The sequence below is a fragment of the Variovorax sp. Root411 genome, assembly GCF_001425205.1.
Lineage (GTDB): Bacteria > Pseudomonadota > Gammaproteobacteria > Burkholderiales > Burkholderiaceae_C > Variovorax.
Window position 1 is genome coordinate 397,029 of the sequence record NZ_LMDW01000001.1, and the last position, 109,696, is coordinate 506,724.

A 109,696-nucleotide genomic window follows, 5' to 3' on the forward strand; every position below is an offset into this window, starting at 1 on the left:
GCGGCTCGCGGTTTCGATCGGCTCGAGATCGCCGGGGGCGGGGCGTTTGACTGTCATGTGTCTTGTCTCCTCAGGCAGCAACGGCGGGGCGGCCCTTGGCGGTGTAGGAGCGGCCGCGGAACATCGCGATGCGCTCGCCGCGCTGGTTGGTGATTTCGGTGTCGTACACGCCGGTGCGGCCGGCCTTCGACACTTCGTGGCAGCGCGCGGTGAGCAGGTCGTCCTCGCGCGCCGGTGCGATGAAGTCGATCGAGAAGCCCGAGGCCACGGTCAGCTCGTTGTATGAGTTGCAGGCAAAGGCGAAGGTGGAGTCGGCCAGCACGGCCATGAAGCCGCCGTGGCAGGTCGCGTGGCCGTTGAGCATATCGGGGCGCACCTTCATCTCTATGGTGGCTTGGCCGGGGCCGACCTCGACGATGCGCATGCCGAGGCCCCGGGTGGCGTTGTCGTTCGCAAGCATGCCGTCGCGGACATACTCGGCCGTTTGTTGAGGAGTGCGGGTGGGGGCGGTCATCTTGGTTTTTTCGCAGGCTCGAAGCCGGGTGTTTTGGTTCGGGGGGCGTGCACAGGCCACCGGGTGCTCCCCTCCGCGAATGTCCCCCGCTTCGCTCCTCCTTTATTTCGCTGCGGGGAGCACCCGGTGTCCTGTGCACTGGGCACGCTGCTGGTGTGCGGCCGATCAACCAGTGCTCTGAAAACGCTCACGCCGATGGGGTGCCTTGCGCAGCGAAATAAAGGAGGAGCGAAGCGGGGGACATTCGCGGAGCAAGGTACCCCGTCGGCGTGAGCGAGCCCCGAAGCACCCGTTCCACACACAACGCGAAAGATCGAGAAGCAAGGCTTCATCAGCGGTCCTTGAACACAGGCGCACGCTTCGCACGGAAGGCTTCGACGCCTTCGCGGTAGTCGTTTGCATTGCCCATGTTGCGTTGGATGCGGGCTTCTTCGGCGAGTGCCGTGGCGAGGTCCATGTCTTGTGCCGCGGCCATGGCCTGGCGCGTGGCGACAAGGGCGCGGGTCGGCATGGCCGCCAGCTTCGATGCGAGGGCCGCCGTGGTTTCGGCCAGCGCCGCGTCGTCCACGCATTGCCAGATCAGGCCGATGCGCGCAGCCTCTTCGGCGGGCAGCTTGTCGCCCAGCATCGCGATGCCGAGCGCGCGGGCCGAACCCACGAGGCGCGGCAGCAGCCAGGTGCCGCCGGTGTCGGGCACGAGGCCGATCTTGGTGAAGGCCTGGATGAAGCTGGCCGAGCGGCCGGCCACCACGAGGTCGCAGCACAGCGCGAGGTTGGCGCCCGCTCCGGCCGCAACGCCGTTCACCGCGGCGACCACCGGCACCGGCATCGAGCGCAGGCGCGCGACGAGCGGGGCGTAGTAAGTGGAGATGACGTGGCCCAGGTCCTTGGGCGCGGCGCCCGGTGTCGGGTCGGGCGCGACCGAGGGGTCGGCGAGGTCCTGGCCGGCGCAGAAGGCGCGGCCGGCGCCCGTGAGCACCACGCAGCGCACGCTCTCGTCTTGCGCCGCGGCTTCCAGCGCCGCCATCAACTCCGCATGCAGTTCGGTCGTGAAGCTGTTGAGCGCCGCAGGGCGGTTGAGGCTCAACGTGCGGACGGTGCCGGCGTTGCCGGTGAGTACCAAAGGCTCAGGCATGGCGTGTCTCTTTCATCCTCTGTGGGGGGTGGATCGGTGTGCAAACACTATTGACCGACCGTTCGGTTGATTTTAGGATCGAGCTCCATCCCGGCACAAGCGGGGTTGGTTCAGGGCAAACCCTGAGTCACGGAAAAAAGGAGACCGACCCCATGCCCAGCTATTCCATCGACGGCGTGATTCCCGTCGTCGACCCGAGCGCGTACGTGCACCCCACGGCGGTGCTGATCGGCGACGTGATCGTCGGCCCGAACTGCTATGTGGGCCCCTGCGCCAGCCTGCGCGGCGACTTCGGCCGCATCGTGCTGGAGGAGGGTTCGAACGTGCAGGACCACTGCTGCGTGCACGGCTTTCCCGACAACGACACGGTGATCGAGGCCAATGGCCACATCGGCCACGGCGCGATCCTGCACAGTTGCATCGTGCGGCGCGACGCGCTGGTGGGCATGAACGCGGTGGTGATGGACGAGGCCGAGATCGGCGAGAAGGCCATCGTCGCGGCCTGCGCCTTCGTGCCGGCCGGCATGAAGGTGCCGGCGCGCTCGCTGGTCGCGGGCATTCCGGCGAAGGTGAAGCGCGAATTGAGCGAGGACGAGATCGCCTGGAAGCTCGAGGGCACGCAGACCTACCAGGCGCTCACGGTGCGCAGCCTCGCGAGCCTGCATGAAGTGGCACCGCTCGCGCAGGTGGAGCCGCGCCGCCCGCGCCTGCCGGCCACCGAGGTACGTTCGCTCATCGCCACGAAGCGGGGCTGATCCGGCTCGCGCTTCGTGCAAGATCGCCCGTTGCCTTCAACAGTCCAACCCAGGAACAAGAACCGATGCCGCGTGGAAGATCCGCCACCTACGACGACCAGCGTGAACTGATCCTCGCGCAGGCCGCCCAGCTGTTCGCACGCAGCGGCTATCCGGCCACCTCGATGAACCAGGTGGCCGAGGCCTGCGGCCTCTCGAAGGCGACGCTCTACCACTACTACAAGGACAAGAGCAGCCTGCTGATCAGCATCGCCGAGACACACGTCTCCAAGCTGGCGGCGCTGGTGGCCGAGGAAGAGGCGTCGACGCACACCGATGAACAGCGCCTGCGCCGCTTCATCTACCGCATCGTCGAGGAATACGCCGGCGCGCAGGACGCGCACCGCGTGCTGACCGACGATGTGCGCTTTCTCGAAGAGGCTGACCGCGAGCGCGTGCTCGACAAGGAGCGCGAGGTGGTCGCGGGCTTTGCGCGCGCCGTGTCGGCGCTGCGCCCCGGCGCGCCGAGCGACGACCTCGCCAAGCCGCTGACCATGCTGCTCTTCGGCATGATCAACTGGATGTTCACCTGGATGAAACCGGATGGCCGGCTCGACCACGCGGCCATCGCGCCGATCGTGGCCGACCTGTTCCTGGGAGGCATCGGTGCGGTCAAGTCGCCCGATGCGCCGGCGGCCGTGCCGCACGGGCCTAGAGAATCCGGTTGAACCAGAGCAGCGACAGCCCCGCAGACAGCAGCGTGAGCACCGCGGCGCCCATCGCGAACAGCGCCGAGATTTCGGTTTCCTTCTTCTCCACGGTGAGCTTGGAGCTCAGTGTCTCGTAGACCTTCTTCAGGTCGTTCGCCGTGCCGGCGTAGAAGTACTCGGCGTTCGTCTTGTTGGCGATGGCCTTGAGCGTCTCCTCGTCGAGCCGTACGCGCATCGACCAGCCTTCGAAGCCGATGGTCTCGCCATCGACCGTGCCCACGCCCACCGTGTAGATGCGCACGCCGCGGTCGGCCGCCGCCTTGGCCGCGTCAAGCGGGTCGACGCCGGTGGTGCGCTGCCCGTCGGTCAGCATGATGATCGCGGCCGAGGTGAAAGAGCCCGGCGCCACGGGCGTGAATTCCTTGAGCTTCTTCTCGTTCTGGTCGATGGCCACTCCGCGCTGGCGGCTGGGTGCGCTGAACTGCTCGACGTCGATGCCCGCGTCGGGGAACAACGTGGCCAGCGACACCACGATGGCGTTGCCCGTGGCGGTGGCGCGCTGCAGCTGGAAGCTGTCGATGGCGGCCACCAGGTCCTCGTGGTTGGTGGTGGGCAGCTGCGCCACCTGTGCGCTGCCCGCGAAGGCGACGATGCCCACCTTCACGCTGCGCGGCAGGTCCTTGATGAAGCTCTTGGCAGCCTCCTGCGCTGCCACGAGCCGGTTGGGCTGCACGTCGGCCGCGCGCATGCTGCCCGACACATCCATCGCCAAAATGATGGTCTGCTGGTTCGACGGCAGCACCACCACCGCCATCGGCCGCGCCGCGGCCACCAGCATCGCGGCCATGGCCAGCAGGAACAGCGCGGGCGGCAGGTGCCGCCGCATGCTCTGCCCCGCGCCCATGGCCTCGCGCACGATCGACAGGCTTGCATAGCGCACCGCCAGCTTCTTCTTGCGGCGCAGCAGCCAGAGATAGAGCAATATCAGCAGCGGCAGGGCCGCCAGCAGCCATAGGAATTGAGGCCAGAGAAAAGTCATGCTGCCACCGCCTTCATGCCTGCCGGGCCGATGCGCGCGCGGCGCTTGCGCAGATCGGCGAAACGAACGATGGCTTCCACCAGGTCGTCATTGGTCGAGAGTTCGAGCGCGTCGACGCCGGCCTTGGCCAATGCTTCGCGCAGTGCAGTCTCACGCTCCGACGCCAGGCGCGCGAAGCGCTTGCGAAAGCCCGCGTCGTGGGTGTCGACCCACAACTGCTCGCCGGTCTCGGCGTCGCGCAGCGGCACCAGGCCGAGGTCGGGCAGCTCGAGCTCGAGCGGGTCGAACAGGCGCACCGCGATCACCTCGTGGCGCTGCACCAGCTGGCCCAGCGGGCGCTCCCAGCCGGGCTCGCTGAGGAAGTCGGACACCACGAACACGGTGGAGCGGCGCGGCATCAGCGTGGCGGCCGACTTGAGCAGGTCGGCCAGGCGCGTCATGCCTTTCTGCGTAGGCACGGCCTCGGCCTTTTCGGCGCGCTTCTCCATCGCGTGCAGCAGTTGCAGCACGTGGCGCCGTCCGGTGCGCGGCGGAATCACCGCTTCGAGGTCGCTGCCGTAGACCAGCGCGCCCACCCGGTTGCCGTGTCGCGTGAGCAGCCGCGCCAGCACGCCGACGAAGCCCGCCGAGACCTCGCGCTTGGCCTTCAGGCCCGAGCCGAAATCGACCGAGCGGCTCAGGTCGAGCACGAACCACGCAGCCATCTCGCGGTCTTCGGTGAACACGCGCACATGCGGCGTCTGCAGCCGTGCGGTGACGTTCCAGTCGATGTGGCGCACGTCGTCGTGATGCTGGTACTCGCGCAGGTCGGCCAGGTCGAGGCCGGTGCCGCGCATCAGCGTGCGGTAGTCGCCCTGCAGCAGGCCGTCGAGGCGGCGAATCACGGTCCATTCGAGCCGGCGCAGCGCGCGTTCGGCCCCACCGGCTTCGCTGGCGAGCCGTTCGTCGTTCGCGGCCGCAGGGGCCTTACGCCACCAGCTTTTCATGTTCGAGAGGCTTTGGAGGAGCGGGGACCGCGCGCATGATCTTCTCGACCAAGCTGTCCGGCGTCAGGCCTTCGGACAGGCCTTCGTAGGAAAGCGTCACGCGGTGGCGCAGCACGTCGGGCACCAGCGCCGTCATGTCTTCGGGCAGCGCATAGCTGCGGCCGCGCAGCAGCGCCAGGGCGCGTGCGCCCTCGGTCAGGCTGATGCTGGCGCGCGGGCTGGCACCGAAGGTGATGAAGCGGCGCAAGTCCTTCAGGCCATGCTTCTCGGGCGTGCGCGTGGCCGACACCAGCTTCACGGCGTACTGGATCAGCGAAGGGTCGACATACACGCGCCGCGCCTCGGCCTGCAGCGCTGCGAGCTGCTCCGTGGTGGCGGCCGGCGTGGCGTTGACGGGCGGGCCGATCACGCGCTGGACGATGACGAATTCTTCCTCGTCGCTCGGGTAGTCGACCAGCACCTTCATCATGAAGCGATCGACCTGCGCCTCTGGCAGCGGATAGGTGCCTTCGGTCTCGATGGGGTTCTGCGTGGCCATCACGAGGAAGGGGCGCGGCACCTTGTGCGTCTCGCCGGAGATGGTCACCTGGCGCTCCTGCATCACTTCGAGCAGCGCGCTCTGCACCTTGGCCGGCGCGCGGTTGATTTCGTCGGCCAGCAGCAGGTTGGCGAACACCGGCCCCAGCGAGGTGCTGAACTCGCCCGTCTTCTGGTTGTAGATGCGCGTGCCCACGAGGTCGGCGGGCACGAGGTCGGGCGTGAACTGGATGCGCTTGAACTGGCCGCGCACGATGTCGGCCAGCGTCTTGACGGTGAGCGTCTTCGCAAGGCCGGGCACGCCCTCGACCAGCAGGTGCCCGCCCGCGAGCATGCCGACCATCACGCGCTCGAGAAAGCGGTCCTGGCCCACGACCACGCGCTTCACCTCGTAGAGGATCTGCTCCATCAGTTCGGCGGTGCCGGCGGGCGTGGAATTGACGGTTTCTGAGCTCATGCGAAGGACCTTCGAAAAAGAATTGTCAGAACGGCGGCGAACCCGCGGCGGAGGCGGCGTTCTCGATGGGCACCGCGAAGCCGATGCCGATGAAGGTGCGCTGCTGCGTCGGGTTGAGGATGGCGGTGACGATGCCGAGCACCTCGCCGTCCATGTTGATCAGCGGCCCGCCCGAATTGCCGGGGTTGGCCGCCGCGTCGAACTGGATCAGGTTGCCCAGCTCCTGCTTGCCCTCGGGCGAGCGGAACGAGCGCTTCAGGCCAGACACCACGCCGGCCGACACGGAAGGCCCGATGCCGAACGGAAAGCCAACGGCCGCCACCTGGTCGCCGGACCGCAGGTCGGCGGTCGAGCGCATGGTGGCGGGGATCAGGTCGTCGGGAATCTTCTGCGCCTGCAGCACGGCAAGGTCGTTCTCGGGCTGCACGCCGGTGATGGTGGCCACGGCTTCCAGCCCGTCGTAGAAAGTGACCTTGATCTTGTCGGCGCCCGCGACCACGTGCAGATTGGTGAGGATCACGCCCTTGTCGACGATCACCACGCCCGTGCCCACGCCGCGCTCGACCTCGCCGGGTGCCTCGCCGTCATTCGGGGCCTCGGGCGGCTTGCCCTTGGCGATGTTGCGTCCGCGCTTCTGGGTCTTGGCTTCGGGCGTGTGCTTTTCCTCGCCGTAGCTCACCACCCGCACCACCGAAGGCCGGATGATGTCGGCGGCCTTGGCGGCCGGCGAGGGCAGGGTGTTGGTCTGCAGCGTGCGCAGCACGGCCGCGTCGATGTCCTTTTGCGTGAGGGCCTTGGCGCCCGGGCGCGGCGCCCACAACGCGGCGCCGGTGGCCAGCGCGGCCGACAGCACGATGAGCAGCGCGAAACTGCGGCGGCCGGGTTGCCAACCGGTCTTCTTTGCGGGGGAGGCTTGCAGGGCAGGGTCAGCGCCGGCCGTATCGGGCGAGGCTGCCGCCCCTGCCCATTCGGCCGCCTCGTCTGCGGCCGGTGGCAGCGTGCGGGGCGAATGGCTGTAGACACCTGGCCTGCGCATCGAAGCACCTCCGGCAAAAAATCGCGTGAAGGAGTTCACGGTAGCACGCTTTCCACGCCTGCGCATCCCATCGGGCATCATCGCGCGATGGCTACCTTCGTCGATACCCACTGCCACCTGGATGCCCCCGAATTCGGTGCCGAGATGCCCGTCCTGCGCGCCCGCGCCGCCGCGCGGGGCGTGGCGATGTGCGTGATCCCGGCGGTGGCCGCCTTCAACTTCGCCGCCGTGCGAGAACTGGCCCATGCGCAGGGCGATGCCTACGCGCTGGGCATTCACCCGCTTTGCACCGGCGAGGCGAAGGACGAAGACCTCGAAACCCTCGATGCCGAGTTGGCCGCGCGGCGCGGCGACCCGCGGCTGGTGGCGGTCGGCGAGGTCGGGCTCGACTACTTCGTCGAGGGGCTCGACGGCGAGAAGCAGGAGCGGTTTTTTCACACTCAGTTGCAACTGGCACGCAGGTACGGGTTACCCGTGCTGATCCATGTGCGGCGCTCGGTCGACAAGGTGCTCAAGCACCTGCGGCAGACGGCAGGCGGCAAGCCATGGCAGGGCATTGCGCATGCCTTCAACGGCAGTGAGCAGCAGGCGCATGCGTGCATCGAGCTCGGGTTGAAGCTCGGCTTCGGCGGCGCGGTGACCTTCGAACGCGCGCTGCAGCTACGGCGCCTGGCCGCCACTTTGCCGCTCGGATCGATCGTGATGGAAACCGATGCCCCCGACATCCAGCCGCATTGGCTGTACCGCACGCAGGCCCAGCGCGATGCCGGCGAGCCGCAGGGCCGTAACGAGCCGGCCGAGCTGCCGCGCATCGCAGAAGTGGTGGCCGGCCTGCGGGGCATCGGCATCGACGAACTGGCCGCGGCCACCACCCGGAATGCGCTCGAAGCGCTGCCGCGTCTCGAAAATCTCATGACCATGTCGGCGCGTCCGCCGCATTCCGCGTAGGCCAATGCCCCGACCTGCCTGCATGCGGGCAGATGCCGCGGATTCGCTGTCATCCTCGGGCGGCACCAGTTCGTTGCTGGTTCAGTGGCAAGCCAGTCACTCAAAACTTCATCCAACAAGGAGCTTTACATGACCACGCCTTTCATTCGCACCATGCCCGTCGTCCTCGCGTTGGCGCTCGCCTCTATCGGCGTATCGGCCGTGGCACAGACCACCGCGCCTGCAGCCGCACCGGCCCCCGCCGTGGTTCCGGCCGAGCCCACCACCACCGAGAAGGTGAAGGAGACCGGCAAGGAAGCCGTCGACGCCACCAAGCGCACGACCAAGAAGGCCGTCGCCGCCACCGAGAGCGGCACCAAGAAGGCCTGGAGCGCCACCAAGCGCACGACCAAGAAGGCCACCAACGCCACCAAGAAGGCAGCCACCAAGACCGGCGAAGCCGTCGAGAACGCCGGCCACAAGACGGCCGACGGCATGCGCAGCACCGGCAAGGCCATCGGTGAGAAGATCCCCGGCACGGCCGAGAACGAAGCCGCAAAGAAGTAAGCAAGCCTGCTTCGGCCTCGCGACAGAACCCGCTTCGGCGGGTTTTTTCATGGGCCGCGGAAACGCATGCGGGGCGGTGGCACGATGCCGTCCATGAACCCATTGACCGCATCCGGCGCTGCCAGCCCGCTGCTCACGGGGCTCGCGCCCATCGTGTCGCCGGCCACCGTCGTGCTCATCCTCGGCAGCTTCCCCGGGGTGAAGTCGCTCGAACGGCAGCAGTACTATGCACACCCCCAAAACCAGTTCTGGAAGATCTTGCAAGCCGTCTGGCCCGAAGTCCCCTTGCCGTCGGGCATAGACAGCTACGCGCAGCGCTGCCGGTGGCTGCTCGACCGCGGCCTGGGAGTGTGGGACGTGTACGGCGCCTGCGAGCGCGAGGGCAGCCTCGATTCGGCCATCCGTGCGCCCGTGGCGAACGACATCGCCGGGCTGCACCTGCCAAAGCTCGCGGCCATCGCGCACAACGGCGGCGAGAGCTTCAAGCACGCACGGCACACGCGCACCCTCGGCGTGCCGGTCTACCCGCTGCCTTCCACCAGTCCCGCCAACGCGTCGTGGAGCTTCGAGCGCAAGCTCGCGGCCTGGCGCGAGGTCTTCGCCGCCCACCAACTCGTCTGATGGCATCCAGCAAAACTCCCGCCGTTCTTCCCGAAGTCAATTTTTCCGACTGGGGCGACATCCGCTATCTGCACCTGGGCACCGAATGGGTCCAGGGCTCGATGAAGCTCGACGCGCCGTTCGAGATCGAACTCGAATACGTGCAGCGCATGATGGCCTGGCTGCTGTTCGCCGACAGCAAGACCGTGGCCAGCCGCCATGCGATGCAGCTCGGCCTGGGCGCGGCAACGCTCACCAAGTTCAGCCGCAAGATCCTGCGCATGCGCACCACCGCGATCGAGCTCAATCCGCAGGTGGTGTCGGCCTGCCGCGGCTGGTTCAAGCTGCCGCCGGACGACCCGAAGCTGCGCGTGGTGATTGCCGACGCGGCCGCCGAGATCCGCAAGCCCGAATGGCACGGCACGGTCGATGCGCTGCAGGTCGACCTGTACGACCACGAGGCCGCCGCACCCGTGCTCGACAGCGAAGACTTCTATGCGGACTGCCGCGCGCTGCTCACCGAGGACGGCTGCATGACGGTCAACCTCTTCGGTCGCTCGTCAAGCTACGAGCGCAGCCTCGAAAAGATCGCAGGCGCTTTCGGTGCCGATGCCGTCTGGGCCTTCAGGCCGACGCGCGAAGGCAACACGGTGGTGCTCGCGCAGCGCACGCCGAGCCGCCCGAAGCGCGAGGCGCTTGCCGAGCGCGCCCAAACGATCCAGACTCGCTGGAGCCTGCCCGCGCCGAAATGGCTGCGGGTGTTCAAGCCCCTGAATATTTCACTTACCCGACCTGCCGGCTCATGAGCGTTGTTCCCGCTGTTTCTGCCCCCGCCCCCCTGGCTGCCCGCCACGAAGGCCCGCTCGACCTGCGCCGCCTGATCGAATGGCTCGCCACCGACGGCGTGATCTCGCCCATGGAAGCCAAGCGCACCATCGCGCGCTGCGCCCAGGCCGAAAGCCGGCAGGCCCCGCTGGTGCGGCTCGCCAACGTGGCCATGGCGCGCGAGGGCGACGGCAAGCCGCTCGATCTCGAAATGCTCACTCAGTGGCTCGCGAGCCGCGCCGGGCTCACGTACCTGCGCATCGATCCGCTCAAGGTCGACGTGGGCAAGGTGGCCGACACCATGAGCGCTGCGTATGCCGAGCGCCACAAGGTGCTGCCGGTGCAGGTGCTGCCCAACGAGGTGGTGGTGGCCACGGCCGAGCCCTTTCTCACCGACTGGATCGCCGAGGTTGAGAGACAGTCGCGCCGCGCGGTGCGCCGCGTGGTCGCCAACCCGGCCGACATCCAGCGCTACACGGCCGAGTTCTTCGCGCTCGCGAAGTCGGTGCGCGCCGCGCAGAAGGCTGGCGGCAACACCGGCGGCGCGAGCTTCGAGCAGCTGGTGGAGCTCGGCAAGAGCAACAAGCAGCTCGACGCCAACGACCAGAGCGTGGTGCAGGTGGTCGACTGGCTCTGGCAGTACGCCTTCGACCAGCGTGCGAGCGACATCCACCTGGAGCCGCGCCGCGAGCAGGGCGTGATCCGCTTTCGCATCGACGGCATCCTGCATCCGGCCTACCAGATGCCGATGGGCGTGATGAACGCGATGGTCGCGCGCATCAAGCTGCTGGGCCGCATGGACGTGGTGGAAAAGCGCCGCCCGCTCGACGGCCGCATCAAGACCCGCAACATGCGCGGTGACGAAGTCGAAATGCGCCTGTCGACGCTGCCCACCGCCTTCGGCGAGAAGATGGTGATGCGGATCTTCGACCCTGACACCGCGGTGAAGGACCTCGACGCGCTGGGCTTCGCGCAGCACGACGCGCAGCGCTGGGAGCAGCTGGTGACGCGGCCCAACGGCATCATCCTGGTGACCGGGCCGACGGGCTCGGGCAAGACCACCACGTTGTATTCGACGTTGAAGCGCGTGGCGACCGAAGAGGTCAACGTGAGCACGGTGGAAGACCCGATCGAAATGATCGAGCCGTCGTTCAACCAGACGCAGGTGCAGCCGCAGCTCGATTTCGGCTTCACCGAGGGCCTGCGCGCGCTGATGCGGCAGGACCCGGACATCATCATGGTCGGCGAAATCCGCGACCTCGCCACTGCCGAGATGGCGGTGCAGGCCGCGCTCACCGGCCACCTCGTGTTCAGCACGCTGCACACCAACGATGCGCCGAGCGCCATCACGCGGCTGATGGAGCTGGGCGTGCCTTCGTACCTCATCAACGCGGTGATGCTGGGCGTGCTCGCGCAGCGGCTGGTGCGCACGCTGTGCCCCAACTGCAAGCAGCCCGACGACACAGTCACGCGCGAGAAGCTCGAGACCATCGTCAAGCCGTGGCAGATCACGGGTTCGGTGCGCGCGTACAAGCCGGTGGGCTGCGTCGATTGCCGCATGACCGGGTACATGGGGCGCATGGGCCTCTACGAACTGCTGAGCATCAGCGAGGCGTTCAAGGGCAACGTGACCAAGGAGCCCAACCTCGCCGGGCTGCGCCGGCAGGCCGTGATCGACGGCATGCGGCCGCTGCGGCTGGCCGGCGCGCTGCGCGTGGCCGAGGGCGTAACAACCATCGAGGAAGTGCTGAGCGCCACCCCACCGCTGGAATAAGTTCTGCCCAAAGGCTTCGCTCCCTCGTGAGGCCTTTCGGGTTATCCCTAGCCGTTCGGTTAGTGGAATCCACATCAGGCTGACCGGAAGCTGACTCGACAATTCCGCATCGAAATTGTTCGAGGAGACTGTTCGTGAAGATCAAGAGTCAGAAAGACTTTTTCTCGGGTCTGATGTTCACGGTGGTGGGTGTGGCGTTCGCATGGGGCGCCACCACCTACACCGTGGGCTCGGGTGCCCGAATGGGCCCGGGTTATTTCCCGTTGATGCTCGGCATCCTGATGGCCCTCATCGGCCTCGGGATCATGTTCAGCGGGCTCACCGTTGAAACCACCGACGGCGAAAAGATCGGCAAATGGGCCTGGAAGCAGGTGGTGTTCATCCTGGGCGCCAACCTCGCATTCGGCATCCTGCTCGGCGGCCTGCCGAGCATGGGCATTCCGGCCATGGGCATGATCATCGCCATCTACGCGCTGGTGATCATCTCGAGTCTCGCGGGCCAAGAGTTCAAGCTGCCCAGCGTGCTGATCCTGGCCACCGTGCTGGCCGTTGGCAGCTATGTCGCCTTCATCTGGGCGCTCAAGCTCCAGATCCAGGTCTGGCCGACCTTCATCACCGGTTGAGAAGAAAGCCACTCAAATCATGGAATTGTTTGAACACCTCTCGATGGGTTTTGGCGTTGCCTTTACCTTCACCAACCTGCTGTACTGCCTGGTCGGCTGCATCCTGGGCACGCTGATCGGCGTGCTCCCCGGCATTGGCCCGGTCGCGACCATCGCAATGCTGCTGCCCGCCACATACGCGCTGCCGCCCGTGTCGGCGCTGATCATGCTGGCCGGCATCTACTACGGCGCCCAGTACGGCGGCTCGACCACGGCCATCCTGGTGAACCTGCCGGGCGAATCCTCGTCGGTGGTGACCGTGATCGACGGCTACCAGATGGCGCGCAAGGGCCGTGCAGGTCCGGCACTCGCCGCGGCGGGACTGGGTTCGTTCTTCGCGGGCTGCGTGGGTACGCTGATCCTGGCTGCCTTTGCCCCGCCGCTGACCGAGCTGGCCTTCAAGTTCGGTCCGGCCGAATACTTCTCGCTGATGATCCTGGGCCTGATCGGCGCCGTGGTGCTGGCTTCGGGCTCGCTGCTCAAGGCCATCGCGATGATCGTGCTGGGCCTGCTGCTGGGCCTTGTGGGCACCGACGTGAACTCCGGCGTGGCGCGCTACAGCTTCGATGTTCCCGAGCTCACCGACGGCATCGGCTTCGTGGCTATCGCCATGGGCGTGTTCGGCTACGGCGAAATCATCGCCAACCTCTCGCGCCCCGACGACGAGCGCGAAGTGTTCACTGCCAAGGTCTCTGGCCTGTTCCCGACCAAGGAGGACTTCAAGCGCATGATCCCCGCGGTGCTGCGCGGCACCGCGCTCGGCTCCTCCCTGGGCATCCTGCCCGGCGGCGGCGCACTGCTGTCGGCCTTCGCGGCCTATACCATCGAGAAGAAGACCAAGCTGCATCCGGGCGAAGTGCCCTTCGGCAAGGGCAACATCCGCGGCGTGGCAGCCCCCGAGGCCGCCAACAACGCCGGCGCGCAAACCTCCTTCATCCCGCTGCTGACGCTGGGCATTCCGCCCAACGCGGTGATGGCGCTGATGGTGGGTGCGATGACGATCCACAACATCCAGCCCCTGAACCTGCCGCTGATCGGCATGTGGATCAAGCTGCTGTCGGTGCCCTACAAGTTCCTGTTCCCGGCGATCGTGCTGTTCTGCGCAATCGGCGTGTACTCGACCAACAACAACACCTGGGACATCTGGATGGTGGGGGCGTTCGGCTTCGTGGGCTACACCTTCTTCAAGCTGGGTTGCGAGCCTGCGCCGTTGCTGCTGGGCTTCATCCTCGGACCGATGATGGAAGAGAACCTGCGCCGCTCGCTGCTGCTGTCGCGTGGCGATTGGAGCGTGTTCGTCACGCGCCCGATCTCGGCGGGCCTGCTGGCTGCGGCTGCACTGCTGCTGATCATCGTGCTGCTGCCGGCGATCAAGGCGAAGCGCGAAGAAGCATTCGTCGAGGACTGATCGCGGCTTTTCGCTCTCTTCAAGGCGGCGCTCTTTGGGGCGCCGTTTTTCGTTGCGGTCCGGGATCTGTGCCCAGGCCGCCGGGTACTCCCCTCCGCGAATGTCCCCCGTCGGCGTGATCGCACCCCAAAGCAAATCGCAAGCTACGACTTGCCCGCACGCGCCGGCTTCATGTGCTGCCGCGCCATCGCCAGGAACGCCATCGCGGCCGGGCTCAGCGGATGCTTGGCCAACCGCACGGCGACCACCGGGTACTCCAGCGTGGGCCGCGTCACGCCCACGGCGCGCAGGTTGCCCGGCATCAGCACCTCCACGTAGCGCGGCAGCAGCGCCACCCCCGCACCCGACTGGATGAGTCCGAACGCCGTCGACAGCATCGACACGTGATGCACCACACGCGGGTACACGTTGGCCATGCTCGCGAGCTGGCGGCTCACGGCGCGCCACACGTTGGCGTCGGGGTTCACGTGGATGAAGGGCAGCGCTTCCAGGTGCCGGGCCTCGACCGTGGCGTGTTGTGCGAGCGGATGGTCGTCCCGCACGAAGAGCGCCATGCGCTCCGAGAACAGCGGCTCGGTCGCCAGCTCCGAATGCTTCTGGCCGATGTCCGAGCCGAAGCCCAGGTCTGCCTCCTGCGAAAGGATGCGCGAGATCATCTGCTCGGCCGTGCTGTCGAGCAGCGTGGTCGCGAGCGTCGGGTGCTTCTGCGAAAAGCGCCCGAGCAGCGGCGGCAGCAGGGCGCCGGCCGTGAGGTGGCCCACCGCGAGCACGATGCGGCCTTCGCGCAGCTGCGACTGCGAGCGGCAGGCGCCGACGGACTCATCGATCAGCCGCAGCGCCCGCACGGCCGTATCGACCATCATCTGGCCCGCGTTGGTCATGCGGATGCGGCGCCCGCGCACCACCAGCGGCTGCGCCAGCTCTTCTTCCAGCCGCTTGATCAGGTGGCTGATGGCCGGCTGCGTGAGCTGCAGCGCCTCGGCCGCGAGCGTGAAGCTCCCCGTCTCGGCCACCGCCGCCAGCGCCCGCAGCTGCTGGAGCGAGATCTCTTCCGCGGTGCTTCTTGTCATAAGCAGTGTTCATAGTTGAATAAGCAAAATTATCTGGCTTGATGTGGCGCTGCTGCATAGCATCCACTTCTCGTACACAGGCACAGATCCCGCACATGAAACGCCTCCAGTTCTTCCAGGTACTCGCCGTTGCGCTCGGCATGGCCGTCTCGTCCGCCAGCCTGGCCCAGGGCTACCCGAACAAGCCGATCCGCCTGATCGTGCCGTTCCCGGCAGCCGGCGCCACCGATCTCTTCGCGCGCACGCTGGGGCAGAAGATGGGCGACAAGCTCGGCACCACGCTGGTGGTCGACAACAAGCCCGGCGCCGGCGGCGCCATCGGTTCCGACCAGGCCGCCAAGGCCGCGCCCGACGGCTACACGATCCTGCTGGCCACCACCAGCACGCATTCGATCGGCCCGGCAGTCAGCAAGCTGCCCTACGACACGGTGCGCGACTTCACGCCGATCGCACATGTGGGCGATGCCGCCAGCATCATGCTGGTGCCGGTCAATTCGCCCGCGAAGACGGTGCGCGAGTGGATCGACTACGCGAAGAAGAATCCCGGCAAGCTCAACTACGCATCGAGCGGCCCCGGCACCATCGTGCAGCTCACGGCGGAGTTGTTCAAGGCGCAGGCCGGCGTGTTCGTCACGCACATTCCCTACAAGGGCACGGCGCTGGCCATTCCCGACCTGATCAGCGGCAAGGTCGACGTGCTGTTCGATTCGCTGCCCACCGGCATGCCGCACGTGCGCGACGGTCGCCTGCGCGCGCTGGGCGTCACCTCGCTCAAGCGCAGCCCGCTGGCGCCCGATCTGCCACCCATTGCCGATACGCTGCCGGGCTATGAATCGAACACGTGGTTCGGCTTCTACGGCCCGAAGAACCTGCCTGCGGACATCGTCGCGAAGATCAACAAGGCGGCCAATGAGGCGCTGGCCGATCCCGAGGTGAAGGAAAAGCTCGCGCGCCTGGGCATCGAGCCTGCGACGCCGGACACGCCTGAGCAGTTCGCGAAGATGGTGGCCACCGACGCCGCAAAGTGGAAGAAGATCGTCGTCGACCGCAAGATCACCAACGAATAAAGAAGAGCACTCGCAAATGAACTTCGACTTCAGCAACCCCTACCTCTCGACCCGCATCCCGATCTTCGCGCGCAATGTGGTGTCGACCTCGCACCCGCTGGCCTCGCAGGCCGGCCTGCGCATCCTGCAGCAGGGCGGCAACGCGGTCGATGCGGCCATTGCCACCGCGGCCGTGATGACGCTGGTCGAGCCGGTGAGCAACGGCCTCGGCAGCGACGCCTTCTGCATCCTGTGGGACGGCAAGGAACTGCATGGCCTGAACGCCTCGGGCCCCGCGCCCAAGGCCTGGACGCCCGAATACTTCAAGGCCAAGTACGGCGCCGACGCCACGACGCCGCCGATGCGCGGCATCGACTCGGTCACGGTGCCGGGCGCGGTGCGCGGCTGGGTCGCGATGAGCGATCGCTTCGGCAAGCTGCCATTCGCCGACCTGCTGGCGCCGGCCATCGACATCGCCGAGCGCGGCTACCTCGTGCCACCGGTGGTGCAGGGCAAGTGGGCCGCGGCCACGCCGCTGCTGGGTTCGCAGCCGGGCTTTGCGCAGACCTTCCTGCCCTGGGGCCGTGCGCCCGAGATCGGCGAGCTGTTCCGCTTCACGGCCGCCGCGCGGGCGCTGAAGGCCATCGCCCGCACCAAGGGCGAGGCCTACTACAACGGCGAGATCGCCGAGGCGCTCGCGAAGTTCTCGAAGGAGCAGGGCGGTGCGCTCACCGTGGCCGATATGGCGGCCTACCAGCCCGAGTGGGTCACGCCGATCTCGCGCGACTACCGCGGCCACACGCTGCACGAGATTCCGCCCAACGGGCAGGGCATCGCGGCGCTGATCGCACTCGGCATCCTCGAGAAGTTCGACATTGCTTCGCTGCCGGTCGACTCGGTGGCTTCGCAGCACCTGCAGATCGAGGCGATGAAGCTCGCCTTCGCCGACGTGTACCGCTACGTGTCGGAGCCATCGTCGATGACGGTGACACCCGCGCAAATGCTCGATGACGCCTACCTCGCATCGCGTGCGAGACTCATCGACGTGAAAAAGGCACAGGACTTCAAGGCCGGCAATCCCGTCAAGGGCGGCACCATCTACCTCACGGCCGCCGACGAGAACGGCATGATGGTGAGCTTCATCCAGAGCAACTACATGGGCTTCGGCTCGGGTTGCGTGGAGCCCGAGTTCGGCATCAGCCTGCAGAACCGCGGCCATGGCTTCAGCCTGAAGGCCGAGAGCCCGAACGTCGTAGCGCCGGGCAAGCGACCGTTCCACACCATCATTCCGGCCTTCCTCACCAAGGACGGCCAGCCGGTGATGAGCTTCGGCGTGATGGGCGGCAACATGCAGCCGCAGGGCCACATGCAGACGCTGGTGCGCATGCTCGACTACGGGCAGAACCCGCAGGCCGCGTGCGATGCGCCGCGCTGGCGCTTCAACACGGGGCTCGAGATCAATGTCGAGGCCGCGATGAACCCGGGCACGGTGCAGGGCCTGCGCGAGCTCGGCCACCATCTCGACGTGATCGACGATTCGTACCAGGACTTCGGCGCCGGCCAGTTCATCTGGCGCGCGGGCGAGCCGTCCGTGGAAGGCTACGTGGCCGCGAGCGACCCGCGCCGCGACGGCCTCGCTGCAGGCTACTGAGGATCAAGGGATGATCGGGGAATGAACAAGACAGCCGCATCGCTCGGCATTCCCCCGCACCCGGGCGCAAGGAAGGGCGTTGCGTCCGGCCTGATCCTCGCCACACTGGGCGCCATCGCATTCAGCGGCAAGGCCATCATCGTCAAGCTCGCGTACCGCTACGGCGTGGACGCCGTGACGCTCATCATGCTGCGCATGCTGTTCGCGCTGCCGCTGTTCGCGCTCATGGCATGGTGGGCGGGGCGCGGCAAGCCGGCGCTCACCGGCCGCGACTGGATCGGCGTGATCGGGCTCGGCTTCTCGGGCTACTACCTCGCGAGCTTTCTCGACTTTGCCGGGCTGGCCTACATCTCGGCCGGCTTCGAGCGGCTGATCCTGTATCTCAATCCCACGCTGGTGCTGTTCTTCGGCTGGCTGCTGTACCGGCGCCATCCGACGCGCCCGCAGGTGCTGGGCATGCTCGTGAGCTATGCCGGCGTGCTGCTGGTGTTCGGCCACGAACTCTGGACCGGCGGTGGCGGCAAGGGCGGCGGTGCGGCGGCCTGGGGCGCATTCCTGGTCTTCCTGAGCGCGGTGAGCTATGCGGGCTATCTGGTCTACAGCGGCGAGTTCGTCAAGCGCCTCGGGTCGCTCAGGCTCGTGGGCCTGGCGACCACCGTGGCTTGCCTGCTGTGCATCCTGCAGTTCGTGCTGACGCGGCCGATGAGCGCGGCGATGCAGGTGGCGCCCGAGGTGATCTGGCTGTCGGTGCTCAATGCCACGCTGTGCACGGCGGTGCCCGTCCTCATGGTGATGATGGCCATCGAGCGCATCGGCCCTGCGGTGGCCGCGCAAACCGGCATGATCGGGCCGCTGTCGACCATCCTCATGGGGGTGGTCATACTCGGCGAGCCGTTCACTGCGTGGATCGCGGCCGGCACCGTGCTCGTCATCGCGGGCATCTTCGTTTTCACACGCAAGGGGCGCGAAGTCCCTGCACGATAGGAGCGACAACATGGATCTGGGTATCGCAGGCAAGACCGCGCTGGTATGCGGCGCGAGCAAAGGCCTCGGCTACGGCTGTGCCGAAGCGCTGGTGCGCGAAGGCGTCAACGTGGTGATCGTGGCACGCGGTGCCGAGGCACTGGAAGCGGCGGCGAAGAAGCTGGCCGAAGCGGCGGGTGCATCGGGCGCTGCGTTCGTCAAGCACGTGGCAGCCGACATCACGACCGAAGCCGGCCGCGCGGCCGTGTTCGCGCTCGGCCACGACTTCGACATCGTCGTCACCAACGCGGGCGGCCCGCCGCCGGGCGACTTCCGCAACTGGGACCGCGAGGCCTGGATCAAGGCGGTCGACGCGAACATGCTGACGCCCATCGAGCTCATCAAGGCCACGGTCGACGGCATGGCCAAGCGCGGCTTCGGGCGCATCGTCAACATCACCTCGAGCTCGGTGAAGTCGCCCATCGACATCCTCGGCCTGTCGAACGGCGCGCGCAGCGGACTGACCGGCTTCGTGGCCGGCGTGGCGCGCACGCCCATCGCGGCGCAGGGCGTGACCATCAACAACCTGCTGCCGGGCTCTTTCGACACCGACCGCCTCAAGGGCACGATGGCCGGCGCGGCGCAGAAGTCGGGACAGGACTTCGACACCGTGTGGGAAGCCCGCAAGAAGAACATTCCTGCCAGGCGCTTCGGCACGCCGGCCGAGTTCGGAGCCATCTGTGCCTTTCTCTGCAGCATGCAGGCGGGCTACATGACGGGGCAGAACGTGCTGGCCGACGGCGGCGCCTACCCCGGCACGTATTGAGATCGCGCCCAGGCTTCGCGCACTTCGTGTCGCTACTCCCACCCCCTTCCGGGGGTAACACCAGCGGTCCGGCGAAGCCGGTTCCGCGGTGTTCGCTTGAAGGGGGCGTTGTTGAATCAGCGCCGTGACGACACCACGATGCCGCCCACGATCAGCAGGAACGCCGCGCCGTGATACCAGTGCGGCGGCTCGCGCAGGAAGGCTGCCGAAAGCACTGCCGCGAACAGCGGCGTGAGGTTCAGGAAGATGCTCGCCGCCTGCGGACCCGCGCGCTGCACGCCGGTGCCCCAGCAGCGGTAGGCCACCACCGCGGGGCCGATGCCGATGAACAGCATCGCGGCAATGAGCGGCCAGCCCAGGTCGATGTGGGCGGTCGTCATCGTCCATTCGCCGGCGGCCAGCGCGCCCGACCACGCGAGGCCGAACACCAGTTGCGCTATCAGGAACGCGGCCCAGTCCTGCCGCAGGGCCCTGGGCTCGTTCGTGCGTGCCAGCAGCCAGCTGTAGAAGGCCCAGGCGATGGTGCCCAGGATCATGTAGAGGTCGCCCGGCACCAGCCGCAGCCCGAGCAGCTGCCGCCACTCGCCGCGGCTGAGCACCAGCAGCACGCCCGCCATCGACAGCAGCGCGCCGAACATCTCGCGGGCGCTGACGCGTGCGCCGAAGAACAGCGTGCCCACCGCGAGCATCCACAGCGGCAGGCTGGAGCCGACCAGCGTGACGTTGATGGGCGTGGAGGTCTGCAGTGCGAGGTACTGGAAGGCGTTGTACAGGCCGATGCCGAGCAGCCCGAGCACGGCGTAGCGCTGCCAGTGCGCCCACAGCGGGCTGCCGCGGCGCAGCACCGGCGTGGCCAGCGGCAGCAGGAGCGCGAACGCGACGACCCAGCGCACGAAGTTCAGTGTGAGCGGCGAAACCAGCTCCCGTACCAGCCGGCCGACCACGGCATTGCCGGCCCAGAGCAGCGGAGGAACGACAAGCAGGAGGACGGTGGAAGGGGCAAGGCGCCGGTGCTGTGTCTGCATGGCCGCCGACTCTACCCGGGCAATGATGTCCCGCGCCGCCACGGGAAACCCAAACATGGCAGGATGCCCCTCCCTCTTGTTTTCCTGTGCGTGGAGACTGCAACGATGATGAGCAAAGCCGTCCGTATCGACCGCCATGGCGGCCCCGAAGAACTGAAGATCGTCGACGTGGAAGTCGGCGAGCCCGGCCCCGGCGAGATCCGCATCCGCCACAAGGCCGTGGGCCTGAACTTCATCGACACCTATCAGCGCAGCGGGCTCTACCCGTTCCAGCTGCCGCTGCAGCTGGGCATGGAAGCGTCGGGCATCGTCGAGGCGGTGGGTGAGGGCGTGGCGCACCTGAAGGCCGGCGACCGCGCCGCCTACGCGAGCCAGCCGCCCGGCGCCTACAGCGAGCTGCGCGTGATGCCCGCCAAGTGCGTCTGCAGGCTGCCCGACGACATCTCCTTCGAGACCGGCGCGGCCATGATGCTCAAAGGCCTGACTGCGCAGTACCTGCTGAAGAAGACGCTGCCGGCCGAAGGCCTGCAGGCCGGCGACTTCATCCTGTTCCACGCGGCGGCCGGCGGCGTCGGGCTGATCGCCTGCCAGTGGGCCAAGGCGCTGGGCCTGCAGCTGATCGGCACGGCCGGCAGCGACGCCAAGTGCAAGCTCGCGCTCGAACATGGCGCGGCGCATGCCATCAACTACAGCACCGAGAACTTCGCGGCGCGCGTGAAGGAGATCACCGGCGGCAAGGGCGTGAAGGTGGCGTACGACTCGGTGGGCAAGGACACCTACGAAGGCTCGATCGACAGCCTGCGCCCCTTCGGCCTGCTGGCGGTGTTCGGCAACGGCTCGGGCCCGGTGCCGCCGATCAACCTCGGCACGCTGGCGTCCAAGGGCTCGCTCTACGTGACGCGGCCGACGCTCTTCACGCACATGGCCACGCGCGAAAGCACGCAGGCGATGGCCGACGACCTGTTCGCGGTGGTGCGCAGCGGCGCGGTGAAAATTCCGATCGGACAGCGCTATGCACTGGCCGACGTGCAGCAGGCGCACCGTGACCTGGAAGCGCGCAAGACCACCGGCTGCACGATCCTGACGCTCTGAATCCGCTGGCGCGGGGCGCCAGCCTTGTCCTACCCGGCGCGGGGTGTCATGCCTTCGACTTGTGCCGGGTGCAGTTTGTAGGCTGTGAGTACAGCGCAGAGGCAAGCCGTCATGACCACCGTTCGCACCTTTATCGTCGAAGACAACCCCACCATCCGCAAGAACCTCATGGGCGCGCTGCGCGAGGTTGCGCGGGTCGATCCTGTGGGCGAAGCAGAGTCGGAGGAGGAAGCCTCGCGCTGGCTCTCATGCAACCTGTCGCAATGGGACCTGGCCATCGTCGACCTGTTCCTGAAGGACGGCACCGGCTTCAGCGTGCTCGAGGCCTGCCGCCACCGCGGCCCGGGGCAGAAGATCGTGGTGCTCAGCAACTTCGCCACGCCCGACATGCGGCGCAGATGCGCCCAGCTCGGTGCCGATGCCGTTTTCGACAAGGCCACCGAGATCGAGGACCTGATGGAATACTGCCTGCGCCGCCGTCAGGCGCAGTTCAGTTCGCCGACTGCACACTGAGGCAGGGCATTCTTTCGACGGTCGGCAGCAATGCCGGGCTTCGCCGAAAATCGCCCCCAGGGCGCGAGGAGCACGCGCCGGGCTCCGCGAAGTGGCGACGAGATTCATGCGCGGAAATCACACATTCCCTTGCTGAGTCGGTCTGCGCGCTTGCGGCGTGCGGGCCATCAGGTTCCATCCATGTCTCGCTCCCGCTTCCTTCCCGACAACTTCACCTTCGCGCTGCTCTCGGTCGTTACCCTTGCCAGTCTGCTGCCCGCGAGTGGGAAGCTGGGGCATCTCTTCGAGTTGCTCACGAGCGCTGCCATCGGCCTGTTGTTCTTCCTGCACGGGGCCAAGCTGTCGCGCGAGGCGATCATGAACGGCCTCATGCACTGGCGGCTGCACCTGCTGGTATTCGGCAGCACCTTCGTGCTGTTTCCGATGCTCGGGCTGGCGCTCAAGCCGCTGCTCTCGCCGCTGGTGACGCCCGGGCTCTACACCGGCGTGCTCTATCTCTGCGTGCTGCCCGCCACGGTGCAATCGGCGATCGCGTTCACGGCCATGGCGCGGGGCAACATGCCGGCCGCCATCTGCAGCGCGTCGGCGTCTACCCTGCTGGGCGTGTTCATCACGCCGGTGCTGGTCAATCTGGTGGTGTTGCCGAGCGGTGGCCATGCAACGTCGTCGCTGGATTCGATCGGCCGCATTTTGCTGCAGCTGATGGCGCCGTTCGTGCTGGGGCACCTGCTGCGGCCGTGGATCGGCAAGTGGATACAGCGCCGCGCCGCGGTGCTGAAGTTCGTGGACCAGGGCTCGATCCTGCTGGTCGTCTACACGGCATTCAGCGCGGCCGTGATCGAGGGCCTGTGGAAGCAGGTGCCTGCCCATGCGCTGGTCGGGCTGCTCGTGGTGTGCGCGGTGGTGCTGGGGCTGGCGCTGAGCCTCACGACCCTGCTGGCGCGCAAGCTGGGTTTCGATACGGGAGACGAGATCACGATCGTGTTCTGCGGCTCCAAGAAGAGCCTGGCAAGCGGGATACCGATGGCAAAGGTGCTGTTCGCCTCCCACGCGGTGGGGGCGATCGTGCTGCCGCTGATGCTGTTCCACCAGATGCAGCTGATGGTGTGTGCCGTGCTGGCGCAGCGGTATGCGCGGCGAGGGCGCGAGACGGTCCTGTTGAAGACCGCCGAGTAGGACGCTACCCCTCGATCTTCCCGAGCCGGGATTCCCGCAGCCGGCTGGGCGCCAGCGCCCCGGCCGACTCCAGGATCGGGTACGCGATCGAGCAGATGTGCGAGTTGATGCGCTTCAGGTCGCTGATCAGGTCGATGTGCAGCGAACTCGTCTCGATGCTCAGCGTGGTGCGGTCCGACAGCCGGTCGAGGTGGGTCGTCGCATAGGCCCGCTCCAGGTCGCGAAAGCGCGCCTTCTCTTCCAGGAGTTTCTGCGCGTCGCGCACGTTGCCGTTCAGGAACACGCTCATGCTCAGCCGCAGGTTGGCCACCAGCCGCCCGTGCAGCTCGACGATCTCCGCCATGCCGGCCTGCGAGAAGTTGCGCTGCGGTTTGATCTTCTTGTCTTCCACGTCGATGATCACGCGCTCGATGATGTCGCCGATCTGCTCCATGTTGATCGTGAAGCTGATGATGTCGGTCCAGCGCCGGCTTTCTTCCTCGCCCAGCGCCTCGCGCGAGATGCGGGTCATGTAGTACTTGATGGCCGAGTACAGCTGGTCCACCGTGTCGTCGAGCTGCCTCAGCTCCTGGGCCAGCCGCAGGTCGTTATGGCGGATCACGTCGAGCGTGCCGATCAGCATGGTCTCCACGATGTCGGCCTGGTGCAGGGCTTCGCGCGCCGCGTTGGAAATGGCGAGCGACGGCGTCGACAGCGCCGAAGGATCGAGGTGGTGCGGCCGCGTGGTGCCGGCCGGCTGCTGCGGCACCGGCAGGACGCGCGTCACCAGCCTGGCGACCCACTGCGTGAGGCCGATGAACCCCACGCTGATCACCACGTTGAACGCCAGGTGGAACAGCACCACGCCGTGCGTCTGGTTCGGCAGCTCCGGCTGCACGTAGCGGATCCACAGCCCGATGAAGGGCGCGACGATCGCCACGCCCAGCGCCTTGAACAGCAGGTTGCCGATCGTCACCTGCCGCACCGAAACGGCCGACTTGGCCGTGGTCAGCACCGCCAGCAGGCCGCTGCCGAGGTTGGCGCCGAGCACCAGGCCGAGCGCGACGTCGAGCGGCACCACGTTCGACGTGGCCATGGCCGCGACCAGCAGCACCACCGCGAGGCTCGAATAAGCCAGGATGGCCAGCACCGCGCCGACGGTGATCTCGAGCAGCACGTCGCTGCTGATCGACGCGAGCAGTGCGCGCACGGCCGGCGAGGAGAACAGGGGCTCGGTCGCTTCCACCACCAGCTGCAGTGCCAGCAGCATCAGCCCGAGCCCGATCAGCACCCGGCCGATGCGCCCCGCCATGCTGGCCGAGCGGCTGATGAACAGCACCACGCCGACGAAGATGAACATCGGCGAGAGCCACGACAGGTCCGCCGAGAACAGCACCGAGATCAGCGCAGTGCCCACGTCGGCGCCCCGCATCACCGCCAGCGCCGCGGGCAGCGTAACCAGGCCCTGCCCGACGAAGGACGAGGTCATGAGCGAGGTGGCGGTGCTCGACTGCACCAGCGCCGTCACGCCGATGCCGGAGAGGGCGGCCGTGAAGCGGTTGCGCATGCTCTGGACGAGGATCTTGCGCAGGTTGGCGCCGAACACGCGCAGTACGCCGGTGCGGACGAGGTGCGTGCCCCACACGAGCAGGGCCACGGCCGCGAGCAGATTCAGGAGATGCTTCATGGGGGGCGGGTTCTGTCCTTTTCGTTTTGGTTCGTTTCGACCCCATTTTCCACAAGCGGGCGCTTCAGTCGATCAGGGCTCCGTTGTCGTGGAAAGGATACGGCCCTTCGAAGCTGCCGGAGGCCGCCAGGTGGGTGACCAGCCGGCGGCCACGCGCGGACCAGGCGTGCACCCGGAAAGAAGGCGGCTCGAGCGTCCAGGCCGATTCGGCGTCGGGCGCGAGGTCGAGGCAGACCTGGTGGGCCTGCGCCGGCGACGTCGAGGCGATGGTGCCGCCGAAGCGCACGTCGATGGCCCGGTGCAGGTGGCCGCAGATCACGCGTTCGACGTTTGGATGGCGCGAGATCAGGGCTTCGAGGGCGTCCGCGCCCTGCAGCAGGCCGATCTCGTCCATGTGGCCGATCAGTGTCTCGAAAGGCGGGTGGTGCATGGCGACCACCACGGGCTCGCCGCGGCAGGCGTCCAGCTGCGCTTCGAGCCAGCCCAGGCGCTTCTCGCACAGCGAGCCATGGCTGGCGCCGGACACGCAGGTGTCGAGCGTGAGCAGCCGAAGGTCGCCGACGCGCACCGAGTACTGGATGAAACCGTCGGTGCCAGCGCCCGTGCCGAGATAGCCGTGGCCGGGAAAACTGCGGCGCAACTGGTCGCGGTCGTCATGGTTGCCGGGCATCAGGTAGACCGGCATGGCCAGGGGGGCCAGCAGGCGGGCAAGGTGCTCGTATTCGGCGGCGCGGCCGAAGTCGGTCAGGTCGCCGGTGACGACCACCGCGTCGGGCTGCTGGCGCAGCGCCAGCACCGACTGCACGGCGCGTTCGAGGTACGGCGCGGTGTCGATGCGGCCATAGGCCAGCCGGCCCGGTTCGCGGATGTGCAGGTCGGTCAGCTGGACCAGGAAGGTGTTCTCTGCTTTGGTTGTCATGCGCTGGTCTCCTGCGACGTCATCAGGCGGTCGGGGTGGATGCGCAGGCCCACCGCGTCGCCCGGTCCGAATGGATTGTCGCGCCCCACGTCGGCCATCAGCACGGGCTGGTCTTGAACACGCAGGTGCAGCTGCACGCGGTCGCCGAGGAAGGTGCGACGTTCGACGGTGGCGGCGCCCCAGCCTGGCAGGGGCGAACCGACCTCGATGTCTTCGGGCCGCACGAGCAGCGTCGCATGGCCTCGCCACGCCGGCGGGCAGGGCACAGCTGACCCTCCGAGTCGGACAACGCCTTGCGCGATGGCGTCGGCTTCGCGCTCCAGCCGGTTGACCCGGCCCAGGAACTCGGCGACGAAGGGATGCGTGGGCGCGCGGTAGAGGTCTTCTCCGCGACCCACCTGCACGATGCGTCCGGCGCGCATCACGGCGAGCCGGTCGGCAATGGCCAGCGCCTCCTGCTGGTCGTGCGTGACGTGGATGGCCGTGATGTGCAGGCGGCGCAGCAGCTCGGCCAGTTCGTCGCGCAGCGACTCCTTGAGCTTGGCGTCGAGCGCGGCCAGCGGCTCGTCGAGCAGCAGCACGCGCGGGCGCACGGCCACCGCGCGTGCCAGGGCCACCCGCTGGCGCTGGCCGCCGGAAAGCTCGGCGGGGCGCTTGTTCTCCAGTCCGCCGAGCCGCACGAGGTCGACCAGCTCGCCGACGCTGCGCTTTTCTTCAGCGGGCGCCACGCCGCGAATGCGCAGCCCGTAGCCGATGTTGGCCGCGACCGTCATCTGCGGAAAGAGCGCGTAGCTCTGGAAGACCATGCCCACGCCGCGGTGCTCGACGGGGCGCTGCGTCACGTCCTGCCCGCCGAACACGATGCGGCTGCCCGCGTCGGGCGCTTCGAGGCCGGCGATCAGCCGCAGCAGCGTGGTCTTGCCGCAGCCCGAGGGGCCGAGCAGCGCCAGCACTTCGCCGGCTTCCACATGCAGGTCGGTGGGTTGCAGGCCGCGCGTGCCGTCGGCGTAGGTCTTCGCGCAGTTGGCGATATCGACGGGGATTCGTTCAAGTTCCATGGCGTTTCTGCATCAGGTTGGCAAGGTACTGCAGAGCCCACAGCACCGGAAGAATGACGGCGAAGAAGACCAGCGTGTAGGCCGATCCGATCTCGATGCGCATCGAGGCATAGCTGTCGGCCAGGCCCACGGGCAGCGTGCGCGTGAGCGGCGTGTGCAGCATCCACGTCAGGTTGAATTCGCCCACCGACAGCGTGAACACCATCAGGCTGCCGGCCACGATGGCGGGGAACACCGCCGGCACGAGGATGCCCATGAAGCGCTGGCGGAAGTTCGCGCCCAGCGAGCGCGCGGCCTCCTCGAGCGCGAGCAGGTCGTCGCGCTGGAAGGCCGAGCTCACGGTGCGCACCATGAACGGCAGCGTGAACACCATGTGGCCCACGAGAATGAAGGCGAAGCTCTGGCGAAAGGCCGTGAGCTGGCCATAGGCGAGGATCAGAGCGAGCGCCGTCGCAAGGCCCGGCACCGCGACCGGCAGCGTCAGCAGTTCCTCGAAGATGCGCGCCGCGCGCGAGCGGCTGCGTGCCAGCGCATAGGCGCAGGGCACGCCCAGCAGCACGGTGCCGATGACGCAGGCCACGGCCAGTGCGAGTGACCAGCCGACGGTGCCGCCGTAGTTCTCCCACACCTCGCCGAGCCAGCGCAGCGTGAGGCCGCTCTTGAGGCCGGTGCTGTAGTTGTTGACCAGCCCGGCCATCACCGACAGCAGCATCGGCGCGATCATGAAAAGGCTCACGATGACCGTGACGGCGAGCAGGAAGGGCGCTTTGGCCTGGGTATGGGTTCGCATGGTGCGTGGGCCCTCAGCGTGCGACGGGATTCGCGCCAAAGCGGCGCGCCGCGAACAGCACCAGCCAGGTCACGATGCCCAGCGAGATCGACAGCGACGCGGCAAGCGCGAAGTTGGCGTAGTTGGTGAACTCGTTGTAGATGGTGATCGGGATCACCTCGAACTTGCTGGCCAGCGTGAAGGCCGTGCCGAAGGCGCCCATCGAGGTGGCGAAGAGGATGGCGCCGCAGGCCAGCGTGGTAGGTGCAAGCTCGGGCATCCACACGTCACGCGCCACGTGAAGCCGCGAGGCGCCGAGTGAACGCGCGGCTTCTTCGAGCTGCGTGTTCATCGACTCTGCGGCTGCAGCGTAGGTTGCGATGGCGCGCGGCAGCGAGAAGTACAGGTACGCCAGGAACAGCCCGAGCAGGCCGTAGGCGAAGGTGATGCGTTCGCCGAACAGGCTGTCGCTGAGGTCGGCCACCACGCCTTGCCGCCCGCCGAGCAGGATCACAAAGAAGCCGATGATCACGCCCGGGAACGACAGCGGCAGCGTGAGCAGCGACAGCAGCATGCGCTTGCCGATGAAGGCATGGCGCGCGAGATAGATGCCGACGGCCGCGCCCAGCACCAGCGTGGCCAGCGTCACGGCCACCGAGAGCGCGACGGTGTTGGCCATGCTCGTGAGGTAGCGCGCATCTGTCAGCACCGCGAAGTAGGTGGACCAGCCCTTGTCGGCGGGCAGCGTGAGAAGACGCACGACCGGCAGCAGCCAGAAGGCCGCGAAGAAGGCGGCCGCGGGTGCCACGCAGGCCAGCAGGCGCCAGCGTGGGTTCCAAGAGGTGTCGGACTTCATCTCAGTTCTTCATCGTGGGTTGTTTGGGTCGCGGGACGGAACGTTCAGGGCGCGTGCACAGGCCGCCGGGTACTCCCCTCCGCGAATGTCCCCCGCTTCGCTCCTCCTTTATTTCGCTGCGGGGAGCACCCGACGCCCTGTGCACAAAACGATCACGACGGCGGGGTGCCTTGCGCAGCGAAATAAAGGAGGAGCGAAGCGGGGGACATTCGCGGAGCAAGGCACCCCGTCGGCGTGATCGCGCCCTGAACAACGGACCGACTTAGCGCACTTCCTTCAGATACTCATCAGAGAAGGCCTTCTGCGCGGCAGCCATCCGCCCGTAGTCCACGCTCTTGGCCCGGGCGTATTCGCTCGCCGGCAGGAACTGCGCCTCGATGTCCTTCGGCATGGCGCTCGCGCGCACCGGCCGCAGGTAGGCCTTGGCCCAGATCGCCTGGCCTTCGTCGGACAGCGTGAAGTCGAGCACCTTCTTCGCGTCGGCCGCGTGCGGGGCCTTGGCGACCAGGCTCATGACGTAGGGCACGGCCAGCGTGCCTTCGCTCGGGATCACGAAGGCGACGTTGGCCTTGTCCTTGTACTTGGCGCGGTAGGCGTTGAAGTCGTAGTCCAGCAGGATCGCGATCTCGCCCGACAGCACGCGCGCGTACGAAGTCTGCTTCGGCACGATGGGCTCGTTCTTCTGCAGTGCCTTGAAGTAGTCGATGGCCGGCTTGAAGTTGTCGAGCGTTCCGCCGCGCGCTTCGTTCACCGCCACCGCGCCGACGTAGCCCACGAAGGCCGAGGCCGGGTCGAGATAGCCGATCAGGCCCTTGTACTCGGGCTTGAGCAGATCGGCCCACGACTTCGGGATCGGCTTGCCCTTGAGCGCGTCGACGTTGACCATGAAGCCGAGCGTGCCCGAGTGGATGGTGAACCAGTTGCCGGCCGGGTCCTTCAGGCCGTCGGGAATGTCTTTCCACGCTGCGGGCTTGTAGGGCTCGACCACGCCGTCTTTCGCGGCCTGCACCGCGAAGGTCACGCCGAGGTAGGTGACGTCGGCCACGGGGCTGGCCTTTTCGGCGACCAGCTGCGCGAGCGACTGGCCCGAGTTCTTGTTGTCGGCCGGCACGGTGATGCCGGTCCTGGCCTTGATGGCCTTCAGCTGCGTGCCCCAGTCGGCCCATTCGGTCGGGCAGTTGTAGCAAATGGCGGTCTGGGCCATGGCGCTGCCGGCGGCGAGCGCGGCGGCCACGATGCCGAGACGAGCCAGGCGATTGAAGCGAAGTGACATGGTGGGACTCCTTGGATGGATGTGGTCGGAGAACGAGGGGAGGTCAGGGAATCGCGGCGTTGTTGTCCTCGCGCGCCGAAGCACACGACTCGCCGTCTCGGAAGGCATGGGGAAGCAGCAGGCTCGCGTCGGGCTGCAGCGTCGCGCCCCCGGCGATGGCCGGGATCAGCAGCTCGACGCTGTGGCGGCCGATGTCGCTGTTGGGCTGCGCGATGGTGGTGAGCGCGGGCGTGAGGTCTTCGCCGAGCGCGATGCCGTCGAAGCCGACCACGCTGAGATCGTCGGGCACCGCCAGGCCGCTCAAGTGCGCTGCGCGGATGCTGCGGATGGCCAGCAGGTCGTTCGAGCAGATCAACGCGGTGGGACGGCTGCGTGCCTGCAATTGGCGCGATAGCGGGTCGACGGCGGCTTCGACGAAGGGCACTTCGATGAGCGCGGGCGCGGCAAGCCCGGCTTCGGCCATGCCCTTGCGGTAGCCGCGATAGCGCTGCTGCGCGCGGTCCGACGCGGCGAGCGTGCCGCTGACCATCGCGATGCGGCGATGGCCCAGCAGCACGAGGCGCGCGACTGCATCGGCCACGGCACCCTCGCTGTCGACCGACACGCAGGGGTGGTCCGGATGGCGGTTGTAGGCCAGCACATAAGGCACGCGGGCGGCCTGGAGGCGCGGCAGCGCGGCCGATGTCGAGGGGTTCGACACCACGAGGATCAGTCCGTCGACGTTGCCGGCGAGCAGAAGATGCACCGCGCGCTCTTCCTCGTCCAGCCGGTAGCCCGTGGTGACGGGAATGATCGCGTAGCCACCCGCAATGGCCGCGCGCGCGATGCCCTGCAGGCACTCGGCGAAGGTCGGGTTGAGCAGTGTGGGGAGCACCACGCCGAGCACGCGGCTGCGCTGGGTGCGCAGCGTGCGCGCGCTGGCGTTCGGCACATAGTTGAGCTCCCGCGCCACGCGCTCCACGAGTTCGCGGGTGACGGGCGTCACCTTGTCGGGAAAGTTGAAGGCCCGCGACACGGTGGCCACGGAGACCCCGGCTTTGGCTGCAACGGCTTGGATGCTCATTGTGCGGTGTTCATGTAATCGATTACATTGGACCGTCGCAGTATGACTTTGTTATGACATCGCGAGAAAGCGGGGAGAAACCCTCGGACTTTCGCGAGAGGGCAGACGCCAATAAGAAGGGGCCCGTAGGCCCCTGAGAAAAGTTACTTGCCCCGGCGAACCCGCCGGATCTCGTCCAGGATCAGGCAGATGGCGCCCAGCGTGATGGCGCTGTCCGCGGCATTGAAAGCAGGAAAGTACCAGTTGCCGGCGTGGAAGCTCAGGAAGTCCACGACATAGCCGTGCATCATCCGGTCGACCACGTTGCCGATGGCGCCGCCCAGGATGCAGGCCATCGAAAACGAGAACAGCTTCTGCCCCGCGTGCGAGCGCAGCATCCACACGATGAAGATCGCGGCCGCCACGCCGATGGCGGTGAACAACCAGCGCTGCCACCCCGAGTGATCCGCCAGGAATGAAAAGGCCGCCCCCGTGTTGTGCGCGCGCACGACATTGAAGAAGCTCGTCACGTAGGTCGCGTCACCGAGCTTGTAGTAGCCCAGGATCAGCGTCTTGGTGAACTGGTCGATGATCACGATGATCACCGCCAGCCCGAGCCACGGCCAGATGCTGCTGCTGCCGCGTGAACGCGATGCCGACATGGAACGTGCCGCCGCCATCAGGCAACGCTCCGCGATTCGCCGGCGCCGAACAGGTTGCTCGTGCAACGGCCGCAGATCGTGGGATGTGCCGGGTCGTGGCCCACGTCGTCGCGGTAGTGCCAGCAGCGCTCGCACTTCTGCGCGGCGCTCGGCGTGACCACGGTCGACAGCGCGTCGCCCGCCGCGAGCGCGATGGCCGAGGTGATGAAGACGAACTTCAGGTCTTCGCCCAGCGAGCCCAGCAGCGCGAAGTCGTCGGCCGGTGCCGTCAGCTGCAAGTTGGCCTGCAGCGACGAGCCGACCTTGCCTTCGGCGCGCACGGCTTCGATGTCCTTGTTCACCGCGTCGCGGATCTCGCGGATGCGGCCCCACTTCGCCAGCAGCGCTTCGTCGGGCGCGGCGAACTGGCTGTACGTCTGCGCGAAGATCGACTCGCCCGGCTTGCCGGTGCCCACGATCTTCCATGCCTCTTCGGCCGTAAAGCTCAGGAACGGCGCCATCCAGCGCAGCATCGCCTGCGAGATGTGCCACAGCGCCGTCTGCGCGCTGCGGCGCGCGAGCGAGCCCGGGGCCGTCGTGTAGAGGCGGTCCTTCAGGATGTCGAGGTAGAAGCCGCCCAGGTCTTCCGAGCAGTAGATCTGCAGCTTGGCTACCACCGGGTGGAACTCATACACCTGGTAGTGCGCGAGGATCTCGGCCTGGAACTGCGAAGCGCGCGAAAGCGCATAGCGGTCGATCTCGAACAACTGGTCGAGCGGCACCGCATCCTTCCGGATGTCGAAGTCGCTGGTGTTCGCGAGCAAAAAGCGCAGCGTGTTGCGGATGCGGCGGTAGGCATCGACCACGCGCGCGAGGATCTTGTCGTCGCCGGCGATGTCGCCCGAGTAGTCGCTCGCGGCCACCCAGAGGCGGATGATTTCCGAGCCCAACTTGTTGCCGATTTCCTGCGGATCGATGCCGTTCTTGAGCGACTTGCTCATCTTGATGCCCTTGGCATCGACCGTGAAGCCGTGCGTCAGCAGGCCGCGGTACGGCGCGCGGTCTTCCAGCATGCAGGCGATCAGCAGCGACGAATGGAACCATCCGCGGTGCTGGTCGTGGCCTTCGAGGTACAGGTCGGCTTCCGGCCCCGTTTCGTGGTGCACGTTCGGGTGCGTGCCGCGCAGCACGTGCGAGAAGGTCGAGCCCGAGTCGAACCACACCTCGAGGATGTCGGTGCTCTTGGTGTAGTGCGGCGCGTCGTCGGCGCCGAGGATTTCCTCGACCGTCACGCGGCTCCAGGCCTCGATGCCGCCCTTCTCGACGATGTCGGCGGCCTGGTCTAGGATTTCCATCGTCCGCGGATGCAACTCGCCCGAATCCTTGTGCAGGAAGAAGGGGATCGGTACGCCCCAGCTGCGCTGGCGGCTGATGCACCAGTCGGGCCGGCCGGCGATCATGTCGTGCAGGCGCGCCTTGCCGTTCTCGGGATAGAAGCTGGTCTGCTCGATCGCGTCGAGCGCGGTCTGGCGCAGCGTCTTGGGCGCCTTGTCCTTGGTGAACACGCCTTCGCCTTCATCCATGCGCACGAACCACTGCGCGGCCGCGCGGTAGATCACCGGCGTCTTGTGGCGCCAGCAATGCGGGTAGCTATGGGTGATGGTCTCGGTGGTCAGCAGACGGTTGGCGTCGCGCAGGGCGGCGATGATCACCGGCACGGCCTTCCAGATGTTCTGGCCGCCGAAGAGCGGGAAGTCGGGCGCGTAGCTGCCGTTGCCCTGGACCGGGTTCAGGATGTCGTCGTACGCCACGCCATGGGCGATGCAGGAGTTGAAGTCGTCCACGCCGTAGGCAGGCGAGGAGTGCACAAGGCCGGTGCCGTCGGTGGCGGTGGCGTAGTCGGCCAGGTACACGGGCGACAGGCGCTTGTAGCCGGCATCGACGTCATAGAGCGGGTGTTCGAATTCGAGCCCGCCGAGCGCCTCGCCCTTGACCGTGGCCAGCACCTTGCCGTCGAGCGCATAGCGCGTCATGCACATCTCGACCAGCGAGTTGGCCAGGATCAGCAGGCCGCGCTCGGTGTCGACCAGCGAGTACTCCAGCTCGGGGTTCAGGTTGATCGCCTGGTTGGCCGGGATGGTCCACGCGGTGGTGGTCCAGATCACGGCGAAGATGTCGCCGAGGATCGTGTGGTCGGTGCCGAAGGCCTTGAGCACCTTCTCGCGCTCGTGCGCCTTGAAGGCCACGTCGAGGGTCTGGCTCTTCTTGTCGGCGTATTCGATCTCGAATTCGGCGAGCGAGGAGCCGCAGTCGAAGCACCAGTAAACGGGCTTCAGGCCGCGGTAAACAAAACCGCGCTCGATCACGCGCTTGAACGCGCGCAGCTCGCCGGCTTCGTTGGCGAAGTCCATCGTCTTGTACGGGTGATCCCATTCGCCCAGCACGCCCAGGCGCTGGAAGTCGGCCATCTGCTGGGCAATCTGCTCCGTGGCGTAGGCGCGGCTCTTGGCCTGCATCTCGTCGCGGCTCAGGTTGCGGCCGAACTGCTTTTCGATGGCGTTCTCGATCGGCAGGCCGTGGCAGTCCCAGCCGGGCACGTAGAGCGCGTCGAAGCCTTCGAGCTGGCGCGCCTTGGTGATCATGTCCTTCAGGATCTTGTTCACCGCGTGACCCATGTGGATCTGGCCGTTGGCGTACGGCGGGCCGTCGTGCAGGATGAACTTGGGCGCGCCATGGCGCGCGTCGCGCAGGCGGTGGTAGCGGCCTTCGTCGTTCCATTCCTTCACCCAGCCCGGTTCGCGCTTGGGCAGGTCGCCGCGCATCGGGAAGGGGGTGTCGGGCAGGTTCAGCGTGGAACGGTAGTCGGTGGAGGTGGCAGCGTCAGACATGTTGGGTGCGAAACAGAGGGGCTTCGACAGGCTCAGCCCGAACTGCGTGGAGCGCGTCGGTGCGGAAGGTAAAGCCGTTCGCCCTGAGCTTGTCGAAGGGCGGCAGCACGGTGCGTGCAGGGCTAAATTCGATCGCGCGTGGTCTGGCGGTGGGTTTCGGCGTGGGTCGATGCAAAGAACGCACGTGCGTCGCGCCCATCCTTCGCGATGCCCGCAGTGAGGGCCTCGAGGCTGGTGTAGCGCAATTCGTCGTGCAGTTTGTGCAGGAGTTCCACGCGGACGATTTTACCGTAGGCCCCTTCGGCGCCCAGATGCGATGGCCACTCCAGGCAATGCGTCTCCAGCAGAACCCGGCCGGCGTTGACGTCGTTGGCGTCCAGCGAGGGCCGCACCCCGAGGTTGGCCACGCCCGGCAGCGGCTGGTCGGCCAGGCCGTGCACCAGCACCGCGAAGATGCCGCTGGCGGCCGGCTTCCAGTGCTTGAAGCGCAGGTTGAGGGTGCGAAAACCGTCGTCCTTACCCGGCGAGGAGGCGCCCAGCGCCCGGCCCAGCTTGCGGCCATGGACCACGTGGCCCGAGATGGTGTACGGGCGGCCCAGCAGGGTGTGGGCGTCGGCCATGCGGCCCTCGGCCAGCGCATCGCGCACGGCGGAGCTGGACACCCGCAGGCCATGCACCTCGTAGCTGTTCATGCGCGCGACGTCGAAGCCATTGGCGTCGCCGGCCGCGTCGAGCATGGCGTAGTCGCCGGCCCGCCTGGCGCCGAAGCGGAAGTCGTCGCCCACCAGCACGTAGCGCGCGCCCAGGCCGTCGATCAGCACGTTCTGGATGAATTCTTCCGGCGACTGCGAGGCCAGGCGGCCGTCGAACGGCAGCACGATGGTCTGGGCCACGCCGCAGGCCGCCAGCTCGGTCAGCTTGTCGCGCAGCGTGCCGATGCGTGCCGGGGCCAGGTCGGGCTTCCTGGTGACGGCCGCGAAATAGTCGCGCGGGTGCGGCTCGAAGGTCAGCACGCAGCTCGGCAACCCGCGATGGCGGGCCTCGGTCTGCAAAAGCGCCAGCATGGCCTGGTGGCCACGGTGGACGCCGTCGAAATTCCCGATCGTGAGGGCGCAGGCCGGAGCTACGCCCGGGTGCCGGAAGCCGCGAAAAACCTGCATCGGTGAGTATCTTTTTGATAGCGCCTTTCGCCCGTCGAATGGGCGAATCAGGCCGATTTGTCACAAAGCCGGTATATTGTGACGCAGTGCGTGGTCAGGCGTGAGCCGCCGAGCACCCCGAGTCTCTGGTCTCTGCGTGGTTTTCTCGTTTCGAGGAGTCGTGTGTGAAGGTCTTGAAGCTGTCGGCCCAAGGGCTGCCCCAGTCATGGATTTCGCTGGAACAGGCGGTGATCCACTACGCGGCGGACGAAGTCCGCTGGGAAGTGGGCGCGCAGGTGGCGGTGTTCCGTGGCGGCCACAACGCGATCACGGGCGAGCAGTCGCAGATCGCGATCAACAGCATCATCGGCACCAAGGGCGTGCCGCGCATCAATCCTTTCACGCAGCGGCCCGGGCTCACCAACAGCAAGCTGTTCTCGCGCGACCGCAACGTTTGTGCTTACTGCGGCGGGCATTTCCATGAAGACGAGCTCACGCGCGAGCACATCATCCCGTTCGCCCAAAGGGGCATCGATACCTGGATGAACGTGGTCACGGCCTGCAAGCCGTGCAACCACCGCAAGAGCAGCCGCACGCCGGAGCAGGCGAACATGCCGCTGCTCTACGCGCCCTACGTGCCCAGCCTCTGGGAAGATTTCATTCTGCGCAACCGCCGCATCCTGGCCGACCAGATGGAATTCCTGATGGCGCACCTGCCCCAGAGTTCGCGGCTTCACGACGGCTAGGCCGAGGCGCTCCGCGCCAGACTGCTCCCACGCGCATCCGCTGCGCCCTCCGACCGGGCGCATCGTCGTTTCGCCGAACATGGCGGAACTTCTTCCTCCGTCGAGGAGGGGTGCACATGCCAGGAGGCGCCATGAGCAGCATCGCCGTGAAACCGCTCCCCGGCTCCGGCCCCGAGCTCTCGGGTTCGTCCCGTCTGTCGCCAGGCCTTCGCAGCGTCGTGACCTGGGACGTGGACCCGCACGGCTACTGCACCGAGCACGAGCATGCCACGCGCGCTCACTTTGCACGGCGGCTGGCGGCCCTCAAGGGCTGCACTTTCGCAGGCGTCTACGATCCACGGCAAGCCTACGACAGCGTGCCTTACTTCGTACCGAGCGACACCCTCACCGATCCGGCGCTGGCGCGTGCAATGGGCATCGCCGGAGTGGACGACCTGTTCGGCGGTGTGGTGCCCTACGCCTTCGTCGCCACCAAGGTGATCACCCATCCATTGATCGGCGCCGATGCCTTGCGGCCGGAGGGCTGGTCCCTGCGCTTCGCGCCGGAGGTCGTGGATGCGGTACTCCTCGGCTATTCGTGCTTCTCCCGCGAAGAGGCGCGCAAGGCGGGGCGCATGCTGCTCGAAGGTGGCGCTGCACGGGTCAAGCCGGTGATCGCGACCGGAGGACGCGGGCAGGTCGTCGTCGGGGGCGTCGATGCACTCGACCGCTGTCTCGATGCCATGGACGAAGCCGAGATCACGACCCGTGGCCTCGTGCTCGAGGAGAACCTCGACCGGCCGAGGACCTACAGCGTCGGACAGGTGAGCGTGGGGCACCTTGTCGCCAGCTATTGCGGCGAGCAGCGTTCGACCCGGGACAACGCCGGGCAGGAGGTCTACGGCGGCTCCGACCTGATACTTGTGCGCGGCGATTTCGACAGGCTGCTCGCCGTCGTGAATCCGGCACCGCCGCTTCGCCGTGCGATCGAGCAGGCGCGGCACTACCACCGGGCCGTGTCCGGCTGCTACCCGGGCTTCTTCGCCTCGCGGGTGAACTATGACGTGGCGCAGGGCATGGGCAGCCGGGGCGACTGGCGCTCGGGGGTGCTGGAGCAGTCGTGGCGCGTGGGTGGCGCCACCGGCGCGGAGATCGCGGCGCTCGAAGCGTTCCATGCGCACCCGGAGTGCGACTGCGTGCTCGCATCCTCCTTCGAGGTCTACGGAGCGGCCGCACCGCCCGCGGATGCCATCGTGGCCTACCACGGCATCGACAGCGAGATCGGGCGGCTTTCAAAATTCACATTGCTGAAGCGACATGCCGACACGCCATAGCCTCATCGATATTGCCGTAGATGGCCAGCACATCCAGGGCACATTGTTTGCCGCGTCGACGATGGTGCCCGGTGTGCTCCTGGTTCACGGCTGGGATGGAAGCCAGGAGCAATACCTGAAGCGGGCCAATGAAATCGCGGCGCTGGGCTGCGTGTGCCTGACCTTCGATCTGCGAGGGCATGCGCGCCACGCGGCGCAACGTCAGCAGGTGACCCGCGAAGACAATCTGCGCGATGTACTGGCCGCGTACGACGTGCTGGTCGGCCATCCGACCGTCGACCCCGGGGCCATCGCCATCGTAGGCAGCAGCTATGGCGGGTATCTGGCTTCGCTGGTAAGCGCGCTGCGGCCGGTGCGCTGGCTCGCGCTGCGTGCGCCGGCGCTTTACCGCGACCGCGAGTGGGATACGCCCAAGGGAAAGCTGAGCCGATCCGACCTCGTGGCTTACCGCCGCTCGCTGGTGGGGCCCGGCGACAACCGGGCACTCGCCGCATGCGCGGCCTTTGCCGGCGACGTCCTCATCGTCGAGTCGGAGGACGACCAGATCGTCCCCCACCCCGTGGTGGAGAACTACCTGGCTGCCTTCAAGCGGGTGAAATCGGTGACCTACCGCGTGCTCTCCGGCGCCGATCACGCGCTGTCCAAACAGGAGTCGCGCCAGGCCTACGGCGCGTTGCTGGTTTCGTGGATCACCGAAATGACGCTCGGAGCCCGGGCGACGGCGACCATCACGAAGCCGGTTGCCAGCAGTTCGGCTTGAGCAGGCGCGTGTTGCCAAGCCCGAACAGCCGGCCGGCTACTTTTTCATCACTTGACTTCGGCCGTGCCCTTGGACTCGTCGGCATTGGCCTTGGCTTCTTCGACGCTCCTTCTCAGCGCTTCCAGTCCGGCGGGCGCTTCTCGATGAAAGCCTGCACGCCTTCGAGCGCGCTCTCGTCCATCATGTTGCAGGCCATGGTCTGGCTGGCATCGGCGAGCGCGGCCTCGATGCCGGTTTCGAGCTGGCGGTAGAACAAGGCCTTGCCCAGCGCGAGCGCCTGGCGGGGCTTGGCGACGATGCTGGCCACCAGTGTCTCGACGGCCGAGTCGAGTTCTTCGGGCGCCGCGACGCGGTTGACCAGTCCCTTCTCGCGCGCTTCCTGCGCGCTGATGAAGTCGCCCGTCACCAGCATCTCGAAGGCTTCCTTGCGGCCGAGGTTGCGCGAAAGCGTGACGCTCGGCGTGGCGCAGAACAGCCCCACGTTCACGCCGCTGACTGCGAAGCGCGCCTCGCTCGACGCCACGGCCAGGTCGCAGACCGCAACCAGCTGGCAACCCGCCGCCGTCGCGATGCCGTGCACGCGCGCGATCACGGGCACCGGCAGCTTCTGGATCGACAGCATCATCGCGCCGCAGCGTTCGAACAGCTGCCGGTAGTAGCCGAGCGATGGTGCGGCGCGCATTTCCTTCAGGTCGTGGCCCGCGCAGAAGGCCTTGCCCGCCGCCGCGATGACGACCGCGCGAATGGTGTCGTCTGCCGCGATCTCGCCGAGCGCCTGCTCGAGCGCGCCGAGCATGGCCTCGGAGAGTGCATTGAACGAGGTCGGCCGGTTCAGCGTCAGCGTGACCACGCCACGGCTGTCGCGCGCCTGCAGGACGAAGGGCGTGTTCGCGTCGTTCATGGCTGGCCGTGCTTCAGTAGGTCAGTTCGAGCACGGTCGTGTGCTCGCTCGCGGCCGGCCACGTGAGGCCCGTGATGCGCTCGCCGTTGAATTCGCCGGCCACCGCGCGCGGGGCGCCGCCGCCCTCGATGCGCAGCCGCGAGGTCGAAACGCCCGCGCCCTTGGGTGGCACACCTGCCGGGGGGCTCTTCCCGTCGAAGCGCATGGTGTCGCGCTGCGCGTCGAAGTAGCCGCGCGGCCGTGTGAAAACGACGACCGCGCTGGCTCCGTTGTCGGCCGGAATGATGCGCTCCGGCCGCAGGTTCACGACGCTGCTGCTGCGCGGGAACGGGCTGCGGTAGATGTGCGTGGTGCCGTAGCTGGGCGTGGCCAGGACGAACTCGTAGGCCGCGTCGCCGCGCGCCTTGAAAGGCCCCCAGCGGCCATCGGCGCCGACCGACTTGGTGAAGACGGCCTCGCCGAGCCGCGCGCCGGTGGCGAGGTCGACGGCAAATACGGTGACCTTCGCGCCGTTCAGTGGAAGATTTTCCGAACCGAGCGCACGGCCATTGAGCACGACATCCGCCTCGGCCGCGACGTCCGTGCCGCGCGGTGCCTGGCCGGTCAGGAACTGCCATGTCACCGCGAACGCTGCGGGCGAGAACGAGGTCTCGCGATGGTCGACGCGCGGCAGCACGACATTGGTCGCGCCCTTGAGTGCCGGCCCGTCGAAGCCGATGTTCGTCGGCTTGCCGGGCGCGCCGATCCACACGCCGTCGGGCTGCGCATACTTGTCGTTGTTGTCCGAGCGCAGCGTCATCCACTTCACGCCCGGCGTGACCTCCTCGCCGTTCGGTCCCTTCGGCGTGTTGAGCTGCTGCATGAAGCCGGACAGCCCCGAGAACTCGTTGTTCTCGCGGAAGCCCTTCACCACCCAGATGCCGTGCGCCGGGTTGCCGCCCAGCACCACATGGCTCACCACAGCCGCGCCGCCGCCGTTCTGCACGTAGTTGCGGATGGTGTTGCCGCCGCGCGAGTTGCCGATCAGCACGACCTTGCTGGCGCCGGTGGCCTTCAGTACCTTGTCGACCTCGGCCTTCAGGAACAGCGCCGAATCGCCGGTCGAGCTGCGCCCGGCCTGGGCCACGGCGTCGTCGTCGCGCGCGACCGGGTTCGGCTGGTCGACCGCGAAGAGCCGCTCGCGCGGCCAGCCGTTCGACTCGAAGCGCCAGATCGTCGTCTGCCAGAGCGCGGCCGAGTCGCCGTTGCCGTGCATGAACACGATGGGCGGGCGCTCGGTGTATGACGGCGATCGGGCGGTGGCGCAGGCGGTCAGCATGGCGGTGGCGGCTGTGCCGGTGACGGCCAAGGCAAGAAGAAGGGTGCGGCGGGATTGCATGTTTCGTTCCTGGGTTCCTGGAGTTTGGTTCCAAGTGAAAACGCCCGCCGGCGCAAAGGCGGGCGGGCGTTGGATGCTAGGGGAAAAAGTCCGTCAGGCGAAGACGCCGGCGGTGTCCTGCATGCGGGCGGAGACTTCGCCCAGGTGATGCAGCGTGTCGCCGAAGGTCATTTCCATCTGCGTGAGCTTGCGGAAGTAGTGGCTGCCGATGTATTCGTCGGTCACGCCGATGCCGCCATGAAGCTGCACCGAGTTCGCGGCCACATAACGCATCGACACGCCGAGCTGGTACTTGGCGCGTGCCAGCGCCTGGCGTCGCTCGTCGGCCGGGGCGTTGAGCTTGAGCGTGGCGTAGTAGCTCATCGAGCGGGCGAGCTCGAGCTGCATCTTCATGTCGGCGACGCGATGGCGCAGCGCCTGGAAGGTCGAGATGGCCACGCCGAACTGCTTGCGCTGGTTCATGTAGTCGACGGTGAGGGCCACGGTCTTGTCCATCACGCCGACGGCTTCGGCGCAGGTGGCGGCAATGCCGACATCCACCGCATATTCGAGCGCGGCCAGACCGTCGAGCGTGACCAGCGTGGCGTCCGCCTTGTCGAACACGACCTCGGCAGCGCGGCTGCCGTCCTGCGTGCCGTAGCCGCGGGCTTCGACGCCGCTGGCGCTGCGCTCGACCAGGAAGAGGGCGATCTTGCCGCCGACCTTGGCGGGCACCAGGAAGGCGTCGGCCTCATCGCCCACCGGCACCAGGCTCTTGGCGCCGGTCAGCGCATAGCCGTCGCCCGACTTGGCGGCCGTGGCCTCGCACACATCGAGGCGGTAGCGTGCCTTGCGCTCCTGGTACGCCAACACCACGATCGCCTGGCCGCCTGCGATGCGCGGCAGCCAGTTGTCCTTGGTGTCGGCGCCGGCGTAGCCGCTGAGCACCGCACCGGCGATCAGCGTCTGCGCGAAGGGCTCCAGCACGATGCCGCGGCCCAGTTCTTCCATGACGACCATGCCGGCCACCGGGCCCATGCCCAGGCCGCCGTCGTCTTCGGCGATGTAGAGGCCGCCCAGGCCGAGTTCGGCCAGTTCGTCCCAGGCCTCGCGCGAGAAGCCGCCCTTGGCCTCGATGCCACGGCGGCGCTCGAAGTCATAGCCCTTGTCGACCCACTTGCGAACGGCGTCGCGCAGTTGTTCCTGGTCGTCGGTGAAGTTGAAATCCATGTTCTTGTCTCCTCAGCCCAGAACCGTCTGCGCGACGATATTGCGTTGCACTTCGTTCGAGCCACCGTAGATGGTGGTCTTGCGCATGTTGAAGAAGGTCGACGTCAGCGGCGCGAGCGCCGGGTTGCCGCCCGGGAAGTTGCCCTGCCAGCCGGCTTCCATGGCCTCGCGGATCAGCGGCAGCGAATACGGGCCGCCGGCCAGCATCATCAGTTCGCTGTAGCGCTGCTGGATCTCGCTGCCACGGATCTTGAGCAGGCCCGCGACGTCGAGCGAGTTCTTGCCCGAGGTGGCGGCCGAGAGCACGCGCAGCACCATCATCTCGAGGGCGACGATGTCGACCTCGAGCCTGGCGATCTCGTCGCGGAAGCGCTGGTCGTCATAGAGGCCTTCGCTCTTCGCGATGCGCTTCAGGCGCTCGAGCTCGCGCTTGGCGCGGTTCACGTCGGCGATGTTGGTGCGTTCGTGCGAGAGCAGGTGCTTGGCGTAGGTCCAGCCCTTGTTCTCTTCGCCGATCAGGTTCTCGGCGGGCACTTCGACGTTGTCGAAGAACACCTCGTTCACTTCATGACCACCGTCGAGCAGCTTGATCGGGCGCACGGTCACGCCGGGCGACTTCATGTCGAGCAGCAGGAAGCTGATGCCCGTTTGCGGCTTGCCTTCGTTGCTGGTGCGCACGAGGTTGAACATCCAGTCGCCGTACTGGCCGAGCGTGGTCCAGGTCTTCTGGCCATTGACGATGTACTTGTCGCCCTTGCGTTCGGCCTTGGTCTTCACGGACGCGAGGTCGGAGCCCGAACCGGGTTCGCTGTAGCCCTGGCTCCACCAGACTTCGCCGCTGGCGATGCCGGGGAGGAAGCGCTTTTGCTGTTCGGCGTTGCCGAAGGCCATGATCACCGGCGCCACCATCACGGGACCGAACGGAATGATGCGCGGCGCGCCGGCCAGCGCGGTTTCTTCCTCGAACAGGTGGCGCTGGATGGCGGTCCAGCCCGGGCCGCCGAATTCCTTCGGCCAGCCGTAGCCGAGCCAGCCCTTCTTGCCGAGGATCCTGGCCCAGCCCTGCAGATCGTCGCGCGTCAGCTCCAGCGCGTTGTGCACCTTGTGCGAAATCTCTTGGGGAAGGTTTTCTTTGACCCAGGCGCGAACCTCTTCGCGGAACTTCTGTTCTTCGGGTGTGAAGCTCAAATCCATGCGTGCCTCGCTGTGTTGATCGGTTCACCGCAGACGCGGTGTGTCTCCGGAACCGTGAGTTTTAGCACGGTCGTGCTGCGAAGCGGTGTCCGCGCCGCGACAAGCGTGGGCACAGATAATCCCGCCTTCCCATGAAGAACATCGTGATCCTGATCTCCGGCGGCGGCTCCAACATGGCGGCCATCGTGCGCGCCGCCGAGCGCGACCGCTGGGCCGAGCGCTTCGGCGCACGCATCGCCGCCGTGGTGAGCAACAAGGCCGAGGCCGGCGGGCTGGCAATCGCCAAGACACACGGCATCGACACCACAGTCATCCCGCACAAGGATTTCGCCACCCGCGAAGCCTTCGACGCAGCGCTGGCGACGGCGGTCGACGGCTACGCGCCGGCCCTGGTGGTGCTGGCGGGGTTCATGCGCATCCTGACGCCGGGCTTCGTCGGCCGTTATGCCGGCCGGCTGGTGAACATCCATCCCTCGCTGCTGCCGGCGTTCCCGGGACTCCATACGCACCAGCGTGCCATCGAGGCGGGCTGCAAGGTGGCGGGCGTGACGGTCCACCAGGTGACCACCGAGCTCGACCACGGACCGATCCTGGCCCAGGCCGTGGTGCCCGTGCTGCCCGACGACACGGCAGCGACCCTGGCCGGGCGGGTGCTGGGCCAGGAACATCTGTTGTATCCGCGTGCCATTGCCGCGTGGCTGGCAGATACATCGAGTCACAAACGGTAAAGTTGTTTATATTCGCGGGTTTTCGGGAGCCTAGAAAGTGAAAACCCAATCGTTGCTGCTGGCTGTTGCCAGCGCCGCCCTGATGGCGGGCTGTGCCGCCCCGGCGCCCGCGCCTGCCCCGGCACCTGCTGCGCCGCCACCTGAACCGGTCTACCAGTGCAACGCCGATGGCGCCCGCTTTGCCGTGGGCCAGCCGCTGACGCCCCAGCTCGAAGCCGCCGCCCGCGTGCGCGCAGCCGCCGGCACGGTGCGCGTGCTGAAACCCGGCGACGCGGCCACGACAGAACTCAATGGCGGTCGGCTCAATCTCGACGTCGATGCTCGCAGCCGCGTGACGGACGTCCGCTGCGGTTGATGGAACTCGGAATTGCTATGAAAAATGTAGCAATTCATTCAGCAAGGCGGGCATGCACAGCCCGCCTGGCTAGATCGGGGTGAATCGTTGCCGGGGCGTGCCGTCGATCTCGATGGTTTCGCCGAACATGGCGGCCGGCCGGACTCAGAGGCCATGGGCACCGTACAGGGCGCGATACAGCGTCATCGGCTCCAGCGTCTCGCTGTGGCGCACGGTGCCGAGCACCTCGTATTCGCCGCCCTTGTAGTGGCGGTAGCGGCCGGGGGGTGTTTCGATCAGGGGCGGGAGGTCTTCGTCGTTCAACGGGGGCTTCTTTCTTCAAAAACTGTCGGGGCTTGATTTGACGGGAGTCGGATGGATCGCGCTGATTTTGTTCACCTGGTTCGACTGAGCGAGCACGCCAGCGCGGACGATGGTGCGCGCTATCGACGCAGCGTCGCGGCCTTTGCCGCGCTCGGCTACCTGTGGGTGCTGGGCTGTCTCGGACTTTCGGTGGGCATCATTGTCTGGGTGGTTTCCTCGATCGGGGGAGCGCGCTTCAATTTCACGCGGGGCTGGCTGCTGCTGTTCGCCGTGGGGCTGCTGTGGGCCACGCTGCGCGCGCTCTGGGTGCGCTTCGAGGAGCCCGAGGGCGTGGAACTCCGCAGGGCGGACGCGCCGGCGCTCTTCGAGGCGCTGGACCGCATCCGCGGCAGGATCAAGGGGCCGCCGGTCCACCACGTCTATCTCGATGACGAATTCAATGCCAGCATCCGGCAGGTGCCGCGCTTCGGGCTGTTCGGCGGCGCCGTCAACTCGCTGAGCATCGGCCTGCCGCTGATGATGATGCTCGACCGGCGGCGGCTGCTGTCGGTGCTGGCCCACGAGTACGGCCATCTGCGCGGCAACCACGGCAAGCTGAGCGCCTGGATCTACCGCACGCGGCTGTCGTGGCTCAAGCTCGATGCCGACCTGCAGCGCAACGAAGGCGTGATGGCGCTGTTTTCGCAGGCCTTCTTCCGCTGGTACTTCCCGCGCTTCGCGGCCAAGACCTTCGCGCTGGCCCGCCAGGACGAGTACGAGGCCGACCGCATCTCGGGCCGGCTGCTGGGTGCTTCCGTGGCGGCGGCTGCGCTGACCGAGATCGCGATCAAGGGCAACTGGTACGCCAACGAGTTCTGGCCCTGGCATTGGGCCCGCGCCGAGCACGAGCCGCAGCCGCCGGGCCCGTTCGAGGCCCTGCGCAAGCGCGCACACACGCCGCCCGGCGAAGACTTCGCGCGCCAGGCGCTGCGCGAGGCGATGCGCCGCGTCAGCGATCTCGAAGACACCCACCCCGTCTTGCGGGATCGCCTGGAGGCGCTCGACCAAAAGGCGGTCATGCCGGAGTGGTCGATGCGCCCGGCACTCGAGCTGTTGGCCGACGAAAAGCAATGGATCGAGCATTTCGACCAGCAATGGCGCCGCGCCCACGCCTCCGACTGGAAGCAGCACCATGCACACCGGTCGCGCATCCGAGAGCGCATCACCGTCCTGGCCGCGCGTGGCGAGCGCAACACGCCCGATGAGATGGTCGAGTGGGCCGATTCCGAGCGGCGGCTCGATCCCGCCGCCCCCGTGCGCGTGCGCTACGAGAGCGCCCTGCAGATCGCGCCGGAGCATCCCGGCGCGCTGCGCGGGCTGGCCCAGATGCTGCCCGCGAGCGATCGCGAAGCGCGACTTGCCGTGCTCGAACGGCTGCACGGCTCCGGCGCCGCAAGCCGCTGGTGGGCGGCCAGGAGCGCCGTGGCCTCGCTCGAAGATCCCGACGCGGGGCCGCACGATGAAGAGGCGCTGAAGCTGTGGCGCGGCCGTCTCAAGGAGGCGGAAGAGGCCGAGGCGCGTGCTTGGGAAGAGATCACGGGCACGCCGGTCTTCAGCCAGATCTCGCGACACGATCTGAACGATTTCGAGCTGGGCGAGTTGCGGGCCGACCTGGTGCGCTGCCTGCCTGCTTCGCGGGCCTGGCTGGTGCGCAAGAACCTGCACGAATTCCCGTGGCGCCGAGCCTACATCGTGTTCGTCGAGCTACCGGGGCTCGACGACGAAGACCGCTGGAACCTGTGCCGCCAGCTGGAGCAGACCCTCACGCTGCCGGGCGTCGCGCTGGTGCTGTGGGCTGGCCATTCCCCCAAGCTGGAAGACGTCGAGCGGGAGGCCTTCGGGGCCGTCTGGACGCGCGGCGCATAGCCTTTCGGACTAGACGGGGCGGCGGCTGAGACAATCGGGGGATGCACCCCAAAGCCCTGTTGGAGGCCACCGCCGATCTGGTCGGCCTTGTCCTGAAATTCGATCACCCGGCCGACCAAGTCGTTTCGCGGTTCTTCCGCGACCACCGAGAGTTCGGCCCGCGCGAGCGCGCGACGCTTGCTGAAACCGTCTACACCGTGCTTCGCAAGAAGCTGCTGTTCGACCATCTCTCGCCCTCGGGCAGCGGCTCGAAGGAGCGCCGCATGGCGATCCTGGGCTTTCACGGCCCGCGTGATTTTCTGAAGAGCGCGCTCAACGACACCGAAAAGCGCTGGCTCGACAACTGCGACGCCGTCAAGCCGGACGACCTGCTCGAGCGCCATCGCCACAACCTGCCCGAGTGGCTGGTGGTGCCGCTCAAGGCCCAACTGGGCGACGGCTTCTGGCCGTTGGTCGAAGCCCTGCAGCAGCCAGCACCGCTCGATCTGCGCGTCAATGCGTTGACCGACAAGCGCTCGGAAGTGAAGGTGGAGCTTGCGAAGGCTGCTATCAAATCGGAAGCGACCCCGTTCTCGCCATGGGGCCTGCGCATCGACGGCAAGCCGGCACTGACCAAGCTGGACGCCTTCGCCCGTGGCGCCATCGAGGTGCAGGACGAAGGCTCCCAACTGCTGGCGCTGCTGCTGGACGCCAAGCGCGGCGAGATGGTGGTCGACTTCTGCGCCGGCGCGGGCGGCAAGACACTGGCCATCGGCGCGACGATGCGCAACACCGGCCGGCTGTATGCCTTCGACACCTCGGCGCACCGGCTCGACGCGCTCAAGCCGCGGCTGGCGCGCAGCAAGCTCTCGAACGTCCACCCGGCCGCGATCGCACACGAGCGCGACGACCGCATCAAGCGCCTGGCGGGCAAGATCGACCGCGTGCTGGTCGACGCGCCCTGCTCGGGGCTGGGCACGCTGCGGCGCAATCCTGACCTGAAATGGCGCCAGTCGCTCAAATCGGTCGAGGAATTGACGGTCAAGCAAACGGCGATCCTGCAAAGCGCGGCGCGGCTCGTGAAATCGGGCGGCCGTCTGGTTTACGCCACTTGCAGCGTGCTGCCGGAGGAAAACGAGGCGATTGCGGAGGCCTTTGGCGCCGCCAACCCCGATTTCGTGCCCGTGGACGCGGCGGAGTTGTTGCAGGGCCTGAAGGTCGATGGCTCCGAGGCGCTGTGCGCCGGCGGGGAGGGCGGCCGCCGCTACCTGCGCCTGTGGCCGCACCGTCATTCGACCGACGGTTTCTTCGCCGCGGCGTGGAACCGGAAATAGAGGCGGAACTCCAAACTAGGGTTAATCTGCGCTTTTCTTGAAGGTTTAAAGGCTTTGTTTTAGGCCTGCCGCTTTAAAATCGCGGGTTATCTGAAGGCTGCACCTTCGTGTGGCCATGGAGTACCTGACTCAATGTTGCTTCCTGACTCTGCCGTCCTGAATGCGGCCATCCAATGGCTCGGACACGGCCTGTGGGACCTCGCATGGTGGCAAGTCGTGCTGTACACGCTCGTCACCACGCACATCACGATTGCCGCGGTCACGATCTTCCTGCACCGCACGCAGACGCACCGGGCCATGGATCTGGGCCCGATCCCATCGCACTTCTTCCGCTTCTGGCTGTGGCTCGGCACCGGCATGGTGACGAAGGAATGGGTCGCCATCCACCGCAAGCACCACGCCAAGTGCGAAACCGTCGACGACCCGCACAGCCCGCAGGTCAAGGGCATCGACGAAGTGCTCTGGCGCGGCGCCGAGCTGTATCGCGCCGAGTCGAAGAACAAGGAAACGATGGAGCGCTACGGCCACGGCACGCCCGATGACTGGATCGAGCGCAACCTGTATACGCGCTACAGCTGGCAAGGTGTAGGCCTGATGCTGGTGATCAACCTGGCGCTGTTCGGCACGCTCGGCATGGCCGTGTGGGCCGTGCAGATGCTCTGGATCCCGATCACCGCCGCCGGCATCATCAACGGCATCGGCCACTACTGGGGCTATCGCAACTTCGAGGCGCCGGACGCCAGCCGCAACATCATGCCCTGGGGCCTGATCATCGGTGGCGAAGAGCTGCACAACAACCACCACACCTATCCGACCTCGGCCAAGTTCTCGGTCAAGAAGTACGAGTTCGACATCGGCTGGATCTACATCCAGGCGATGCAGGCGATTGGCTGGGCCAAGGTCAAGAAGGTGCCGCCGAAGATGCAGATGGGCGACATCCAGCCCGTGGCCAACGAGAAGACGCTCGAGGCCGTCATCGCCAACCGCTATGAAGTCATGGCTGGCTACGCGCGCGAAATGCGCCGTGCCACCAGCCAGGAACTCGACGCGCTGAAGACCAAGGGCGCCGACCTGTCGGTGCTCAAGGCTGCCAAGCGCTGGCTGCACCGCGACGACGACAAGGTGCCTGCCTCGGCTCGTTCGCACATTGTGCAGGCCCGTGCTGCGCACCCGGTGCTCGACAAGATGGTCACCATGCGCGAAGAGCTGCGCCAGCTGTGGCTGAACACCTCGCAATCGCGCGAGCAGCTGGCGGCCGATCTGGCAGCTTGGTGCCACCGGGCAGAAGCCAGCGGCATTGCCGGCCTGCGCGACTTCTCGACCCGCCTGCGCGCTGCACGCGCCTGACGCGAGCCACGCGCCAATCAAAAAGCCGGCTTGATCGCCGGCTTTTTTACGCCTGTCGTTTCTTGCGGCATGCCCCGCTTTTACGATGAGGGGAGGGCGAGAGCGAAAACTGCAGGCAACAAAAAACCCGCTGGGTAAGCAGCGGGTTTTTTGTTTGGGAAAACCAGGGAGCCGAATTACTTCAGCTTGATTTCCTTGTATTCGACGTGCTTGCGCGCCTTCGGGTCGAACTTCATGATCGACATCTTTTCAGGCATCGTCTTCTTGTTCTTGCTGGTCGTGTAGAAGTGGCCGGTACCCGCGGTGGATTCCAGCTTGATCTTTTCGCGTCCGCCTTTGCTCGTTGCCATGTTTCAGCTCCTTAAGCTTGGCCGCGTGCGCGCAGGTCTGCGAGCACGGCGTCGATACCGTTCTTGTCGATCAGGCGCAGTGCAGCGCTCGAAACGCGCAGGCGAACCCAGCGGTTTTCAGTCTCGACCCAGAAACGGCGGTATTGCAGGTTCGGCAGGAACCGGCGCTTGGTTTTGTTGTTGGCGTGGGAAACGTTGTTTCCGACCATCGGGCCTTTGCCCGTTACGTCGCATACGCGTGCCATGTGGACACTCTTTCTTGAACAGCTGGCACCGGCGCAATCGTGGCGATTGCAGGTGTTTTGCAGCTTGACCTCGCCAGAAAACGGGTGGCGGTACCCCGGCTTTGCCTGTATGCAGGAATCCTCGTGAGAGGGCCCTGTTTCGGCAAAGCCTCGGATTATAGCCCTTTTGGGGCCCGCACTGGCTACAGCGTGCCGTCCTGCTCCAGGAAGCGCTGGGCATCGAGTGCCGCCATGCAGCCGGTGCCCGCGCTCGTGATGGCCTGGCGATACACGTTGTCCTGCACGTCGCCGGCGGCAAACACCCCTGGAATGCTCGTCATCGTAGCGAAGCCCTGCAGGCCCGATCGGGTCAGGATGTAGTTGTCCTTCATCTCCAGTTGGCCCTGGAAGATGTCGGTGTTGGGATGGTGTCCGATGGCGATGAAGCAGCCCTTGAGGTCGACCTGCTCGGTGGCGCCGGTCTGTGTGTTCTTGATCCGAATGCCCGTCACGCCCGAGTCGTCGCCGAGCACCTGGTCGAGTTCGTTGTGCAGCTTCAGCACGATCTTGCCTTCGGCGACCTTCTCGTTGAGCTTGTCGATCAGGATGGGTTCGGCGCGGAACTTGTCGCGGCGATGCACCAGCGTCACCTTGTTCGCGATGTTGGCGAGGTAGAGCGCCTCTTCCACGGCGGTGTTGCCGCCGCCGATGACGCAGACTTCCTGCTCGCGGTAGAAGAAGCCGTCGCAGGTCGCGCAGGCGGAGACGCCGCGACCCATGAACTTCTGTTCGGAATCAATGCCCAGGTACTTCGCGGAAGCACCCGTGGCAATGATCAGCGAGTCGCAGGTGTAGGTGCCACTGTCGCCGGTGAGGGTGAAGGGGCGCTTGCCCAGGTCGACCTTGTTGATGTGGTCGAAAACGATCTGCGTCTTGAAGCGCTCGGCGTGCTCCAGGAAGCGCTGCATCAGGTCGGGCCCCTGCACGCCGTGGACATCGGCCGGCCAGTTGTCGACCTCGGTGGTGGTCATCAGTTGGCCGCCTTGTGCGATGCCGGTAATGAGCAAGGGCTGAAGGTTTGCGCGGGCTGCGTAAACGGCTGCGGTATAGCCGGCCGGGCCGGAGCCGAGAATCAAAACCTTGGCGTGTCGAGGAGCGGACATGAGTAGAAAACCTAAGATATACGCTGCTTCAGCGTGTACATTTTCAGGGTGGTAGCGATATATATGGAGTATCACTGCCCGGTTCAACACCGGGTAAACGGTGTTTTCAATGCGCGCGATTGTAGTAATCCATCGGCTTGCTCTTCGGACTGCTCCGCGCGCTGTCTCAGGGATTGATAAATGTCGATGCTGTCCAACCTCGAATTGCTTCGGCGCGTTCCGCTGTTCGCGTCGCTGACGGCCACGCAGTCCGCCAGCATCGCGGACGCGATCATCAAGAAGCGCTTCAAGCGCGCGGAGGTCGTGGTGGAGCAGGGCAAGAAGTCCGATGCGCTCTACATCATCCTGACCGGCCGCGCGCGCGTCACCAGCGCCGACAGCCGCGGGCGCGAGGTCATCCTCGCCACGCTGCACCCCGGCGACTACCTGGGAGAGATGAGTCTCATCGACGATGAGCCGCACTCGGCCACGGTGCGTACCGAAATCCAGTGCGACGTGCTCATGCTGGGACGCGACGCCTTCGCGCGCTGCCTGCCCGAGAATTCCTCGATGGCCTACAACATCATGCGCGGCCTGGTGCAGCGCCTGCGCCATGCCGACCGCAAGATCGAGTCGCTGGCACTGATGGACGTCTACGGCCGCGTGGCCCGCTCGCTGCTCGAATTCGCCGTCGAGGACGGCGCCGGCAATCTCAAGGTGCGCGACAAGATTTCCCGCCAGGACCTGGCCAAGATGGTGGGCGCTTCACGCGAAATGGTGAGCCGCGTGATGAAGGACCTCGAAGAGCGCGGTTTCGTGCAGACCCTGGAAGACGGGTCGATGATCGTCAAGGAACGGCTCCTGTCGTTGGCTTGAACCTCCAGGGCCGGGCCGCCGTTGCCGGCGGTCCCGGCCTTTTGTTGTAGTGTTCGTGCTTCCGGCCCCGATCTTCCGGGCCGGGCGCCGTGTTTTTCATGACCTATTCGCTCAATACGCTTCAATCTTCTTCCGCCGCCGAGGGGCAACCCGTGCGCATGCGCGCCATGCGCTTCGCCCACGAAATCACGCTGATCGCAGGCTTCGCGGCGCTGTTGTTCTGGCTGCTCGCGATGCTGAGCTTCACGCCTTCCGATGCCGCCTGGTCCACCTCGGGCACGGGGGGCGAAATCAAGAATTGGGGCGGCCGCATCGGCGCCTGGCTGGCCGATGGCAGCTATTACCTCGCCGGCTATTCCGTCTGGTGGTGCCTTTTTGCCGGGCTGCGCGCCTGGCTTTCGTCGCTGGCCAACTGGCTGCGCGGCGGCGAGCCTGCATCCGGCGAGCAACCGGCACCGCGTGGGCGCTTCAACCGCAGCCGCCTTGCGTTCTGGTTCGGGCTCGTCCTGCTGCTGTGCGCGAGCACCATGCTCGAATGGTCGCGCCTGTACCGGCTCGAGGCGCACCTGCCGGGCTCCGGTGGCGGCGCGCTGGGCTATCTCGTGGGACCGGCCAGCGTGCGCTGGATGGGCTTCACCGGATCGGCGCTGGTGGCCATCGCCGGCGGCGTGATCGGCTCGGCGCTGGTGTTCCGTTTCTCCTGGAGCCTGATCGCCGAGCGCATCGGCGCGCGTGCCTACTCGCTGTTCGAGTCACGCCGCGAGAAGCGCGAAATGGCCGCCGACATCGCCATGGGCAAGCAGGCCGCCCGCGAGCGTGCCGAGGCCGACGAACCTGCGTTCACGCGCGGCGACCCGGACCGGGCCGAGCCCTCGCTGGCTTCGTCGTCAGGTGGTGCCTTCGACGACGACGAGGACGAAGTCCGCCTCGAGCCGCGCCCCAAGCGCCGCCCGCCATCGCCCCCGGTGCAGATCGAGCCCGCGATGACCGAAGTGCCCAGGAGCGACCGCGTCGTCAAGGAGCGCCAGAAGCCGCTCTTCAAGGAACTGCCCGACAGCAAGCTGCCGCAGGTCGACCTGCTCGACGCCGCGCAAGCGCGCCAGGAAACTGTTTCGTCCGACACGCTCGAGATGACCTCGCGCATGATCGAGAAAAAGCTCAAGGACTTCGGCGTCGAGGTGCGCGTGGTGCTCGCTTCGCCCGGCCCCGTCATCACGCGCTACGAAATCGAGCCCGCCACGGGCGTCAAGGGCTCGCAGATCCTCGGCCTCGCCAAGGACCTCGCGCGCTCGCTCTCGCTGGTGTCGATCCGCGTGGTCGAGACCATTCCGGGCAAGAACTACATGGCGCTCGAACTGCCGAACGCCAAGCGCCAGTCGATCAAGCTCAGCGAAATCCTGGGTTCGCAGATCTACAACGAAGGCAAGTCGATGCTCACCATGGGCCTCGGCAAGGACATCATCGGCAACCCGGTGGTGGCCGACCTCGCGAAGATGCCGCACGTGCTGGTGGCCGGTACCACCGGCTCGGGCAAGTCGGTGGGCATCAACGCGATGATCCTGTCACTGCTCTACAAGGCCGAGGCACGCGACGTTCGCCTGCTCATGATCGACCCGAAGATGCTCGAAATGTCGGTCTACGAAGGCATTCCGCATCTGCTGGCGCCCGTGGTCACCGACATGCGCCAGGCGGCGCACGGCCTGAACTGGTGCGTGGCCGAGATGGAGCGCCGCTACAAGCTCATGAGCAAGCTCGGCGTGCGCAACCTGGCCGGCTACAACACCAAGATCGACGAAGCCAAGGCGCGCGAGGAGTTCATCTACAACCCCTTCAGCCTCACGCCGGACGATCCGGAGCCGCTGCGGCGCGAACCGCACATCGTCGTGGTCATCGACGAACTGGCCGACCTGATGATGGTGGTAGGCAAGAAGATCGAAGAGCTGATCGCCCGTCTCGCGCAGAAGGCGCGCGCCGCAGGCATCCACCTCATTCTTGCCACCCAGCGCCCGAGCGTTGACGTGATCACCGGCCTTATCAAGGCCAACATCCCGACGCGCATCGCGTTCCAGGTGTCGAGCAAGATCGACAGCCGCACCATCCTCGACCAGATGGGCGCCGAGGCGCTGCTCGGCATGGGCGACATGCTCTACATGCCCAGCGGCACAGGCCTGCCCATTCGCGTGCACGGCGCCTTCGTCAGCGACGAGGAAGTGCACCGCGTGGTGGCCTATCTCAAGAGCCAGGGCGAGCCCGACTACATCGAGGGCGTGCTCGAAGGCGGCACGGTCGATGGCGACGGTGACGGCGACCTGCTCGGCGGCGGCGATGCGGAAAAAGACCCGATGTACGACCAGGCGGTCGAGGTCGTGCTCAAGAACCGCAAGGCCAGCATCTCGCTGGTGCAGCGCCACCTGAAGATCGGCTACAACCGCGCCGCGCGCCTCGTCGAGGACATGGAAAAGGCCGGCTTGGTCAGTGCGATGAGCGGCAGCGGCCAGCGCGAAATTCTGGTGCCGGCGCGCGCGGCGGAGTAATTCGCTGCGCGGGTTTTCAAGATTCAGGTTACGTGCTGAAAGGCAATTTGCAAAAACGCCGGTCGGCATTGCAAATCTTCATGAAGCCCTGCAGTTGCCGCAATTCGCGGCGGTTAGGGTCGATGCCAATGCCACAGCTTTTCCAAGCGAGGAATCCAAATTGAAATTGCGTCATTGGCTGTTGATCGGCCTCCTGAGTTCCACCAACGCCTGGGCCGGCGGGCTCGAAAGCCTTGAAACCTTCGTCAGGACGGTCAAGTCCGGCCGCGCCGATTTCACCCAGACCGTGACCGCCCCGGCGCGCGAAGGGCAACCGGGCCGCACCAAGACTTCGAGCGGCACCTTCGAATTCCAGCGCCCCGGCAAATTCAAGTTCGACTACCAGAAGCCCTTTGCGCAGGTCATCGTGGCCGACGGCAAGACACTGTGGCTCTACGACGCCGACCTGAACCAGGTCACGCAGCGCGCGCAGGCGCAGGCGCTGGGCTCCACGCCGGCGGCGCTGATCGCCGCGGCGCCCGACCTGAAGGCCCTGCAGGCCGATTTCACTCTCGAGGCCGCGCCGGAGCGCGACGGCCTGCAATGGGTCAAGGCCACGCCGAAGAACAAGGACGGCCAGCTGCAGAGCGTGCAGGTCGGCTTCCAGGGCGAGGCGCTGGCAGCGCTCGAAATCCTCGACAGCTTCGGCCAGCGCTCGGTGCTCAAGTTCGGCAAGGTCGAGGTGAACCCGTCGCTGCCGGCAAGCGTGTTCGACTTCAAGCCGCCGGCCGGCGCGGACGTCGTCAAGCAATAAACCCACAGGCTTGGCCACCACCGCCCACCAACCCCTTGCCGAGCGCCTGCGTCCCAAAACGCTGGGCGACGTGATCGGCCAGCAGCACCTGCTCGGCCCGGGCATGCCGCTGCGCATCGCGTTCGAATCGGGCCAGCCGCATTCCTGCATCCTCTGGGGGCCGCCGGGCACCGGCAAGACCACCATCGCGCGGCTCATGGCCGATGCGTTCGACGCGCAGTTCCTGAGCATCAGCGCGGTGCTCGGCGGCGTGAAGGACATCCGCGAAGCGGTGGAGCGCGCCACCGCCGCACGCGACGGACTGGAGCAGCAGCGCACCATCGTGTTTGTCGACGAGGTGCACCGCTTCAACAAGAGCCAGCAGGATGCCTTCCTGCCGCATGTGGAGTCGGGCCTCTTCACCTTCATCGGCGCGACCACCGAGAACCCTTCGTTCGAGGTCAACTCGGCCTTGCTTTCGCGTGCTGCCGTGTACGTGCTGCAGCCGCTCGGCGAAGACGACCTCAAGCAGATCGTGGCGCGCGCACAGGCCATCCAGGCCGTGCCCGCCATCGACACAGCGGCGGTCGATCGCCTCGTGGCCTATGCCGACGGCGATGCACGCCGGCTGCTCAACACCCTTGAAACGCTCGCGGTCGCGGCCCGCGCCGAAAAGCTCGAACACATCACTGACGAGTGGCTGCTGCGCGTGCTCGGCGAGCGCATGCGGCGCTACGACAAGGGCGGCGAGCAGTTCTACGACACCATCAGCGCGCTGCACAAGTCCGTGCGAGGCAGCGACCCCGACGCCGCGCTCTACTGGTTCGTGCGCATGCTCGACGGCGGCGCCGATCCGCGCTACATGGCGCGCCGGCTGGTGCGTATGGCCAGCGAAGACATCGGCCTGGCCGATCCGCGCGCCCTGCGCCTGGCGCTCGATGCGGCCGAGGTCTATGAACGGCTGGGTACCCCCGAGGGCGAACTGGCGCTGGCCGAATGCGTGGTCTACCTCGCGATCGCGCCCAAGTCGAACGCCGTCTACAAGGCCTACAACGCGGTGCGCGCCCTCGTGAAGAAGGACAGCACGCGACCCGTGCCCATGCACCTGCGCAATGCGCCCACCAAGCTCATGAAAGAGCTCGACTACGGCAAGGGCTACCGCTATGCGCACGACGAGGAGGGCGGTTTCGCCGCCGGCGAGCGCTATCTTCCGCAAGGGCTGGAAGGCCAGGTCTTCTACGAGCCCGTCGAGCGTGGACTCGAGATTCGCATTGCGGAAAAGCTGCGCGAGCTGCGCCGCCGGAACGCCGAAGGCAACGGCTGATACTTGCTTGCAGCGTGCCTGCAAAGCGTGCATGGCCCTACGCGCATACAGCATGACGTGAGCGGGTAAACCCCGGTCGCCGCGCACCAAATCAAAGCTGGTGCGTGACTACAATCCCGCCCACAAATCCGCCGGCGACACATGTTGGCTGGTTTTTTGCTTGTCAACCCAGGGGCGCCAAACCGGTGCCCGGCGGGTGAATGGCACCCCGCAACGGTGCAACACATAGGAAATCGCGTTATGGACATTTTGCTGCAGCAGATCATCAACGGTCTGGTACTGGGCAGCATGTATGCCTTGATAGCCTTGGGCTACACCATGGTGTACGGCATCATCAACCTCATCAATTTTGCGCACGGAGAAGTGCTGATGGTGGGGGCTCTCACGAGCTGGACCATCATCGGGCTCATGAAGGACGGCATGCCCAACACACCGGGCTGGCTGATCCTCCTCATCGCGTTGATCATTGCCTGCATCGTCGCGGCAACCCTCAACTTCGTGATCGAGAAGGTGGCCTACCGGCCCCTGCGCAACAGTCCCAAGCTCGCGCCGCTGATCACGGCCATCGGCATGTCGATCCTGCTGCAGACGCTGGCCATGATCATCTGGAAGCCGACCAACAAGGCCTACCCCAACCTGCTGCCGACCGACCCCATCCACGTGGGCGGCGCGGTGATCTCTCCCACACAGGTCATGATCCTGAGCGTCACGGCTTTCTCGCTCGTGGTGCTCATGTGGCTGGTCAACTACACCAAGCTTGGCCGCGCAATGCGCGCCACCGCGGAGAACCCGCGCGTCGCTGCCCTCATGGGCATCCGGCCCGACATGGTCATCTCGGCCACCTTCATCATCGGCGCCGTGCTCGCGGCCATCGCCGGTGTGATGTATGCGTCGAACTACGGCATCGCCCAGCACGCTATGGGCTTCCTGCCTGGCCTCAAGGCCTTCACTGCGGCCGTGTTCGGCGGCATCGGCAACCTTGCCGGCGCAGTGGTCGGCGGGATCCTGCTGGGGCTCATCGAGGCGATCGGCTCGGGCTACATCGGAACGCTGACGGGCGGCGTGCTCGGCAGCAACTACAGCGACATCTTCGCGTTCATCGTGCTGATCGTCATGCTCACGCTGCGTCCGTCCGGCCTGCTCGGCGAACGCGTGGCGGACCGTGCCTGAGGAACGAGCCATGAAAAACAGCAAGAACCTCGCCTTCTACATCATCGGCATCATCGCCGTGCTCGCGCTGCCCCTGCTGCTGCAGATGCAGGGCAACGCCTGGGTGCGCATCGCCGACATCGCATTGCTCTACGTGATGCTGGCACTGGGCCTGAACATCGTGGTCGGCTATGCCGGCCTGCTCGACCTGGGCTACGTGGCCTTCTTCGCGATCGGGGCCTACCTGTACGCGCTGATGGGCTCGTCGCACCTGACCGAAACCTTCCCGTGGTTCGCGCAGATGTTTCCAAACGGGCTGCACACCTCGCTGCTGATCGTGATTCCGCTGGCCCTTGCGGTGGCCGGTTGCCTGGGCGTGCTGCTCGGTGCCCCCACGCTCAAGCTGCGCGGCGACTACCTCGCCATCGTCACGCTCGGCTTCGGCGAAATCATCCGCGTGTTCCTGAACAACCTCGACCAGCCGGTGAACATCACCAACGGTCCGAAGGGCATCACCGCCATCGACTCCATCAAGTTCTGGGGCCTCGACCTCGGCAAGGCATGGAAGTTCGACGGCTTCTCGATCTCCTCGGTCTCGCTGTACTACTACCTGTTCCTGGCGCTGGTGATCGCCACGATCATCATTTCGCACCGCCTGCAGACTTCGCGCGTCGGCCGCGCCTGGATGGCCATCCGCGAAGACGAGATCGCGGCCAAGGCAATGGGCATCAACACCCGCAACATGAAGCTGCTGGCCTTCGGCATGGGCGCCAGCTTCGGTGGCGTGTCGGGCGCCATGTTCGCGGCCTTCCAGGGCTTCGTGTCGCCCGAGTCCTTCAGCCTGATGGAGTCGGTGATGATCGTCGCGATGGTGGTGCTCGGCGGCATCGGGCACCTGCCCGGCGTCGTCCTCGGTGCCGTGCTGCTGGCCGCGCTGCCCGAAGTGCTGCGCTATGTCGCCGGCCCGCTGCAGTCGTTGACCGACGGCCGCCTCGATGCTTCCATCCTGCGCCAGCTGTTCATCGCGTTGGCCATGATCATCATCATGCTGGTGCGTCCGCGCGGCCTCTGGCCCTCGCCGGAACACGGCAAGACGCTGGCCAAGAAGGGCGGAGTGCCCGTCGACCCGGCCCACGCGGCCGTGGCCCCCGGATCGCTGCAAACGCATGCGCCGGGCATCGATACGCCCGCCGATGAATTGCCGGGTGCGGCTTCGCGTCCCATGTCGATCAATCCCTGAACGCCGAAGGAAAAATCAACATGACGACAGACACCATCCTCGACGTCCGCGGTATTTCCAAACGCTTTGGCGGGCTGCAAGCCTTGTCCGACGTGGGCATCACCATCAAGCGCGGCCAGGTCTACGGCCTGATCGGCCCCAACGGCGCTGGCAAGACCACCTTCTTCAACGTGATCACCGGGCTGTACACGCCCGACAGCGGCACCTTCGAGCTCGCCGGCAAGCCCTACCAGCCGACGGCCGTGCACGAAGTGGCCAAGGCCGGCATTGCGCGCACCTTCCAGAACATCCGCCTCTTCGCCGAAATGACGGCGCTGGAGAACGTGATGGTCGGGCGCCACATCCGCACCCATTCGGGTGTGTTCGGCGCCATCCTGCGCACCGGCAGCTTCAAGGCCGAGGAAAAGACCATTGCCGACCGCGCGCACGAGTTGCTCGACTACGTCGGCATCGGCAAGTTTGCCGACTACAAGGCGCGCACGCTGTCGTACGGCGACCAGCGCCGCCTGGAAATCGCGCGCGCACTGGCCACCGACCCGCAGCTCATCGCGCTGGACGAGCCCGCCGCCGGCATGAACCTGACCGAGAAGGTCGCGCTGCGCGAGCTGATTGACCGCATTCGCCGCGACAACCGCACCATCCTGATCATCGAACACGACGTCAAGCTCATCATGGGCCTGTGCGACCGGGTCACCGTGCTGGACTACGGCAAGCAGATTGCCGAAGGCACCCCGATGGACGTGCAGAAGAACGAGAAGGTGATCGAGGCCTACCTCGGCACCGGAGGCCACTGACATGAGCACCGCAACCATGAGCGAACAAGAAACCTCGTCCACCGCCGCGCAAGCCAAGGCGGCCGGCAAGACGCTGCTGAAGGTCAGCGGCCTGAAGGTCGGCTACGGCGGCATCCAGGCCGTGAAGGGCGTGGACTTCGAGGTGCGCGAAGGCGAACTGGTGTCGCTGATCGGCTCCAACGGCGCCGGCAAGACCACCACCATGAAGGCCATTACCGGCACGCTGCCGGCCGGAGCCGGCAACATCGAATTCCTGGGCCGCAGCATCAAGGGCCGCGGTGCGTGGGACCTGGTGGAAGAGGGTCTCGTGATGGTGCCTGAAGGCCGTGGCGTGTTCACGCGCATGACCATCACCGAGAACCTGCAGATCGGCGCCTACATCCGCAAGGACAAGGCCGCCATCGCGAGCGACATGGAGCGCGTGTTCGTCACCTTCCCGCGCCTGCGCGAGCGCAAGGACCAGCTGGCCGGCACCATGTCGGGCGGCGAGCAGCAGATGCTGGCCATGGGCCGTGCGCTGATGGCGCGCCCCAAGGTGCTGTTGCTCGACGAGCCGACGATGGGTCTGTCGCCGATCATGTGCGACAAGATCTTCGAAGTGGTGCAGACCGTGGCCTCGCAGGGCGTGACCATCCTGCTGGTGGAGCAGAACGCCAACCGCGCGCTGCAGCTGGCCGACCGCGGCTACGTGATGGAGTCAGGCCTGATCACCATGAACGGTGAAGCCAAGGCCCTGTTGAGCGACCCGCGCGTGCGGGCCGCCTACCTCGGCGAATAAGCAAGCCTCCTACCCCATTGCCGCCGCCGCAGCCTTGATGGCCTCGCGGATGCGGCCGTAGGTGCCGCAGCGGCACACGTTCTCGATGGCGTCGATGTCGGCGTCCGTCGGGTTGCGCGTGCGGCGCAGCAGGTCCACCGCCGCCATGATCTGCCCCGGCTGGCAGAAGCCGCATTGAGGCACGTCGAGGTTCATCCAGGCCTGCTGCACCGGGTGCAGCGTGTTGCCGTTGGCCAGGCCCTCGATGGTCGTCACCTGGCGGCCGCGCACGTCGGACACGCGCACCGAGCAGGTCGTCACGGCCTTGCCGTCGACGTGGCAGGTGCAGGCCTTGCACACGTTGATGCCGCAGCCGTACTTCGGGCCGGTGATGCCGAGCTTGTCACGCAGCACCCACAGCAGCGCCAGGTCGTCTGGCGCCTCGACGTCCACGTTCTGGCCGTTCACCTTGAAAGATTGCACAGGCATGGCGGGTCTCCTCAGGCGGGGATCGGAACGTTGACGGGCGTGGGCAGCTTGCCCGGCGGGATCGGCGTGAAGTCGACCGGGAAGTTCAGCGGGAAGCTGCGCGGCTTGATGCCGGTGGCGCGCCCATAGGCGTTGGCAATGGCGCCCGAGCTCGCCGACAGGCCGACCTCGCCCAGCCCGCCGATGGCCTCGCCGTTGGCCGGCAGGATGATGACCTTCACGTCCTTCGGGTAGTGCTTCATGCGCGAGAAGTGGTACTGCGAGTAGCTGCCTTCCAGCGGCAGGCCGTTCTGGATGTGCAGCCCCGCCGACAGCACCAGCGCGATCGATTCGCACAGGCCGCCCTGCAGCTGCGCCTCGATGCCCGAGGGGTTGATCGGCGTGCCCACGTCGATCGCGATCGTGGCGCGCACCACCTTCGCGGCCGACGGCACGCGCGCGTCGATCTCGACGATGCAGGCCGTGAACGACTTCGTCTCCTGGTGCACGCCCACGCCCTGCGCAAAGCCCGCCGGCATCGCCTTGCCCCACTGCGCGGCTTCCGCCACCGCCTTGAGCACCGCGCGGGCGCGCGGCAGGCGCAGGTACTCGAGCCGGAAGGCGACCGGGTCCTTGCCCGCGGCGCGGGCCATCTCGTCGACCAGGATCTCTTCCACCAGCCGCGCGGGCTGGATGTGCACCGAGCGGTACGAGCAGGTGTTCATGTCCATCGGCACCGGCGTCAGCAGCTTGGTCGTGACGCCGAAGTTGTAGGGCGAGGTCACCATGGTCTTGAACATCACCTGCTCGATCGCGAAGTTGCCCACCGTCTGCGGGAAGGCATTGGGCAGTGCGATGGCGGCGGCCTCGAGCATGTTGCCGAAGCCGTGGCGCGTGTCCAGCCGCACGCTGGCGATGCGCTGCTCGAAGGCGATGACCTGGCCCAGCAGCATCGTGGCGCGTGCCTTCTGGTAGATCGGCGGGCGGATGCGCGTGTGGCGCATGTCGTCGGTGCGGTGGTACATCAGGCGACAGGGGCGCCCCAGCGCCTTCGACACCTGGATCGCCTGCAGCACCGGGTCCCAGAACAGGCGCCGCCCGAACGAGCCGCCCGAGGGCACCACATGCACGACAACCTTGTTCAGCGGCAGGCCCAACTCGGCGGCCACTGCCTGCTGGGTGACGATGGGGCTCTGCAGCCCGGCCCAAATTTCGGCGCGATCCGCTCGCACGTCCGCAATCGCACATTCGACTTCCATCGGGCAGTGCGCGGCCGGCGCGAACTCGAACTCGGCCTCGACCGTCAGCGCGCCCAGCGGCGGCAGCGCAAAAGGCAGCAGCGACGACTTCAGCTTGCTCATGATGGTGGCGTTCGACTCGCCGTCGAGCGGGCCGGCGCCCCAGGTCACGTCGAGCGCGTTCACCGCGGCCCAGGCCTGGCCGAAGGTTTCGGCCATCACCGCCACGCCCGGCGGCGTCGGCGTGATGCCGTTCGTGGCGGGAATCGGCACCACGCCGATCACGCCCGGCATGCCCATCACCGTGTTCAGGTTGTTGATGCCGACGAACTTGCCGTTGATGGTCGGCGGGCGCCGCACCATCGTCGGCTTGGCGCCGGGCACCGCCTGGTCGAGCGTGAACTTCTTGCGCCCGGTGACGATGTCGAGTGCGTCGAGCCGCGTCACGCGCTGGCCGACCACCGAGGGCGTCGAGCCCGAGAGCAGGCCGCCGAGGCCGCCCAGCATCGGCATGCCGGCGTGCATCGAACGCACGCTCGACGAGCCGCCGGTGAGCTGGTTCCAGATCAGCTCGGGGCTGGCGTCGGCCGACGTGACTTCGATGGCGCTCAGCGGCAGGCGCATCTTGTCCGCCAGCATCATCGCGGTCGCCGTGGCGATGCCCTGGCCGACTTCGAGGCGCGGCAGCGCCAGGCGCACGCGGCCGTCGCCGGTGTTCGTCACCTTCACCAACGGCATGGTCGGCAGCGACGTCAGCGTGACCGCGTCGCCGATGTCGATCAGGTCGGTGGTGTCGGGCGGGGTCATCGGCAGCAGCGCGGCCACAGCGGAAGCGGGCGCCGTGAGGGCACCGAGCCCCGCGATGCCGGCCGCCGCCGATGCCAGCGGTGCGGCCGTGGCGTAGCCCAGCACGTCGCGCCGGCGCAGGCCGTGCGCGTCTCCACCGTCCGGTCCGCGCGCGGGGCGCGGGTCCTTGTTCGAACGCTTCATCGTTGTCTCCTTGTTGTTTGGCGAACGCGGATGACTGTGGCACCATCGCCGCGCCGAAGATGTCGTTGCAACGACATTTCTTACGGTCCCCCGCCGACCGGCGCCTGCGACGGATCGGCCGATGCGATGTCACGAGGGACGACAGCAGGAGGCGCGATGTCGAACGCGTTGGAGAACATGCTTCGCGAGAGCTTGTGGGCGCGCGCGCTCACGGACGACGAACTCGACCACGTCGTCCAGGAGTCGCACGAGCGCGTGGTCCCGGCCGGCGGCTTCGTCGTGCGGCGCGGCGAACCCGCCGATCATTGGATCGGCGTGATGGATGGCCTGCTGAAGATGTCGGTGTCGCTGCCCGACGGGCGCGTCTCCACCTTCACCGGCGTGACCGCTGGAGGCTGGAGCGGCGAAGGCTCGCTGCTCACCCCCGGACGCTGGCGCTACGACGGCGTGGCGCTGCGGCCCACGCGCGTGGCTTGCGTGCCGCGGCGCAGCTTCGAGCGGCTGATGTCCACCAGCATCGACTTCAATCGGTTTCTGTTGTTACACATCAATGCGCGACTGAGCCTGTTCATCGGCCTCATGGAATTCGATCGGCTGCTCGGCCCCGACGCGCGCGTGGCGCGCTGCCTGGCCAGCCTGTTCGACCCCATCCTCTATCCGCGTGCCACCCGCTTCGTGCGGCTGAGCCAGGACGAGATCGGCCTGCTGTCGGCGGTGTCGCGCCAGCGTGCCAACCGCGCGCTGCATGCGCTGCAGCGCGACGGCCTGTTGCGTATCGAACATGGCGGCGTGGAAGTGCTCGACCTCGCAGGCCTGCGCACGTACCAGAGCGGGGCGGCCGAAGCGGCGGCGGCCGTGGCTGCGGCCACCGACACGCAGGCCGTAGCGCCCCTGCACGACCTCGTCAGTCCACCTTCGCCCCGGTGGCCTTGACCACCTGCTCGTACTTGGCGAGTTCGCTCTTCATGAAGCTGCCGAACTGCTCGGACGAATTGCCGACCGGCTCGGCCAGCATCGAGGCGAAACGGGTCTTCGTTTCCGGCGCATTCAGCGCGGCGACGAAGGCCTGGTTCAGCTTCACGACCACCTCGTGCGGCGTGCCGGCCGGCGCGACCAGGCCCCACCACGTGTCGATCGAGAAGCCCTTGAGCGTGTCGGCAATGGGCGGCACGTCGGGCAGCGCGTTGCTGCGCTGCAGGGTCGTCACCGCAATGGCCTTCAGCTTGCCCGAACGGATGTTCGGCGCCGCGGTGGCGAGGTTGTCGAAGTTGAAGTCGACCTGCCCCGAGATCAGCGCCAGCTGCGCCGGGCTGCCGCCGTTGTACGGAATGTGCAGCGCGAAGATGCCCGCTTCCTTCTTGAACAGCTCGCCCGCGAGATGGCCGGCGCTGCCGTTGCCGCCGCTGCCGTAGTTGAGCTTGGCCGGGTTGGCCTTGGCGTAGCGGATCAGGTCGGCCACGCTGTTGATGTTCAGGCGCTTGGCCGTATCGGCGTTCATCACCAGCACGTTGGGTACGCGGACCATCTGCGTGATCGGCGCGAAGTCGGTCGCGGCGTTGAACGGGATCTTGCTGTAGAGCCAAGGGTTCACCGCGTTGGTGGCGGTGGCCGCGATGCCGATCGTCAGGCCGTCGGCGGGCGCCTTCGCCACGATGTCGGCACCGATGTTGCCGCCCGCTCCGGGCTTGTTGTCGATGATGACCGGGCCCAGCGTGTCCTTGACGCGCTCGGCCAGGATGCGCGCGGTGTTGTCGATCGGGCCGCCTGCCGCGTAGGGCACGACGAGGCGGATGGGGCGCTGCTGTTGCTGCGCCATTGCCTGGCTGGTGCCCAGCAGGGCGGTGGCGCTGGCGAGCAGGGTGAGAAGGAAGTGTCTCGTCTTCATTGTCTTTTTTGGGTTGTCTCAGGGAAGGGCCTTGTCGGCCTCTGTGGTGAATGCGTCGGCAAAAAATTCCTCTTCGGGCAGGCCCGCCAGCGCCACGTAATCGCGCTTGGCCGAGTCGACCACGATGGGCGCACCGCAGGCATAGACCTGGTGGCCCGACAGGTCGGCGAAGTCTTCCAGCACGGCTTGGTGGACGAAGCCGGTGCGGCCGGTCCAGTTGTCTTCGGGCGTGGCGTTGGAAATGACGGGCACGTAGCGCAGGCTCGGCATCTGCGCCATCTCCTCGCGCACCCAGGCGTCCATGTACAGGTCCTCGGGCCGGCGCCCGCCCCAGTAGAGCGTGGCGGGCCGCTCGATGCCCTTGAATTTCATGTGCTCGAGCAGCGCCTTGATCGGCGCGAAGCCCGTGCCCGAGGCCAGCAGGATCATCGGCTTGGCGGAATCCTCGCGCAGGAAGAAGCTGCCGAAGGGGCCCTCGATGCGCAGGATTTCCTTTTCCTTCATCGTGCCGAACACATGGTCGGTGAACTTGCCGCCGGGCAGGTGGCGCAGGTGCAGTTCGATGCCCGTGCCGGGCTGGCCCAGCGTGTGCGGCGCATTGGCCATCGAGTAGCTGCGGCGTGCGCCATCGCGCAGGATGAACTCCACGTACTGGCCGGCGTAGAACTGCAGCGGCTCGCCGGCCGGCAACTGCAGGCGCACCATCATCACGTCGTGCGACAGGCGCGCGAGGCCTTGCACCCGTACCGGCATCTTGCGGATCGGCAGGGCGCCGGCCTCCGTGACCTGTCGCGACTCGAGCACCACGTCGCTCCGGGCGTGCGCACAGCAGGTCAGCACGTAGCCGGCGAGCTGTTCCTCGGCGCTCAGGGCCTTGCTCTGATGGGGCCCCAGGGTGACCTCTCCCGACAGCTTCTTGCACTTGCACGAGCCGCAGGCGCCGTCCTTGCAGCCATAGGGGAGGCCGATGCCCTGTCGGATGCCCGCCGCGAGGATGGTCTCGTCGCCATGGACCACGAAATGGCGTCCGCTAGGTTCGACGTGGATGGAAAAGCCCGCTTCGTGCGGCGCTGTAGCAGTCATCGGTATTCTTCGAGGTGAACTCTTCGCGGGCCGTACGAAGCCCGGTGAGCAACTGAATTGGGACAGGAACAGGATTTTGCCTTCAATCAATAGCCCCTCCGGCGCTCTGCCAGCGCGGTTCCGGCGCGAGCGCCTGCTGATCGTCGGATGCGGCGACGTCGGCCAGCGCGTGTCGCGCGATCTGCGCGGCCGCATGCAACTGGTGGCACTCACTTCGTCCGCCGACCGCGTGGGCGCTCTGCGCGCAGCCGGCATCCGGCCGCTGGTGGGCAATCTGGACGACGCCGCTACCCTGCGCCGGCTGGCGGGCATCGCCACGCGGGTGCTGCATCTGGCGCCGCCCGCCCGCGACGCCGGCGCCGCCTGGTGGCGCGACCAGCGCACCACCCAGCTGGTGCGGGCATTGCGCCTGCGGTCGTTGCCTTCGGCTTTCGTCTACGGTTCGACCAGCGGCGTGTACGGCGATTGCGGCGGCGCCCGCGTCGACGAAACCCGCGGCGTGCGGCCCGACACACCGCGCTCCCATCGTCGCGTAGACGCCGAGCGCGCCGTGCGCTGGCTGGGCCGCAGCGCCGGTGTGCGCGCCAGCATCCTGCGCATTCCGGGCATCTACGCCCCCGACCGCGAAAACGGCACCCCGCGCGGCCGCCTGCAGCGCGGCACGCCCGTGCTGCGGCGCGAGGACGACGTCTACACGAGCCACATCCATGCCGACGACCTCGCGCGCGCCTGCGTGGCGGCCCTGTTCCGCGGCAAGCCGCAGCGCATCGTGCATGCCTCGGACGACACCGAACTGCGCATGGGCGACTACGTCGACCTGGCCGCCGACCTCTATGGCATGCCCCGCCCGCCACGCGTGGCCCGCGGCGAGGCCGAGCGGCAATTGCCGCTGCAATTGCTGAGTTTCATGGGGGAATCGCGCCGGCTGGACAACAAGCGGCTCAAGCGCGAACTGCGGGTGCGGCTGGCGCATCCGACGGTGCACACGGGCCTGCGCGAAACGACCGGATCGGCATAAGAGGGGAAGGCCCCTTCAGGGAACACCGAGGAGCCGGCTCTGCCGGGCCTCAGGTGTTTCCCCCGCCAAAGTGCGAGCGCTTGGACCGCGTGCCGGGCGTTGCCTTCGCCACGAACACCTCCCGCAGAGCGTCATTCGCGCGCGTTTGCCAGCCTGGGCCGGCGGCCTTCAGCGCTTCCAGAACGACCGCATCCAGTCGCTACCATCGCACTATGCGCGTCACCTCTCTCGCCAGCCTGCTCTTGATCGCCAGCGGCATTGCCCATGCACAGCAGGTCTATCGATGCGGCAATCAATACAGCAGCGAGCCCTGTGGCCGCGGAGGAGGGCGGGTCGTTGACGTGTCGCCCCCGGTGCGCAACCTCGATTCAGCCGGCGCCTCCCAGGTGTTCCTCTGCGTCGGCAACAGCGGCGGACGGTTCTGGTCGCCGAGCCACTGCCGCGAGCGTAGCGCTCTGGTAGAGCGAATCGAGTCGGTCCCGGCCGGGCTGCCGTGGGAGCAGCAGGTGCAGATCGCCGACCAGCAGGCCAGACAAGGCTACGCGGTCCAGCAACAGGCCATGCAGCAGCGCGCTTCCAGCGCGCCGGGCGTGACGGGCGCCAGTGGCGATACCTCAAGCTGCGCGTACTTCAATCAACAGGTGGAGTACTACGACCGCTTGGCGCGACAGCCGCAGAGTGGCGCGTCACAGGGATGGATCGCCGAGCAGCGCAAGGCAGTTCGAGATCAGCAGTTCAGAGCGAGGTGCTGAGCGTTGGTGGATGGGGAATGTCAGCTCGGAGAGCGAAGCGGCAATGGCTCCTGCGGCGCCGCTTACGGGAGAGCCGCTGACACCGCCGCGCGCAGCGCTAGCAAGTAGCTGTCAATACCAAACCCGCAGATCTGGCCTCTGACGATGTCGGCAAACACCGAGTGGTGGCGAAAGGGCTCGCGTGCATGGATGTTCGACATGTGCAGTTCGACCACTGGCACCGTCAGGATTGCCAAGGCGTCGCGGATGCCGTAGCTGTAGTGCGTCCATGCGCCGGCGTTGATCAGCACGGCATCCACGCCGTCGGCAAAGCCTCGGTGGATGCGCTCGCACATCGCGGCCTCGCTATTGGTTTGGAAGCTCTCGATCTCGGCGTCGAGCTCGCTGCCGAGCGCCTGAAGTCGCGCGTCGATCTCGGCCAGTGTGACGGTGCCGTACTGCACCGGATCGCGCTTGCCGAACATGTTGTGGTTGATGCCGTGCAGCATGAGGATTTTCATGGTGTCACCTCTTCATCAGACCAGTGGGATCGTCATCCGATCGATGACCGCGCGCGTGTCGGGACGCACGCCGCGCCACCATGCGAAGGCCTCCGCCGCCTGCTCGACCAGCATGCCGACGCCATCGGCCAGTTGCGGCACGCCTGTATTCCGGGCCAGGCGCAGGAAAGGCGTGAGTCCCTTACCGTAGACAAGCTCGTAGGCCAGCTTCGCACCTTTCAGCACTTCGGCGGGCACTGGCGGCAGCTCGGCCTTCAGGCTGGCAGAGGTCGCATTGACAACGATGTCGAAACGCTGGCCGGCAAGGTCATCGTAGCCCGACGCGATCACCTGGCCATAGGATGCGAAACCCTCCGCCAGCACCCGGGCGGTCGCCGGCGTGCGATTCGCCACGACAAGCTCGGATGGCTGTTGCGCAAGGAACGGCAGCAGCGCACCGCGCGCGGCGCCGCCCGCGCCGAGCAACAGCACGCGCGCGCCCTTCATCGCGACGCCAAGGTTTCGCGTGATGTCGGCGACCAGGCCGACGCCGTCGAAGTTGTCCGCATAAATGCGGCCGCCCTCGAACTTCAGTGCGTTGGTGGCACCGGCAAGCTCGGCCCGCTCGAGCCTGTCGGTTGCAAGCTCGAAAGCCTGCAGCTTGAACGGCGCAGTGACGTTCATGCCACGGCCGCCGGCCTCGCGAAACGCATGCACGGCCCCGGCAAATCCGTCGAGGGGGCCCTCGATTGCGCTGTAGCCGATGTCCTGGCCCGTGGCCTGCGCGAAGCTGCGGTGGATCACGGGCGACTTGGTGTGCCCGATGGGATTGCCGATGACGGCGTAGCGGTCGGTCATGATGTTCGTCTCCTCACTTGCCGTAGAGCACGCCATCGGCCTGCATGGCAGCGATCTGCGCATTGCTGAAGCCCAGGCTGGCGGCCACCTCGGCGTTGTGTTCGCCCAGGTCGGGCGCTACCTGTGTCTGCGTGGTGTCGCAGCCGGAGAACCGGAACGGCAGGTTGGGCAGGCGGATCGTTCCCAGCGCCGGATGCTGCTGCTCCACGACCATGCCGCGCGCCTGGATCTGCGGGTCGGCCAGCACCTCGTCGATGCGCTGCACCTTGGCGCAGGGCACGTCGATCGCGTCGAGCAAGCTCAGCACCTCCGCGACCGGGCGGGCTTCCACCCAGGCCCGGACCACCGGCAGGATCTCCAGCCGGTTCGCGTTGCGGCCGACCGAGGTGTGATAGCGCGTGTCGTCGCCGAAGCCGGCCGGGCCGCCGGTCTGCGCCACCAGTGCGGCGAAGCGTTTCCAGGCATCGTCGACCTGCGCCGCAATCACCAGGTCGCCGTCCTGCGCGCGGAACACGCCATAAAGCGTGGAATTGGGCATGTCGTGGCCGGTCTGCACGGGCACTTCCTTGCCGCCCGACAGGGTGTAGCACTGCACCGCGTACTCATGCATCGAGACGAGCGTGTCGTACAGCGCCATGTCGATGTGCTGCCCCTGGCCCGACTTCACGCGACCGAGGAGAGCCGCGTTGATCGCGGCCACCGCGTGGATGCCGGTGTACATGTCGCCCAGGGAGATGCGCAGCAGCGGCGGCGCCTCGCCGGGATTGCCGACCATCTGCATGATGCCGCTCTTGGCCTCGGCGATCAGGCCGAAGCCGGCGCGGTGCGAGTCGGGACCGGTGTGGCCGTAGGCCGAGATCGAGCAATAGACGAGTCCGGGATTGCGCGTTGCCAACTCCTCGTAACCTAGGCCCAGTTTCTTCAAGGCGCCGGGGCGGTAGTTCTCGACGAACACGTCGGCGCTGTCCACCAGCCGCTGCATCAGTTCGTTGCCGCGCGGGTCCTTGGTGTTGACGCACAACCCCTTCTTGCCCATGTTCTGCTGCAGGAAGTAGCCGCTGTGCTCACCGACGAACCAGGCGTGCTGGCGACCGGCGTCGCCGGTACCCGGCCGCTCGACCTTGATGACCTCCGCACCGAGCGCCGCCAGGCAGCGGCCCACATAGGGGCCGGCCAGGAAGTGGCTGTAGTCGACGACGCGGATGCCAGCCAGCGGCAGCGCCTGCCGGGCGCTCACTGGATAACCTTCGCGCAGCAGCGCTTCGGTATTCGCCTTCGGAGCGGCCGGGCGGCTCATGCGGCCCTCCTGGGAACCATCACGCGGTGCTCGCCCTTCTGCACCACTTCATCTCGCTGGTTGAGGAGCTCTGACGGCAGCACCAGGATGCCCCAGCCAGGTCGGCTGTTCGATTCACGCTTGGTGCCGACGTGGAATTTCACGCGCACGGTATCGCCAAGCTTGATGGGGCCGACGAAGCTCCATTCCCAGCCCAGCGACATGCCGGGCATGAAGCGCATGTCACTCTTCGTCTTGAGTCCGTCGGCGATCGACAGGCCGAACAGGCCATGAGCAACGCGCGTGCCGAAGGGCGTGGTGCGTGCGTACGCTTCGTCAGTGTGCACGGGCGTGTGGTCGCCGGTGAGGTCGGCATATGCCATCACGCGGGCTTCGGTGACTTCGTAGGGCGGGCTGACGCATTCTTCGCCGACGATGGCGTCATCCCAATATTTGTCTTCGATGGGGGGCATGGTGTCTCTCTGTGAAGTGGGGTGTTCAGGCACGGGGATTGACGGCCAGGGCCTGCGCGACCGAGCCCGCGCTGGCCTGGATGAATTCGACGGCGAGGCCGTCAGGCAGGCGCAGCCAGTTGCGGCCCTGCGGCATTTCGGTGACGCCGAAGGCCTGCGCCGCGGCGAGCACCGCTTCGAGGTCCTCGCACATCACGCCGAGATGGCCAAGGCGACCCTCGGGACCTGCGTAGTCGGGCTTGGCCATGAACTGCATGCCGCCCAGCGTCCAGTACTGGATCGGCTCCTCCGCCGTGCCTTGCAGCTCGCGCATCGTCATGCCGCACACGTCGTGGAAGAACTTGATGTGCCAGTGGATGTCCTTCACCCAGATCGCGATGTGCTCGACGTAGGCCTTCGGTGCGGTGCTCATTTCGCCTCCATGCGGCGTTCGATGCCTTTGATGGCAGCGACCAGCGTCTGGTTGACCGGCGTCGGCACGTTGTACTTCTGGCCATTTCGCACCACCGATCCGTTGATGAAGTCGATCTCGGTGATCGACCCCTTCTCCAGGCTTTGCAGCATCGAGGTCTTGAATTCGTACGGCAGACCTTCGGCGGCCATCACCCATGCGTCGCGCGGTTCCTTGATCGACAGGGCGACGCCGCTGGCCCTGGCAACCGCCATGGCTTCGGCGACTGCCGCTATGGCCGTGGCTTCGATCTCCGGCACTGCATAGAGGCTTCCGTAGACCTGTCCCGTGATCCCGCTCAGCGCGCCCGTGGAAACGTTGATGAGAAGCTTGTCCCACATCACGCCCATGATGTTGTCGCTGACCTCGCAGGGCAGCGCGGCGCGCTCGAACTCGGCGGCGATTGCCTTGGCGCGTTCGCTGATGGAGCCGCCGAGCTCGCCGATCACCGTGCGTTTGCCGCGCGTGCCGGCAACGATCTGGCCAGGGCCCAGCAGCACGCCTCCCACGTAGGTCTTGCCTGCCAGCACCCGCTCGCGGCCCACCGCCTCGGACAGGATTTCTTCATGGCCCATGCCGTTCTGCAGCGACATGACGGCCGTGCCAGGCCCGACGATGCCCTTGGCGCCTTCGATGGCTGAACGCGTGTGGAATGACTTGACCAGCACGACTACCAGGTCGGCGGGCTCCAGCCCGCTGCTGTCCGGTGCCGCGCGAACCTTGACGACGCGCTCGGTGTCGCCGTCCTTCATGCGCAGGCCATCGCGGTTGATCGCGTCGACGTGCGCCTTGAAGGGGTCGATCAGCGTGACATCCGACCCCGCCGCCGCGAGTGTCCCGCCAATGGCGCAACCCAGTGCACCGGCGCCAAGAAAGTAGATCTTCATGCGTGTCTCCGTTGGAATGCCTCGACGATAGGTTTCGGCCTTCATTTGCGCCATGACATGGATGAAATGATCTACATTCCATTTTGAAATGAACCTCGACGACGACACCGATGGCGGCACCGCGCTTCTCAGCGTCAAGCTGCTGCGCCTCTTCGATCTGCTCTACAGCACGAACAGCGTGACGCGCGCCGCCGAACAACTCGGCCAGAGCCAGCCAACGGTGAGCAACTGGCTCGGGCGGCTGCGCAGGCAGTTGGGGGACGAGCTTTTCGTGCGCACGGCCGCCGGCATGCAGGCCACGCCACGTGCAGAGGAACTGATCGTGCCGGCGCGTGAAGCGCTGGCATCGCTGCGACGCCTTGCCGCGCCCGCGGAGGCCTTCGACCCGTCGAGTGCGACGCGCCGATTTCGCATCTGCATGACGGACGCCAGCCACATCACGCTGCTGCCGCGTTTGCTGGCCCACGTGCGCGCAGTGGCGCCGGGTGTGAGGCTGGAAGCGGCGCGTATCGACGAGCAGAGCGCACAAGCGCTGCAATCCGGCCAGGCGGACCTGGCCATTGGCTTGGTGCCCTGGCTGGAGTCAGGCTTCTATCAGCAGGTGCTGTATCCGCAGGACTGGGTGTGCCTGGTCAATGCCGCCCATCCGCGCATCGGCCGCAAGAGCCTTGGCCTGCGGGACTACAAGACGGAGGCGCACATCGGCATCGTCGGTGGCACCGGCGTTCAGTTGCTGGATGCGGCTTTGTTGCGGCATCGCGTGGAGCGCCGCGTCCTGCTGGAAATTCCGGGCTTCCTGGGCCTCGCCGCCATCGTGTCGACCACCGACCTGGTTGCCACCGTGCCGCGCCACATCGGCGAGACACTGGCGCGCGCCAACGAGCTGAAAGTGTTCGATTGCCCGGTGCCGGTACCGCCTTTCACGGTCAAGCAGCACTGGCACGCGCGCTACCACCAAGACCCGGCCAACCGCTGGCTTCGGGGATTGTGCGAAGACTTGTTTGCGAAGAAGCCAGCCAAACCGGCGGCGAAACAGAACCGCGTGCCCTGACTCATCTCAGTCGGGCTTGTTCTCCTCCCACGGCCAGCCTGGATTGTCACCATCGAGGACGCCCGGAACGCTGAAGCACATCCCGAAGGTTTGCCGTCCGTTTGCGATTGCGCAATCTCAACGAGGCAAGCCAGCGGAATCGATGCGCAGGGTCAATAAGTCGTCTGATCATCGCTGTTCAAACGATGCCCGGAAAGAGGACTGCGCAATGTGGCATTTGGAAACACAACTGCCTGCGTGCTACAGGTGACACACCATCACGGCGCTGCGAATGTCCTACTTGCTACAGGACAGGGGTGCTCTGTTTGCGGAATGTGTCGTGGAACGCCTCGGTCTTGTCAGCGAGCGCTATCGGGGCGCGTGTCTGAAACCGTGGTGCCCGGGGCCGGAATCGAACCGGCACGCCTTTCGGCGGGGGATTTTGAGTCCCCTGCGTCTACCAATTTCACCACCCGGGCAGGGTTCTGAACGAAGCCTAAAATTATGGCACAGTGGCTGCCATGAATTATCCGACGATCGAAGACGCCATCGGCAAGACCCCCCTGGTCGCCCTGCAACGCATCCACGCCGCAGAAAACGCCAAGCGCGGCAACGTGATTCTCGGCAAGCTCGAAGGCAACAATCCCGCAGGTTCGGTCAAGGACCGGCCGGCCCTCTCGATGATCAAGCGCGCCGAGGAGCGCGGCGAGATCAAGCCCGGCGACACCCTGATCGAAGCCACCTCCGGCAACACCGGTATCGCGCTGGCCATGGCCGCGGCCATCAAGGGCTACCGCATGGTGTTGATCATGCCGGAGGACCTCTCGATCGAACGCGCACAGACCATGAAGGCCTTCGGCGCCGAGCTTGTGCTCACGCCCAAGAGCGGCGGCATGGAATACGCCCGCGATCTCGCCGAGCAGATGGTGGCGCAGGGCAAGGGCCGGGTGCTCGACCAGTTCGCCAACCCCGACAACCCGCGCATCCACTACGAGACCACTGGGCCCGAGATCTGGGCCGACACCAAGGGCAAGATCACGCACTTCGTGAGTGCCATGGGCACCACCGGCACCATTACCGGCGTGTCGCGCTTCCTCAAGGAGAAGAACCCGGCAGTGCGCATCATCGGCGCGCAGCCGGCCGAAGGCTCGCGCATTCCGGGCATCCGCAAGTGGCCCGCCGAGTACATGCCGAAGATCTACGACCCGAGTTGCGTCGATGAAGAAATCAGCGTGAGCCAGGACGATGCCGAAGAAATGTGCCGACGCCTCGCGCGCGAAGAAGGCATCTTCGGCGGCATCTCGGCGGCTGGTGCGCTGTGGGCCGCGCTCGAAGTGGCGAAGACGGTAGAGAACGCCACCATCGTGTTCGTGGTCTGCGATCGCGGCGACCGCTATCTCTCCACCGGCGTCTTCCCCGCCTGACAAGGCTCGCCCCAGGCTATGCGCACTTCGTGTCGCTTCGCCAACCCCCTCCAGGGGCAACATCGGCAGCCCGGCAAAGCCGGTTCTGCGATGTTTCTGGAAGAAGCCACGATCCAACTACAAGAACGCTGAGAAAAACCCCATGTCCCATCCCAAGTTCTGCCAGGTCTGTGCCACGCCTCTCGAATGGATTGCGTTGATGGAAGACGGCGGCCCCAAGGAGCGCCTGCGCTGCCCCAACTGCGGCCACACGCACTGGAACAACCCCACCCCCGTGCTCGCGGCCATCGTCGAGTACCGCGGCCAGGTGCTGCTGGCGCGCAATGCGGCATGGCCCGGCAAGATGTTCGCGCTGATCACCGGCTTCATGGAAGCCGGCGAGACGCCCGAGGAGGGCATTGCGCGCGAGGTGAAGGAAGAAACCAACCTCGACATCAGCGCCGCGAAGATCGTCGGCGCCTACGACTTCCAGCGCATGAACCAGATCATCATCGCGTATCACGTGGTGGCCGATGGCGAGGTGAAGCTGTCGCCCGAGCTGGTGGACTACCGCCTCTACGATCTGCCCGACCTCAAATGCTGGCCCGCTGGCACCGGCTATGCGCTGGCCGACTGGCTGCGCACGCGCGGGCACGAGCCCGTGTTTTTTACTGCCGCGGAAAACGAAGAGCGCCGCCGCGGCCTGAACCTGCCGCCGGAGCCGGGCAATGCAAGTTGATCGCGAGCTCGACACGCGCGGGCTGAACTGCCCGCTGCCGATCCTCAAGGCGAAGAAATCGCTCAACGAGATGGCGAGCGGGCAATTGCTGAAGGTGGTGTCGACCGATCCCGGATCGATCCGCGACTTTCAGGCCTTTGCGCGCCAGACGGGCAACGAGCTGATGGAGCAAGAGACGGTGGGCAGCGACTTCATCCACGTGCTGAAGCGGCGCTGACCAAGAGAAAAGAAAAGGGCCGCGTCAGCGGCCCTTCCTTCGTGCACGATGGCGCTCGACGAAGCGACTACAGCTTCAGGCTCTTGAGGTACTCGCGAAACTCCGCGCCCACCTCGGGGTGCGCCAGCGCCAGTTCCACCGACGCCTGCAGGAAGCCTTCCTTGCTGCCGCAGTCGTACCGGATGCCCTTGTACGAGTAGGCGTAGACCGATTCCTTCTTCATCAGCGCCGCGATGCCGTCGGTCAGCTGGATCTCGCCGCCCGCGCCCTTGGGCTGGTTGCGGATCTCGTCGAACACGCCCGGCGTGAGGATGTAGCGGCCGGCCACGCCCAGGCGCGAGGGCGCGTCTTCGGGCTTGGGCTTCTCGACCATGCGGTTGACCTTCACCAGGCCTTCTTCGATCACCTCTCCGGCCACGATGCCGTAGCGCTTGACGTGCGCCAGCGGCACTTCCTGCACCGCGAGCAGCGAGCCGCCGAGGCGGCTGAACGCCGCGGTCATCTGCGCCAGCACAGGCTGGCCGCCTTCGGGGCCGACCATCAGGTCGTCTGCCAGCAGCACGGCGAAGGGTTCGTTGCCCACAAGGTGTTCGGCGCACAGCACGGCGTGGCCCAGGCCCAGCATGCGTGGCTGGCGCACGTAAGAGCAGGTCATGTCGTCGGGCATCACCGACCGGGCGATGTTGAGCAGCGCATCCTTGCCGCTGGCTTCGAGCTGGCTTTCAAGTTCGTAGGCCGTGTCGTAGTGATCTTCGATCGCACGCTTGTTGCGACCGGTCACAAAAATCATGTCGCGGATGCCCGCTGCATAGGCTTCTTCGACCGCGTACTGAATCAGTGGCTTGTCGACCACGGGCAGCATTTCCTTCGGCTGTGCCTTGGTGGCTGGCAGGAAGCGAGTACCAAAGCCTGCAACGGGGAATACGGCCTTGCGGATGCGGGTCGAGGAAGTGGACATGGGCAGTACAGCGTCTTTCTTCAAAGGGGGACCGCAGGATGCGGTAGAGCGCGGTGCGAAACCGCTTCTGGCATCCTAAACGCGTTCCCGGCCCTGCGTGTGTCAGCCAAGACGCACAAGCTGATCGCGCAAACGCTCCAGCATGGCCGTGAAGTCAGCCAGGCGTTTGCGTTCCTGCTCGATCACCGCCGGCGGCGCCTTCGCAACGAAGGCTTCGTTGCCGAGCTTGCCGTGCACCTTCGCGATCTCGCCTTCGATGCGCGCGATTTCCTTACCGATGCGAAGCATCTCGGCCGCCTTGTCGATCTCCATGTGCAGGCACAGGCGCGCAGCCCCGACCACCGCCACGGGCGCCGCCTCGGCCGCGGCCGACCACGAAGCCTCGTCGTCGAAGACCTTCACTTCCTTGAGCTTGGCGAGTGCCTGCAGCACTGGTGCCGATTCGCGCAGGAAGGCCGCGCCCTCGGCATCGTCGGCCACCGCATAGAGCGGCAGGCGCGTGGCAGGCGACACGTTCATCTCGCCGCGCAGCGTGCGGCATGCATCGACCAGCGCCTTCAGCCGCGCCACGTGCGCCTCGGCCGCCTCGTCGATCTTCTCGGGCTGGCTCTTCGGATAGGTGGCGACCATGATCGACTCGCCCTCACGCCCTGCAACCTTCGACACCTTCTGCCACAACTCTTCCGTGATGAACGGAATCACCGGATGCGCGAGGCGCAGCAGCGTTTCGAGCGTGCGGATCAGCGTGCGGCGCGTGGCGCGCTTCTGCGCGTCGTCGCCGGTCTGGATCTGCACCTTGGCGATTTCCAGGTACCAGTCGCAGAACTCGTCCCAGGCGAACTGATAGATCGCATTGGCCACGTTGTCGAGGCGGTATTCCTCGAAGCCCTTGGCCACTTCGGCCTCGACGCGCTGCAGCTGCGACACGATCCAGAAGTCGGCACGGCTGAACTTCAGGTAGCCGTGGGCCTTGCCGCCAACCTTGCAGTCTTCCTTCGTGTGCTCCAGCAGGCCGCAGTCCTGGCCTTCGCAGTTCATCAGCACGAAGCGCGTGGCGTTCCACAGCTTGTTGCAGAAGTTGCGATAGCCCTCGCAGCGCTTCGAATCGAAGTTGATGCTGCGGCCCAGCGAGGCCAGCGACGCGAAGGTGAAGCGCAGCGCATCGGCGCCGAAGGCCGGAATGCCGTCCGGAAACTCCTTCTGCGTGTTCTTGCGAACAGCGGGCGCCGTCTCGGGCTTGCGCAGGCCTTGCGTGCGCTTGTCGAGCAGTTCGGGCAGCTGGATGCCGTCGATCAGGTCCACCGGGTCGAGCACGTTGCCTTCCGACTTGCTCATCTTCTTGCCCTGTGCATCGCGCACGAGGCCGTGGATGTACACATGCTTGAACGGCACCTTGCCGGTGAAATGCTTGGTCATCATGATCATCCGGGCGACCCAGAAGAAGATGATGTCGTAGCCCGTCACGAGCACCTGCGAGGGCAGGTACAGCTCCAGGTCCTTCGTCTTCTCGGGCCAGCCCAGCGAAGAGAAGGGCACCAGCGCCGCCGAGTACCAGGTGTCGAGCACGTCCTCGTCGCGCGTGAGCTTCTTGCCCGGCGCCTTGGCCTGTGCGTCGGCCTCGGTCTCGGCCACGTACACCTTGCCTTCCTCGTCGTACCAGGCCGGAATCTGGTGGCCCCACCAGAGCTGGCGCGAAATCGTCCAGTCCTGGATGTTCTCCATCCAGTGGTTGTAGGTATTGACCCAGTTCTCGGGCACGAAGCGCACCTCGCCCGACTTCACCACGTCGATGGCCTTCTGCGCGATCGACTGGCCATCGGCGCCGGGGCGCGTCATGGCCACGTACCACTGGTCGGTGAGCATCGGTTCGACGATGGCGCCCGAGCGCGCGCAGCGCGGCACCATCAGCTTGTGCTTCTTCACCTCGACGAGCAGGCCGAGTGCGTCGAGGTCGGCCACGATGGCCTTGCGCGCCACGAAGCGGTCCATGCCGCGGTATTTTTCGGGCGCGTTGTCGTTGATGGTCGCGTCCAGCGTCAGCACGCCGATCATCTCGAGCTTGTGGCGCTGGCCGACGGCGTAGTCGTTGTAGTCGTGGGCCGGAGTCACCTTCACCACGCCGGTGCCGAATTCCTTGTCGACGTAGTCGTCGGCAATGATGGGGATCAGCCGGTCCACCAGCGGCAGCTTCACGCGCTGGCCGATCAGGTGCTTGTAGCGCTCGTCTTCGGGGTGCACCATCACGGCCGTGTCGCCGAGCATGGTCTCGGGCCGCGTTGTGGCCACGGTCAGCGTGCCGCTGCCGTCTTCCAGCGGATAGGCGATGTGCCAGAGCGAGCCGTCTTCCTCTTCGCTTTCGACTTCGAGGTCGCTCACCGAGGTCTTGAGCACCGGGTCCCAATTGCCCAGGCGCTTGCCGCGGTAGATCAGGCCTTCTTCATACAGCTTCACGAAGGTCTGCGTGACGACCTTCGAGAGGTCGTCGTCCATCGTGAAGTATTCGCGGCTCCAGTCCACCGTATCGCCCATGCGGCGCATCTGCTCGGTGATGGTGTTGCCCGACTTCTCTTTCCACTCCCACACGCGCGCCACGAAGTTCTTGCGGCCCAGGTCATGGCGGCTGAGCTTCTGCTCCTGCAGCTGGCGCTCCACCACGATCTGCGTGGCGATGCCCGCGTGGTCGGTGCCCGGCAACCACAGCGTGTTGTCGCCCTTCATGCGGTGATAGCGCGCGAGGCTGTCCATGATCGTCTGGTTGAACGCATGGCCCATGTGCAGCGTGCCCGTCACGTTGGGCGGCGGCAGCTGGATCGCGAACGAATCGGCGCCTTCCTTCGGTTGCTGCGTGCCTCTGAAGCCGGCCTTGGCGTAGCCGCGCTTCTCCCATTCGGGGCCCCAGTGCGCCTCGATGGCGGTGGGCTCGAACGATTTGGAAAGGCTGTCCAGGCCAGGCTGGGCGGGAGAAGTGGTGGGTTCGCTCATGGGAAATACGGAACGGCCCTTCAGGGAGCCGTGGGGAGACAGGGTGGGATAGCCCGCGATTTTACCGGCGCTGCCCGGCGTCACGGCAGCCACTGATAATTCCGCCATGCTGTTCCTGCTTTCCCCTGCGAAGTCGCTCGACTACGACACTCCGGTTCCCTCCGAAATCCCCGCCACCCAACCTCATTTCGAAAGTCCGCGCGGCCCCTCGGTCGAGCTGATCAAGCTGCTGCGCGAGAAGTCGCCGCAGCAAATTTCAGAGCTGATGCACCTGTCGGACAAGCTCTCCGCCCTGAACGTGGCCCGCTACCAAGCCTGGTCCGGCAAGAGCACCGAGAAGAACGCCCGCCAGGCCGCCTTCGCCTTCGACGGCGACGTCTACGGTGGCCTCGATGCCCGCACGCTCACCAAGGGGCAGCTGGCCTGGGCGCAGGACCACGTCTGCATCCTCAGCGGCCTCTACGGCCTGCTGCGCCCGCTCGACCTGCTGCAGCCCTACCGCCTCGAGATGGGCACGCAACTGACCAACCGCCACGGCAAGGACCTTTACGCCTTCTGGGGTTCGCGCATCGCCGAGCATCTCAACGAGCGCCTCGCGGCCGACCGCACGCCGGTGGTCGTCAACGTGGCCTCGCAGGAATACTTCAAGTCGGTCGACAAGAAGGTGCTCAAGGCGCGCGTGGTCGAATGCGTGTTCGAGGAGTGGAAGGGCGACAGGTACAAGATCGTGAGCTTCTTCGCCAAGCGCGCGCGCGGCCTGCTGGCGCGCTGGGCCGTGCAGCACAAGGCGGCCACGCCCAAGGCACTGGAAAAGTTCGACCTCGAGGGTTATGGTTTCGATGCCCAGGTATCGACAGCCGAAAGGCTGGTGTTCAGGAGGAAACCAGGTTGACCCCCAGTCTTCGCGCACTTCGTGTCGCTTCGCCAACCCCCTTTCAGGGGGCAACACCAGCGGCCCGGCAAAGCCGGTTCCGCGGTGTTTCTGGAATGGGTCATGGTGCGTTCGTGCGTTGCGGGGCTCACCGCAGCTTGGAGGAATACTGATATGTCCCAACCGATCAGTCCGGAACTGCGCGAGTGGCTGGTGGCCCAGCTCGCGGCCGGGCACTCGGTGCCAGCGCTGCGCGCCTCCATGCGTGCGGCCGGCTGGCACGATGCCGCCGCCAATACGGCGCTGGCCCAGCTCGAGGCCGGCTTCCCCAGCGTGGAGGTGGCCCTGCCGCCCGTGCGCACCGAAATGCCCGGGCCCGACCTCGACGGTGCACCGCTGTATCTCGATGCGGGCGATCGCCGCGTGCAGGTGCTGCAGACCATGCGGCACCCGCGTGTCGTCGTGTTCGGCAACCTGCTGTCGGCCGAGGAGTGCGAAGGCCTGATCGCCGCCGCGCGCGTTCGGCTCGCACGTTCGCTCACCGTGGAGACCCGTACCGGCGGCGAGGTGCTCAACGTCGACCGCACCAGCGACGGCATGTTCTTCGAACGCGGCGAGAACGAGATCGTCGCGCGGCTGGAGCAGCGCCTCGCCACGCTGCTGCGCTGGCCGCTCGAATTCGGCGAGGGCCTGCAGATCCTGCGCTATGCCCCCGGCGCGCAGTACCGCCCGCACTACGACTACTTCGACCCCGGCGAACCCGGCACGCCCACCATCCTCAAGCGTGGCGGCCAGCGCGTCGCCACGCTCGTGATGTACCTGCAGGAGCCCGAAGGCGGCGGCGCCACCACCTTCCCCGACGTGGGCCTCGAAGTGGCTCCCGTGCGCGGCTGCGGCGTGTTCTTCAGCTACGACCGGCCCGACCCCGTCACTCGCACGCTGCACGGCGGCGCGCCGGTGCTGGCGGGCGAGAAGTGGGTCGCCACCAAGTGGCTGCGCGAGCGCGAATTCAAGTAAGCAAGAAACCGATGAAAGTCACCGCCAACGGCCTGCAGATCGAAGTCGACGACACCGGAGGCGAGGGACGCCCCGTGATCCTGCTCATCATGGGCCTGGGCATGCAGCTGGTCGCATGGCCAACGGGCTTCGTGCAACAGCTGGTCGAGGCGGGTTTTCGCGTGGTGCGCCACGACAACCGCGACATCGGCCTGAGCCAGGGCTTCGACCATGCCGGCGTAGGCAACCTGGTGTGGGAAACGATTCGCCACCGCCTGGGCCTGCAGGTTCGCTCCGCCTACACGCTGCAGGACATGACGCTCGATTCGCTCGGTGTGCTCGATGCGCTGGGCATTGAAAGGGCCCACATCGTCGGTGCTTCGATGGGCGGCATGATCGCCCAGCGCATGGCCGCCACCGCGCCGCAGCGCACGGCAAGCCTCGTGAGCATCATGAGTTCGAGCGGCGCGCGCGGCCTGCCCGGGCCGCGCCGCGAAGTCGCCTCCATGCTCATGCGCCGTCCGGTGGGCCGCGACGAGGCCGCGCTGGTTGCGCACAGCATCCGGCTGCTGCGGCTCATCCAGAGCCCCGCCTACCCGCAGAGCGACGAGGAACTGGCCGAGCGCCTCACCTTCAGCATGCGGCGCGCATACCGCCCTGCCGGCCTGATGCGGCAGATGCTGGCCATCGGCGCCGACGCCGACCGGCCCCAGGTGCTGCCGCGCATCCAGTCGCCCGCGCTGGTGCTGCACGGCGATGCCGACGCCCTCGTGCCCATTGCCTGCGGCGAGGACACCGCCAGGCGCATTCCCGGCTCGCAGTTCGTCGCCGTTCCCGGCATGGGCCACGACCTTCCGCCCGAGGTGTGCACCATCCTCGCCCAACACATTGCTCCGTTCGCGCATGCGGCGGATGCCAGAAACGCCACACCATGAGCCACGACCCGAACCCCAACACGCCCGAGCAGTCGCAGCTCGGCCGCGCCTCGGCATACGCCGACCGCTACGACCCCACGCTGCTGTTTCCCATCGCGCGTGCCACGCAGCGCGAGGCCATGGGCATCAGGCCCGATACCTTGCCCTTCTTCGGCGCCGACCTCTGGACCGCGTTCGAAGTGAGCTGGCTCAACCCGCGCGGCAAGCCGCAGCTGGCCATCGCGCACTTCACCATTCCGTGCGAGACGCCCAACATCATCGAGAGCAAGAGCTTCAAGCTGTATCTCAACAGCTTCAACAACAGCCAGTTCGCGAGCGCCGATGCGGTGCGCGAATTGCTGCGCACCGACCTCGCCGAAGCCGCGTGGCGCGGCAGCGAGCAGTCGGGCGGCATCGGCGTGAAGCTGATGGCGCCCGACATGTTCGACCGTGAACCGGTGCACGAACTCGACGGCCTCGACCTCGACCGCCTCGACATCGAGTGCACCCACTACCAGCCCGCGCCGGAGCTGCTGAGCAGCGACGCCACGCAGGTGCATGTGAACGAAACCTTCACCAGCCGCCTGCTCAAGAGCAACTGCCTCGTCACCGGCCAGCCCGACTGGGGCAGCGTGCAGATCCGCTACAGCGGCCCGCCCATCGACCAGGCCGGGCTGTTGGCGTACATCGTGAGCTTTCGCAACCACAACGAGTTTCACGAGCCGTGTGCCGAGCGCATGTTCACGGACATCTGGAGCCGCTGCAAGCCGACCAAGCTCGCGGTGTTTGCGCGCTACACGCGGCGCGGCGGGCTGGACATCAATCCGTTCCGCACGAGCTGGCCGCAGGCGCTGCCGGCGAACATCCGGACGGCGCGGCAGTAGGCACAGACCTGGGAGCGAGCAGGGCTGAAGCCCCTCTTCGGAATTCAGAAACTCGCTCCCCGCCCCCTGTGGCATTCTGGATCGACCCCGCGAACCCGCGGTCGAACATCCGGAGCAGAGACAAAATGGTTGAAGGAAAAGTGGTCGTCGTCACCGGCGCGGGCGGCGGCATCGGGCGCGACATCGCGCTCGCCATGGCGAAGAACGGCGCCAAGGTCGTGGTCAACGACATCGGTGCCGCGCTCGATGGCGGGGGTGGCAGCGCCGGCCCCGCGCAGCAGGTGGTCGACGAGATCCGCGCGGCCGGCGGGCAGGCCGTGCCCAACACCGACAACGTGGCCGACGCCGCCAGCGCCGCGCGCATCGTGCAGTGCGCCGTCGACAGCTTCGGCCGCATCGACGCGGTGGTCAACAACGCCGGCATCCTGCGCGACCGCTTCTTCCACAAGATGTCGGTCGACGAGTGGGATTCGGTGCTCAAGGTGCATCTGTACGGCTCGTACTACGTGAGCCGCGCGGCCGCCACGCACTTCAAGGAGCAGAACGCGGGTGCGATGGTGCACATGACCTCGACCTCGGGGCTCATCGGCAACTTCGGGCAGGCGAACTACTCGGCCGCCAAGCTCGGCATCGTCGCGCTGTCGAAGTCGATCGCGCTCGACATGCAGAAATTCAACGTGCGCTCCAACTGTATCGCGCCCTTTGCCTGGAGCCGCATGATCGGTGCCATTCCGACCGACACCGACGAGCAGCGCGCCCGCGTCGACAAGATCAAGCAGATGACGCCGGCCAAGGTCGCGCCCCTGGCGGTGTACCTCGCGAGCGATGCGGCTGGTGCGGTCAACGGCCAGATCTTCTCGGTGCGCAACAACGAAATTTCGCTCATCAGCCAGCCGCGCCCGGTGCGTTCCATCCACCGCGCCGAGGGCTGGACGCCGCAGAGCATCGCCGAGCACGCCATGCCCGCAATGCGCGCGAGCTTCTATCCGCTCGACCGCTCGGCCGACGTGTTCAGCTGGGACCCGGTCTGAGGACAAACCCGCAAGCGGGCGCGCGCTACGCCAATCGCCGGACAATGCGCGTTCCTTTCCTACTTCGTGCCCGCGCCCGGTGAACCTGCATTTCGACCTGTTCGACCTGAAACTGTTCGTCTACGTGGCGGACGCGCGCAGCCTCACGCGCGGCGCCGAGAAGGCCTGCATTTCGCTGGCCGCCGCCTCCACCCGCATCAAGCAGATGGAAGAGGCCGTGGGCGGCAAGCTGCTGCACCGCAGCGCGCAGGGCGTGACGCTCACGGCCGCGGGGCAGGCCGTGCTGTACCACGCCAAGCGCGTGATGCAGCAGATGGAGCACCTGCGCTGCGACATGCAGGACTTCGGCAAGGGCATCAAGGGCCATGTGCGCGTGTTCGCCAATACCACCTCGATCACCGAGTACCTGCCGCAGAAGCTCGCGGGCTTCCTCACGCAACATCCGGCCGTGCAGGTGGACCTGCGCGAATACCTGAGCGAAGAGATCGTGCGCGCTGTGGCCGATGGCGAGGCCGACATCGGCATCCTTGCCGGCGACGTGCACACCGGCGAGTTCGACGCGCGCCCCTTCGGGCGCAACCAGCTCGTGCTGGTGGTGCCGCTCACGCACCACCTCGCGGGCGCCCCTTCGGTGGCCTTCGCCGACACGCTCGACGAGCAGCACGTGGGCCTGCACCATGGCAGCGCCATCCACCGCTTCCTGCAGCGCCGCGCCGAACTGGCGGGGCGCGGCTTCAATCCGCGCATCCAGGTCAGCAGCTTTGAGGCCATCTGCCTGATGATCGAGGCGGGCGTGGGGGTTGGTGTGCTACCCGCGTCTTCCGCTCAGCGGCTGTCGATGGCGATGCGCATCTCGACCGTCGCGCTCAGCGATGCGTGGGCCGAGCGGGAGCTGAAGTTGATCGCGCGTGATCGGGAACAGCTGCCTGCTTCTGCCCGGGAGCTGTTCGATCACCTGATCGCTTCCTGAGCCCGCGCATTCCATCTGGCACCGCAGACCGGGCCCCGGGGTGGGTTTGAGGCCCTTCCTTCCTCAGGGCAACCAGCGCGCCACGTTCTGGGTCTCGCCCAGTTGCCAGATGCGGTTGCACAGGGCCTTTGTTTCCTCTGCCGTCACGCCTTCGCCGTAGTGCGCGAGGCGCTGCATCTTGTCCTCGATCTCGGTGCGGCTCAGGCTGTTGCCCGGATCGCCCTTGGGTTCGTCGACGCGGCCCTGCAGCATGCGACCGTCGGTGGTGTGCACGCTGACCTTGCCGATCCAGCGTGCGGGGTAGGCGGTGTCGACCTCGTCGTCGAGTTCCATCGTCACCTTGTCGCGGAAGGCCGAGACTTCCGGTGCGAGAAAGTCGCGGTCGAACTCGCCGAGGCCCGCGCGGCCGTGCACGGCAATCAGGCCCAGCACCGTGCCCATCGAGAACTTGCCTTGGTGCACGGTCGCCGGCACCGTCACGCGGCCCAGCACGTCGATGGCGCCCTGGTGCACGTGCGCGGTCACGCGCGACACGTCGGCGGGCTTGAGCTTGTTCTGCGTCATCACCTGCAGCAGCGCGTCGGCGGCGGGGTGGGTGTGGCGGCAGGAGGCGTGGTACTTGAAGGAGGTTTCGGCCAGCGTCCAGCGCGTGCCGAGGCCGTCGGTGAGCTTCGCTGGATCGGCATCGCTCGACATGCCGACGCCCAGGCCCTGCGCGCCTTCGAGGATCTTTGCTGCACCGGTGAAGCCGTCCTGCGCGAGGTAGGCTGACATCAGCCCGCTCGCCGCCGCGTGCGCGCAATGCAGTTGCTTGGAGTCGGCTGCATCGCGCAGGAATTCCCACACGCCGGCCGACTGCGTGCCGGCCGAGCCGAAGGCGTGCAGCATCTGCTGCGGCGTGAGGTCCAGCAGGCGGCCCACCGCAGCAGCGGCCGCGAGCGTGCCCGCCGTCGCTGTCGTGTGAAAGGTCTTGTAGTGCGAGCGGCCGAGGAACTCGCCGACGCGGATGCCGACCTCGTAGCCCGCGACCACGGCCGTCAGCAGTTGCGCGCCGCTCGCACCGAGGCTCTGCGCCACGGCCAGCGCGGGCGCGATGACGACGGCGGCCGGGTGGAACACCGAGCCGTTGTGCACGTCGTCCTGCTCGACGAAGTGCGAGGCCGCCGCATTGACCAGCGCGGCGAACAGCGGCGAACTGGTGCGGCGCGAGGTCAGTATCTCGCTGGGCCCGTCGGCCGGCCCCATCATCTGCGCGAAGCGCTCGATGCTGCGCACCGGCCGCGCCGTGCGGGCCGCGAGCACCGAGCCCAGCCAGTCGAGCATCAGGTCTTCGGTGCGGCGCAGCACGGGCGCCGGGACGCTTTCGAACCGCAGTTCGGCCGCGAAGTTTGCGAGGGTCCTGGATTCGTTCACGGTGTCAGTCGCTTTCAGAACGAACGGGGCAGGCCGAGCATGTGCTCTGCCACATAGCTCAGGATCAGGTTGGTCGAGATCGGTGCCACCTGGTACAGCCGCGTCTCCCTGAACTTGCGCTCGATGTCGTATTCGCATGCAAAGCCGAAGCCGCCATGGAACTGAAGGCACGCATTCGCAGCCTCCCAACTCGCCTTGGCCGCCAGGTATTTCGCCATGTTGGCCTGCGCGCCGCAGGGCTGGTGCGCGTCGAACAGGCGGCAGGCTTCATAGCGCATCAGGTTCGCTGCTTCCACTTCGATGAACGCTTCGGCAATCGGAAACTGCACCCCCTGGTTCTGCCCGATGGGCCGCCCGAACACCACGCGCTCCTTGGTGTAGGCCGTCACCCGGTCGATGAACCAGTAGCCGTCGCCGATGCACTCTGCGGCGATCAGCGTGCGCTCGGCGTTGAGCCCGTCGAGGATGTACTTGAAGCCCTGGCCTTCCTCGCCGATCAGGTTCTCTGCCGGAATCTCGAGGTTCTCGAAGAACAGCTCGTTGGTCTCGTGGTTCACCATGTTCAGGATGGGCTGCACCGTGAGCCCCTTGCCGATGGCCTCGCGCAAATCGACGATGAAGATCGACATGCCTTCGGACTTTTTCTTCACGTCGGCCAGTGGCGTGGTGCGCGCCAGCAAAATCATCAGGTCCGAATGCTGGATGCGCGAGATCCACACCTTCTGCCCGTTGATGACGTAGCGGTCGCCCTTCTTCACCGCCGTGGTCTTGATCTTCGTGGTGTCGGTGCCGGTGGTGGGTTCGGTCACGCCCATCGACTGCAGGCGCAGTTCGCCGTTCGCGATCTTCGGCAGGTAGGCGCGCTTCTGCGCCTCGCTGCCGTGGCGCAGAAGCGTGCCCATGTTGTACATCTGGCCGTGGCAGGCGCCGGAGTTGCCGCCGCAGCGGTTGATTTCTTCCATGATGACCGAGGCTTCGGTCAGGCCGAGGCCCGAGCCACCGTATTCATGCGGAATCAGCGCGGCCATCCAGCCGGCCTTGGTGAGTGCGTCGACGAACTCGGCGGGGTAGCCGCGCGCCTCGTCGATCTTGCGGAAGTACGCGTCGGGAAACTCCGCGCACAGGTCGCGCACGGCATCGCGGATGTCGGGAAAGTTCTTGTCGTTGGCGTTGTTCATTGCTTGTTGCTCATCAGTCCTGGCGCGGGCCGCCGGCTTCCTTTTCCACACGCTGCCATATCTCGATGGCCATCGGGTCGTCGATCTCCTCGAGGATGTGACCCACGAGGCCGATGGCGCGCGCCATCACGCCGAAGCCGCGAATGATCTTCCACGGAAAGCCGAACTCGGCCGCAATCGCGCCGATGGCACCGGTCGCGTTGATCGGCAGCGATTTGCCCGACACGCGCTCGGCTTCTTCCTGCACCGCCTGCATCAGCGCGACGTAGTGGGTGGAGAGCCCGTTCTCGGTCGCGATCTGAAACAGCCGCGGCGTGCGCGGGTCGATCGGCTTGTGCAGCGGATGGCCCAGGCCCGGCACGATCTGCTTGCGCGCGCGGTGGTCGGCCACGATGTCCCTTGCCATGTCGGCGAGCGGGCGCGTCGGCTTCTCGCCGAAGGGGATCGCTTCGTAGAGCATCTTCGCCGCGCCTTCGGTGCTGCCGACGAACACCGTGCCCAGGCCGCAAAGACCGGCTGCCACAGCGGCTTGCAGCGCTTCGGGTGCGCCTGCGTAGGTGAGGCGCGCAGCCAGCGCGCTGGGTGTAATGCCGTGCTCCACCAGTGTGACGACGATGGCGTTGAAGGTGACGGATTCCTGCGGCGTCGGGATGCGGCCCGTGAGTTCCAGGAAGGCCATGTCGCCGAGGTTCAGGTGGCCGAGGATTTCCGAAGGCAGGTCGCGTCCGCGCACGGTGATCTTGTCCGGCGTGCTGTGGCCCAGCTCGGTGTGCAAGGATTTCTTGATCTTGGTCATGGCGCCGAATCTAGCCCTCCATCGCGCGAGGCGGCTCCGTGATTGCGAAACCCTCCCTTCGGCAAATGCGAATGCCGCCCGGCGGGGCCTTCTGTCACGCTGCGGCGATGGACTTCGAATCACTTTCGGCGATGCGCGAAGCGGCGCTCGACTACTTCGTTCGCAGCCGCGCCATCCAGCGGCGGCGCGAGCGCATGGAACAACCCAATGCCGATGAGGCGCACGGTTGGCGCGCGATCGCCGAGCTCGGCTGGCCCGGCATGCTAGCCCCCGAATCGGTCGGCGGTCTCGCACTGGAGCTCGACGGCGCTGCGGAAATCCTCCGGGCCGCGGGCGAGCATGTGGCGCCCGAGCCGCTGCTGGCCGTGGCCGGCCTCAGTGCGCTGCTGCTGGCGCGGCTCGGTACGCCGGGCGCGAATGCCTTGCTCGCAGAACTGATCGCGGGTCGCAGCCTGCCCGCGCTGGCATGGCAGGAGAGCGCGGGCGACCTCAGCGCGGTGCCGCTGGCCTGCGGTTGCGAGGCGCGGCCCGGCCACGTGGGCGGTGTGCTGCTGCAGGGCGAAAAGCTCATGGTGCTGCCCGGCGCGGCCGCCAGCGGCTGGCTGGTGTCGGCGCGCGGCGATGACGACGCAGTGCTGCTGTGGGTGCCGCGCGGCACCGAAGGCGTGACGGAGGCGCTGGTGCCGCTGGTCGATGGCGGCCAGGCCTCGAACCTGCGCTTCGAGCAGGTCGCACTGCCTCCGGAAGCCGTGCTGGCTCAAGGGCCGGCTGCGCAGGATGCCTTGCGCCATGCGCTCGCGGCCGGCCAGATCCTTCAATCCGCCGAGCTGCTGGGTGCGGGGCAGGCCATGCTGGCGCAGACGCTGGCCTACTTGCGCACGCGCTCCCAGTTCGGCAAGCCCATCGGCAGCTTCCAGGCGTTGCAGCACCGTTGCGTCGACATGTTCATTCACCTCGAAGTGGCGCAGGCCACGTTGAACGAGGTGCTGACCTTGGCAGGGCAGGGGTTGCCGGTGGACCGGCTCGAAGCAGAGGCAAGCCGCGTCAATGCGCGCTGCACGGCGGCCGCGCTGCAGGCTTCGCGCACATCAGTGCAATTGCATGGCGCCATCGGCTACACGCAGGAGTGCGACCTGAGCCTGTTCTACATGCGCGTGCTGTGCCTGTCGGCGTGGCTTGGGAATGTCAGTGCGCACCAGCGGCGGCATGCGGCGCTGACGGGCGAGGCCGAAGCGGCCGTAGGCGTCACCGCTTGGCAAGGTGAGTTTCCGCGCATCGCCGACTGGTCCGCCATGCCCGAGGCCGAGTTCCGGCGCATGGTGCGCGCCTTCCTGCAGCAGCGCTATCCGCAGCAGCTGCGCTACCTCTCGCATCGCGCACGCTGGAGCGAGATGCGCGAGTGGTACCTCACGCTGTCGGCCCAGGGCTGGATCGCGCCCGCCTGGCCGCAGGCGCACGGCGGCATGGGCCTGCCTGCCGACAAGCTCATTGCGTGGATCGAGGAGCTGGAGCAGTACGGCGTGGCGCGCGCGCCCGACCAGGGCATCGTGATGATCGGCCCGCTGCTCATCCAGCACGGCACGCCCGAGCAGCAGCAGCGCTTTCTGCCGCGCATCCTGAGCGGCGAGAACGTCTGGTGCCAGGGCTATTCGGAGCCCAATGCCGGTTCCGACCTCGCGGGCCTGCGCACCGAGGCGCTGCCCGCGCGCGATGCGCAGGGTGAGCACTTCGTGGTCAACGGCCAGAAGATCTGGACCACGCTTGCGCAGGATGCCAACCACATCTTCATGCTGGTGCGCACCGACAAGGAGGCGCGCAAGCAGGAGGGCATCAGCTTCCTGCTGTGCGACCTGCGCACGCCGGGCATCACCATCCGGCCGATCCACACGCTGGCCGGCGAGCCCGAGTTCTGCGAAGTGTTCTTCGACAACGTGCGCGTGCCGGCCGAGAACCTGGTGGGCAAGTTGCACGGCGGCTGGACCATCGCGAAGGCGCTGCTGGGCTTCGAGCGCATCTTTCTCGGCAGCCCCAAGCAGTCGCAGTACGCGCTGGGCCAACTGGCGCGGCTGGCGCAGGCGCGGCGGCTGTTTGCCGACCCGGTGTTCGCGCAGCGCTTCGCGGCGCTGCGGCTCGACGTGCTCGACCTGTCGGCGGCGTACACGGGCTTCGCAAACATCGTGCGTGCGGGCAAGCCGCTGCCGGCTTCGGTGTCGCTGCTGAAGATCTGGGCCAGCGAGACCTACCACCGCATCGGCGCGCTGCTGGTCGAAGCGGGCGACGAGCAGGGTGCCGTGGCCGGCGACCAGGTGCTCGACGGCCAGACCTTCAACGTGCTCGCGCCACTCATCGGCTCCACGGCCGCAATGATCTACGGCGGCACCAACGAGATCCAGCGCAACATCCTCGCGCGGCAGGTGCTCGACCTGCCGACGTGAACGAGGGGCGTCGAAGAAATTCATAAAAGCAACCATCTTGGATGATTAACCTAAACCGCCGCAGCGAAGTCGTCGCGCCAGGGCTGCCTGGTTCTGGCGATGGCATTGAGGATGACGAGCAACTTGTGCATGCAAGCCACGAGCGCGACCTTCTTTGGTTTTCCGGTGGCCAGCAGGCTTGCGTAGAAGGCTTTGAGCACGGGGTTGAATCGCGTGCCCACGAGTGCCGCGACGTACAGGACGCGACGCACGTCGGCGCGCCCGCCGAAGATGTGACGCTGTCCGCGCAAGGTGCCCGAGTCCCGGTTGACGGGCGCCAAGCCCACCAGCGAAGTGATCTGCTTGCGGTTGAGCTTGCCCAGTTCGGGCAGCTGCGCCAGCAGGGTGCTGGCGGTGGTCGGGCCCACGCCCTTGACCGAGGTCAGCAGGCGCGCCAGGTCGGCGTGATGCGCGCGCACGTGTTCACGCAACTCGCCGTCAATGTCGTGAAGCTGGGCGGCAATGGCATCCATGATCACCAAGATGCTGGCCTTGGCCTTGGGGTGGGCCAAGGCAAGGCGCTGGCGCTCGGCCACGAGCATGGCCACCAGCTGGCGCCTGCGCACCACCATGGCGGTGAGTTCGCGCTGCTGCTCGTCGGCCAGCGCGCGCGGCTCATGACCCTGTGCCTCGAGCAACTCCGCGAACCCGCGAAGGACCTGCGCGTCGATGCGATCGGTCTTGGCCAGCTTGCCCATGCAGCGCGCGAAGTCGCGCGCTTGCCGCGGGTTGATGACCGAGACGCGCAGGCCGGCGGCGGCCAGCGCGAGGGCCAGACCTTGCTCATGGCCTCCCGTGGCCTCCAGCAGGATCAGGCGGGGTGCCAGAGGCACAAGTACCTGGCACAACTCGGCATGGCCGGCCTCGTCGTTGCCCAGGCTCAAGGTCTGTGTTTCGCCACTGGCGGCCACCTCGAAGCTGGCCTTGGCGATATCGATACCCACGTAGACAGGTTCACTCATAGCAGTTCTCCGGCTCCCAGCCTTATGAATACGAAATGTGTTCGATCAACCATTCGGGATGCAGCAGAACAAAGAGACCACCACCGCGCGCCTCGTGCTGTCGTTCGAGCTCGAACTCGCAGGAGACCCGGGCTGCGCGGTGGCGAGTCAACCCGTTCACTGTTCGAGATGCCGCAGAGCACATCGAACAAGGAAGTTTGAACCAATCGAAAGATATAAGGAGACAACGCTCATGACCTCGATCGACTTTTCGCGCCGGCAATGGGTCGCCGCGCTGGCGGGCGGCGCGGCGCTGGCCGCCGTGCCCCATCGCGCTTTCGCGCAGCAGTCCTTGCCGTCCCTCATCAAGGTCGTGGTCGGCTATTCAGCGGGCGGCCCGGTGGACGGTGCCGCGCGCCTGCTCGCGCCCGCGCTGAGCCAGGCACTCGGGACGCAGGTCATCGTCGACAACCGGCCCGGCGCGAGCGGCTCGCTCGGTGGCGACGCGGTCGCGAAAGCACAGCCTGATGGCGCGACGCTGTTCTTCGGTGCGAGCCCGACCATCACCATCAACCCGAACGTGCAGCGCCACATGGCCTTCGATCCGATGAAGGACCTGACGCCCATCGCGCCGCTGGTGGACTACACCAACGTGCTCGTGGTCAACAACGAAGTCCCGGTGCACAGCGTGGCCGAGCTGCTGGCCTATGCGAAGGCACGGCCCGGCAAGGTGTTCTATGGCTCGGCGGGCGTGGGCGCGTCCAACCACCTGAGCGGCGCGCTGCTCGAGAAGATGACCGGCGTGCAGCTCACGCACGTACCCTACAAGGGCAGTGCGCCCGCGCTCGCCGACGTGATGGCCGGCACCGTGACCATGATGTTCGACATCATCGCCACCTCGAAGCCCTTCATCCAGACCGGCAAGGTGCGCGCGCTGGCCGTCACCTCGCGCCAGCGCAACCGCATGCTGCCCGAGGTGCCGACCATGGTCGAATCGGGCGTACCGGGCTACGACGTGGGCGGCTGGTTCGGCCTGTACGGTCCGGCGCGCATGGACCCGGCGCTGGTCGCGCGCATGAACGCCGCCGCGCAGAAAATGCTGGCGCGCGAGGACATCGCGAACCGGCTGCGCGAGCAGGGCTACGACGTGTGGTCCGGCGCGGCCGACCTGCTGGCGGCCAAGGGCAAGTCCGACCGCCAGCTCTGGGCGACCGCGTCCAAGGGCATCGAGGCGGAATAGCCGATGCGCCGTATCCACAGCCTGCTGGAAGAACGCGCGACAAGCACGCCCGATGCCGTCTTCCTCTTCGAGCCCGCGGGCACCACGACCTATGCCGCGCTGCAGGCGATGGTCGACGTTGCCGCGCAAGACCTGCTGGCCGCCGGCGTGCGGCCGACCGACCGCGTGGTGCTGGTGGCCGAGAACTGCGCCGCGCACATCGCGCTGCTCATGGCCTGCAGCCGCGTCGGTGCTTGGTCGTGCGGCGTGAATGCGCGCATGTCGCCGGGCGAGATTGCGGCCATCGTCGAGCGCGCCGATGCCCGTGTCTGCTACTTCACGGCCGCTGCCTCCGAAGCCGCTGAAAAGCATGCGCAGAGGGCCGGCGCAACGCCCTCGGCGCTCGGTGGCGTGATGCGTTCGGCCGTGCGTGCTGAAGCGCGCACCGAGCCTGATCCGGCATTGGCCGACACGGCCGCCATCATCTTCACTTCGGGCACCTCGGGCACGCCCAAGGGCGTGATGGTGTCGCACCGCGGCCTGCTGCACTTCGGCCGCGTGTCGGCCCAGGTGCGCGCCCTGGGCGAGCGCGACCGCGTCTATGCCTTCCTGCCGATGACGCACATCTTCGGCATCGGCACGGTGTTGATGGCTGCGCTCACGGGCGGCGCGTCGCTGGTGCTGCGCGGCAGCTTCTCGCCGGCCGACGTGCTGTACGCGCTGGCGCACGAGCAGGTGTCGAACCTGCTCGGGCCGCCGACGATGTATGTGCGGCTGCTGGCGCACATCGAGGCGGAGGAGGCGACGCCGCGCTTTCCGCAACTGCGCTACGTCTACACCGGCTCCGCGCCGCTCGACCCGGCGCTCAAGCAGCGCGTGGAGCAGCTGTTCGGGCAGCCGCTGCACTATGGCTACGGGCTGTCGGAGTACGCGGGCTCGGTGTTTCTCACACGCACCGAGTCGCCCCGCGCAGACACCTCGGCGGGGTATGCGGTGGAGGGGGGCGAGGCCCGTATCGTGTCCCTCGACGGCAACGACGCCGCACCCGGCGACACCGGCGAGATCTGGCTGCGCGGGCCCGGCCTCATGCTCGGCTACTTCCGCGACACCGCCGCCACGGCGCAGGTGATGCGACCCGGCGGCTGGTACGTCACCGGCGACCTCGGCCGTTTCGGCGAGGACGGCGCGCTGTTCGTGGTCGGGCGGCTGAAGGAAATGATCATTCGCTCCGGCTTCAACGTCTACCCGGCGGAGATCGAGGCCGTCATCGGCCGCTTCGAGGGCGTGCACCTGTGCGCGGTGGTCGGCGTGCCCGAGGCCGACGGCAACGAGCAGGTCGTCGCCTTCGTCGAGCTGAAGCCCGGCGCAGTGCTCGACGAAGCGGCGCTGCGCGCGCACCTCGTCGAACACCTGTCGCCCTACAAGCGCCCGGCCCGCATCGAGGTGATCGACACGATGCCCACCACCGCCAACGGCAAGCTGCTCAAGCGCGAACTGCAGGCGCGCTGCGGGCCGGCCGCGGGCTGATTTCAGCCGAAGATCCGGCCCGCGAAGTCTGGAGGTAGGGGCCGGGCCCTGTGCCGGCGCCATCGTAGGCACGCTCCTACACCCGGGGCGGGGGGTGGGGCCGATACTTGTTATTCCCCCTCGTTTCAGGAAGTACCCGTGACCGTGCCGATGAACCCGACGCCCGTGGCCGCTGCGAAATGAAGTCCTCGCCGAGTGCGCGCAGCTGGATCGCCGCCGGCGTGCGCCACGAATTGCTCACACGCGCGCTGCCCGCCTTGCGGCACGACATGGCGGCACCTGTCTCGGTGGTCCGCATGGCGCTGCTGATGCTCAAGCGGCAGGTCGGCGCGGCCACCATCGATGCCGCCGCCTGCGAAGAGCGCGTGGCGCTGATCGACAACCAAGTGTCCGAACTGGTCGAGGCCATCCGCTCGCTGCGCGACTGGGAACTGGCCACCACGGATGACGGCATCACCCGCAGCGCGCTGGTGGCGCAGTGCGTGGCCCTGATGCGCTCTGCCTTCGACCTGCACGGCGTGACGCTCGATGCGGACGCCTCGCTGGACCCGCAGGAAGACGAGCATCGCTGGCCCGCCGCGGCCGCGCTGCGCTACCTGTTCCTCGGCGCGCTCGGCTACCTGCACGACGGCGCGGCCGAGGCCGGGGCGATCCGGGTCGAGGCGGACGGCGCCAATGCACTGCGCCTCACGGCCCTGCCGCGCGAACCCGGCGGCACGCATGCCGTGCTCGACGCGCACCGTGCGCCGCGTGCGCTGGCCATCGACGCCGTCGCATTGCAGAACCTGGCCGAAGACCTCGGCTACGCCGTGGCGCTGGAAGGCGACAGCGTGCGCCTCGTGCTCGCGACCGGCAACTGAGTCTTTGCGCGTTTGCGCGCCGCATGGCCGCCCCGCTGCACGCGCAGGAAGGCCAGCAGCCGCCGCTCGGCCGCATGCAGCCCGCGCGAGGGCCTGACGGCGCGGTGCGCGGCGATCTTCTCGAACAGCGCAGCCGTGGCCTCGTCGCCATCCGAGAGTGCACTGCCCAGCGCCAGCACCGCCGGATGCACGTAGGCCTTCTTGCAGACCGCCGGCGTGTTGCCCAACTGCCTGGCGACGGCCGCCAGGATGTCCTTGGCGCTGTAGCGGCTGCCGTCGGTAGCGACGCGGCCCGGTTCGCAGGCCAGCAGGGTGAGCTCCAGCGCCTGCACCGTGCCGTGCCAGGTGCGGAAGTCCTTGGCGGTGAAACGCTCGCCCTGCGCGGCCTCGGCCAGGTAGTCGTTCACGTCGTTGGACGAGATGCCGCGCAGTTCGCGGTCCTCGTCCTCGTACTGGAACAGCGCCTGCCCCGGCAACTGCTGGCATTGACGCACCACCCGGGCCACGCGCGGATCGTCGAGCTTCGCCTCGTGCATCACGCCGCTCTTGCCCCGGAAGCGCAGCCGCAGCGCCTGGCCCTGCACGGCGGCGTGCCGGCTGCGCAGCGTGGTGAGGCCGAAGGAGCCGTTGCTGTTCGCGTATTCCTCGTTGCCCACGCGCAGCAGCGTGGTGTCGAGCAGGCGCACCACCGCCGCGAGCACCTGGGTGCGGCCCGGCGCCTTGCGGCCCTTCGTCGACCGCAGGTCGCGCGCCACGCGGGCGCGGATGCGCGGCAGCGCGAGCGCGAAGGCTTCGAGGCGCTCGAACTTGGTTTCGTCCTTCATCGAGCGCCAGTCGGCGTGGTAGCGGTATTGCTTACGCCCGCGCGCGTCGATGCCGGTGGCCTGCAGATGGCCGTTGGGCAGCGGGCAGATCCACACCTGGGTGTAGGCGGGCGGGATGGCCAGCATGCGGATGCGCGAAATCTCGTCCACGTCGCGCAGCCACTGTCCATTGGCGTCGCGGTAGCGGAAACGCTCGCCGTGCTTCAGGCGGCGGATGCCGGGCATGCCGGGGTTCACGTAGACGAGGCCGTTGGCGATGGGCGTCGGCTTCGAAGGCGGCTTGGCAGGAGGGGAAGAGGCCGGCATGGGGTTTGCGTGGTGGCGTGACATCGCGCTTTTGCCAGCATCGACAATCGCCGGTTGTAGGACGCCGCAAGCGCCCTCGGTGCGGCAGGCGCGCTTGTGCGCCTGCGCTGCCTTCTTCGTCTTTCCTCTTGAACGGGTTCCAGAATGACTTCTTCCAGGTCCACTCTTTTCACCGCCCGCTGGCTGGCAGTGCCTGCCGCCGCGCTGTTGTTCACGGCCTGCGCGTCCACCACTTCCACCCCGACCGCCTCGGCCCCGGGCGCGCCCGTGAAGGTCAAGGTCTTCGTCGCCGCCATGTTCGAGATCGGCCAGAACACGGGCGACCGCGCCGGCGAGTTCCAGCATTGGTATGAACGCTACTGGAAGGGCGCCAAACCCATTGCGGTGCCCGGTGCGCTGCAGCCTGTGTACTGCAACGCCGACGGCGTGTGCGGCGCGGTGCTCGGCATGGGCAAGGTCAACTCGTCGTCGTCGATGCAGGCGATCCTGCTGAACCCGCAGTTCGACTTCTCGCAGAGCTATTACGTGATTTCCGGCGTGGCCGGCACGCCGCCTTCGCGCGGCACCATCGGCGAAGTGAGCTGGGCCACCTGGCTGGTCGACTACGACCTCGGCCACCGCTGGGCCCCCGAGGAGAACAAGCCCGGCGAGCCGACCTTCATGCCGCGCAAGGGCTACGAGGAGTACCGCCGCTTCAAGCTCAACCCCGACCTTGTGAGCTGGGCCATGAGGCTCTCGGCCGACACGCCGCTCAAGGATTCGGACGGCGCGCGCAAGTACCGCCTGCGCTACCCCGACGCCGCGGCCCGCCGCGCGCCTTTCGTCGGCACCGGCACGCACATGACAGGCGACACCTTCTTTCACGGCCCCGGCATGTCGAAGCAGGCGCAGTACATCGCCAGGCTCTATGGTGCCGACGACTACGTCATCACCGAAATGGAAGCCGCCGCCATCACCCTCGTGATCAAGCGCACCCACGGCACCGACCGCGTGATGAGCCTGCGCGGCGCGGTCAACTTCGACCAAGGCAGCCCGAAGGAAACCACGCTGCAGCACCTGGACCCGGCGCCGGGGGAAACTGCCGGCGGTTTTGCGGAGACGGTGGAGAACATCGCGCTGGTCGGGACCCGTGTGGTGGATCACATCGTCGGCAATTGGCCCCAGTGGCAGGCGGGGGTGCCCAAGCCCTGAGCGGGCGCTCTTGTTCAGGGCGTGTGCGCGGATCACCGGGTACTCCCCTCCGCGAATGTCCCCCGCTTCGCTCCTCCTTTATTTCGCTGCGGGGAGCGCCCGGTGCTCCGCGCACCTGGGCACGCTGCTGGTGATCTGCCGATCAACGACCGCCGCCTTGAACAAGGCCTCGACATCCCGTCAAACGCTCAAGGCGTCGCCGCTTGCAGATGCCAGGTCACGTTGAAATCGAACGGCGTCCAGCGGCTCACCGTGACGCCCGCGCGCCGCAGGCCCCGGCCCGTCCAGGTGTTGCAGGTCTCGAAGAGGTGGTAGCCGCCTTCGGCTTCGTAGAAGGCGTCGTCGTTGCCGTAGTGCGCGCTGGCGATGGGCGTCGCACGGCCCGAGGGGAGTGAGGCGCGCACATAGTCCGTGAGCTGCGCGTACTGCGCCTGCGAGAGCGGCAGCCTGTAGGCGCCGTGCCGCATCTGCGACCGCTGCAGGTAGGTCACGTGCATCAGCGCGCGGTTGCGGCCCGACAGCGCACCGAAGGCGCGCGCGGCCGTCAGGTCGCCCCTGGTGGGCGTGTGCAGGTAGAACTCGCGATCGCCCCAGCCGATGGCGATGAACTCGGCGTCGGGCGGCACGGCGTTGAAGTGCGCGAACGGAAAGAGCTGCTGCCAGTCGACCGTGGCCGAGTGGATGGGAAAGACCAGGTCGGTGTGCACACCGTTGCTCAGCACCCAGGCCTCGACGGCGGGGGCTTCTACAGTCGGCTTTGCATTGGCGGGCCAGAACACCAGCGCGCAGGCCACGGTCACGTAGAGGCCGATCAGTCCGACGAAGCCCAGCAGCGTGAAGGCGATGCGCCGCAGCCAGCGTTTCGCCATGGTGTTTTTCAGAACAGCGACGCGGTGGTCGAAACAGCTTCCGGTGCCGCGCGGTGCACACCGGTCCCGGCAGGCGCCATCGCCTCGGGACTGCCCGCCTTCGCCAGCGCGCCTACGCGCACGCCCAAGAGGCGCAGCGGGCGCTCCAGCGGCACGCGCTTCAGGCACAGGCCGCCCGTGTGGCGGATGGTCTTCGCGTCGGACGTGAAGCGCTCGATGGTCTGGTCGCGCGTGGCGATCTTGAAATCGTCGTAGCGCAGCTTGATGCCGATGGTCTTGCCCACGTAACCCTTGCGCTGCAGGTCGGCGGCCAGTTGCTCGCACAGGTGGGTGAAGATCGCGCCCAGCTCGGCGCGGTCGCGCACGGCGTGCAGGTCGCGGTCGAAGGTGGTCTCGCGGCTCATCGACACGGGTTCGCTCTCGGTCACCACCGGCCGGTTGTCGCGGCCCCAGGCCACCTCGTGCATCCACGCGCCCGTGGCCTTGCCGAAGGTGGCAACGAGCCAGTCGCGGTCGCGCGCCGCGAGCTGGCCCACGGTCTCGATGCCGAAGCGCTTGAGCTTCTCGTCGGCCTTCGGCCCGATGCCGTTCACCTTGCGGCAGGGCAGCGGCCAGATGCGCGTTTCGAGGTCGTGCTCATAGACCACCGAGATGCCGTTGGGCTTGTTGAACTCGCTCGCCATCTTGGCGATGAGCTTGTTGGGCGCCACGCCGATGGAGCAGGTCAGGCCGGTGGCGTCGAAGATGGCGGTCTGAATCAGCCGCGCCAGCGAGCGCCCGCCGTCGCGCTGGCCGCCGGGCACGTCGGTGAAGTCGATGTACACCTCGTCCACGCCGCGGTCTTCCATGAGCGGGGCGACCTCCAGGATGATGTTCTTGAAGGCGCGCGAATAGCGCCGGTACTCGTCGAAGTCCACCGGCAGGATGATGGCCTGCGGGCACAGCTTGGCGGCCTTCATGAGCCCCATGGCCGAGCCGATGCCGAACTGCCGCGCGGGATAGGTGGCGGTGGTGATCACGCCGCGGCCCGTGTAGTCCTTCAGCAGCGGAAAGGCCGCTACCGGAATGTCGGCCAGCGTGCCGCCCTCGGGCAGGTCGCGGATGGCCTCGTCCACGCGCCGCCTGCCGCCGCCGATCACCACCGGCAGGCCCTTGAGCTGCGGATAGCGCAGCAACTCGACCGACGCGTAGAAGGCGTCCATGTCGAGGTGGGCGATGCGGCGCATCGGCGGGGATGTCGGGGGCTCGGAACTCACGTTGACGATTGTCTCGCGCTCCGGCGATGTTCGCCTGCCGGGCGACCGCGTGCAAGAATGCGCCCGATTGCAGATGGACCCTCCGATGGCATGGGAAAGGGAAATGGCATGGACGACGAAGTCGAAGGCTTGAGCATCGCGCTGACGCCGGTGCAGATGGCCGCGGTGCTGGGCGGGCAGGACGTGCCCGAATCCGCGAGCTGGAGCAACCGGCTCTGGGGCACCGTGGGGCTGGTGGGCGGTGTCGTGGAACTGGTCGGCGCCGGCGTGCTCTGCGTCGCACCCGAACCCACGATGGTGACCAAGGCCGGCTGCGTGGTGCTGGGCGTGCACAGCTTCGACACCATGGCCACGTCGGGCCGACAGATCTGGACCGGCACGCCGCAGCGCACGGCCACTGCCGTCACCGCCAGTTCGGCGGCCGAGGCGCTGGGTGCTTCGCGCGACACGGCCGATGGCATCGGGCTTGCGGTGGATGTGGCGGTGCCGCTGGTCGTGGCAAGCGGGCTGGTCGCCGCGCGCGTGATCGCGGTGCGCGCCAGCAGGTTTCGCCTGGAGCCGGTCGACCTGTTGCGGCATGAAGGACCAGTAGGCACAAAGATCGGCGGCCACGCGATCCGGGAACATGTCGGCAAGACCGAGGCGGAACTTTTCCAGCGATTGGTGAACAAGCCATCGCTGCCCAAAGTGTCGTCGTTCCACAATCTCGACATCGCGGAGCGCGCCATCAGCGCCACTGTTCGTGCCAACGCCAGAGCCATCAAGGCGTGGTCGCGCTCGGCCGCCGTGGGCTCCAAGCCCATGGCGTTCGAACACAACGTGGGCAGCTTGGTGGGCATCGGCGTGCAGCGGGGCAGCACCGCCGTCAGCCAGCTGAGCAACGTGCGCGTGATCCTGAACATGAAGAGCTACAACGGAATGCCGTACTACATACTGACGGCGCACCCCATTTGAAACCAGCAGCCGAATCGCCATGAAGCGCTACGAACTCATCGAGAACCTCACCGAGGTCTATTTCGGCCAGGATTACGATTATTTCGGCGAGACCGGTGCCGAAGTCATGGCCGAATACCGGAAAGCCTGCACGCCCGCCGAACTTGAGGCGTTGCGCGTCGAGATCGTCGATTTCATGCGCTCGCACCCGGACCTGGAAACCGACTTCCCGCGCCGGTTCGAGCGCCCCGCCCAGCCGGAAGACTTCGGATCCACCATACGCGAATTCCTGGAAAACGTGCTTGCCGCATTGAAATAGCAGGGGCGCCCCATCTGATTGTCTTGGTGCGCGGCGCGGACAATTTCAGCGCAGATCAAGTGCCCCGGCCGGTTGCATCTCACTACCAGGCCACGCCTCCGGTCCAAGCTCTTTCGCAAGATAGGCCACGAGCTTCGCGGTGCGCTCGCGCAGCGGGGCAATGCGGGCCTGCAGGCCGGTCCTGGGCAGCGCAACAGCTTGGCCGGGCTCATCGTCGGAATCGGGATTGCTCTCCCGGATGTAGAGCGTGCCGTTGCGGGCCCAGACCTCCACCGCCCAGCCCTGGTCCTGGTCGTTGTAGATATTGCCCTCGTCGTGCCCAGCCACGGCAACGAGGAAGTGGTCCATGGAAGAGAAGGTGTCGTACCACGGGAATGAAAGGTGCACGTTCGCATCCTCGTTGTCGAGCCGCAGATCCATCCAGAAATACTGGCGCACCTGGTGGAGCTTCAAAGCGTGCTGCCGGGCCAGCGCGGCCACCTGGCCGTAGTACGCGGCAAGTTCCGCCTCGTGCCCTATGGCCTCCGAGGTGCACGCCCGCAAACGCTCGGCGCGCTGGAATCCCGGCAATGCGAGGGGCTCGGGCCGCTGGTACGGCGCAGGGTGGAACTCGTCGCACAAATGAAACGCGATCTCGGGCTCCAGCGAGTCGATCGGCTTGGCATCGGCGAACCACGGTTCCACTTGCGCGCTCCTCTGAATGGTCGAGCGGACGATGTTAGCCCGCGCCGAGGGGCGTGTGCCGACTTCCACCTGCGGGCGCCACGGGTCATAGCTTGCGCAGTGCAGCATGCCGGTGCCATCATCCGCGCCATGCAAACCGTCGCCTCCATCCTCTGGCGCAGGCTCGATGTACCCGGCCACGACGCCTGCCGCCTCGAACGCAATGCCTCGGCCTGGCAACTCGATGGTGCGGCCGTGTTCCGGCTGGAAGACGGCCGCAACGGCCAGTTGCACTACCGCGTGCGATGCGACCTGCACTGGCACACCCAATGGGGCACGGTGCGTGGCTGGCTCGGCGATTCGGCCGTCGACCTGTCGATCGCCCGCGACGCGCACGGCCGCTGGAAGCTCAACGACGAGGCGGTGCCCGACCTGTCGCACTGCGTCGACCTCGACCTGGGCTTCACGCCCGCCACCAACCTGCTGCAGCTGCGCCGGCTCAACCTCGCGAAGGGTGAGGGCGCCGACGCGCCGGCGGCCTGGGTCGACCTCGACGGCGGCGGCGTGATGAGCGAGCTGATGCAGCGCTACGAGCGGCGCAGCGACACCGAATATGCCTACGAGGCGAAGCGCTTCGACTATGCGGCGACGCTGGGTGTGACGGAAGACAGTTTCGTGCGCGACTATCCGCGGCTCTGGGTCGCCGAAAAGTAAGGCCGCCCGGGTGTCGTCGTCAGCTGGCGAAACGCCTGCGGTATTCCACGAGGCTCACGCCCAGGCGGCGGCCGAATGCGCGCCTGAAGCCGTCCACGTTCGCATAGCCCACCGCGTCGGCCAGCCGCTTGGCCGGCAGGTCTGATTCCTCGGCCATGCGGCGGGCGGCGTCGATCCTCGCATTCTCGACAAACTCCGCCGGCGTGGTTCCGGTTTCGTCGCGGAAGATGCGCGCGAAGTTCCGCTCGCTCATGCCGGCGCGCAAGGCGAGGGCCGGCACGGAGAGGTCGTCCTTGAGGTTTGCGAGCACATGGTCCTGCACCTCGCGCATGCTGGAGCGCTCCGAGGTCTGTGCCGCCAGGTGGGCGCTGAACTGGCTTTGGCCGCCGGGCCGCTTGAGGAACATCACCAACTGGCGCGCCACGCTCAGCGCGAGGTCGCGGCCGTGGTCTTCCTCCACCATGGCCAGCGCGAGGTCCATGCCGGCCGTGACCCCGGCGGAGGTGAAGAGCTGGCCGTCCCTCACGTAGATCGCATCCGACTCGACGGTGGCGAGCGGGTAGTCCGAAGCGAGTCGGCCGGCGAGCTTCCAGTGGGTGGCCACGCGCTTGCCGTCGAGCAGCCCGGTGGCGGCCAGCACGAAGGCGCCGCTGCACACCGAGCCGTAGCGCCGCACGGTGCGCGCCTGGCGCCGCAGCCAGTCCTGCAGCTGCGTGTCGGTCGCCATGTCCTCCACGCGGGGGCTGCCCGCGACGAGCAGGGTGTCGATGGCGCCGCGATGCGTGGCCACCGTGGAATCGACGCCCAGCCGCAGCCCGCCGCTGCTCTTGAGCATGCCTTCGCCGGTGGCTATCACCTGGACGTGATAGGCGCGCCGGTCGCCCAGCTGCTGCGATGCCTCGGCGAAGACGTCGGCAGGCCCGGCCACGTCGAGCAGCTGGAAACGGGGAAAAGCGAGGATGGCGACGCGCATGGCAGACAAGGCCCCGGGATTGGCGGAAAACGCCGTGAGTTGGCAGAAACGACGGTTGGAGTCTGGCGGAAAATACACACTAATGCAAATTCAGCCAAGGACGACAACATGCAAAACCAGGTTCTGAATCCTTCCTCCCCGGTGATTTCATCGATCGCGCCGGTTGCGCCGCGTGCGGAAGCCTCCGTGCGCAACCTCCCGGTCAACCTGTTCGCCTCGGTGATGGGGCTTTCCGGACTGGCCCTCGCATGGCGGCTCGCGCACGACAGCCTGGGTGCGCCGGCCATCGTCGGCGAGGCCGTCGGGGCGTTCGCGCTGGGCGTCTTCGTGCTCATCTCGGTGGGCTACCTGACAAAGCTCGTGAGGCACCCGCAGGCGGTGCAGGCGGAATTCCTTCACCCCGTCGCGGGCAACTTCTTCGGCACCATCGCGATTTCCATCCTGCTGCTGTCGGCCGTCGTGGCGCCGTACAGCGCGCCCCTGGCGCACCTCGCGTGGACCGTGGGGCTGCTCGCGACCCTGGTGCTGAGCTTCGTCGGCCTGTCGAGGCTGCTGAAGGGGCAGGTGGATGCCTCGCTCGCCGTGCCGGCCTGGATCCTCCCGGGCGTGGCCACGCTCGACATTCCCGTCACCGGCGCGCACATGCCGATGGCATGGGCGCCTGAACTCAATCTGGCCGCCAGCGCGATCGGCGCGGTGCTGGCGCTCGTGCTCTTCACGATGATCATCGGCCGGCTGGTGCATCGCGACCCGCTCGCTCCCGCCATGGAACCGTCGCTGATGATCCTGGTGGCGCCCTTTGCGGTGGGCTTTCTCGCGTACACCAACATCGTCGGCGAGATCGACCGCTTTGCCTCGCTGCTCTTCTACTTCGGCCTCTTCATGTTCGCGGTGGTCGCGCCGAAGGTGTTCCGTCGCGGCGCCACGTTCTCGCCGAGCTGGTGGGCGATCGGTTTCCCGGTGGCCGCGCTCGCCAACGCCGCGCTGAAGTACGCCGGGTCGCGCGCGAGCGAGCCGCTCTGGGTGATTGCCGTGGCGCTGCTGGTCGTGCTCAACCTGGCGCTGGCGGTTCTCACGGTGAAGACCGTGCGGCTTGCGCTCAACGGGAAGCTGTTCGCCTGAGCCTCAGGCAGATGCGTTCGCCCCGCGCGCAACGACCATCCAGCAGGCCGCAGTCAGGCGGACCTCGTCGCCATGCACATAGGGCTCGAAGGCGGCGCGCACCGTGTCGATGACCTGCGCGCGCGTGCGCTCGTCCGCCTGCTGGAGGGCGAGGCCGACGGGACCGAGCCGGCTCAGGTAGACGGGCAGCGCCGTCTCGGGCAGCGTGCAGGGCACGTCGATGGGCTGGATGTCGACGCCGGCCCAACCGCTCTCTTCGAGGATCGCCTGGACCCGCTGCCTGTCCGCGAAGGCGAACTGGCCTGGCGCGTCCGGCCGGCGGGCAGGGAGGTTCGGCAGCAGCGGCGCGGCGGCGCGCTCCGCGGTCGTCATGAACGGGTTCTCCGCCGCACTGCGCCAGGCGATGAACCGCAGCTCGGCGCCTTCTCTCGCGGCCCGCAGCAGGTTCGCGAAGGCCTGCACGGGGTCGTCGAAGAACATGACGCCGAAGCGCGACATGATGCGGTCGAAGCTCGCGGGCTCCAACGCGTGGGTCTGCGCATTGGCGCAGATGAAGCGTGCCGGCGTGCCTTCGCGTTCGGCGCGGATCCGGGCGGCGGCGATCATCGGCTCCGAGATGTCGATGCCGACACAGCCGCCTTCGCTGCCGTGCCGCCGCGCGATGGCGAGCGTGGTGCTGCCGGTGCCGCAGCCAACGTCGAGCACGCGGCTCGCGGGGTTGGCGCACGCCGCTTCGACGAGCAGGTCTTCGAGCGGCTGGAACAGATGGTCGAGCGTGGCCTGCGCGTCGACCCAGGCGCGCCCGGCCAGGCCGTTCCAGAGTCTGGCCTGTTCGTCGCCGGGCGGTTGTGTGGCTTCCATGGTCGTTTCCTTTTGCTTGCCTTCAGGAGGCGGAAACCGCACTATGCAAGTTCAAGTCGACTTGAGGTCAAGAGGGTGATAGGAGGGCGATGAAGCATCTGGATATTGGCGAGGTCGCGCAACGCTCCGGCGTGCCCGCCTCGACACTGCGCTACTACGACGAAAAAGGCCTCATCGCCTCCACGGGCAGGCAGGGCCTGCGCCGCTTGTTCGATCCCGGCGTGCTGGAGCGGCTTGCGCTGATCGCGCTGGGGCGCGCCGCCGGCTTTTCGCTGGACGAGATCGCGCGCATGTTCGGGGCCGACGGGCAGCCGCGCATCGACCGGCTGATGCTCACGGCCAAGGCGGACGAACTGGACCGCACGATCCGCAGCCTGAGCGCCATGCGCGACGGCCTGCGGCACGCCGCCGTGTGCCGCGCGCCCAGCCACATGGAATGCCCGACCTTTCGCCGCATCCTCGGGGCTGCGGCGTCCGGGGCTATCGGGGGGCGAAGAAAGAAGGCCTTGAAGTAGTCAGGCCGCGTTTGCCATCAGCGACAGGTCGCGCGCCGCCTGCAGCATCAGCTCCCGCGCGCGGTCCAGCGACGGGATCGCGTGGCGGTCGATGCGCCGGATGTACGGCGTGGTGAGCACCGCCAGCGCATGCCCGTGCGGGCCGAAGATGGGACACGAGATGTCGATCACGCCGAAGTACTGCAGGCTCTCGCGCTGCCGGTAGCCCGTGGCGCGCACGGCTTCCAGCATGTGCTCCAGCTCGTCGGGCGGAATCTGCACCTCGCCGTCGAGCGCCACGTGCTCGGCCACCATCTGCCGGCGCCGCTCGTCCGATTCGCAGGCCAGCAGCACCTGGCCCGAACCGGTGTCGAGCAGGTTCACGCGCGTGCCGGGCCGCACCGTCATGCTGCTCGCGGCCGGGCTGTTGACCTGCGCCACGATCTGCACGTTGCCCCGGTCGTACACGCCCAGGTGGCAGGACTGCTCGGCTTCCTTCACGTAGCGGTCCATCACCGGCAGCGCCTGCGTGACCAGACGGTGGCTTGGCGGGTAGCGGTGCGCCAGATCGAACATCTTCAGGCTCAGGCTGTAGCGGTCGCCGGCGAGCGAACGCAGCACGTACTGCCGCGCCACCAGCCGTTCGAGCATGCGGTAGATCTCGCTCGGGCCGCGGTCCAGCGCTTTCACGATCTCGCCGCGCGTCAGGCCCTCGGGCTGGTCCGCCAGCAGTTCGAGGATGTCCAGCCCCTTGTCGAGCGCGGGTGCGCGGTAGCGGTCCTGGTCTTCGGTCGGCTTTCTCAAGATGTCTGGATGGATAGATTTGTTCACTTATGAATTTCAACAGCAGACCTGACTTTTTGCAAGCTTAGTTCTACGGGTAAGCACCCATCAACTGGGCTTGACGTCAAAAGTTCGTCTGTAAATACTCTGTTCACAAATGGACGAAGAGGCAAGACATCCGGCAGTGCACTTGCTGCCCGCGACCCACATGATCAAGCGCATCGACTCGCATCAGCATTTCTGGCGGCCCGCGCGCGGCGACTACGCGTGGCTGCGTGCGGACGTGCCCGCGCTGGCGCCGCTGGTGCGCGACTTCCTGCCCGGGCATCTCGCGCCGCTGCTGCAAGCACATGGCATCGGGCGGACCGTGCTGGTGCAGGCGGCCGACTCGGAAGCCGAAACGGATTTCATGCTCGAACTGGCCGCTGCGCACGACGTGGTTGGCGGCGTCGTCGGCTGGGTCGACCTGAGCCGGGCCGAGTCCGTCGCATCGCTCGAGCGAATGGCGGCGCACCCCAAGTTCAAGGGCGTGCGGCCGATGCTGCAAGACCTGCCCCAAGACGACTGGATCGCGCGCACGCCGCACCCCGACGTGTTGCGGGCCATGGTGCGCCTGGGCCTGCGCTTCGATGCGCTCGTGACGCCGCGGCACCTGGCGCCGCTGCTGCAGTTCCTGCGCGAATGGCCGCAACTGCCGGTGGTGATCGACCATGCGGCCAAGCCGCCCGTGGGCAGCGCCGATGGCGAAGTCATCGCTGCGTGGCGCCGTCAGATGCGAGAGATCGCCGCGCTGCCGCAGGTCTGCTGCAAGTTCTCCGGCCTCTGGACCGAGGCGCCGCCCTCCATGCACCGCGATGCGGATGTCCTCACCTACGCCGTGCGACCGCTGTGGGAGCACCTGCTCGAATGCTTCGGCCCCGATCGCCTCATGTGGGGCAGCGACTGGCCCGTGCTCACGCTGGCCGGCGACTACGCGGGCTGGATCGCCCTCAGCGAGGCCTGCATCGGCAGCCTCGCGCCCGGCGAACAGGCCCATGTGTGGCACGGCACCGCGCAGCGCTTCTACAACCTGCCATTGCATCGGGAAAACACATGACGCAACCCATCGTCGTCCTGCGCGACCTGAGCAAGTCCTTCGCCGGCGTGCGCGCGCTCGACAAGGCGCAGTTCGACCTGCTGCCCGGCGAGGTGCATGCACTCATGGGCGAGAACGGCGCGGGCAAGTCCACGCTGATGAAGGTGCTGGCGGGCGTCTACCGCAAGGACTCGGGCGAAGTGCTGCTCGACGGCCAGCCCGTGGACATCGCGAGCCCGCGCGCCGCGCAGGCGCTGGGCATCGGCATCATCCATCAGGAGCTCAACCTGATGAACCACCTGAGCGCCGCGCAGAACATCTTCATCGGCCGCGAGCCGCGCGGGCGCCTGGGCCTCTTCATCGACGAGGAAGCGATGTGCGCCGAGACGCAGCGCATCTTCGAGCGCATGAACCTGCGCCTGGACCCGCGCACGCCCGTCGGCGAGCTCACCGTGGCCAGGCAGCAGATGGTGGAGATCGCCAAGGCGCTGTCCTTCGACTCGCGCGTGCTCATCATGGACGAGCCCACCGCCGCGCTGAACAACGAAGAGGTGGCCGACCTGTTCCGCATCATCGGCCAGCTCAAATCGCAGGGCGTGGCCATCGTCTACATCTCGCACAAGATGGACGAACTCAAGCGCATCGCCGACCGCGTGACCGTGATGCGCGACGGCCAGTACATCGCCACCGTGCCGATGGCGGCAACGCCGATGGACTCGCTCATCGCGATGATGGTGGGCCGCCAGCTCACCGAGGTGGAGAACGACTTTCCCGACACCGCGGGCAACGAGATCGTGCTCGAGGCGCGGGGCATCACGCGCGGCACGATGGTGCGCAACGCGAGCTTCGTGCTGCGCCGCGGCGAGATCCTCGGCTTCGCGGGCCTCATGGGCGCGGGCCGCACCGAACTCGCGCGCGCCGTGTTCGGCGCCGACCGCATCGACGCAGGCGAGGTTTTCGTGCACGGCAAGAAGGTGCACATCAAATCGCCCGAAGACGCGGTGGCTCACGGCATCGGCTACCTGTCGGAAGACCGCAAGCACTTCGGCCTGGCCACCGGCATGGACGTCGAGACCAACATCGCGCTGCCGAGCATGAAGAAGTTCTTGTCGATGGGCCTGTTCATCGACCAGGGCGCCATCGAGGCGGCCGGCGAGCGCTATGTGAAGCAGCTCAGCATCAAGACCCCCTCGGTGCGCCAGCAGGTGCGGCTGCTGTCGGGCGGCAACCAGCAGAAGATCGTGATCGCCAAGTGGCTGCTGCGCGACTGCGGCGTGCTGTTCTTCGACGAGCCCACGCGCGGCATCGACGTGGGCGCCAAGGCCGAGATCTATCGCCTGCTCAACGAGCTGGCCGCGCAGGGCAAGGCCATCGTGATCATCTCTTCGGAGTTGCCCGAGATATTGCGCGTGAGCCACCGCGTGCTCGTGATGTGCGAAGGCCGCATCACCGGCGAACTTGGGGGGCGCGAAGCCTCGCAGGAAAAGATCATGCAGCTCGCCACCCGGCGCGAAGCTGCCGCCACCGCATGACGACTGGAGACAACCCTTGACGACCCCCACCGCTACCACCGCCGCGACGACCACCGATGCACCGGGCTTCTCGCTGAAGGCGCGGCTCTTTCGGCCCGCCACGCGGCAGAAGCTGCTGGCCTTCGCCAGCCTCATTGCGCTGATGGTGTTCTTCAGCTTCGCGTCGCCGCAGTTCCTGCAGACCGACAACCTCGTGAGCATCCTGCAGTCGACCGCCGTGAACGGCGTGCTCGCCATCGCCTGCACCTTCGTCATCATCACCGCGGGCATCGACCTCTCGGTGGGCACGCTGATGACCTTCTGCGCCGTCATGGCCGGCGTGGTGCTCACCTACATGGGCATGCCGCTCGCGCTCGGCATCGCGGCCGCGATCTTCTTCGGT

The 109,696-nt window shown here is 67.0% G+C and carries 108 protein-coding genes, 1 tRNA gene and 1 pseudogene (2 of these 110 only partly in view); 58 read left to right on the forward strand and 52 right to left on the reverse strand.

The annotated features are described in order from the left end of the window. From paaK to ASC92_RS01755, 3 genes are all read right to left on the reverse strand, one after another. A protein-coding gene (gene paaK / locus ASC92_RS01745) for a phenylacetate--CoA ligase PaaK (protein WP_056509720.1) crosses the window boundary here: on the reverse strand, window positions 1-57 show its start. Its footprint begins 1,254 nt before the window's first position; the window shows 57 of its 1,311 coding nt (coding positions 1-57); the start codon lies at window positions 55-57; its stop codon lies off the left edge, out of view. A 13-nt stretch (window positions 58-70) separates the two neighbouring features. Then, a complete protein-coding gene (gene paaI, locus ASC92_RS01750; protein WP_056509722.1) occupies window positions 71-514 on the reverse strand; it encodes a hydroxyphenylacetyl-CoA thioesterase PaaI in 444 nt (147 codons plus the stop codon). Between the two features lie 331 nt (window positions 515-845). After that, window positions 846-1,649 (reverse strand): enoyl-CoA hydratase-related protein, encoded by an 804-nt coding sequence (locus tag ASC92_RS01755; protein ID WP_056509724.1) that lies wholly within the window; start codon window positions 1,647-1,649, stop codon window positions 846-848. Between the two features lie 152 nt (window positions 1,650-1,801). Here ASC92_RS01755 and ASC92_RS01760 point away from each other — a divergent pair, with 152 nt between their 5' ends. After that, window positions 1,802-2,404, forward strand: a complete 603-nt coding sequence (locus ASC92_RS01760) for a phenylacetic acid degradation protein PaaY (RefSeq protein WP_056509726.1) — start codon at window positions 1,802-1,804, stop codon at window positions 2,402-2,404. Between the two features lie 65 nt (window positions 2,405-2,469). Beyond that, a complete protein-coding gene (locus tag ASC92_RS01765; RefSeq protein ID WP_056509728.1) occupies window positions 2,470-3,111 on the forward strand; it encodes a TetR/AcrR family transcriptional regulator in 642 nt (213 codons plus the stop codon). On the opposite strand, the gene ASC92_RS01770 is transcribed toward ASC92_RS01765, so the two are convergent. Genes ASC92_RS01770 through ASC92_RS01785 form a run of 4 tightly spaced genes read right to left on the reverse strand, consistent with a single transcriptional unit; the run spans window position 3,095 to window position 7,148 of the window. Further along, entirely contained in the window at window positions 3,095-4,132 is a 1,038-nt protein-coding gene (locus ASC92_RS01770; protein ID WP_056509730.1) for a VWA domain-containing protein, read from the reverse strand. The genes ASC92_RS01765 and ASC92_RS01770 overlap by 17 nt on opposite strands. Next, on the reverse strand, window positions 4,129-5,118 hold the full coding sequence (locus tag ASC92_RS01775; protein ID WP_056509731.1) for a DUF58 domain-containing protein: 990 nt from the start codon (window positions 5,116-5,118) through the stop codon (window positions 4,129-4,131). The genes ASC92_RS01770 and ASC92_RS01775 overlap by 4 nt, the downstream gene beginning before the upstream one ends. Next, entirely contained in the window at window positions 5,099-6,112 is a 1,014-nt protein-coding gene (locus ASC92_RS01780) for an AAA family ATPase (protein ID WP_056509732.1), read from the reverse strand. Before ASC92_RS01780 ends, ASC92_RS01775 begins: the two co-directional genes overlap by 20 nt. Window positions 6,113-6,137: 25 nt before the next feature. Then, on the reverse strand, window positions 6,138-7,148 hold the full coding sequence (locus ASC92_RS01785) for a S1C family serine protease (RefSeq protein WP_056509734.1): 1,011 nt from the start codon (window positions 7,146-7,148) through the stop codon (window positions 6,138-6,140). 87 nt (window positions 7,149-7,235) lie between these two features. Here ASC92_RS01785 and ASC92_RS01790 point away from each other — a divergent pair, with 87 nt between their 5' ends. From ASC92_RS01790 to ASC92_RS01820, 7 genes are all read left to right on the forward strand, one after another. Then, window positions 7,236-8,096, forward strand: a complete 861-nt coding sequence (locus tag ASC92_RS01790) for a TatD family hydrolase (RefSeq protein WP_056509736.1) — start codon at window positions 7,236-7,238, stop codon at window positions 8,094-8,096. Window positions 8,097-8,225: 129 nt separating this feature from the next. Continuing rightward, the gene (locus ASC92_RS01795; protein WP_056509737.1) at window positions 8,226-8,642 is read left to right on the forward strand and encodes a hypothetical protein; all 417 of its coding nucleotides are present in this window, start codon (window positions 8,226-8,228) and stop codon (window positions 8,640-8,642) included. 93 nt (window positions 8,643-8,735) lie between these two features. Beyond that, on the forward strand, window positions 8,736-9,263 hold the full coding sequence (locus tag ASC92_RS01800; RefSeq protein WP_056509739.1) for a DNA-deoxyinosine glycosylase: 528 nt from the start codon (window positions 8,736-8,738) through the stop codon (window positions 9,261-9,263). Next, the gene (locus ASC92_RS01805) at window positions 9,263-10,048 is read left to right on the forward strand and encodes a hypothetical protein (RefSeq protein WP_056509741.1); all 786 of its coding nucleotides are present in this window, start codon (window positions 9,263-9,265) and stop codon (window positions 10,046-10,048) included. Before ASC92_RS01800 ends, ASC92_RS01805 begins: the two co-directional genes overlap by 1 nt. Further along, entirely contained in the window at window positions 10,045-11,841 is a 1,797-nt protein-coding gene (locus tag ASC92_RS01810; protein ID WP_056509742.1) for a GspE/PulE family protein, read from the forward strand. Before ASC92_RS01805 ends, ASC92_RS01810 begins: the two co-directional genes overlap by 4 nt. A 134-nt stretch (window positions 11,842-11,975) precedes the next feature. Further along, a complete protein-coding gene (locus ASC92_RS01815) occupies window positions 11,976-12,464 on the forward strand; it encodes a tripartite tricarboxylate transporter TctB family protein (RefSeq protein WP_056509744.1) in 489 nt (162 codons plus the stop codon). A 19-nt stretch (window positions 12,465-12,483) separates the two neighbouring features. Further along, window positions 12,484-13,911, forward strand: a complete 1,428-nt coding sequence (locus ASC92_RS01820) for a tripartite tricarboxylate transporter permease (RefSeq protein WP_056509747.1) — start codon at window positions 12,484-12,486, stop codon at window positions 13,909-13,911. A gap of 143 nt (window positions 13,912-14,054) precedes the next feature. On the opposite strand, the gene ASC92_RS01825 is transcribed toward ASC92_RS01820, so the two are convergent. Beyond that, window positions 14,055-14,981: a LysR family transcriptional regulator gene (locus ASC92_RS01825; protein ID WP_056509750.1), complete on the reverse strand. Its 927-nt coding sequence runs from the start codon at window positions 14,979-14,981 to the stop codon at window positions 14,055-14,057. 95 nt (window positions 14,982-15,076) lie between these two features. On the opposite strand from ASC92_RS01825, the gene ASC92_RS01830 reads away from it, so the two are divergent. From ASC92_RS01830 to ASC92_RS01845, 4 genes are read left to right on the forward strand one after another with little or no spacing between them, the layout of a single operon-like run. Further along, window positions 15,077-16,048 (forward strand): Bug family tripartite tricarboxylate transporter substrate binding protein, encoded by a 972-nt coding sequence (locus ASC92_RS01830; RefSeq protein ID WP_056509752.1) that lies wholly within the window; start codon window positions 15,077-15,079, stop codon window positions 16,046-16,048. A gap of 16 nt (window positions 16,049-16,064) precedes the next feature. Then, complete coding sequence (locus ASC92_RS01835) at window positions 16,065-17,678, forward strand: gamma-glutamyltransferase family protein (RefSeq protein ID WP_056509754.1); 1,614 nt, start codon at window positions 16,065-16,067, stop codon at window positions 17,676-17,678. Between the two features lie 21 nt (window positions 17,679-17,699). Next, on the forward strand, window positions 17,700-18,662 hold the full coding sequence (locus ASC92_RS01840) for a DMT family transporter (RefSeq protein ID WP_056509757.1): 963 nt from the start codon (window positions 17,700-17,702) through the stop codon (window positions 18,660-18,662). A gap of 10 nt (window positions 18,663-18,672) precedes the next feature. Then, on the forward strand, window positions 18,673-19,467 hold the full coding sequence (locus tag ASC92_RS01845) for an SDR family oxidoreductase (RefSeq protein ID WP_007835469.1): 795 nt from the start codon (window positions 18,673-18,675) through the stop codon (window positions 19,465-19,467). Window positions 19,468-19,583: 116 nt separating this feature from the next. Here ASC92_RS01845 and ASC92_RS01850 read toward each other — a convergent pair whose 3' ends face one another. Next, on the reverse strand, window positions 19,584-20,492 hold the full coding sequence (locus tag ASC92_RS01850) for a DMT family transporter (RefSeq protein ID WP_056511763.1): 909 nt from the start codon (window positions 20,490-20,492) through the stop codon (window positions 19,584-19,586). 108 nt (window positions 20,493-20,600) lie between these two features. On the opposite strand from ASC92_RS01850, the gene ASC92_RS01855 reads away from it, so the two are divergent. The 3 genes from ASC92_RS01855 to ASC92_RS01865 all read left to right on the forward strand — a co-directional run bounded on the left by ASC92_RS01855 (window position 20,601) and on the right by ASC92_RS01865 (window position 23,273). Then, complete coding sequence (locus ASC92_RS01855) at window positions 20,601-21,584, forward strand: quinone oxidoreductase family protein (protein ID WP_056511766.1); 984 nt, start codon at window positions 20,601-20,603, stop codon at window positions 21,582-21,584. A 111-nt stretch (window positions 21,585-21,695) separates the two neighbouring features. After that, entirely contained in the window at window positions 21,696-22,097 is a 402-nt protein-coding gene (locus ASC92_RS01860) for a response regulator (RefSeq protein WP_056509759.1), read from the forward strand. A 180-nt stretch (window positions 22,098-22,277) separates the two neighbouring features. Beyond that, complete coding sequence (locus tag ASC92_RS01865) at window positions 22,278-23,273, forward strand: bile acid:sodium symporter family protein (protein WP_056509760.1); 996 nt, start codon at window positions 22,278-22,280, stop codon at window positions 23,271-23,273. Between the two features lie 4 nt (window positions 23,274-23,277). On the opposite strand, the gene ASC92_RS01870 is transcribed toward ASC92_RS01865, so the two are convergent. The 10 genes from ASC92_RS01870 to ASC92_RS01915 all read right to left on the reverse strand — a co-directional run bounded on the left by ASC92_RS01870 (window position 23,278) and on the right by ASC92_RS01915 (window position 35,545). After that, window positions 23,278-24,939 carry a Na/Pi cotransporter family protein gene (locus ASC92_RS01870; RefSeq protein WP_056509763.1) on the reverse strand — a complete coding sequence of 554 codons (1,662 nt, stop codon included), beginning with the start codon at window positions 24,937-24,939 and terminating at the stop codon, window positions 23,278-23,280. Between the two features lie 64 nt (window positions 24,940-25,003). Then, a complete protein-coding gene (locus ASC92_RS01875) occupies window positions 25,004-25,858 on the reverse strand; it encodes a phosphodiesterase (RefSeq protein ID WP_056509765.1) in 855 nt (284 codons plus the stop codon). After that, window positions 25,855-26,916, reverse strand: coding sequence for an ABC transporter ATP-binding protein (locus ASC92_RS01880; RefSeq protein WP_056509767.1), 1,062 nt, complete (start codon window positions 26,914-26,916; stop codon window positions 25,855-25,857). The genes ASC92_RS01875 and ASC92_RS01880 overlap by 4 nt, the downstream gene beginning before the upstream one ends. Beyond that, window positions 26,906-27,706: an ABC transporter permease gene (locus ASC92_RS01885; RefSeq protein ID WP_056509769.1), complete on the reverse strand. Its 801-nt coding sequence runs from the start codon at window positions 27,704-27,706 to the stop codon at window positions 26,906-26,908. Before ASC92_RS01885 ends, ASC92_RS01880 begins: the two co-directional genes overlap by 11 nt. A 13-nt stretch (window positions 27,707-27,719) precedes the next feature. Continuing rightward, on the reverse strand, window positions 27,720-28,541 hold the full coding sequence (locus ASC92_RS01890) for an ABC transporter permease (RefSeq protein WP_056509770.1): 822 nt from the start codon (window positions 28,539-28,541) through the stop codon (window positions 27,720-27,722). Between the two features lie 262 nt (window positions 28,542-28,803). Further along, complete coding sequence (locus ASC92_RS01895; protein WP_056509773.1) at window positions 28,804-29,814, reverse strand: ABC transporter substrate-binding protein; 1,011 nt, start codon at window positions 29,812-29,814, stop codon at window positions 28,804-28,806. Window positions 29,815-29,857: 43 nt separating this feature from the next. Beyond that, entirely contained in the window at window positions 29,858-30,877 is a 1,020-nt protein-coding gene (locus ASC92_RS01900; RefSeq protein ID WP_056509775.1) for a LacI family DNA-binding transcriptional regulator, read from the reverse strand. Window positions 30,878-31,020: 143 nt separating this feature from the next. Continuing rightward, window positions 31,021-31,536 carry a signal peptidase II gene (lspA, locus tag ASC92_RS01905; RefSeq protein WP_056509776.1) on the reverse strand — a complete coding sequence of 172 codons (516 nt, stop codon included), beginning with the start codon at window positions 31,534-31,536 and terminating at the stop codon, window positions 31,021-31,023. Next, window positions 31,536-34,385: an isoleucine--tRNA ligase gene (gene ileS / locus ASC92_RS01910; RefSeq protein WP_056509779.1), complete on the reverse strand. Its 2,850-nt coding sequence runs from the start codon at window positions 34,383-34,385 to the stop codon at window positions 31,536-31,538. The genes lspA and ileS overlap by 1 nt, the downstream gene beginning before the upstream one ends. A gap of 122 nt (window positions 34,386-34,507) precedes the next feature. Continuing rightward, the gene (locus ASC92_RS01915; protein ID WP_056509781.1) at window positions 34,508-35,545 is read right to left on the reverse strand and encodes a bifunctional riboflavin kinase/FAD synthetase; all 1,038 of its coding nucleotides are present in this window, start codon (window positions 35,543-35,545) and stop codon (window positions 34,508-34,510) included. 164 nt (window positions 35,546-35,709) lie between these two features. Between ASC92_RS01915 and ASC92_RS01920 the strand changes: the two genes are divergently transcribed. From ASC92_RS01920 to ASC92_RS01930, 3 genes are all read left to right on the forward strand, one after another. Continuing rightward, window positions 35,710-36,270 carry an HNH endonuclease gene (locus tag ASC92_RS01920; protein WP_007830252.1) on the forward strand — a complete coding sequence of 187 codons (561 nt, stop codon included), beginning with the start codon at window positions 35,710-35,712 and terminating at the stop codon, window positions 36,268-36,270. A 116-nt stretch (window positions 36,271-36,386) separates the two neighbouring features. Next, a complete protein-coding gene (locus tag ASC92_RS01925; protein WP_235505644.1) occupies window positions 36,387-37,583 on the forward strand; it encodes a DUF3182 family protein in 1,197 nt (398 codons plus the stop codon). Then, window positions 37,567-38,343 (forward strand): alpha/beta hydrolase family protein, encoded by a 777-nt coding sequence (locus ASC92_RS01930; protein WP_056509783.1) that lies wholly within the window; start codon window positions 37,567-37,569, stop codon window positions 38,341-38,343. The genes ASC92_RS01925 and ASC92_RS01930 overlap by 17 nt, the downstream gene beginning before the upstream one ends. Before the next feature lie 112 nt (window positions 38,344-38,455). On the opposite strand, the gene ASC92_RS01935 is transcribed toward ASC92_RS01930, so the two are convergent. The 4 genes from ASC92_RS01935 to ASC92_RS01950 all read right to left on the reverse strand — a co-directional run bounded on the left by ASC92_RS01935 (window position 38,456) and on the right by ASC92_RS01950 (window position 43,025). Next, window positions 38,456-39,244: an enoyl-CoA hydratase gene (locus tag ASC92_RS01935; protein WP_056509785.1), complete on the reverse strand. Its 789-nt coding sequence runs from the start codon at window positions 39,242-39,244 to the stop codon at window positions 38,456-38,458. Window positions 39,245-39,257: 13 nt separating this feature from the next. Further along, window positions 39,258-40,622, reverse strand: coding sequence for an alpha/beta fold hydrolase (locus tag ASC92_RS01940; RefSeq protein ID WP_056509787.1), 1,365 nt, complete (start codon window positions 40,620-40,622; stop codon window positions 39,258-39,260). 93 nt (window positions 40,623-40,715) lie between these two features. Next, a complete protein-coding gene (locus tag ASC92_RS01945; RefSeq protein WP_056509789.1) occupies window positions 40,716-41,831 on the reverse strand; it encodes an acyl-CoA dehydrogenase family protein in 1,116 nt (371 codons plus the stop codon). A 12-nt stretch (window positions 41,832-41,843) separates the two neighbouring features. Further along, window positions 41,844-43,025, reverse strand: coding sequence for an acyl-CoA dehydrogenase family protein (locus ASC92_RS01950; RefSeq protein WP_056509791.1), 1,182 nt, complete (start codon window positions 43,023-43,025; stop codon window positions 41,844-41,846). Between the two features lie 131 nt (window positions 43,026-43,156). Between ASC92_RS01950 and purN the strand changes: the two genes are divergently transcribed. Together purN and ASC92_RS01960 are read left to right on the forward strand one after the other, a co-directional pair. Next, entirely contained in the window at window positions 43,157-43,753 is a 597-nt protein-coding gene (gene purN, locus ASC92_RS01955) for a phosphoribosylglycinamide formyltransferase (RefSeq protein ID WP_056509793.1), read from the forward strand. Between the two features lie 37 nt (window positions 43,754-43,790). After that, a complete protein-coding gene (locus ASC92_RS01960; RefSeq protein ID WP_056509795.1) occupies window positions 43,791-44,108 on the forward strand; it encodes an I78 family peptidase inhibitor in 318 nt (105 codons plus the stop codon). A 69-nt stretch (window positions 44,109-44,177) separates the two neighbouring features. Here ASC92_RS01960 and ASC92_RS01965 read toward each other — a convergent pair. Next, a pseudogene (locus ASC92_RS01965) lies at window positions 44,178-44,411 on the reverse strand (DUF1653 domain-containing protein). Window positions 44,412-44,462: 51 nt separating this feature from the next. On the opposite strand from ASC92_RS01965, the gene ASC92_RS01970 reads away from it, so the two are divergent. The 3 genes from ASC92_RS01970 to ASC92_RS01980 all read left to right on the forward strand — a co-directional run bounded on the left by ASC92_RS01970 (window position 44,463) and on the right by ASC92_RS01980 (window position 48,976). Continuing rightward, window positions 44,463-46,316 (forward strand): M48 family metallopeptidase, encoded by a 1,854-nt coding sequence (locus tag ASC92_RS01970; RefSeq protein ID WP_056509798.1) that lies wholly within the window; start codon window positions 44,463-44,465, stop codon window positions 46,314-46,316. A 41-nt stretch (window positions 46,317-46,357) separates the two neighbouring features. Continuing rightward, entirely contained in the window at window positions 46,358-47,629 is a 1,272-nt protein-coding gene (locus ASC92_RS01975) for an RsmB/NOP family class I SAM-dependent RNA methyltransferase (protein WP_056509800.1), read from the forward strand. 132 nt (window positions 47,630-47,761) lie between these two features. After that, window positions 47,762-48,976 (forward strand): fatty acid desaturase, encoded by a 1,215-nt coding sequence (locus ASC92_RS01980; protein ID WP_056509802.1) that lies wholly within the window; start codon window positions 47,762-47,764, stop codon window positions 48,974-48,976. A 176-nt stretch (window positions 48,977-49,152) separates the two neighbouring features. Here ASC92_RS01980 and rpmG read toward each other — a convergent pair whose 3' ends face one another. The 3 genes from rpmG to trxB all read right to left on the reverse strand — a co-directional run bounded on the left by rpmG (window position 49,153) and on the right by trxB (window position 50,713). Next, on the reverse strand, window positions 49,153-49,326 hold the full coding sequence (gene rpmG, locus ASC92_RS01985) for a 50S ribosomal protein L33 (RefSeq protein ID WP_007830291.1): 174 nt from the start codon (window positions 49,324-49,326) through the stop codon (window positions 49,153-49,155). 11 nt (window positions 49,327-49,337) lie between these two features. Next, complete coding sequence (gene rpmB, locus ASC92_RS01990) at window positions 49,338-49,571, reverse strand: 50S ribosomal protein L28 (protein ID WP_007830293.1); 234 nt, start codon at window positions 49,569-49,571, stop codon at window positions 49,338-49,340. 182 nt (window positions 49,572-49,753) lie between these two features. Further along, entirely contained in the window at window positions 49,754-50,713 is a 960-nt protein-coding gene (gene trxB / locus ASC92_RS01995; RefSeq protein WP_056509804.1) for a thioredoxin-disulfide reductase, read from the reverse strand. A gap of 180 nt (window positions 50,714-50,893) precedes the next feature. Here trxB and ASC92_RS02000 point away from each other — a divergent pair, with 180 nt between their 5' ends. The 8 genes from ASC92_RS02000 to ASC92_RS02035 all read left to right on the forward strand — a co-directional run bounded on the left by ASC92_RS02000 (window position 50,894) and on the right by ASC92_RS02035 (window position 60,159). After that, window positions 50,894-51,568, forward strand: coding sequence for a Crp/Fnr family transcriptional regulator (locus tag ASC92_RS02000; protein ID WP_056509806.1), 675 nt, complete (start codon window positions 50,894-50,896; stop codon window positions 51,566-51,568). Window positions 51,569-51,666: 98 nt separating this feature from the next. Further along, window positions 51,667-54,102 (forward strand): DNA translocase FtsK, encoded by a 2,436-nt coding sequence (locus ASC92_RS02005; protein WP_056509808.1) that lies wholly within the window; start codon window positions 51,667-51,669, stop codon window positions 54,100-54,102. A gap of 160 nt (window positions 54,103-54,262) precedes the next feature. After that, a complete protein-coding gene (gene lolA / locus ASC92_RS02010) occupies window positions 54,263-54,895 on the forward strand; it encodes an outer membrane lipoprotein chaperone LolA (RefSeq protein ID WP_056509810.1) in 633 nt (210 codons plus the stop codon). Window positions 54,896-54,905: 10 nt separating this feature from the next. Next, window positions 54,906-56,198, forward strand: a complete 1,293-nt coding sequence (locus ASC92_RS02015) for a replication-associated recombination protein A (protein ID WP_056509812.1) — start codon at window positions 54,906-54,908, stop codon at window positions 56,196-56,198. A gap of 240 nt (window positions 56,199-56,438) precedes the next feature. Beyond that, window positions 56,439-57,368 (forward strand): branched-chain amino acid ABC transporter permease, encoded by a 930-nt coding sequence (locus ASC92_RS02020; RefSeq protein ID WP_056509814.1) that lies wholly within the window; start codon window positions 56,439-56,441, stop codon window positions 57,366-57,368. A gap of 10 nt (window positions 57,369-57,378) precedes the next feature. Then, window positions 57,379-58,587, forward strand: coding sequence for a branched-chain amino acid ABC transporter permease (locus tag ASC92_RS02025; protein WP_056509816.1), 1,209 nt, complete (start codon window positions 57,379-57,381; stop codon window positions 58,585-58,587). A 20-nt stretch (window positions 58,588-58,607) separates the two neighbouring features. Next, window positions 58,608-59,381 (forward strand): ABC transporter ATP-binding protein, encoded by a 774-nt coding sequence (locus ASC92_RS02030; protein WP_056509818.1) that lies wholly within the window; start codon window positions 58,608-58,610, stop codon window positions 59,379-59,381. A 16-nt stretch (window positions 59,382-59,397) separates the two neighbouring features. Continuing rightward, the gene (locus ASC92_RS02035; RefSeq protein WP_056511771.1) at window positions 59,398-60,159 is read left to right on the forward strand and encodes an ABC transporter ATP-binding protein; all 762 of its coding nucleotides are present in this window, start codon (window positions 59,398-59,400) and stop codon (window positions 60,157-60,159) included. Window positions 60,160-60,168: 9 nt separating this feature from the next. Here ASC92_RS02035 and ASC92_RS02040 read toward each other — a convergent pair whose 3' ends face one another. Both ASC92_RS02040 and ASC92_RS02045 read right to left on the reverse strand, forming a co-directional pair. Next, window positions 60,169-60,627: a (2Fe-2S)-binding protein gene (locus ASC92_RS02040; protein WP_007830311.1), complete on the reverse strand. Its 459-nt coding sequence runs from the start codon at window positions 60,625-60,627 to the stop codon at window positions 60,169-60,171. Between the two features lie 11 nt (window positions 60,628-60,638). Continuing rightward, window positions 60,639-62,834 (reverse strand): xanthine dehydrogenase family protein molybdopterin-binding subunit, encoded by a 2,196-nt coding sequence (locus tag ASC92_RS02045; RefSeq protein ID WP_056509820.1) that lies wholly within the window; start codon window positions 62,832-62,834, stop codon window positions 60,639-60,641. A 156-nt stretch (window positions 62,835-62,990) separates the two neighbouring features. On the opposite strand from ASC92_RS02045, the gene ASC92_RS02050 reads away from it, so the two are divergent. After that, window positions 62,991-63,767: a Crp/Fnr family transcriptional regulator gene (locus tag ASC92_RS02050; RefSeq protein ID WP_056509822.1), complete on the forward strand. Its 777-nt coding sequence runs from the start codon at window positions 62,991-62,993 to the stop codon at window positions 63,765-63,767. Here ASC92_RS02050 and ASC92_RS02055 read toward each other — a convergent pair. Continuing rightward, a complete protein-coding gene (locus ASC92_RS02055) occupies window positions 63,739-64,719 on the reverse strand; it encodes a Bug family tripartite tricarboxylate transporter substrate binding protein (RefSeq protein ID WP_056509824.1) in 981 nt (326 codons plus the stop codon). The genes ASC92_RS02050 and ASC92_RS02055 overlap by 29 nt on opposite strands. Window positions 64,720-64,737: 18 nt before the next feature. Then, window positions 64,738-65,802, reverse strand: a complete 1,065-nt coding sequence (locus ASC92_RS02060) for a CDP-6-deoxy-delta-3,4-glucoseen reductase (protein ID WP_056509827.1) — start codon at window positions 65,800-65,802, stop codon at window positions 64,738-64,740. A gap of 76 nt (window positions 65,803-65,878) precedes the next feature. On the opposite strand from ASC92_RS02060, the gene ASC92_RS02065 reads away from it, so the two are divergent. Continuing rightward, on the forward strand, window positions 65,879-66,820 hold the full coding sequence (locus tag ASC92_RS02065; RefSeq protein ID WP_056509829.1) for an SDR family oxidoreductase: 942 nt from the start codon (window positions 65,879-65,881) through the stop codon (window positions 66,818-66,820). A gap of 49 nt (window positions 66,821-66,869) precedes the next feature. Here ASC92_RS02065 and ASC92_RS29545 read toward each other — a convergent pair whose 3' ends face one another. Beyond that, window positions 66,870-67,016, reverse strand: a complete 147-nt coding sequence (locus ASC92_RS29545) for a BrnA antitoxin family protein (protein WP_268810463.1) — start codon at window positions 67,014-67,016, stop codon at window positions 66,870-66,872. A gap of 16 nt (window positions 67,017-67,032) precedes the next feature. Here ASC92_RS29545 and ASC92_RS02070 point away from each other — a divergent pair, with 16 nt between their 5' ends. Then, entirely contained in the window at window positions 67,033-67,572 is a 540-nt protein-coding gene (locus ASC92_RS02070) for a hypothetical protein (RefSeq protein ID WP_056509831.1), read from the forward strand. A 62-nt stretch (window positions 67,573-67,634) separates the two neighbouring features. Here ASC92_RS02070 and aroQ read toward each other — a convergent pair whose 3' ends face one another. The 6 genes from aroQ to ASC92_RS02100 are packed head-to-tail and all read right to left on the reverse strand — an operon-like array spanning window position 67,635 to window position 71,996. Next, complete coding sequence (gene aroQ, locus ASC92_RS02075) at window positions 67,635-68,072, reverse strand: type II 3-dehydroquinate dehydratase (protein WP_056509833.1); 438 nt, start codon at window positions 68,070-68,072, stop codon at window positions 67,635-67,637. A gap of 15 nt (window positions 68,073-68,087) precedes the next feature. Next, complete coding sequence (gene aroE / locus ASC92_RS02080) at window positions 68,088-68,909, reverse strand: shikimate dehydrogenase (protein ID WP_056509835.1); 822 nt, start codon at window positions 68,907-68,909, stop codon at window positions 68,088-68,090. Window positions 68,910-68,922: 13 nt separating this feature from the next. Then, window positions 68,923-70,206 (reverse strand): CaiB/BaiF CoA transferase family protein, encoded by a 1,284-nt coding sequence (locus ASC92_RS02085; RefSeq protein ID WP_082519449.1) that lies wholly within the window; start codon window positions 70,204-70,206, stop codon window positions 68,923-68,925. After that, window positions 70,203-70,658 carry a MaoC family dehydratase gene (locus ASC92_RS02090; protein WP_056509837.1) on the reverse strand — a complete coding sequence of 152 codons (456 nt, stop codon included), beginning with the start codon at window positions 70,656-70,658 and terminating at the stop codon, window positions 70,203-70,205. The genes ASC92_RS02085 and ASC92_RS02090 overlap by 4 nt, the downstream gene beginning before the upstream one ends. Before the next feature lie 25 nt (window positions 70,659-70,683). Beyond that, window positions 70,684-71,070, reverse strand: a complete 387-nt coding sequence (locus tag ASC92_RS02095) for a VOC family protein (RefSeq protein WP_056509839.1) — start codon at window positions 71,068-71,070, stop codon at window positions 70,684-70,686. Continuing rightward, window positions 71,067-71,996: a ketopantoate reductase family protein gene (locus tag ASC92_RS02100; RefSeq protein ID WP_056509841.1), complete on the reverse strand. Its 930-nt coding sequence runs from the start codon at window positions 71,994-71,996 to the stop codon at window positions 71,067-71,069. The genes ASC92_RS02095 and ASC92_RS02100 overlap by 4 nt, the downstream gene beginning before the upstream one ends. Before the next feature lie 88 nt (window positions 71,997-72,084). Here ASC92_RS02100 and ASC92_RS02105 point away from each other — a divergent pair, with 88 nt between their 5' ends. Beyond that, window positions 72,085-73,047, forward strand: a complete 963-nt coding sequence (locus ASC92_RS02105; RefSeq protein ID WP_056509843.1) for a LysR family transcriptional regulator — start codon at window positions 72,085-72,087, stop codon at window positions 73,045-73,047. 373 nt (window positions 73,048-73,420) lie between these two features. Here the strand turns inward: ASC92_RS02105 and ASC92_RS02110 are convergent. After that, window positions 73,421-73,505: transfer RNA gene (locus tag ASC92_RS02110), tRNA-Leu, on the reverse strand. A 42-nt stretch (window positions 73,506-73,547) separates the two neighbouring features. Here ASC92_RS02110 and cysM point away from each other — a divergent pair. The 3 genes from cysM to ASC92_RS02125 all read left to right on the forward strand — a co-directional run bounded on the left by cysM (window position 73,548) and on the right by ASC92_RS02125 (window position 75,385). Then, complete coding sequence (cysM, locus tag ASC92_RS02115) at window positions 73,548-74,450, forward strand: cysteine synthase CysM (RefSeq protein ID WP_056509846.1); 903 nt, start codon at window positions 73,548-73,550, stop codon at window positions 74,448-74,450. Between the two features lie 142 nt (window positions 74,451-74,592). Then, entirely contained in the window at window positions 74,593-75,168 is a 576-nt protein-coding gene (locus tag ASC92_RS02120; RefSeq protein ID WP_056509848.1) for an NUDIX domain-containing protein, read from the forward strand. Then, a complete protein-coding gene (locus ASC92_RS02125) occupies window positions 75,158-75,385 on the forward strand; it encodes a sulfurtransferase TusA family protein (RefSeq protein ID WP_056509850.1) in 228 nt (75 codons plus the stop codon). The genes ASC92_RS02120 and ASC92_RS02125 overlap by 11 nt, the downstream gene beginning before the upstream one ends. A gap of 67 nt (window positions 75,386-75,452) precedes the next feature. Here ASC92_RS02125 and galU read toward each other — a convergent pair whose 3' ends face one another. Then, entirely contained in the window at window positions 75,453-76,343 is an 891-nt protein-coding gene (gene galU / locus ASC92_RS02130; RefSeq protein WP_056509852.1) for a UTP--glucose-1-phosphate uridylyltransferase GalU, read from the reverse strand. A 102-nt stretch (window positions 76,344-76,445) separates the two neighbouring features. Beyond that, on the reverse strand, window positions 76,446-79,325 hold the full coding sequence (locus ASC92_RS02135) for a valine--tRNA ligase (protein WP_056509854.1): 2,880 nt from the start codon (window positions 79,323-79,325) through the stop codon (window positions 76,446-76,448). A 106-nt stretch (window positions 79,326-79,431) separates the two neighbouring features. Between ASC92_RS02135 and yaaA the strand changes: the two genes are divergently transcribed. The 6 genes from yaaA (at window position 79,432) to ASC92_RS02165 (ending at window position 84,991) form a co-directional block, all read left to right on the forward strand. Then, window positions 79,432-80,217, forward strand: a complete 786-nt coding sequence (yaaA, locus tag ASC92_RS02140; RefSeq protein WP_056509856.1) for a peroxide stress protein YaaA — start codon at window positions 79,432-79,434, stop codon at window positions 80,215-80,217. Between the two features lie 153 nt (window positions 80,218-80,370). Next, window positions 80,371-81,213, forward strand: coding sequence for a 2OG-Fe(II) oxygenase (locus tag ASC92_RS02145; RefSeq protein WP_056509858.1), 843 nt, complete (start codon window positions 80,371-80,373; stop codon window positions 81,211-81,213). 11 nt (window positions 81,214-81,224) lie between these two features. Then, window positions 81,225-82,127 (forward strand): alpha/beta fold hydrolase, encoded by a 903-nt coding sequence (locus ASC92_RS02150; protein ID WP_056509859.1) that lies wholly within the window; start codon window positions 81,225-81,227, stop codon window positions 82,125-82,127. Continuing rightward, window positions 82,124-82,990 (forward strand): NADPH-dependent 7-cyano-7-deazaguanine reductase QueF, encoded by an 867-nt coding sequence (queF, locus tag ASC92_RS02155; RefSeq protein ID WP_056509861.1) that lies wholly within the window; start codon window positions 82,124-82,126, stop codon window positions 82,988-82,990. The genes ASC92_RS02150 and queF overlap by 4 nt, the downstream gene beginning before the upstream one ends. Window positions 82,991-83,115: 125 nt before the next feature. Continuing rightward, window positions 83,116-84,021 carry an SDR family NAD(P)-dependent oxidoreductase gene (locus tag ASC92_RS02160; protein WP_056509863.1) on the forward strand — a complete coding sequence of 302 codons (906 nt, stop codon included), beginning with the start codon at window positions 83,116-83,118 and terminating at the stop codon, window positions 84,019-84,021. A 79-nt stretch (window positions 84,022-84,100) separates the two neighbouring features. Beyond that, window positions 84,101-84,991 carry a LysR family transcriptional regulator gene (locus tag ASC92_RS02165; protein ID WP_056509864.1) on the forward strand — a complete coding sequence of 297 codons (891 nt, stop codon included), beginning with the start codon at window positions 84,101-84,103 and terminating at the stop codon, window positions 84,989-84,991. A gap of 63 nt (window positions 84,992-85,054) precedes the next feature. Here the strand turns inward: ASC92_RS02165 and ASC92_RS02170 are convergent, their stop codons facing one another. From ASC92_RS02170 to ASC92_RS02180, 3 genes are read right to left on the reverse strand one after another with little or no spacing between them, the layout of a single operon-like run. Continuing rightward, window positions 85,055-86,404, reverse strand: a complete 1,350-nt coding sequence (locus tag ASC92_RS02170) for an MmgE/PrpD family protein (RefSeq protein ID WP_157608963.1) — start codon at window positions 86,402-86,404, stop codon at window positions 85,055-85,057. A gap of 14 nt (window positions 86,405-86,418) precedes the next feature. After that, window positions 86,419-87,582 (reverse strand): acyl-CoA dehydrogenase family protein, encoded by a 1,164-nt coding sequence (locus ASC92_RS02175; RefSeq protein WP_056509866.1) that lies wholly within the window; start codon window positions 87,580-87,582, stop codon window positions 86,419-86,421. Window positions 87,583-87,595: 13 nt separating this feature from the next. Then, a complete protein-coding gene (locus ASC92_RS02180) occupies window positions 87,596-88,378 on the reverse strand; it encodes a citryl-CoA lyase (RefSeq protein ID WP_056509868.1) in 783 nt (260 codons plus the stop codon). Window positions 88,379-88,485: 107 nt separating this feature from the next. Here ASC92_RS02180 and ASC92_RS02185 point away from each other — a divergent pair, with 107 nt between their 5' ends. Then, window positions 88,486-90,813 (forward strand): acyl-CoA dehydrogenase, encoded by a 2,328-nt coding sequence (locus ASC92_RS02185; RefSeq protein ID WP_056509871.1) that lies wholly within the window; start codon window positions 88,486-88,488, stop codon window positions 90,811-90,813. A 50-nt stretch (window positions 90,814-90,863) separates the two neighbouring features. On the opposite strand, the gene ASC92_RS02190 is transcribed toward ASC92_RS02185, so the two are convergent. Beyond that, complete coding sequence (locus ASC92_RS02190) at window positions 90,864-91,814, reverse strand: IS110 family transposase (RefSeq protein ID WP_056509872.1); 951 nt, start codon at window positions 91,812-91,814, stop codon at window positions 90,864-90,866. A 232-nt stretch (window positions 91,815-92,046) separates the two neighbouring features. Between ASC92_RS02190 and ASC92_RS02195 the strand changes: the two genes are divergently transcribed. The 3 genes from ASC92_RS02195 to ASC92_RS02205 all read left to right on the forward strand — a co-directional run bounded on the left by ASC92_RS02195 (window position 92,047) and on the right by ASC92_RS02205 (window position 95,399). Beyond that, window positions 92,047-93,033 (forward strand): Bug family tripartite tricarboxylate transporter substrate binding protein, encoded by a 987-nt coding sequence (locus tag ASC92_RS02195; protein ID WP_056509874.1) that lies wholly within the window; start codon window positions 92,047-92,049, stop codon window positions 93,031-93,033. 3 nt (window positions 93,034-93,036) lie between these two features. Then, window positions 93,037-94,539 carry a class I adenylate-forming enzyme family protein gene (locus ASC92_RS02200; RefSeq protein ID WP_056509876.1) on the forward strand — a complete coding sequence of 501 codons (1,503 nt, stop codon included), beginning with the start codon at window positions 93,037-93,039 and terminating at the stop codon, window positions 94,537-94,539. A 179-nt stretch (window positions 94,540-94,718) separates the two neighbouring features. Then, window positions 94,719-95,399, forward strand: coding sequence for a hypothetical protein (locus ASC92_RS02205; RefSeq protein ID WP_007830343.1), 681 nt, complete (start codon window positions 94,719-94,721; stop codon window positions 95,397-95,399). On the opposite strand, the gene ASC92_RS02210 is transcribed toward ASC92_RS02205, so the two are convergent. Continuing rightward, a complete protein-coding gene (locus ASC92_RS02210) occupies window positions 95,342-96,529 on the reverse strand; it encodes a DNA topoisomerase IB (RefSeq protein ID WP_056509878.1) in 1,188 nt (395 codons plus the stop codon). The genes ASC92_RS02205 and ASC92_RS02210 overlap by 58 nt on opposite strands. 144 nt (window positions 96,530-96,673) lie before the next feature. On the opposite strand from ASC92_RS02210, the gene ASC92_RS02215 reads away from it, so the two are divergent. Continuing rightward, window positions 96,674-97,720, forward strand: a complete 1,047-nt coding sequence (locus ASC92_RS02215) for a purine-nucleoside phosphorylase (RefSeq protein ID WP_056509880.1) — start codon at window positions 96,674-96,676, stop codon at window positions 97,718-97,720. A gap of 188 nt (window positions 97,721-97,908) precedes the next feature. Here ASC92_RS02215 and ASC92_RS02220 read toward each other — a convergent pair whose 3' ends face one another. Continuing rightward, entirely contained in the window at window positions 97,909-98,589 is a 681-nt protein-coding gene (locus ASC92_RS02220; protein ID WP_056509882.1) for a TIGR02117 family protein, read from the reverse strand. Window positions 98,590-98,597: 8 nt separating this feature from the next. Then, on the reverse strand, window positions 98,598-99,815 hold the full coding sequence (gene dinB, locus ASC92_RS02225; protein WP_157608964.1) for a DNA polymerase IV: 1,218 nt from the start codon (window positions 99,813-99,815) through the stop codon (window positions 98,598-98,600). 138 nt (window positions 99,816-99,953) lie between these two features. Here dinB and ASC92_RS02230 point away from each other — a divergent pair, with 138 nt between their 5' ends. Continuing rightward, window positions 99,954-100,799, forward strand: coding sequence for an RNase A-like domain-containing protein (locus ASC92_RS02230; RefSeq protein WP_056509886.1), 846 nt, complete (start codon window positions 99,954-99,956; stop codon window positions 100,797-100,799). Between the two features lie 19 nt (window positions 100,800-100,818). After that, window positions 100,819-101,097 (forward strand): contact-dependent growth inhibition system immunity protein, encoded by a 279-nt coding sequence (locus tag ASC92_RS02235; RefSeq protein ID WP_056509888.1) that lies wholly within the window; start codon window positions 100,819-100,821, stop codon window positions 101,095-101,097. A gap of 45 nt (window positions 101,098-101,142) precedes the next feature. Here the strand turns inward: ASC92_RS02235 and ASC92_RS02240 are convergent, their stop codons facing one another. Further along, window positions 101,143-101,781 (reverse strand): hypothetical protein, encoded by a 639-nt coding sequence (locus ASC92_RS02240; RefSeq protein ID WP_056511781.1) that lies wholly within the window; start codon window positions 101,779-101,781, stop codon window positions 101,143-101,145. A gap of 129 nt (window positions 101,782-101,910) precedes the next feature. On the opposite strand from ASC92_RS02240, the gene ASC92_RS02245 reads away from it, so the two are divergent. Beyond that, window positions 101,911-102,474 (forward strand): putative glycolipid-binding domain-containing protein, encoded by a 564-nt coding sequence (locus tag ASC92_RS02245; protein ID WP_056511785.1) that lies wholly within the window; start codon window positions 101,911-101,913, stop codon window positions 102,472-102,474. A gap of 19 nt (window positions 102,475-102,493) precedes the next feature. Here the strand turns inward: ASC92_RS02245 and ASC92_RS02250 are convergent, their stop codons facing one another. Beyond that, window positions 102,494-103,447: a GlxA family transcriptional regulator gene (locus ASC92_RS02250; protein WP_056509890.1), complete on the reverse strand. Its 954-nt coding sequence runs from the start codon at window positions 103,445-103,447 to the stop codon at window positions 102,494-102,496. Between the two features lie 108 nt (window positions 103,448-103,555). Here ASC92_RS02250 and ASC92_RS02255 point away from each other — a divergent pair, with 108 nt between their 5' ends. Continuing rightward, window positions 103,556-104,569 carry an SLAC1 anion channel family protein gene (locus ASC92_RS02255; protein WP_056509891.1) on the forward strand — a complete coding sequence of 338 codons (1,014 nt, stop codon included), beginning with the start codon at window positions 103,556-103,558 and terminating at the stop codon, window positions 104,567-104,569. Window positions 104,570-104,572: 3 nt separating this feature from the next. On the opposite strand, the gene ASC92_RS02260 is transcribed toward ASC92_RS02255, so the two are convergent. Then, the gene (locus ASC92_RS02260; protein ID WP_056509893.1) at window positions 104,573-105,430 is read right to left on the reverse strand and encodes a class I SAM-dependent methyltransferase; all 858 of its coding nucleotides are present in this window, start codon (window positions 105,428-105,430) and stop codon (window positions 104,573-104,575) included. A gap of 89 nt (window positions 105,431-105,519) precedes the next feature. On the opposite strand from ASC92_RS02260, the gene ASC92_RS02265 reads away from it, so the two are divergent. Then, the gene (locus ASC92_RS02265; protein ID WP_056509895.1) at window positions 105,520-105,945 is read left to right on the forward strand and encodes a helix-turn-helix domain-containing protein; all 426 of its coding nucleotides are present in this window, start codon (window positions 105,520-105,522) and stop codon (window positions 105,943-105,945) included. On the opposite strand, the gene ASC92_RS02270 is transcribed toward ASC92_RS02265, so the two are convergent. Next, window positions 105,946-106,728: an IclR family transcriptional regulator gene (locus tag ASC92_RS02270; RefSeq protein ID WP_056509897.1), complete on the reverse strand. Its 783-nt coding sequence runs from the start codon at window positions 106,726-106,728 to the stop codon at window positions 105,946-105,948. 187 nt (window positions 106,729-106,915) lie between these two features. On the opposite strand from ASC92_RS02270, the gene ASC92_RS02275 reads away from it, so the two are divergent. The 3 genes in view from ASC92_RS02275 to ASC92_RS02285 are tightly spaced (at most 16 nt apart) and all read left to right on the forward strand, a layout consistent with a single transcriptional unit that may run on beyond the window. Beyond that, window positions 106,916-107,803 carry an amidohydrolase family protein gene (locus tag ASC92_RS02275; RefSeq protein ID WP_056509900.1) on the forward strand — a complete coding sequence of 296 codons (888 nt, stop codon included), beginning with the start codon at window positions 106,916-106,918 and terminating at the stop codon, window positions 107,801-107,803. Further along, window positions 107,800-109,314, forward strand: a complete 1,515-nt coding sequence (locus ASC92_RS02280) for a sugar ABC transporter ATP-binding protein (RefSeq protein ID WP_056509902.1) — start codon at window positions 107,800-107,802, stop codon at window positions 109,312-109,314. Before ASC92_RS02275 ends, ASC92_RS02280 begins: the two co-directional genes overlap by 4 nt. Window positions 109,315-109,330: 16 nt before the next feature. Continuing rightward, a protein-coding gene (locus tag ASC92_RS02285; protein ID WP_056509904.1) for an ABC transporter permease crosses the window boundary here: on the forward strand, window positions 109,331-109,696 show its 5' portion. Its footprint extends 672 nt past the window's final position; the window shows 366 of its 1,038 coding nt (coding positions 1-366); the start codon lies at window positions 109,331-109,333; its stop codon lies off the right edge, out of view.

What these genes read in the sequence shown, in the direction of transcription:
- paaI (WP_056509722.1), bottom strand. Translation starts at nt 514, where the DNA reads ATGACCGCCCCCACCCGCACTCCTCAACAAACGGCCGAGTATGTCCGC.
- ASC92_RS01755 (WP_056509724.1), bottom strand. Translation starts at nt 1,649, where the DNA reads ATGCCTGAGCCTTTGGTACTCACCGGCAACGCCGGCACCGTCCGCACG.
- ASC92_RS01760 (WP_056509726.1), top strand. Translation starts at nt 1,802, where the DNA reads ATGCCCAGCTATTCCATCGACGGCGTGATTCCCGTCGTCGACCCGAGC.
- ASC92_RS01765 (WP_056509728.1), top strand. Translation starts at nt 2,470, where the DNA reads ATGCCGCGTGGAAGATCCGCCACCTACGACGACCAGCGTGAACTGATC.
- ASC92_RS01770 (WP_056509730.1), bottom strand. Translation starts at nt 4,132, where the DNA reads ATGACTTTTCTCTGGCCTCAATTCCTATGGCTGCTGGCGGCCCTGCCG.
- ASC92_RS01775 (WP_056509731.1), bottom strand. Translation starts at nt 5,118, where the DNA reads ATGAAAAGCTGGTGGCGTAAGGCCCCTGCGGCCGCGAACGACGAACGG.
- ASC92_RS01780 (WP_056509732.1), bottom strand. Translation starts at nt 6,112, where the DNA reads ATGAGCTCAGAAACCGTCAATTCCACGCCCGCCGGCACCGCCGAACTG.
- ASC92_RS01785 (WP_056509734.1), bottom strand. Translation starts at nt 7,148, where the DNA reads ATGCGCAGGCCAGGTGTCTACAGCCATTCGCCCCGCACGCTGCCACCG.
- ASC92_RS01790 (WP_056509736.1), top strand. Translation starts at nt 7,236, where the DNA reads ATGGCTACCTTCGTCGATACCCACTGCCACCTGGATGCCCCCGAATTC.
- ASC92_RS01795 (WP_056509737.1), top strand. Translation starts at nt 8,226, where the DNA reads ATGACCACGCCTTTCATTCGCACCATGCCCGTCGTCCTCGCGTTGGCG.
- ASC92_RS01800 (WP_056509739.1), top strand. Translation starts at nt 8,736, where the DNA reads ATGAACCCATTGACCGCATCCGGCGCTGCCAGCCCGCTGCTCACGGGG.
- ASC92_RS01805 (WP_056509741.1), top strand. Translation starts at nt 9,263, where the DNA reads ATGGCATCCAGCAAAACTCCCGCCGTTCTTCCCGAAGTCAATTTTTCC.
- ASC92_RS01810 (WP_056509742.1), top strand. Translation starts at nt 10,045, where the DNA reads ATGAGCGTTGTTCCCGCTGTTTCTGCCCCCGCCCCCCTGGCTGCCCGC.
- ASC92_RS01820 (WP_056509747.1), top strand. Translation starts at nt 12,484, where the DNA reads ATGGAATTGTTTGAACACCTCTCGATGGGTTTTGGCGTTGCCTTTACC.
- ASC92_RS01825 (WP_056509750.1), bottom strand. Translation starts at nt 14,981, where the DNA reads ATGACAAGAAGCACCGCGGAAGAGATCTCGCTCCAGCAGCTGCGGGCG.
- ASC92_RS01830 (WP_056509752.1), top strand. Translation starts at nt 15,077, where the DNA reads ATGAAACGCCTCCAGTTCTTCCAGGTACTCGCCGTTGCGCTCGGCATG.
- ASC92_RS01835 (WP_056509754.1), top strand. Translation starts at nt 16,065, where the DNA reads ATGAACTTCGACTTCAGCAACCCCTACCTCTCGACCCGCATCCCGATC.
- ASC92_RS01840 (WP_056509757.1), top strand. Translation starts at nt 17,700, where the DNA reads ATGAACAAGACAGCCGCATCGCTCGGCATTCCCCCGCACCCGGGCGCA.
- ASC92_RS01845 (WP_007835469.1), top strand. Translation starts at nt 18,673, where the DNA reads ATGGATCTGGGTATCGCAGGCAAGACCGCGCTGGTATGCGGCGCGAGC.
- ASC92_RS01850 (WP_056511763.1), bottom strand. Translation starts at nt 20,492, where the DNA reads ATGCAGACACAGCACCGGCGCCTTGCCCCTTCCACCGTCCTCCTGCTT.
- ASC92_RS01855 (WP_056511766.1), top strand. Translation starts at nt 20,601, where the DNA reads ATGAGCAAAGCCGTCCGTATCGACCGCCATGGCGGCCCCGAAGAACTG.
- ASC92_RS01860 (WP_056509759.1), top strand. Translation starts at nt 21,696, where the DNA reads ATGACCACCGTTCGCACCTTTATCGTCGAAGACAACCCCACCATCCGC.
- ASC92_RS01865 (WP_056509760.1), top strand. Translation starts at nt 22,278, where the DNA reads ATGTCTCGCTCCCGCTTCCTTCCCGACAACTTCACCTTCGCGCTGCTC.
- ASC92_RS01870 (WP_056509763.1), bottom strand. Translation starts at nt 24,939, where the DNA reads ATGAAGCATCTCCTGAATCTGCTCGCGGCCGTGGCCCTGCTCGTGTGG.
- ASC92_RS01875 (WP_056509765.1), bottom strand. Translation starts at nt 25,858, where the DNA reads ATGACAACCAAAGCAGAGAACACCTTCCTGGTCCAGCTGACCGACCTG.
- ASC92_RS01880 (WP_056509767.1), bottom strand. Translation starts at nt 26,916, where the DNA reads ATGGAACTTGAACGAATCCCCGTCGATATCGCCAACTGCGCGAAGACC.
- ASC92_RS01885 (WP_056509769.1), bottom strand. Translation starts at nt 27,706, where the DNA reads ATGCGAACCCATACCCAGGCCAAAGCGCCCTTCCTGCTCGCCGTCACG.
- ASC92_RS01890 (WP_056509770.1), bottom strand. Translation starts at nt 28,541, where the DNA reads ATGAAGTCCGACACCTCTTGGAACCCACGCTGGCGCCTGCTGGCCTGC.
- ASC92_RS01895 (WP_056509773.1), bottom strand. Translation starts at nt 29,814, where the DNA reads ATGTCACTTCGCTTCAATCGCCTGGCTCGTCTCGGCATCGTGGCCGCC.
- ASC92_RS01900 (WP_056509775.1), bottom strand. Translation starts at nt 30,877, where the DNA reads ATGAGCATCCAAGCCGTTGCAGCCAAAGCCGGGGTCTCCGTGGCCACC.
- lspA (WP_056509776.1), bottom strand. Translation starts at nt 31,536, where the DNA reads ATGGCGGCGGCACGTTCCATGTCGGCATCGCGTTCACGCGGCAGCAGC.
- ileS (WP_056509779.1), bottom strand. Translation starts at nt 34,385, where the DNA reads ATGTCTGACGCTGCCACCTCCACCGACTACCGTTCCACGCTGAACCTG.
- ASC92_RS01915 (WP_056509781.1), bottom strand. Translation starts at nt 35,545, where the DNA reads ATGCAGGTTTTTCGCGGCTTCCGGCACCCGGGCGTAGCTCCGGCCTGC.
- ASC92_RS01925 (WP_235505644.1), top strand. Translation starts at nt 36,387, where the DNA reads ATGCCAGGAGGCGCCATGAGCAGCATCGCCGTGAAACCGCTCCCCGGC.
- ASC92_RS01930 (WP_056509783.1), top strand. Translation starts at nt 37,567, where the DNA reads ATGCCGACACGCCATAGCCTCATCGATATTGCCGTAGATGGCCAGCAC.
- ASC92_RS01935 (WP_056509785.1), bottom strand. Translation starts at nt 39,244, where the DNA reads ATGAACGACGCGAACACGCCCTTCGTCCTGCAGGCGCGCGACAGCCGT.
- ASC92_RS01940 (WP_056509787.1), bottom strand. Translation starts at nt 40,622, where the DNA reads ATGCAATCCCGCCGCACCCTTCTTCTTGCCTTGGCCGTCACCGGCACA.
- ASC92_RS01945 (WP_056509789.1), bottom strand. Translation starts at nt 41,831, where the DNA reads ATGGATTTCAACTTCACCGACGACCAGGAACAACTGCGCGACGCCGTT.
- ASC92_RS01950 (WP_056509791.1), bottom strand. Translation starts at nt 43,025, where the DNA reads ATGGATTTGAGCTTCACACCCGAAGAACAGAAGTTCCGCGAAGAGGTT.
- purN (WP_056509793.1), top strand. Translation starts at nt 43,157, where the DNA reads ATGAAGAACATCGTGATCCTGATCTCCGGCGGCGGCTCCAACATGGCG.
- ASC92_RS01970 (WP_056509798.1), top strand. Translation starts at nt 44,463, where the DNA reads ATGGATCGCGCTGATTTTGTTCACCTGGTTCGACTGAGCGAGCACGCC.
- ASC92_RS01975 (WP_056509800.1), top strand. Translation starts at nt 46,358, where the DNA reads ATGCACCCCAAAGCCCTGTTGGAGGCCACCGCCGATCTGGTCGGCCTT.
- ASC92_RS01980 (WP_056509802.1), top strand. Translation starts at nt 47,762, where the DNA reads ATGTTGCTTCCTGACTCTGCCGTCCTGAATGCGGCCATCCAATGGCTC.
- rpmG (WP_007830291.1), bottom strand. Translation starts at nt 49,326, where the DNA reads ATGGCAACGAGCAAAGGCGGACGCGAAAAGATCAAGCTGGAATCCACC.
- rpmB (WP_007830293.1), bottom strand. Translation starts at nt 49,571, where the DNA reads ATGGCACGCGTATGCGACGTAACGGGCAAAGGCCCGATGGTCGGAAAC.
- trxB (WP_056509804.1), bottom strand. Translation starts at nt 50,713, where the DNA reads ATGTCCGCTCCTCGACACGCCAAGGTTTTGATTCTCGGCTCCGGCCCG.
- ASC92_RS02000 (WP_056509806.1), top strand. Translation starts at nt 50,894, where the DNA reads ATGTCGATGCTGTCCAACCTCGAATTGCTTCGGCGCGTTCCGCTGTTC.
- ASC92_RS02005 (WP_056509808.1), top strand. Translation starts at nt 51,667, where the DNA reads ATGACCTATTCGCTCAATACGCTTCAATCTTCTTCCGCCGCCGAGGGG.
- ASC92_RS02020 (WP_056509814.1), top strand. Translation starts at nt 56,439, where the DNA reads ATGGACATTTTGCTGCAGCAGATCATCAACGGTCTGGTACTGGGCAGC.
- ASC92_RS02025 (WP_056509816.1), top strand. Translation starts at nt 57,379, where the DNA reads ATGAAAAACAGCAAGAACCTCGCCTTCTACATCATCGGCATCATCGCC.
- ASC92_RS02030 (WP_056509818.1), top strand. Translation starts at nt 58,608, where the DNA reads ATGACGACAGACACCATCCTCGACGTCCGCGGTATTTCCAAACGCTTT.
- ASC92_RS02035 (WP_056511771.1), top strand. Translation starts at nt 59,398, where the DNA reads ATGAGCGAACAAGAAACCTCGTCCACCGCCGCGCAAGCCAAGGCGGCC.
- ASC92_RS02040 (WP_007830311.1), bottom strand. Translation starts at nt 60,627, where the DNA reads ATGCCTGTGCAATCTTTCAAGGTGAACGGCCAGAACGTGGACGTCGAG.
- ASC92_RS02045 (WP_056509820.1), bottom strand. Translation starts at nt 62,834, where the DNA reads ATGAAGCGTTCGAACAAGGACCCGCGCCCCGCGCGCGGACCGGACGGT.
- ASC92_RS02050 (WP_056509822.1), top strand. Translation starts at nt 62,991, where the DNA reads ATGTCGAACGCGTTGGAGAACATGCTTCGCGAGAGCTTGTGGGCGCGC.
- ASC92_RS02055 (WP_056509824.1), bottom strand. Translation starts at nt 64,719, where the DNA reads ATGAAGACGAGACACTTCCTTCTCACCCTGCTCGCCAGCGCCACCGCC.
- ASC92_RS02060 (WP_056509827.1), bottom strand. Translation starts at nt 65,802, where the DNA reads ATGACTGCTACAGCGCCGCACGAAGCGGGCTTTTCCATCCACGTCGAA.
- ASC92_RS02070 (WP_056509831.1), top strand. Translation starts at nt 67,033, where the DNA reads ATGCGCGTCACCTCTCTCGCCAGCCTGCTCTTGATCGCCAGCGGCATT.
- aroQ (WP_056509833.1), bottom strand. Translation starts at nt 68,072, where the DNA reads ATGAAAATCCTCATGCTGCACGGCATCAACCACAACATGTTCGGCAAG.
- aroE (WP_056509835.1), bottom strand. Translation starts at nt 68,909, where the DNA reads ATGACCGACCGCTACGCCGTCATCGGCAATCCCATCGGGCACACCAAG.
- ASC92_RS02085 (WP_082519449.1), bottom strand. Translation starts at nt 70,206, where the DNA reads ATGAGCCGCCCGGCCGCTCCGAAGGCGAATACCGAAGCGCTGCTGCGC.
- ASC92_RS02090 (WP_056509837.1), bottom strand. Translation starts at nt 70,658, where the DNA reads ATGCCCCCCATCGAAGACAAATATTGGGATGACGCCATCGTCGGCGAA.
- ASC92_RS02095 (WP_056509839.1), bottom strand. Translation starts at nt 71,070, where the DNA reads ATGAGCACCGCACCGAAGGCCTACGTCGAGCACATCGCGATCTGGGTG.
- ASC92_RS02100 (WP_056509841.1), bottom strand. Translation starts at nt 71,996, where the DNA reads ATGAAGATCTACTTTCTTGGCGCCGGTGCACTGGGTTGCGCCATTGGC.
- ASC92_RS02105 (WP_056509843.1), top strand. Translation starts at nt 72,085, where the DNA reads ATGAACCTCGACGACGACACCGATGGCGGCACCGCGCTTCTCAGCGTC.
- cysM (WP_056509846.1), top strand. Translation starts at nt 73,548, where the DNA reads ATGAATTATCCGACGATCGAAGACGCCATCGGCAAGACCCCCCTGGTC.
- ASC92_RS02120 (WP_056509848.1), top strand. Translation starts at nt 74,593, where the DNA reads ATGTCCCATCCCAAGTTCTGCCAGGTCTGTGCCACGCCTCTCGAATGG.
- ASC92_RS02125 (WP_056509850.1), top strand. Translation starts at nt 75,158, where the DNA reads ATGCAAGTTGATCGCGAGCTCGACACGCGCGGGCTGAACTGCCCGCTG.
- galU (WP_056509852.1), bottom strand. Translation starts at nt 76,343, where the DNA reads ATGTCCACTTCCTCGACCCGCATCCGCAAGGCCGTATTCCCCGTTGCA.
- ASC92_RS02135 (WP_056509854.1), bottom strand. Translation starts at nt 79,325, where the DNA reads ATGAGCGAACCCACCACTTCTCCCGCCCAGCCTGGCCTGGACAGCCTT.
- yaaA (WP_056509856.1), top strand. Translation starts at nt 79,432, where the DNA reads ATGCTGTTCCTGCTTTCCCCTGCGAAGTCGCTCGACTACGACACTCCG.
- ASC92_RS02145 (WP_056509858.1), top strand. Translation starts at nt 80,371, where the DNA reads ATGTCCCAACCGATCAGTCCGGAACTGCGCGAGTGGCTGGTGGCCCAG.
- ASC92_RS02150 (WP_056509859.1), top strand. Translation starts at nt 81,225, where the DNA reads ATGAAAGTCACCGCCAACGGCCTGCAGATCGAAGTCGACGACACCGGA.
- queF (WP_056509861.1), top strand. Translation starts at nt 82,124, where the DNA reads ATGAGCCACGACCCGAACCCCAACACGCCCGAGCAGTCGCAGCTCGGC.
- ASC92_RS02160 (WP_056509863.1), top strand. Translation starts at nt 83,116, where the DNA reads ATGGTTGAAGGAAAAGTGGTCGTCGTCACCGGCGCGGGCGGCGGCATC.
- ASC92_RS02175 (WP_056509866.1), bottom strand. Translation starts at nt 87,582, where the DNA reads ATGAACAACGCCAACGACAAGAACTTTCCCGACATCCGCGATGCCGTG.
- ASC92_RS02180 (WP_056509868.1), bottom strand. Translation starts at nt 88,378, where the DNA reads ATGACCAAGATCAAGAAATCCTTGCACACCGAGCTGGGCCACAGCACG.
- ASC92_RS02185 (WP_056509871.1), top strand. Translation starts at nt 88,486, where the DNA reads ATGGACTTCGAATCACTTTCGGCGATGCGCGAAGCGGCGCTCGACTAC.
- ASC92_RS02190 (WP_056509872.1), bottom strand. Translation starts at nt 91,814, where the DNA reads ATGAGTGAACCTGTCTACGTGGGTATCGATATCGCCAAGGCCAGCTTC.
- ASC92_RS02195 (WP_056509874.1), top strand. Translation starts at nt 92,047, where the DNA reads ATGACCTCGATCGACTTTTCGCGCCGGCAATGGGTCGCCGCGCTGGCG.
- ASC92_RS02200 (WP_056509876.1), top strand. Translation starts at nt 93,037, where the DNA reads ATGCGCCGTATCCACAGCCTGCTGGAAGAACGCGCGACAAGCACGCCC.
- ASC92_RS02205 (WP_007830343.1), top strand. Translation starts at nt 94,719, where the DNA reads ATGAAGTCCTCGCCGAGTGCGCGCAGCTGGATCGCCGCCGGCGTGCGC.
- ASC92_RS02210 (WP_056509878.1), bottom strand. Translation starts at nt 96,529, where the DNA reads ATGCCGGCCTCTTCCCCTCCTGCCAAGCCGCCTTCGAAGCCGACGCCC.
- ASC92_RS02215 (WP_056509880.1), top strand. Translation starts at nt 96,674, where the DNA reads ATGACTTCTTCCAGGTCCACTCTTTTCACCGCCCGCTGGCTGGCAGTG.
- ASC92_RS02220 (WP_056509882.1), bottom strand. Translation starts at nt 98,589, where the DNA reads ATGGCGAAACGCTGGCTGCGGCGCATCGCCTTCACGCTGCTGGGCTTC.
- dinB (WP_157608964.1), bottom strand. Translation starts at nt 99,815, where the DNA reads ATGCGCCGCATCGCCCACCTCGACATGGACGCCTTCTACGCGTCGGTC.
- ASC92_RS02230 (WP_056509886.1), top strand. Translation starts at nt 99,954, where the DNA reads ATGGACGACGAAGTCGAAGGCTTGAGCATCGCGCTGACGCCGGTGCAG.
- ASC92_RS02235 (WP_056509888.1), top strand. Translation starts at nt 100,819, where the DNA reads ATGAAGCGCTACGAACTCATCGAGAACCTCACCGAGGTCTATTTCGGC.
- ASC92_RS02245 (WP_056511785.1), top strand. Translation starts at nt 101,911, where the DNA reads ATGCAAACCGTCGCCTCCATCCTCTGGCGCAGGCTCGATGTACCCGGC.
- ASC92_RS02250 (WP_056509890.1), bottom strand. Translation starts at nt 103,447, where the DNA reads ATGCGCGTCGCCATCCTCGCTTTTCCCCGTTTCCAGCTGCTCGACGTG.
- ASC92_RS02255 (WP_056509891.1), top strand. Translation starts at nt 103,556, where the DNA reads ATGCAAAACCAGGTTCTGAATCCTTCCTCCCCGGTGATTTCATCGATC.
- ASC92_RS02260 (WP_056509893.1), bottom strand. Translation starts at nt 105,430, where the DNA reads ATGGAAGCCACACAACCGCCCGGCGACGAACAGGCCAGACTCTGGAAC.
- ASC92_RS02265 (WP_056509895.1), top strand. Translation starts at nt 105,520, where the DNA reads ATGAAGCATCTGGATATTGGCGAGGTCGCGCAACGCTCCGGCGTGCCC.
- ASC92_RS02275 (WP_056509900.1), top strand. Translation starts at nt 106,916, where the DNA reads ATGATCAAGCGCATCGACTCGCATCAGCATTTCTGGCGGCCCGCGCGC.
- ASC92_RS02280 (WP_056509902.1), top strand. Translation starts at nt 107,800, where the DNA reads ATGACGCAACCCATCGTCGTCCTGCGCGACCTGAGCAAGTCCTTCGCC.